Source organism: Holzapfeliella sp. JNUCC 72 (genome assembly GCF_053668685.1).
Window position 1 is genome coordinate 57,672 of sequence record NZ_CM132220.1, and the last position, 115,343, is coordinate 173,014.

Sequence of the window (115,343 nt, forward strand, 5' to 3'; positions counted from 1 at the left end):
GCACCATTGAGTGTTTACTCAGATAAAATCAAAAGCTTAAATGATTTACCAAATGGTGCACAAATTGCACTTCCAAATGATGTTACAAACCAAGCACGTGCACTTCAACTACTAGAATCAGCAGGTGTGTTGAAACTAAAAAGCGATGTTAAATTACCATCACCAAATGATGTTGTAGATAATCCAAAAAATATCAAATTATTACCTTTAGATGCTTCACAAACAGCACGCTCATTGTCTGAAGTGAGCGCATCTGTTGTGAATAACACAGTTGCCTTAGATGCAAAATTAGATTTAAACTCAGCAATTTATAGAGAACCAATTACAGAAAAATCAAAACCTTGGATTAATGTGATTGCAACAAAACCAGAAAACAAAGATAACGAAACTTACAAGAAAATCGTCGCAGCTTACCAAACACAAGAAGTTGCTGATAAGATTAAAGAAGTATACCAAGGTTCAACAATTCCAGCATGGGATTACAAATTTTAGATTAGACGAGGTGTAAAGGATGGCACAGCCCTTAATTCAACTAAAGAATATTAGTGTTAATTTTAAGAATAAAGAACGCGATGTATTAGCAGTTGATAACGTTAATTTAGACATTCAACGTGGTGATATATTTGGTATTGTGGGTTATTCTGGAGCAGGTAAAAGTACACTTGTTCGTGTGATTAACTTGCTTCAACGACCAACAGGTGGTGAAGTGCTGATTAATGGTGAAGATATTTGCCAATATGATGCGCCAAAGCTACGTCAAACACGTAAGAAAATCGGGATGATTTTTCAACACTTCAACTTAATGATGTCACGTACAATTGCGCAAAACGTCGCTTATGCTTTAAAAGGGAGCCCCCTTTCTAAGCAAGAAAAAACTGATAAAGTTAATGAACTTTTAGAATTAGTTGGATTGTCAGATAAAAAAGATACTTATCCTAGACAACTTTCTGGCGGTCAAAAACAACGTGTGGCAATTGCCCGTTCACTAGCTAATGACCCAGATATCTTAATTTCTGATGAAGCAACAAGTGCGTTAGATCCTAAAACAACCGAATCAATTTTGAATTTATTACAAGAGCTAAATAAAAAGTTGAACTTAACTGTCGTTTTAATCACTCACCAAATGGAAGCGGTTAAACAAATCAGTAATAAAGTAGCTGTGATGGAACAAGGAAAAGTAATTGAACGCGGCTCAGTGCTTGATATTTTTGCTAATCCAAAAACTAGTTTGACCCAGTCATTTATTGATACCACAACAAGACTAGATGCAACATTAAAAGGTCTAGCACAACAAGATAACTTAAAACACCTTAAGCCGGGTGAACAATTAGTTCAGCTTTCTTACTCAGGGGATACAACCGATGAACCCATTATTGTTAGCCTTTACCAAAAATTTGGCGTAAGTGCCAATATCTTATATGGTAATGTTGAAATCTTACAAGGAACACCAATAGGAAGCTTAATCGTGATTTTAAGTGGCGAAGCGTCAAAAGTAGCAGAATCATTAGAATTTTTAACTAAATCTGGTGTTCGCATTAAGAAACTCAATTTAGCTGATTTTGGAGGTGACGATTAATGGATTTTCTAAAACAATATATTCCTAACGTTTTTGATAACTGGCATGGTGATTATGGCTTTGAAGGTGCAATTTCTCAAACTCTTTATATGACAATCATTAGTGCGATTATCGCAGGTGTTATCGGTCTAGTTGTAGGGCTGATTTTAGTTATTACTGAAGACGGTGCAATTGCCGAAAATAAAACGATTTACAACATTACTGATAAGATTGTCAATGTGTTAAGATCTATTCCGTTTATTATTTTGCTAGCTTTAATTGGTCCCTTGACTAAAATAATCGTTGGCACTACAATAGGCCCACAAGGAGCACTTGTTCCGCTTGTAATTGGAACATTTCCTTTTTATGCTAGACAGGTTCAAAATGCTTTAGTGCAAGTTGATAAAGGTGTTATTGAGGCGGCTCAATCAATGGGAGAATCAAACTTTGGGATTGTTTGGAGCGTATACCTAAAAGAAGGATTACCTGATTTGATTAGAGCAAGTACTTTAACAATTATTAGTCTAGTTAACCTAACTGCAATGGCTGGAGCTGTTGGAGCAGGTGGACTAGGAAGTCTTGCATTGGATATTGGATATAAACGTTTCCAAAATGATGTGACTATCGTTGCAACACTGATGGTTTTATTATTTGTTTTCGTTATCCAATTCATTGGAGACTACATTACAAAAAAAGTAAGTCATTAAAAAGAACACTGTCTTAATTAAGGCAGTGTTCTTTTTGTTGTTATAGCATTTTAAGTAAATTTTTATTATATTTATGATATAATTAATATTTGATAATTATAATGAATATAAAATAAAAGTTATAGTGAGGAGGACATTAGTTTGGTTCAAATTAATCGCGATCATATTGCTTGGCAGGTAATCGAAAAATTACAAAAAAGTTCTTTAACTGAAAAGTTGAGCTTTTTCGAAGAAAAATATGGTTCTCTTTATGCTGAAGAGGTTAGAGCACAGCTAACACATCATGATTTAGAAATTTTAACTTTGATATTGGGGAAAGAAGTTATGATTTCAGATATTGTTAATCAGATGTCAATTACACAAGGCGGTGTTTCTAGACGAATCAAGAAATTAAATGAGTTGGGGTATCTTGAAAGATTTAGAGGGCTAGAAAATTATCGTAATGTTTATGTTAAATTAACCTCTAAAGGGGAGCATTTAGCTAATGCTAATTTAGCTTTTCATGAATTAGCTTATGAAAAGGTTAAACAAGATTTTAGTTCATTTACACAAGATGAATTAGATACAATTGAAAAATTCTTAGGTATTGTTCAAAAATACGGTGAATTTGGTGAATAAAAAAAAGGAAACTCAAACTTTGAGTTTCCTTTTTTATTTGTAGTTAATTTTGAAATCATTTTGTGACATATAGCCTAGTTTTTGAATAAACAAGTAGTAGCTGATTAGGGCTAACAAAATCGGAATTACAATAAAAGTTAAGCCAACCACTGACCAGCTAGCAGAATATTCTAGTGCTGTGATAGGGCCAACTGCACCAATAAAACCAAATCCGCCACTAACAGGAGTTCCTTGAATATTAAATAAGGGTCCTAAAGCTCCCATGATTGCGGCGTTAACCACGATTGGGAAAATAACTTTGGGTTTTTTTAAAATATTAGCGAGCTGAATTTTCGGTGATCCTAATATCAATGCAATCGCAGTTCCAAAAGAGTTGACTTTAAATCCGTATACGGATAAGGAAAAGGCTGTCGCGACAACGCCCAGTCCTGCTGATCCAGAAGCAATTCCCGAAACGCCAACAGCTGTCGCAATCCCAACAGCTGATATGGGTGAAATCATAATCAAAGCAAATGAAGCACCAAGTAATCCCCCCATTAAGAATGGTTGAAGATGCATAAATTGCGTGACCAAACTATTAATGAGGAGTGTGATTTGACCAACAGGTTTTAGTGTTAAGCTTCCTAATCCACTCCCAATTAGAAGGGCCAATGATGGCATCAATAAAATCGTATAAGATTTTAAACGATTACCCAGAATCAAGATGATTAGATAGGCAATTAAAATAGTAACGCCGACATTGATTACATCTCCAGTTCCAGCAATAGATAAGCCATTAGATGAAACTTTGATGTTACCAGCTCCCACAACGGTTGCTAAGGCTAACGAGGCTGTTTGGATCGGTGTAAACTGGCTAATCATCCCAACACATAATGCACTAACTGCTGGAAGTAGAGTCGTTGCAATAGCAGTGAATAATAGAACAGATTGTGACCAAGAGTATTGGGTGAACAGCTTCATTAAATTGTTCAAAATGGCACCAGGTACTAGCGTAGTAATCACACCAATCGAAATACCATTTAAAATGTTCACTAAAACTTCTTTAAACTGGGCAAAAGTTAAGGGCTTCACATTTTTCTCCTTTAATCGTAATTAAGTGTAAAGTCTTTAATGTCCATAAAGCGCCATCTTAGAATAAATAAATAATGGCTAATTAAAGCTAAAGCAAACGGTACAATAATGAAAATAATAATTAATGTCAAAATGTTTGAACCTTGTTCAAGTGCGGCAATAGGCCCGATTAAACCTGAAAAGCCAAATCCAGCACTCATAGCGGTTCCGTTGATGTTTAGCAGTGCACCTAATCCACCTAAGATACCAGAGTTAATCGCAATCGGCAGCATGACCTTTGGCTTTTTAACGATGTTGGCCATTTGAATCTTAGGAGAACCGATGATGTGAGCAAGGGATGCACCGAGTGAATTAACTTTGAAACCATAAACAGCTAAAGCAAAAGCAGCTGCCACAATCCCAAGGTTAGCAGAACCGGAAGCAACGCCTTGTAAGCCAACTGCAGAAGCAATTCCTACCGAAGAAACGGGCGAAATAATGATTAAAGCAAATGAAATACCAAGTAAAATTCCCATCAGAATAGGTTGAAGATGCGTCACCTGTGCGATGAAATCGCCAATAAATTGGGTAATTTTACCAACGGGATGCAGTGTTAATTGACCAATCCCACCACCAATAATCAAAACAATCGATGGTAATAGCAAAATCGTATAAGATTTTAGACGATTGCCTAAGAGTAGTATCAACATATAACTAATTAAAATTGTGACACCAACGTTAATAACATCACCTGATCCAGCGATTGTCAGTCCGTTGGGTGTTGTTTTAATATTGCCAGCACCAATTGCTGTGGCTAAAACAAGCGAAGCGCTCTGGATTGGCGTTAGTTTTCCCATTAAGCCAACACAAAGTGCACTAATTACAGGAAGTAGGACTGCTGAAATTGCCGTAAAGTTTAAGACGGTTTGTGCAAGTCCAAAATGGGGTAACAAGGCTTTCATAATGTTATTAAGTAAAGCACCTGGAACCAAGGCAACGATAACACCAATGGAAACACCATTAAGCGTTGTCATCGTAATTTTTTTGAGTGTTTCAAGCCAGTTTTTGTTCAAAATAAAGCTCCTTTTCTGGGGTGAAATGATTGACTGAGTCAGTCGTCGCTTTTATTTTACCTGGTTTAAAAATGTTTTGATACGATCTAGTGCCGTTTTTATATTTTTTTCACTAGCAGCAAAGCTAATACGAACATAGCCTTCACCACCAGGACCAAAACAAGAACCTGGAATGACGGCAACTTTTGCTTCGTGAGCGAGTTGACGGCTAAATTCAAAACTGTCTTGTGTAAATTGTTCAGGAATTTTGGCAAATAAGTAAAAGGCACCGTTTGGTTTGACGTAATCAAATCCAAGTTGACTAAGCCCTTCTTCTAAAATGGCAACACGTTTAGCATAGGCTTCTCGCATCTGAGGACCATCTTCAAGCCCATTCTTGAACGCTTCAGTTGCAGCTGCTTGAGCATTGGTTGTAGCTGATGTGATTAAGAATTGATGCACCTTATTAACTTCATTAATAATAGGAGCGGGTCCACCAATCACACCAATACGCCATCCAGTCATAGCGTGTGACTTTGAAACACCGTTAAAGACAACTGTTTGCTCAGGTAAAATTGTTCCCATTGAAACGTGGTCATGTTGATAAGAAAGTTCGCTATAAATTTCATCACTGATACAAAAAATATCGTAGTTGGCAATAACAGATGCTAAATCTTCTAATTCAGCTTGATCATAAGTTACACCAGTTGGATTGTTTGGAAAGTTTAAGACAACTGCTTTTACTGATTCGCCATTTTCATCAAGTGCTTTTTTCAGTTGTTCTTTTGATAATTTGAAATCTGTTTTTGAAGTATCAATATAAATTGGTGAAGCACCTAAGAATTCCATAATCGGGATGTATAGAGGGAAAATAGGTGTAGGTAAGATGACTTTATCACCTGGATTCAAAATTGTAGACAATGTAGCATAAATTGCTTCAGTTACACCGGCTGTAATAATTAATTGATCTTCTGGATTGTAGTTTAACCCATACTTAGATTTTAAAAATTGGCTTGCGGCTGTTCGAAGTTCGATTGTACCACGGGGATTTGTGTAGTGACTTTCATTGTTTTCAATACTTTTGATAGCGGCTTGTTTGACGTGATCAGGTGTATTGAAATCAGGCTCACCAATTGTAAGGTGAACAATATCTTCAATCTGTGAAATTTCAGCGTTGAATTCTAGAATTGAATTGGGTTTCAAAATAGATAAATTTTTGTTTAAGCGATTAATCAGTGATGACATAGCGAATCTCCTTTTAATATGTTTTTATTATTTTTATCATATCATTTTAATATAAACAGTCAATTATTTTCAAAATTTTAGTATAAATTAGTTAACAAATTTATATTCTAGCGCTATAATAGAATTAAATTAATGAGGAGGAATACATTATGGCATTTAATTTTGACGAAATGAAAGACAAAGTATCAAAGGGCATTGATTCAGTTAAAAACAGTGACGCTGTTGATAAAGCTAAAAAAGCAACTGATGATGTTCACAAAAAAGTGAGCGACGGTTTAAACGAAGCTGGCAAAAAAGTGGATGAATTCCGCGGTAAAAAAGATTAACAAAAAAACTCTGAGCGAAAACGCTCAGAGTTTTTTTATTTTAATTGTGATAATGAGTTAATAATCGAGAAAATAACTAGCAAGACAATGACAATGGTATGGAAATTTCGGTGCGCAAGTAAGACAGCGATATACTCTCTAATAATTGCATTTGGTACAAAGAAAAATCTTGTTTTCGCACCCAAACCATTAATTGGCATACCGGCATCTCTAGCGTATTGAGCACCACGATAAAGGTGGTAGTAGCTTGTAACAAAGATACCATTATGAACATCTAGTCCAAGTTGATCGATAATTTGTCTTGAAAATGTCATGTTTTCAATTGTATTTTTTGCTTTGGTTTCCGCAATCACACGTTTAGAATCAACACCATGGTCAATGGCATACTGACGCATAGCTTCACCTTCTGAAGTGCTTTCATCAGCTCCTTGACCTCCTGTACAAATAATGTAAGGTGCGGGTTTTCCTTTTTCAATTTGTTTTTGATAAAACCAAATGGCACGGTCAATCCTAGCTGCTAATAAAGGTGGCACTTGATTGCCGTTGATTAATCCTGAACCTAAAACAATAATGAAGTCTTTATCCTTTTTAGGTCTATAAAAGTAAAAGAGTAATAGTGAGCTTAAAAAGCTAAACAAACAAAGGATAATGTAACCTAAAATAATACTTAGTATATTGTCAAAAAAGATGAATATTTTTTCAGGTAATAACCAATGTATCAATCCAAAAACAAATGGATAAAGGATACTCATTATTCCTAAAATAAGTGTCAATGTGTTAGCTAGTGAATGAGATTCTTTTTGCCAAACGATAATACCGTTCCAGATTAAGAAGACACCATAAAATATTGAAAAGAAAATAACAACAACCATTAATAATCCAGCTATTATGAAGCTTGTTATAGTCAAAGGCTGATAGTTGATTGTTAAAACAATGGAACCAAATAGTATTCCCGTTGTTAAAATAGCTAAGTTAAGTAGCAAACCATTTCGTAGTCGACTTTTATTTTGTTTGTAGCTGTATAAAAATGATGTCATAATGATTAAATCGATTAAAAATATGCAAAAAATAAACAAGTTTAAACCTCTTTTCTTATCTAAATAAATAGACTAGGGCAATTCCAATTAGGGATATGATGGCTCCCCAAAAAAGTTGGAAGAAGACACTTTTATCGCCTAACAACAAGCGTAAAATAGGCACTTTTTTACCAAATCCAAATAAAATAATACCGAAGATAAAAACCACAAATGCAAAAAAGCCTTTTGGATTTTGGTTAAAAAAGTCACCGATTTCTTTCAATAGTTGATCCATAAAAAACCTCTTTTCTATATCATAATCTAATATTATCACTGTTTATAGGATTGAAACAAAAAAGCAAAGCATTAAGCTTTGCTTTTTTTTGTTGGGTTTAATTTAAGTAAACTCATCCCAATAATGTAACCAACAACAGCAGGCATTACCCACCCCAGTCCAATTGAACTAAAAGGAATGAGTGCATGATAGGATTCAATGATTCTTGTTATTGTCTCATTTGCCAAAAACTGTGGTAGGTTGTTGAGTCCATCCATAATTGCGGGAATCAAAACAAATAAAGTTGTTGTTTGGTATAAGATATTATGATCACCAACTAACGGCGTTAATAAAGCAACAATGATTAAGACAAGAGCCAATGGAAACATAAACATTAAAACAGGAACAGAATAAGAAATAATATTTGTTAATCCAATATTTGCAAATAGTGCTGGAGCAATGCAGGCGATGATGACAAATGTACGATAAGAAACTTTAGGAAATAAGTTGTTCATTGTTTCTCCAAAAGCAGTAATTAATCCAATCGCTGTTTTTAAACAAGCAACGATAATAATAGCAGCTAGTAAGACATTCCCAAGCTTACCGAAATAGTGAGTGGCAATTTGTGCTAAGGCAATGCCACCGTTTGAAGCTGGTGCTAGTTGGCCCAAACTTAAACCGCCCATTAAAGTCAGCAGGATATAGATAACACTCATCAAAACAATAAAAATCACACTGGATTTCGTCAGCTCTTTGGCGATTTGTTTTGAATCAGTTATACCTAATTCTTTGATAGCATCGATCACAATGAAAGCCATCAACTGAGCACCTAAAGCATCCATAGTATTATAACCTTGCAAGAAACCAGTGAAGAAAGTATGGCTTTGATAAGCAGGCTGTGCTGTATGATTGAGGTCTCCCATTGGATTCATAAAAGCAAATAAAATTAAAATTCCCATTAGAATTAAGAACAAGGGTGTTAGGTATTTACCAACATAAGTCATTAATTTTGCAGGTTTTAAAGTTAACACAAAAGTTAATGTGAAAAATAGAATAGAAAAAATAGCCAAAACCCATTTTTCGGAACCAGCACTAATTAAAGGTTGAATCCCAACATCAAATGAAGTAGTGGCTAGTCTAGGCGTAATAAACAGTGGGCCTAAAATCAAGAAAATAAGAATTGTAAAAACATAAGCATACGGTTTACTAACTTTATTTGCAATTTCAAAAACACTGTTTTCCTTAATAAAATTAACACTTAAAACACCCAGTAAAGAAAATCCAACTGAAGTAACTAAAAAACCAGCAGTAGATAAGGGAAGTAGATTCCCAGATTGTTGACCAAGTGAGATAGGAAAAATAACATTTCCCGCACCAAAGAAAACACCAAAGAGTAATAGTCCAATATATATTGTATTTTTCAAAGATAAATGATTCGTCTTCATTAATAATTCCTTTCCTGTTTTGAATTTGTAAAAGGTCAGTATCATTGTTTATTTTACAGGTAATTAAAAGAAAGAGGAAGTCATAAATCTGCCTTTTACAGGTTAAAAGTGATTTTTGAAGATAAATTGCGTAGTGTGTGATTTCAAGGGTAAATAGTTTACTTATTAAATGAGCGGGAATATAATCGCCTCAATAATTATATTTTTAGTAGGTAACAAATCACAAGGAGACGTTTTCATGTATAACAAAAAACAATATCAAAAGACAAACGAAAAGAAAGTGATGAGAAAACACAAGAAACAATGGGTGGTTGTATCCTTAACTACTTTGGCGTTGCTAGGTGGTTCAGCCAATTTAGGAGGTGTCGGGATGCACACTGTTTTTGCAGATACTCAAAACACCAGTACTGCAGTCACTTTGCCTCAGACAAAAGTGTCGGGAACTGGCACCACGAATACACAACCAGTTTCACAAAACACTAACACGACAAGTCCCCAAGTTGACTCTTCAAGAGATAACGTTAATAAAGCAAGTGCAGTTGAGCAAACTAATGACAGCAATGCTTCTCAAAAACAAACATCTGATGAAGGGACTGCGGATGCTTTATCAGATATTAATTCAGGTGCAACTACAAGTAAGTTAGCTAGTCGACAACCTGATAGCACCTATGCTGCAGATTATATTAATAGCTATAATCAAGCGTTTAATGGGTATCAAGATGGTATGACTGCAACTATAACCACAAAAAATAGTACAGATTCCTCTTATCTAAAAGGATATGATGTTGGTTATCAAGCTAATCCAAGAGTTAAGGGATACAATGATGGTCTTGCGGATATCCAAGCATTAAAAGAAAATCAGATGATAAAAAGTAGTCAAGGTAAAAGTGCTGACTATATTGCTGGTTACAAGTCAGCCTATCAAGGATATAGTGATGGAACTAACTATACTTCTCCTAATCCAAGCATAAATGTAAAAGGTTGGAATAGCTTAAACCCTAATTCTAATACGCTAACAGATGTTTTATATAGTAATGCATATAGTCAAGGTAAATCTTACTATGACACTAACAAAACAAAGCTAGTATCAACATCTTTTCAACTATATCAAAGTTACCTTGATAATAATTCAGGACTAACAGGAGTTAAAATACTAAACAATATTAGTATGTGGGATACTCAAGGAGTTAATGGAGCCACAGGTTATGATGGTAATGGTGTTGCCACTTCAGTATATGGAAACGCAACTAATGCACAGTCCAAGCTTTATTCAAATGCAGCTGAAAGAATTGTTTACTATACCACAGACACACCTGTTACTTATGATGGATTGGATCATACAGTAGACTATGCTTCTTACGTTTTCTCTAATCGTTCTATTCCAGGCGACATTAACATTAAAAATATTACGATGTATGGTGGAGATTATTATGGACCTATGAAAAAAGAGTCTGGTGGTAATATATCCTACGATAATATTACATACACTGGTCCACAGTTAGTGAATGCGACAGGGGCCAATGTTACAATAAAAAACAATGTTACGGTAAATGGTGGACAGAATTATAATCCTACCCAAATAGGGATTGATTTACCCCCAGAAGCCACAACTGGTGCTACCAGATATGTGCCGGACTTTGTCGCATCAGAAGGTGGCCCTATATTAGGTGGAGATATAAATGGTGGTAGTGAAGAACAAAACATGGAAGTTTCTTCAGTTTTGTTCACTAAAGGAAGTCATTATACCGGTAGCTCTTACAATGGTACAGTGATTGAAGCCTCTGGATCAGGGGATATTATCGTTGATGAAGGTGCTATAGTTGATTTAAAGCCGAAGGGTGACGGATCTTATGGGGCTGGGAATGCTCCATCTGGCGGAGTTGCTCAAGGTATGTACTTACATGGTACAAATAATGTTTATGTTAGAAAAAACGCTAGTGTGAATATTACACTTCAAAAAAATGATTATATGGCTCAACATGGATATACGGATAGGACTGCCAATGCCATTTATATGACTGGTGGGACTTTGAATATTGATCAAGGAGGTACAATCTCTGTAGATTACGATGGGAAAATGCCAACTAATATGACATCCGGTGGTGTTTATCTTAATGGTGGTACTGTGAATGTTAATGGTACCTTTGATATTACGGGTAAGAACTTAGGAGACAGCAGTAATTTGTTACTTTATGCTGGTTCTGCTGTAAATATCACAAATGGGAATATGAATATTTCTATTGCTGATGGTAGCGGTAATATGCACTTGGTTAACGGTAATGCATTTAATGTTTCAAATCCTGGTACTTCAGGTATTAATTTTGATTTAGGACAAAATACAGGATTGGGTAGTGCGTTGTTCGGATCTGGTACCATGATTGCTAAAAATGTTAGTGTCAACCATAGTGATAAATATTTACCTTACTATGATTTAAACATCCCTATGGGAGGTGGTACTGTCACAGGTAATGGTATGAATGGATATGATTCAAACGTATTTAACTATTCCTTAGCTGCAGACGACTCTAAAACTAAACGTTTAGAGTTGAGAGCTATACCAGATTTTGGTTTTGTACCTAATAGTAATGATGTTAAATTGGATAGTAATGGAAATTATGTTCTAACAGGTAACTTACAGACTATTAATTCATCACCCAACTTTAACAATTCTCAAAATTCTATTTACCTTCGAATGTTAGATAAAAATGGGAATCCATTACCTGGCAATACATATTCTAATACTGAAGACAGTAAGGATGTCGATTCTGCCAATAAACGAAATGTATATACAGTAGCTCTTAAGAATAAGAGTCAAACGGATGGTACTATTCAATATCAAATTAGTTTGCCTAAAGAATTTGATCTTACCCAAATTAATAATTATCAAGTTCAGGGACACTATGTTATAAGTAACCATTTAAATCAGATTGATTTGAGTCAGGATAAAATCAATGATGTAATTGCTAAAAGAGCTACAAGTTCTTATGATGATGGAGTCGCTGCTTTTTTAAATCATAAAGATGATAAGCCAGCATATGATCCAAGTACTGATTCTAGGTATAACACCTCTAATAGTGATTACAAAACTGGATATGATGGCGCGAAAGATGGTTATGATAGCAAAGGAGACTCTACGAAATCCTTAGTTTATGGCTATGGTAGTGATAGTTATAAAAAAGCATTTGACATAGGTGGTAGTGCTTACTTTGAGGAACAATCATCAGGTTATGAAAACGCTAATGATAATAATACAAAAGCACAAAGTTATGCAGGAGACGCTAAAACAAGTGCTAGCCAAGCACAAGATAGCAATCAAACTGCAACAAATGCAGCAACAAGTGCAGGCCAAGCAGCAACAACCGCTAATAGTGCGCAAAGTACAGCAAGTAGCTTGAGTACTAAGTATCCAAATGATCAAGTAATCGCAAGTGCCGCAAGTGCCGCATCGAGTGCAGCAGCAGATGCAAATCAAGCTTCAAGTACAGCCACACAAGATGTACAAAAAGCATCAAGCGCTAATTCAACAGCAGCATCAGCAACAAATGATGCGAGTGTAGCAGCAAGTATAGCCGCAAGTGAAGCATCATTAGCAAGTACAGCAAACGAAAATGCAGTATCGGCAGCTAAGGCAGGTAATGAAACACAAGCTACAGAGTATGTGCAAGAGGCTAAAAGCGCTGCCCAAAGTGTAGCAGATCAAACAGCAGCAGCCAGTGCCGCAGCAAGTACAGCAGCCAGTGCCGCAGCAGTCGCTTCACAAGCCGCAAGCGATGCTACAAAAGCAAACCAAGCCGCTCAAAGTGATCAACAAACTGCAACATCACAAGCAGCAATTGCAAACCAAGCATCAAGTACAGAAGATCAAGGAAATACGGCGGTAAGTCAAGCCAATGCCGATAATACAAAAGCACAAAGTTATGCAGGAGACGCTAAAAGTAGTGCTAGCCAAGCAAAAGATAGCAATCAAACAGCAACAAATGCAGCAACAAGTGCAGGCCAAGCAGCAACAACCGCTAATAATGCACAAAGCACAGCAAGTAGCTTGAGTACTAAATATCCAAATGATCAAGTAATCGCAAGTGCCGCAAGTGCCGCATCGAGTGCAGCAGCAGATGCAAATCAAGCTTCAAGTACAGCCGCACAAGATGTACAGAAAGCATCAAGCGCTAATTCAACAGCAGCATCAGCAACAAATGATGCGAGTGTAGCAGCAAGTATAGCAGCAAGTGCACAAGCTGCAACAAGTGTTGCAAATTCAAGTGCTGCAAGTGCTGCAAAAGCTAATAATGAGTCTTTAGCTAATAGCTATGCAAAAGATGCCCAAAGTGACGCTGCAACGGTAAGTACGCAAACAGCAGCAGCCAGTGCCGCAGCAAGTACAGCAGCCAGTGCCGCAGCAGTCGCTTCACAAGCCGCAAGCGATGCTACAAAAGCAAACCAAGCCGCTCAAAGTGATCAACAAACTGCAACATCACAAGCAGCAATTGCAAACCAAGCATCAAGTACAGAAGATCAAGGAAATACGGCGGTAAGTCAAGCCAATGCCGATAATACAAAAGCACAAAGTTATGCAGGAGACGCTAAAAGTAGTGCTAGCCAAGCAAAAGATAGCAATCAAACAGCAACAAATGCAGCAACAAGTGCAGGCCAAGCAGCAACAACCGCTAATAGTGCGCAAAGTACAGCAAGTAGCTTGAGTACTAAGTATCCAAATGATCAAGTAATCGCAAGTGCCGCAAGTGCCGCATCGAGTGCAGCAGCAGATGCAAATCAAGCTTCAAGTACAGCCGCACAAGATGTACAGAAAGCATCAAGCGCTAATTCAACAGCAGCATCAGCAACAAATGATGCGAGTGTAGCAGCAAGTATAGCAGCAAGTGCACAAGCTGCAACAAGTGTTGCAAATTCAAGTGCTGCAAGTGCTGCAAAAGCTAATAATGAGTCTTTAGCTAATAGCTATGCAAAAGATGCCCAAAGTGACGCTGCAACGGTAAGTACGCAAACAGCAGCAGCCAGTGCCGCAGCAAGTACAGCAGCCAGTGCCGCAGCAGTCGCTTCACAAGCCGCAAGCGATGCTACAAAAGCAAACCAAGCCGCTCAAAGTGATCAACAAACTGCAACATCACAAGCAGCAATTGCAAACCAAGCATCAAGTACAGAAGATCAAGGAAATACGGCGGTAAGTCAAGCCAATGCCGATAATACAAAAGCACAAAGTTATGCAGGAGACGCTAAAAGTAGTGCTAGCCAAGCACAAGATAGCAATCAAACTGCAACAAATGCGGCAACAAGTGCAGGCCAAGCCGCAACAACCGCTAATAATGCACAAAGCACAGCAAGTAGCTTGAGTACTAAATATCCAAATGATCAAGTAATCGCAAGTGCCGCAAGTGCCGCATCGAGTGCAGCAGCAGATGCAAATCAAGCTTCAAGTACAGCCGCACAAGATGTACAAAAAGCATCAAGCGCTAATTCAACAGCAGCATCAGCAACAAATGATGCGAGTGTAGCAGCAAGTATAGCCGCAAGTGCACAAGCTGCAACAAGTGTTGCAAATTCAAGTGCTGCAAGTGCTGCAAAAGCTAATAATGAGTCTTTAGCTAATAGCTATGCAAAAGATGCCCAAAGTGACGCTGCAACGGTAAGTACGCAAACAGCAGCAGCCAGTGCCGCAGCAAGTACAGCAGCCAGTGCTGCAGCAGTCTCTTCACAAGCCGCAAGCGATGCTACAAAAGCAAACCAAGCCGCTCAAAGTGATCAACAAAAAGCAACATCACAAGCAGCAATTGCAAATCAAGCATCAAGTACAGAAGATCAAGGAAATACGGCGGTAAGTCAAGCCAATGCCGATAATACAAAAGCTCAAAGTTATGCAGGAGACGCTAAAAGTAGTGCTAGCCAAGCACAAGATAGCAATCAAACTGCAACAAATGCGGCAACAAGTGCAGGCCAAGCCGCAACAACCGCTAATAATGCACAAAGCACAGCAAGTAGCTTGAGTACTAAATATCCAAATGATCAAGTAATCGCAAGTGCCGCAAGTGCCGCATCGAGTGCAGCAGCAGATGCAAATCAAGCTTCAAGTACAGCCGCACAAGATGTACAAAAAGCATCAAGCGCTAATTCAACAGCAGCATCAGCAACAAATGATGCGAGTGTAGCAGCAAGTATAGCAGCAAGTGCACAAGCTGCAACAAGTGTTGCAAATTCAAGTGCTGCAAGTGCTGCAAAAGCTAATAATGAGTCTTTAGCTAATAGCTATGCAAAAGATGCCCAAAGTGACGCTGCAACGGTAAGTACGCAAACAGCAGCAGCCAGTGCCGCAGCAAGTACAGCAGCCAGTGCCGCAGCAGTCGCTTCACAAGCCGCAAGCGATGCTACAAAAGCAAACCAAGCCGCTCAAAGTGATCAACAAACAGCAACATCACAAGCTGCAATTGCAAACCAAGCATCAAGTACAGAAGATCAAGGAAATACGGCGGTAAGTCAAGCCAATGCCGATAATACAAAAGCACAAAGTTATGCAGGAGACGCTAAAAGTAGTGCTAGCCAAGCACAAGATAGCAATCAAACTGCAACAAATGCAGCAACAAGTGCAGGCCAAGCAGCAACAACCGCTAATAGTGCGCAAAGTACAGCAAGTAGCTTGAGTGCTAAATATCCAAATGATCAAGTAATCGCAAGTGCCGCAAGTGCAGCATCGAGTGCAGCAGCAGATGCAAATCAAGCTTCAAGTACAGCCGCACAAGATGTACAAAAAGCATCAAGCGCTAATTCAACAGCAGCATCAGCAACAAATGATGCGAGTGTAGCAGCAAGTATAGCAGCAAGTGCACAAGCTGCAACAAGTGTTGCAAATTCAAGTGCTGCAAGTGCTGCAAAAGCTAATAATGAGTCTTTAGCTAATAGCTATGCAAAAGATGCCCAAAGTGACGCTGCAACGGTAAGTACGCAAACAGCAGCAGCCAGTGCCGCAGCAAGTACAGCAGCCAGTGCCGCAGCAGTCGCTTCACAAGCCGCAAGCGATGCTACAAAAGCAAACCAAGCCGCTCAAAGTGATCAACAAACTGCAACATCACAAGCAGCAATTGCAAACCAAGCATCAAGTACAGAAGATCAAGGAAATACGGCGGTAAGTCAAGCCAATGCCGATAATACAAAAGCTCAAAGTTATGCAGGAGACGCTAAAAGTAGTGCTAGCCAAGCACAAGATAGCAATCAAACTGCAACAAATGCAGCAACAAGTGCAGGCCAAGCCGCAACAACCGCTAATAATGCGCAAAGTACAGCAAGTAGCTTGAGTGCTAAGTATCCAAATGATCAAGTAATCGCAAGTGCCGCAAGTGCCGCGTCAAGTGCAGCAGCAGATGCAAATCAAGCTTCAAGTACAGCCGCACAAGATGTACAAAAAGCATCAAGCGCTAATTCAACAGCAGCATCAGCAACAAATGATGCGAGTGTAGCAGCAAGTATAGCAGCAAGTGCACAAGCTGCAACAAGTGTTGCAAATTCAAGTGCTGCAAGTGCTGCAAAAGCTAATAATGAGTCTTTAGCTAATAGCTATGCAAAAGATGCCCAAAGTGACGCTGCAACGGTAAGTACGCAAACAGCAGCAGCCAGTGCCGCAGCAAGTACAGCAGCCAGTGCCGCAGCAGTCGCTTCACAAGCCGCAAGCGATGCTACAAAAGCAAACCAAGCCGCTCAAAGTGATCAACAAACTGCAACATCACAAGCAGCAATTGCAAACCAAGCATCAAGTACAGAAGATCAAGGAAATACGGCGGTAAGTCAAGCCAATGCCGATAATACAAAAGCACAAAGTTATGCAGGAGACGCTAAAACAAGTGCTAGCCAAGCACAAGATAGCAATCAAACAGCAACAAATGCAGCAACAAGTGCAGGCCAAGCAGCAACAACCGCTAATAGTGCGCAAAGTACAGCAAGTAGCTTGAGTACTAAGTATCCAAATGATCAAGTAATCGCAAGTGCCGCAAGTGCCGCATCGAGTGCAGCAGCAGATGCAAATCAAGCTTCAAGTACAGCCGCACAAGATGTACAAAAAGCATCAAGCGCTAATTCAACAGCAGCATCAGCAACAAATGATGCGAGTGTAGCAGCAAGTATAGCCGCAAGTGCACAAGCTGCAACAAGTGTTGCAAATTCAAGTGCTGCAAGTGCTGCAAAAGCTAATAATGAGTCTTTAGCTAATAGCTATGCAAAAGATGCCCAAAGTGACGCTGCAACGGTAAGTACGCAAACAGCAGCAGCCAGTGCCGCAGCAAGTACAGCAGCCAGTGCCGCAGCAGTCGCTTCACAAGCCGCAAGCGATGCTACAAAAGCAAACCAAGCCGCTCAAAGCGATCAACAAACTGCAACATCACAAGCTGCAATTGCAAACCAAGCATCAAGTACAGAAGATCAAGGAAATACGGCGGTAAGTCAAGCCAATGCCGATAATACAAAAGCTCAAAGTTATGCAGGAGACGCTAAAAGTAGTGCTAGCCAAGCACAAGATAGCAATCAAACAGCAACAAATGCAGCAACAAGTGCAGGCCAAGCCGCAACAACCGCTAATAATGCGCAAAGTACAGCAAGTAGCTTGAGTGCTAAATATCCAAATGATCAAGTAATCGCAAGTGCAGCAAGTGCTGCATCGAGTGCAGCAGCAGATGCAAATCAAGCTTCAAGTACAGCCGCACAAGATGTACAAAAAGCATCAAGCGCTAATTCAACAGCAGCATCAGCAACAAATGATGCGAGTGTAGCAGCAAGTATAGCAGCAAGTGCACAAGCTGCAACAAGTGTTGCAAATTCAAGTGCTGCAAGTGCTGCAAAAGCTAATAATGAGTCTTTAGCTAATAGCTATGCAAAAGATGCCCAAAGTGACGCTGCAACTGTAAGTACGCAAACAGCAGCAGCCAGTGCCGCAGCAAGTACAGCAGCCAGTGCTGCAGCAGTCTCTTCACAAGCCGCAAGCGATGCTACAAAAGCAAACCAAGCCGCTCAAAGTGATCAACAAAAAGCAACATCACAAGCAGCAATTGCAAATCAAGCATCAAGTACAGAAGATCAAGGAAATACGGCGGTAAGTCAAGCCAATGCCGATAATACAAAAGCACAAAGTTATGCAGGAGACGCTAAAAGTAGTGCTAGCCAAGCACAAGATAGCAATCAAACAGCAACAAATGCAGCAACAAGTGCAGGCCAAGCAGCAACAACCGCTAATAGTGCGCAAAGTACAGCAAGTAGCTTGAGTACTAAGTATCCAAATGATCAAGTAATCGCAAGTGCCGCAAGTGCCGCATCGAGTGCAGCAGCAGATGCAAATCAAGCTTCAAGTACAGCCGCACAAGATGTACAAAAAGCATCAAGCGCTAATTCAACAGCAGCATCAGCAACAAATGATGCGAGTGTAGCAGCAAGTATAGCCGCAAGTGCACAAGCTGCAACAAGTGTTGCAAATTCAAGTGCTGCAAGTGCTGCAAAAGCTAATAATGAGTCTTTAGCTAATAGCTATGCAAAAGATGCCCAAAGTGACGCTGCAACGGTAAGTACGCAAACAGCAGCAGCCAGTGCCGCAGCAAGTACAGCAGCCAGTGCCGCAGCAGTCGCTTCACAAGCCGCAAGCGATGCTACAAAAGCAAACCAAGCCGCTCAAAGTGATCAACAAACTGCAACATCACAAGCAGCAATTGCAAACCAAGCATCAAGTACAGAAGATCAAGGAAATACGGCGGTAAGTCAAGCCAATGCCGATAATACAAAAGCACAAAGTTATGCAGGAGACGCTAAAACAAGTGCTAGCCAAGCACAAGATAGCAATCAAACTGCAACAAATGCGGCAACAAGTGCAGGCCAAGCCGCAACAACCGCTAATAATGCACAAAGCACAGCAAGTAGCTTGAGTAATCGATATCCAAATGATTTTATTATTAAAAGTGCAGCCACCGCCGCAAGTCAAGCCGCAAGTCAAGGTGTGATTGCATCAAATACAGCCACAAGTGCATCAAACACAGCCGATAAAGCGACAACTATTGCCAGTCAGGCAAAAGTGGTTGCCAGTCAAGCCGCAAGTCAAGCTGATATAGATGCAAAAGTCGCTAGTCAAGCTAATGCCAATGCTGCCTCAGCAGCTCGATTAGGTGACAAAACAAAAGCAGAACAATTTGTTAACCAAGCAAAAGCTGCAAGTCAAAAAGTGGCAGACGAAACAATAAAAGCATCAAGTGCTGCAAGTCAGGCCTCAAATGCTGCATTAGTAGCATCTGAAGCTGCGAAAATTGCAAAACAAGCAAATCAAGCGGCTCAAGTCGCAATGTCAAACGCTAAGAAAGCCGCTTCCGAAGCACAATCACGTGCTAATGAAAACTGGCAGAATGAAAATTCCAATTCAGAAATTGCAAATATTCATAATGAGGCGATAAATGATGCTGAAAAAGGAACGGAACGTGACATTAGTGACATGCCAGTAGGCTATCAACAGATGTATCAGCAAGCTTATAATCAATATATTCAATCTCACCTAAGAACAGTGCCAGTTAACTATATTCAAAATTATGACGTTCGTCTTTGGGACATAGATAATCAAGGTAATATGGAACCGGCAGAATTGGTTAAATCAGGTCGTAATATTAAAATTTCAAACGAAGTTAAATCGGTAAATGGTATTGAATACGTTAAAGTTTATGGAGATTTTGATGGCCAATGGGTCCAAAAACAATATATAGAGCCAGGAAGTTATCAAAAAGTAAATTACGTACCAGGATATGGAATCAAGACGTGGCATTTTGATAACGGGCAAGCAACGATTGATGATGATTATATTGAAGATGGTGATTATATTAAAGTTGTTGGCGATAAGAAAGTGGTGAATGGAGTAGAATATACTCAAATAATAAATCAGGACGAAAATGTATGGGTTGAAAGTAAGTATTTAACTCAACCAAAAGAAAATATAATTAATTACGTTCCAGGTTATGGTGTTCAAAATTGGAAAATCAATGCTGATGGTAAAATGAATGCTATTGGTGATAGTTATACTGAATCAGGAACCTCAATTTCAGTTTTTGATTCTAAAGAAGATGACGGTATTAGTTACAGTCGTATAGGGTCACCAGATAATAATATTTGGGTTCAGACACAATATTTAAAATAGCGATATAATAAGAAAAGCATAACTCAAAAGAGTTATGCTTTTTTATTGATTAATTATTTAAAGTTTAGTATTGTAATGAATAAGAGTTTATTTTAATTTTTTTTTAATAAATAAGAGTAAGGGAGATGATGTAAATGAATTCTAAGTTATCATTTAAGGATACGATGTATATTGGGATGATGCTTTTTGGATTATTTTTTGGTGCTGGAAATATTATTTTTCCAATAGCAATGGGTCAACAAGCAGGGGGTAATGTATGGTTAGCTGTCGTTGGCTTTTTAATCACGTCAGTTGGGTTACCATTACTTGGAATTATTGGTTTGGGTTTATCACAATCGAGCGGTGTTTTCTTTTTAGCAAAAAAAGTGAATAAAACGTATGGCTATATTTTTACAGTGTTGCTGTATTTAGTTATTGGCCCCTTTTTTGCGATTCCAAGACTTGCGACAACATCATTTCAAATTGGGTTTGCTCCTTTTATCAGCGAAGGTCAAATACCACTGTTTTTAGGTATTTTTTCTGTTGTCTTTTTTGGTGCAACGTATTTCTTTGCTACAAGACCAGGAAAAATCATGACTTACGTTGGTAAGTATTTAACGCCTATTTTCTTAATTTTATTAGGAATTATTTTATTGTTTGTATTTTTAAAACCAATGGGGAGTTTAGGGTTCGAAGCTCAAGGTGCATATCAAACCAATGCCGTATTAAAAGGGTTTACTGAAGGATATAACACTATGGATGCTTTAGCATCACTTGCTTTTGGTGTTATTGTTGTTGATTCAATCCGTCGACTAGGTATTAATAAACCTAAAGATTTAGTTCGCGAGATGTCAAAGTCTGGGATTGTGGCATTAATTCTAATGGGTGTAATTTACTTATTATTAGCATTGATGGGAACGTTAAGTTTAAATAAATTTGGTATTGCACCAGATGGTGGTACGGCATTAGCCGAAGTTGCACGTTTTTATATGGGAGATTTTGGTAACATTTTATTAGCTGTTTTGATTTTGATCGCTTGTTTAAAAACAGCAATAGGATTGGTTACTTCGTTTGGAGAAGCAATGAATAAAATGTTCCCAAATATTCCTTATAAAGTTTTTATGACAGTAGCAGCTGTATTACCAGCAATATTTGCAAATGTGGGATTATCAAAAATTGTTGAATATTCTACACCAGTTTTAATGTTCATTTATCCATTAGCAGTAGCTTTGATTTTTATTTCACTGCTTACACCAATTCTAAAACCGACTAAATGGGTTTATGGGATGACAACATTGTTTACGTTGATTCCGGCGATTTTTGATCTTTTGAGTAATGCACCGAAATTTATTAGTGGGACATCATTTGTAAAGGCAATTGTTGATTTTGCTACGAAGTACTTACCTTTATATAACTTAGGATTAGGCTGGGTTGTTCCAGCTCTTATAGGGTTAATTATAGGAATTGTTTTACAAAAACTGAGTGTTTTAGGTTTAAATAAAGAAGAAAAGACTAGCTAAAAGCTAGTCTTTTTTGATGGTTAATATTTTAGTAATTGAAGGATCACGAGTACAATAAAAGTAATAATTGATACACTACAGAGGAGTGATTATTTGTATTATTTTCTAAATACTAAAATAGCCATTAATAAGTCTGGAATTGAACATGCACAGATAAAGCGTATGAACTTGTTCAATGAGCACGGAGTAGCTAATAAAATCGTGACCAGATCTTTAGTTCTTAATGCTACTGATATTTTAAAGGCTAGCCGTATACCAGTCTCAAATTATCTAAACATGTATGATTTTTTTAGGGGTGAAACTATTGCTGACAAAACTTATAACATAGATGACTTTGAAATTCCAACAAGCATGGTGATGCACAAAAAAAACAATGAATATTTGCTTGATTATCAGGGGAAAACTATTCAGATTTTGATGACTAAATCTGATGATGATCGACGTGTTGATAATATTAGGCTACTTTCAAAAGACGGTAAATTGGTAAAAACAAGTTGGTATGACACCAGAGGGTTTATTGGAGTAGAAGAATACTTTGATAAAAACAATGAATTGTCTGTCAAGGAGGTATTAGCACCCTCTGGAAAAGTTACTTGTCAAATCTTTTATATGTCAGATAAGCAAGGGAAAGTAAAGCCTAGTTTTTATCAATTACCTAATTATCAAGGCCATGATTTACAATTTAACTCAGAAGAAGATTTAATGACATTCTTTTTAGATGAATTAGCTAAGAAGGATAAAAATGTAGTGTACATTGGCGATCGTGCTACAGAGTATGCCTATAGTTTATTTAGTATGCACGAACGTGCTTTTAAAATCTTAGTTTTACATAGTTCACATGTTGCAGATAATGACAATCCGTTAAAATCTGAACTGAATAATAACTTTTATTATTCATTAAATCATTTAAATTGTTGGCAAACTATTTTGACTTCAACCAAACAACAATTAATAGACTTCAATAATAGATATCACTTAGAATCTAAAACACATACAATTCCAGTAGGAAATATTGAACAAACTGAAAAAGTGCTTTTTGAAAATCGTAGACCATATAGCATTGGATTAATAGCAAGGCTTGCGCCTGAAAAGCAACAATTACAAGCAGTTAAAGCAATTGAAAAAGTTAAAAGTGTGATTCCCCAAGTAAAATTACATTTTTATGGTTATTCAAACGGAGATTATGGGCAAAAAGTAAAAAAAGTGGTTAATGAAAAACATTTAGACAAGACTATTATTTTTGAAAATTACACTGATAGCATTAATGATGTTTATAAGACCATACAGTTGCAACTGCTGACTTCATCTGTTGAAGGATTTGCAATGTCAGTATTGGAGGGATTGTCAAACGGTGTACCTCAAATTTCATACGATATTAAATATGGACCCAAAGACATTATTACAGATGGAGAAGATGGCTACTTAGTTAAGCCTGATGATATAGATGAATTAGCTGAAAAAATCATCAATTATTTCAATGATCTTAATCAAGCAAAAAAGATGAGTGAAAATGCTTATCAAAATAGTCGTCGATATTCAAAAAATTCTGTTTATAATGATTGGAAACCTTTATTTAATCAGGTTGAAAAATTTTACAAAAAATCCAGCCAGGAGGTATTACAATGATTTATTTTGTTAACCAGTATTTGTTGGAATTAAATACAAGCATCGAACATACTGAAGTTAAACGCATTAATTTATTTAAACAAATGAAAATCCCAGCTAAAATTGTGACACGAGACTTTAATACGATGATGGCTGAAAATATAAAATCATTGGGATTAGATAATGATCAAGTGCTAAATATGTACGACTATTTTAGAGACACAATCAATATACCCGTTAAGGTAACAAAAAATTGTGATCTTGATATTTCAAAAGAGTATGACATTAATCCAGGAGCCAATATTAGTCGTGTTGTTAAAGGAGCACAGCTCATAATGAATATTCATCATGTTCCAGGTACTTTTGGGCATACTTATTTTATAGAATATTTTGATTACTTAGGTAATTTAGTTAAAAAACGCGATTACGATAGTCGCGGATTTATGGCTCGTGACCAGTTCTTTGCAGCAGATGGGTTATTGATTTATGAACGCCACTACGATAAAAATGGTGATATTAAAATAGAAAACTATTTTGATGACCAAGCAATTGTGATTAGAACTATTCTATATGATTATAAAGATGAAACATATTACTTTGAAAATGAAATGGAATTAGCCTCATTCTTTTTAGATGAATTGAACCGTCAAAATGACTTAAAAGCCACTTTTATTGGTGATCGTCCTACTATTTCATACGATATGATTATGGGGATGCAAACACGAGGGAAAAACATTCTATATATGCCTAATCCGCATACGATTGATGATAATGATGGTGTCTATGCAGATATGAGTGGATTATATGCCAATGCTATTTATCAACACCCAAATCAATGGAATAGTATTATTGTTGCTACAGCTAAGCAGAAAAATGATTTAACAAAATGGTATGGTGGCAAATCACCTATCCCTATTGAAGTTATTTCGCCATCTGTTCAAGTTGAAAGTGAGCAAGATACAATTTTGGATAAAAATACGGCTCATCAAGAAAATAAAGTCATTTATACAGGTAAATTGGATGCCAAAAATAATGTAGTTGAGTTGGTAGAAGCTTTCGATAAAGTCGTCACGATTTTACCCAATGCCACGCTAGATATTTATGGGTATGGAACAGAATATGATGCTATCAAAACTAAAATTGACGAACTTAAGCTCTCAAATTCGATTAAACTATCAGGATACCAAGCAGATTTAACATCAGCTTATCAATCAGCAGAATTGCTCGTCTATACGGGTAATGTTGATGTTGAACCATTATGTTTAATTGAAGCAATGTCTTACAGTGTACCGTGCGTTGCTTATAATAGTTTATATGGTATTCAAGATATCATTAAAGATGGTGAAAATGGTTTTGTTGTCGATAAACATCGTATTGATGAATTAGCTTCAACTATCATCAAAACATTAGAAAATAAGAAACGATTACATAAGATGAGTCAAAATGCTTATCATACAGCCAAAACTTATGCTCCTGAAAATATGATTCAAAAATGGCAACAAGTACTTAACTAAAAGTATAAAAAAAGAACTTACTAATTTTAGTAAGTTCTTTTTTTGTGTTTAGCTTATTTAATTTCATCAACTGATAAACCAAGGGCTTTGGCAACACGTTCACCATAGTCTGGATCAGCTTGATAGAATTGTTTGGCTTCTAAAACTTTAATGTCGCGTGATTTTACTTGACCAAGATTGCTTTTAATATTTTCAACTAAGCGTTCTTTTTCGCCTTCATCAAATAGACGATATAATTCACCAGCAGCAGAAAAGTTGTCCGTGTCATAAGGTTTGAAATGACCGGTTTCACCAGCTAATTGATCAGGTGCAATTTTTGCAGAAGGCACTTCTGTTGGGCCATCAACACTATTAGGTTCATAGTTTGCAGAACCATCATGACCTTGTGACATAAAGCCATCACGGTGGTAGTTATTAACTTCATTAATTGGACGGTTAACTTTTAATTGCTCGTAGTTAGCACCTAAACGGTAACGAGCGGCATCTTTATAACCGAATAAACGTCCTTGTAAGACTTTATCAGCTGAAGGTTCGATACCGGGAACCAAGTTAGCAGGTGAAAATGCTAATTCTTCCATTTCTTCAAAGTAATTTTCTGGGTTCTCATTTAAAACCATTTGACCGACTTCCATTAATGGATAGTCTTTTTGAGAAACAACTTTTGTGACATCAAAAATATCATGTTTATAGTTAAGTCCTTCTTCATAAGGAATAACTTGAACGTAAAGTGTCCATGAAGGAAAGTCTTTTTCTTCAATAGAATTAAAAAGTTCATTTTGAAGATAGTCAGGGTCGTCACCACAAAGTTTGGCAGCTAATTCATTAGACATATTATGAACACCTTGGTTAGTTCTAAAGTGATATTTCACAAAGAATTGTTCACCTTTATCATTAACCCATTTGAAAGTATGGCTACCATAACCATGCATTGTACGGTAACTTGCAGGAATACCACGGTCACTCATTAAGATAGTGACTTGGTGAAGTGTTTCTGGTGAATGTGACCAGAAGTCCCATTGCATATCTTGGCTTCTAGTATGTGTTTTTGGATTACGTTTTTGTGAGTGAATAAAGTCAGGAAACTTCAATGGATCATTGATAAAGAAGACGGGTGTATTGTTACCCACAATATCGTAGTTTCCTTCTTGTGTATAGAATTTGACCGCAAAGCCACGAACATCACGATAAGTATCAGGATAACCGCTTTCACCAGCTACTTGAGAAAAACGTGTGATTAAAGGTGTTTTTTTACCTTTGCCATTGAAAACATCGGCTTTAGTATAAGCACTCATATCATGTGTCAATTCAAAGTAACCTTTAGCCCCTGAACCTTTAGCATGAACGACACGTTCGGGGATGCGTTCACGGTTAAAGTGAGCTAATTTTTCAAGTAATTGATAATCTTGAATAAGAACTGGGCCACGCTTGCCAGCAGTTTGTGAATGTTGATTATCTGACCAAGGTTGGCCTTCACTAGTTGTTAAATTTTTTGACATAATATTACCCTCTTTCGCGATTATTGTAGAACTAAACTTAAAAATATTCAATTATTTACTCTAGCTCGTTATAATTGTAGAAAGTAATTTAAAAGGAGTCGTTTAATTTGGAAAATTGGCAAAAAGAGTGGGCTCAAAATAAATATTGGCTGATGTCACGCTCTCAAAAGTTTTATAACGAAGTCAGACAATTGGCTAAAGGTAATAATTGGACTGACGATAAAAAGAAACGCTATGAAGAGATTATTGAAGAAGCAAAAGTCGCGCCATTAGATCGTGGCAATATGATGAATGCTTATCAACATGTATGGGGATACTTTAAAAAAATTGCCACGGAAGCTGAAAAGGAACAGTTTAGACAACTACAAGCTGACTTTACGCTTGACCATGATGAATTAGGCCCTTTTTTAGCAGAAATGACAAAAAAATACAACGTTAACTACTTATTGGCGTCAACGTTGTTACAGTCGTATTTTAAATAAATTGTTGGAGTAAGCGATATACACTTGGCTGGTAGATAGATCCAAACTCACTTAAATGAAACATCATATAGTAGAGTTTGTAATAAACTAGTCTATCTTGATAACCGTCATCAAGCGGGTAAGTGTCTTGATAACCTTGAATAAAATTCTGGTCAAAACCACCAAAGACTTGTGTAATGGCGATATCAAATTCACGGTCACCGTAATAAACGGCAGGGTCGATGAAAACAGGGTGCTGGTCTAGGTCAAACATAATGTTGCCTCCCCAAAGGTCGCCATGCAATAAGCTGGGGATGCTTTGATGATTGGTTAGGTCATGTTGAAATTGTTGTAGCATGTTTTGATAGAGATGTTCGAGTTCAACGGACCAATTATGATTGTGAATAATGAGTTTTCGTAGCGGTTCAAATCGTTGATTAACGAAAAAATCATACCAATTATCTTGCCACTGGTTATCACCAGTAAAATTGCCTAATTCAAAATTACTGTCGAATCCAAACTGTTGATTAGGACTAGTTGATTGATGAACTTTGGCTAGAGCTTGCCCTAACTCATATTGATTACCATGTGGTAAGTGATCAATATATTCAAGTAGTAAATAAGCATCTTGTCCATTATCACCGAAATCTAGCACTTGAGGGGTTTTAGCAAATTTACCTAAAGCCTTTAATCCAGCGACTTCATGACTAAAAAACTGACGTGTAGCATTTTGCTGAACAAGTAAGAAGAAGGAATAGCTGTGTGTATAAACGTGAAAAGCTTGGTTGATATCGCCACCTGTCACAGCTGAGTACTTTTCAACTGGCTCAGGCAAGTTTAAATTTTTAACGATATTATGGATAGATTGTGACATTATTTCACCTCAAAATTAAGTAGTAACCCCATCTTAATACAGTTAAGATGGGGTTTCCAATAGCTAAATAAAAAAGTTTCGAATTTTGAGTTTTTCTAGTTGTATCTTTTACATAACCGTTGTATTATAAAGTCGAACAAAAGATTAGCACTCGAAGTAATCAAGTGCTAAAAAATTGTTACATAGATTATAAGGAGTGTTAGATATGGCTAACTATAGTAATGGTTTTAGTGATTTTGATGCGTTATTTGATTCTTTGAATAGAGATTTCTTCTCAAACTCAGGCACTTTCTCTACCCGTCGAGATATCCCCATCCACTCCAATCAAGATGGTTTGAAACAACAAACACAAGTTCAAAACCCTCAACAACAAGAACAATCAATTGGAATTGATTTAGTTAAACAAGCAAAAGAAAATAAATATGATCCAGTTATTGGACGTGACTCAGAAGTTGAAAATGTGATTGAAATTTTGAGTCGTCGTAATAAGAATAATCCTGTTTTAGTTGGACCTGCAGGTGTTGGTAAAACAGCGATTGTTGAAGGATTAGCTCAACGTATTGCAGAAGGTAATGTGCCAGAACGTCTAAAAGATGCCCACATTATTGAATTAAACATCAATGAATTGGTTGCAGGCTCTTCTCTACGTGGTGCCTTTGAAGAAAAATTACAAAAAATTATTGATGAAGCTTCAAAAAATCCAAATATTATCTTATTCATCGATGAAATTCATAATATTGTTGGTGCTGGTAGTGTTGATAGTGAAAATAATAATGGCGATGCAGCTAATATTTTGAAACCTGCACTTGCTCGTGGCGATTTGAGTTTAATCGGTGCTACAACAACGAGTGAATTCCAACGTATTGAAAAAGACCCCGCATTAGCTCGTCGTTTGCAAGAAGTTAAAGTTGGTGAACCTTCAGTTGAAGAAGCTATCCAAATTCTTGAAGGCTTAGCTCCTAAGTATGAAAGTTATCACCATGTTAAATATGATGAAGAAGCAATCAAATTAGCAGTTACATTATCAAAACGTTACATTCAAGGACGTTACTTACCAGATAAAGCAATTGACTTACTTGATGAAGCAGGTGCTAAAAAGGGCTTATACCAAGCACCAAAAGATGAAACACAATTACGTGAACATATCGCAAAACTAGAGCGTGAAAAAGATGCGGCTGTTCAAGCAGAAGACTTTAAGAAAGCACAAGAAATAAAAGGCGAAGTCGAAAAAGCTCACAAACAATTGCAAAATGTTGATGATACCGAATTGCCAAGTGTTACCGCAAAAGATATGTATCAACTAATTGAACAAAAGACGAAAATTTCAATGAGTGAAATTCACGCAGATGAAAGTCAAAAATCTGAAGATTTGGTTAAACACTTAAAAGATGTTGTGATTGACCAAGATGAAGCTATCGATACGATTACCGATGCGATTGCTCGTAAGAAAGTCTTTAAAGATGAAAACCGTCCTACTGGTTCATTCTTATTCGCTGGTCCTACCGGTGTTGGTAAAACTGAATTAGCTAAACAATTAGCTAAAAGCATGTTTGGTTCAGATGACCACTTTATTCGTTTAGATATGAGTGAATACCAAGATAAAACATCTGTTAACAAATTAATCGGGTCTGCTCCTGGTTACATCGGTTACCAAGAAGGCGGTCAATTGACTGAACAAGTTCGTCACCAACCTTATAGCTTGATTTTGATGGATGAAATTGAAAAAGCAAATCCAGATATCTTCAACGCTTTGTTACAAATTATGGATGACGGTCGCCTAACAGATGCTCAAGGACGTACCGTATCCTTCAAAGATACCATCTTGATTATGACTTCTAATGCAGGTTACTCAGATAACTTGATTAAAGATAAAGGTGACTTGATGAAGGCTCTAGAAGTTTACTTCCGTCCTGAATTCTTGAACCGTTTGGATGCCATTGTGCCATTTAACTCATTGAAACAAAAAGACTTAATTAAAATTGTGGATCTTTACTTAGACCACATGGCTAATAGTCTTGAAAAACGCCACGTTAAAATGACGGTTTCAGATGAAGCTAAACACTATTTGGTTGAAAAAGGTTATGATGAAAAATTCGGTGCTCGTCCATTGCGTCGTGTCGTTGAACAAGATTTACAAACACCCGCTGCCAAAGCTATTTTAGCTGACTCTAAGTTGAAAGAAATTAACTTTACAGTTAAGGATAACTTCTTGATGATGAACAATGAAAAAATTGCGGAATTACCAAAGCAAGAAAAAGAAGAAGCTAAAGTCGAAGAATCAAAACTTGAAACAAAAGAAGAATCAAACGAAAATTATGAATAGAATATATGAAAAAGCACATCTCGTTCGAGGTGTGCTTTTTTAGTAGCTGATAATTGACTTCTAGTAAAAAGAATTTGATAATGGGACTAAAATAACTATTGTACGGGAGTGTAGCAAATGGGTAAACAAACAAAAAATAAAAATTATAAAAAACTAGCGGGGGCTGTTTCAGTAGCACTTTGTAGTGTAGCTTTAACAACTGGTTTTTTAGCGCATACAGGGGTTAATACAGGACAAACTGTTTTGGCTGATGATCAATCAACAGACAACAGTGTGAAAAATGTAAGTACTGCACAACAATTGTACGAGGCATTAAGTAATCAAGACGTCAAAACTATTAATATTCAAAACGACATTGATATGTCATCCTACGGATCAAGCTCTTCTACAGAGCATAGGCAAAGTGGTGCAGTCGAAAATAAAAATCTAACAATTAATGGAAAAAAATCTGATGGAGGAAAATTCAGTGTTAATTTTGGAAATTGGAATTTTGACTATAAGGGAAATAGTAATATCACTTTGAACGATATTAGTTTGCGGGGGGATAACTATTTTGGTCCAGTCAGTTTAAGTGATTATAGTGTAGGCAATATCACTTATAACAATGTTGATTATACTGGATCGCAGTTAACATATGCTAATAGTGGGACTGTTAAATTTGCTGGTACAGTAAAGGTGAATTCAAACTCTAGTGTGAATTCAGGACAAGAAAACTTAGAAGCCAAAAACATTGAATTTCTTGATGGAAGTATGTATGTAGGACAAGGTAGTTCATCGTTATTTAATATCCATAACAGTGGTAAAATAACGTTAGATGGAGCTATTGTTAATTTATCTCCTAATCCAGGTAATGCAGTTGCTCCAATTATAGGAGCTGATAGTAATGGAATTGATATTAAAAATAACTCTAATCTAAATATTACAGCACAATGGACATTAAATCTTAGTTATCCAATTGTAATGGATAATTCTAATTTAAATATTACAGCGCCTGATAATACTACTTTTTTGCCATTATTAAAGGTATCTAAACCAATTAAGGTTAATAATGGAAGTAAATTGAATGTTACTGGACAACCATTTCAAAATAGTCAATTAGTAGCAAATGGTGATAATATTTCTTTATCAGGAAATGATTCTAAGATTAGTGTTAAAACTCAAAGCCAAAACTTTTCAGGTAAGCTTATGGGAGATTTGAATAGTTTTCCAGATGCTAATTATACTTGGAGTATGTTAGATAAATCGGGTACTCAACTTTCAGGATCTTCAAATTATAATAGTTCTATTACAGATTTGACTATCACACCCAAACAAAAGAGTGTAACTGTTTCTTCTGATAATTTATCTTTGAGCAAAGAGGGCAATAGTTTTAATATTAATTTCGATCTTGATGCTCAAAATGTTTCCCCAGAAGATACTACATCCGTTAGTGTAATGATTAATGGAAATGCTCATTCTAGTCAAACTGTACCAGCAAATCAAGGTAACAATCGTTTAAGTTTAGGAGACGGATATACTCCAAAAGTTAATGATCAAATCACAGTTGTTTCTGATTTCGGATTAGAAAAATCATCACAAACTTACACAGTAAAGAGAGATGATGTTAGAAGTTTTTACAAACCAACATTATCCATAAACAATGATTTAACGTTATCTCGTTCAGGAGATACGATTTCAACTGGATTTGTTTTAAATACGGAAAATACTGATGACCAAGACAAAGCGGACAATGTAACGGTTAGTGTACAAAAACATAATCAAAATACACCTAATCAACAACAAGATAAATTAGAGCAAACCTCAAAATTAAATCAAGATTTATCATTAAAATTAGATGCTAACTACACACCTGAAGTTGGTGATGTTATTACTGTTAGTGCTGCTTTAGATGGTGTTAATGGTTCTACTTTCACAAAGGCTAAAAAACTAACCCAAGCAGATGTTGATGCGTTGAAAAAACTAGAAGGGTCAACTCCTAGTTTTCAATCAGGATTAGTTAATTACGTTAAAGGATACGGTGTGCTTGTATGGCAATTAACAGCTAATGGACTAGAACCAACGACACAATATCAAGCTGCCAATAGCTATGTACCTTATTACGGTGACTACCAAATTGTTGACGGAATTAAGTATTTGCATATTGCTAACCAAAATACTTGGATTCAAGCTCAATACTTACAAGATCCAACACAATTACCAGAAATTCCAATGAATAATACGGCTGTAGCTGGCAATGTTCCTTATGGTATTTACTTACGTGATGGCTCAGGCAATATGACAGAACAAATTATTGAACCAGGTACTTCATGGCAAGTATTTGCTAAAAAAACATTCCATGGTCACACTTACTACCGTTTAGGTAATGACCAACAATGGTTAGAAGATACTTATATTCAATCAATGAACTAATTAAAAAACGATAGCCTTGATAGGTTATCGTTTTTTATTTGTCTTATTGACAGGTACTCAAAAGGCTAGGATAATTGTTGGGTAATAATTGATTAAGGAGATTAAATTATGCATCACAATTATCGAAAACTTTTAGGATTAATTGCATCTGCTTTACTAGCGGTAAGTGCTGCTGGTTTGTTTACATCAGCAGTAGAAGCAAATGATAATCAGCAATCAACGACATCTATTGAACCGCAGCTACAATCATCAACTATTCATTATTTTAACGGTTACGGGGCTCGTATCTGGGAATTAACCGCAGCAGGTATGGTACCCTCTGATAAGGTACAGTTAAATAATTACTATATCCCTTATTATGGTGATTACCAAATGATTGACGGGATTAAGTACTTACATTTAGCCAACCCTTATCAAAACTACTGGGTTCAAGCACAGTATTTGCAAAATCCAGCTGATATTGCAGAAACACCTGCACATGGTAAAGTGTTAGCTGGAAATGTTCCTTATGGAATCTTTTTGCGAGATAGCCTTGGTAATATGACTGAGCAGATTATTGATCCAGGGACTACTTGGCGAGTATTTGCGACTAAAACTTTCTTTGGTCATACCTACTATAAACTAGGTACAAATCAACAATGGTTAGAAGATACTTATGTTAAATTATATAACTAAAAAGCTTATGGCAATTTGTCATAAGCTTTTTATAATTGATTAGTTATATTATCATCATTTGTCCTTTGCCTCTTGATTTTTTAAAAATATTATGGAATGCTTAAGAAGTATATTATTGTTTTCTAATAAACTATATGGGGGAGATATAGCGAAACAAAAGTGGGTAGATTATAAGTAATTATATTGAGTCGTATTTGTAAATTGTAGTAAAAATAAAAAGGGGATATTTTAAATGAAAAAAGATCAATCAAAATCAACAAAACTTGTAGCCGTATTGGCATGTTCAGTAGCATTGGGGATGGCTGGAATAACAACGAATCCAGATACTGTGCATAAAACTAATACTGTGTTGGCAGATCAAGTAACAAATTTGGATAGTGCTCAAAGTTCATATAACGAGGCAAAAGCAAATAATGATACAGTTCAAGCAAATGAAACTGCGACAGAATTGGAAAAAGAACTAGCTCAAAAGAAATTGAAAGTGGCAGAAACAAAACTGAATTTAGAAAAAGCAAAACAAAAAAATGAAGATGAAAAATCAGAATTAGCTCGATTAGAAGAAGATGCTGAAAGAACTAGAGCAGAAAAGCAACGTTTGGGTGAAGGAAAGTCAAACGAAGACAGAAAAAGATCTCCAGAGTTCCAAGAAGCCAAAAAAGCCCATAACCAAAACATGTCAAATATTAGTAAATATCGTCATAGTATTCCAGAAAGAGAATCTCAAATTAGAAATCTAGAAGGAAATTTAACAGTTCAAGAAGAAGAACAAAACCAAGCTGAACAAAAAGTTGATCAAGAAAAGAAACAAAAAGAAGAACAACAAATTTTTAATTTGCAAAGTTCATATAACGAGGCAAAAGCAAATAATGATACAGTTCAAGCAAATGAAACTGCGACAGAATTGGAAAAAGAACTAGCTCAAAAGAAATTGAAAGTGGCAGAAACAAAACTGAATTTAGAAAAAGCAAAACAAAAAAATGAAGATGAAAAATCAGAATTAGCTCGATTAGAAGAAGATGCTGAAAGAACTAGAGCAGAAAAGCAACGTTTGGGTGAAGGAAAGTCAAACGAAGACAGAAAAAGATCTCCAGAGTTCCAAGAAGCCAAAAAAGCCCATAACCAAAACATGTCAAATATTAGTAAATATCGTCATAGTATTCCAGAAAGAGAATCTCAAATTAGAAATCTAGAAGGAAATTTAACAGTTCAAGAAGAAGAACAAAACCAAGCTGAACAAAAAGTTGATCAAGAAAAGAAACAGTCAAAAAATATACCAGCAACCAATAGCACTTACTACCCAACACCTACTCCAACAAAGCCAACTATTGCAGCAACAAAAGCGATTAAAGTTTTTGAAGGTGTTGGCGTATTAGAATGGAAATTTGAAGATGGTAAAATGAAACCATCTACAGAATATTTACACAACAATGATAAAACTGATTTGACAGATGATATTAAAGTTGTTGATGGTGTTAAATATGTTCGACTAGCAAATGATAAGAACCAATGGATTCAAGAACAATACTTACACGAAGCCTCAGAAGCTCATGAAGAATCAGTTTCAGGTACCTTAACAGCTGGGAATGTTCCTTACGGAATCTTCTTACGTGATTCAGAAGGTAAAATGACGGAACAATTAATTCAACCAGATACTTCATGGCGAGTATTTGGTAAGAAGACATTCTTTGGTCACACTTACTACCGTTTAGGTACAGATCAACAATGGATTGAAGATACTTATGTAAATTCAATCGAAAAATAATAAATTTAAGCAAAATAAAAACGTCTAACAATTTGTTAGACGTTTTTTTGTGTGCGTTGATTAAATCGATCAATAATTTTTTCAACAAAGAATTCTGTAATATTTAAGTTTTTCAGGATAGGACCATGGGCATAAGTCCCCATCGTATTCTTATATAAAAGACCTTCATTACTATCTTCGGGATTATTACCGTAACCTTCAATCATTTTACCGAGTGGATTGAGTGAGTCATCATCAAAATAAGTACATCCAGAGTGATTCTCAAAAGCGATAGCTTCGCCAAATGGTGTCTCAAACTTTGTATCCCCAATCATGCGGGCTTCAGGACGAAAGACCGTGTGAAAAGGCAAAATACCTAAACAGGTGATGGTTTCGTTACTAGCCATTTGATAGTGTGTACCTAAAAATTGATAACCACCGCAAACGCCAAGCATCGGGTTAGCTTGTTCAACCCACTCTTTGATGGGCTCATAGAAACGGTGGATATCTTTAGCCACAACGGTTTGTTCAAAGTCTTGGCCACCACCAAAGAACAAGAAGTCATATTGAGTGGTATCAAGTTCTGGAGTATCCAGTGAAATGTTATCAACAACAACGTCATAGCCTTTTTGGTTTAAGTAATAACGTAAGATTTTGACATCACCGCTGTCACCGTAAGTATTCATCAAGTCTTCATACAAGTAAGCAATTTTGATAGTTGGGGTCAAGTTAATCCTCTCCTAATGGGTATTAATTTAAACGATCCATTGCAGCCCAATGATTAATTGGACCGTATTGATGACCAACCTGAATTTCATGAGCAATCGCATCATGGGTGAAGTTAACAGATTTAGTAATGGCTTCTTTGACACTGTCACCTAATGCCAAGTGACTAGTGATTGCTGCAGCAAGTGTATCACCTGTTCCGTTAATACGGTTAGTATCTAAGTAGTCATGTTCTAGCCAGAAAATATCACCATTTTCAAGTGAAACTAAATCTCTAACTTGTTCAGGGCCATCTTCTTTATGATGTTTACCCTTAATAATAACATTTTTAGCCCCTAACTCGTGTAAGTATTTGGCAGCTTGATGGATTTCTTTATCATTTTTTAATTCTAGGTTAGTTAAAGTACGAGCTTCAAAATAATTAGGTGTAATCACTTTAGCTAGTGGGATTAAGTTTTCTTTGAAGAAATCAATCGCACCATCATCAATTAATTTGTTACCGTGTTTTGTCACAATAACAGGATCAACAACTAATGGGCCAAAGTTAACTTCTTGATATTTTTCAACGACCACTTTAATCATTTCTTTGCTTGAAAGCATACCCGTCTTACTTGCACGGATATCAAAATCTTTAGCTAGTGTGTCGAATTGCTGTGAAATGAAAGACAGTGGCATCATTGTAGCATCTTCGATTTGGTAAGAGTTACCTGCAACGGCTGCAGTCAAAATCCCCATTCCATAAACCTGATGTGCAAAAAATGTGTGGAGGTCAGCAGGCATACCGGCACTACCATCACTATCAAACCCTGCAATACTTAAAACCTGTGGATAGTTGTTAATCATGTTAAAAAGCTCCTTAAATTTCATTATAATTCTATTTTAATATTTTTTTAACAAAAAATCGACATAAAGTAATAAATTTATTAATAGTTAATAATCTTAAAAATAAAAATATCTAAGAATAGTTTATTTTATTTTTAAGATTATCTAAAATGAATATTCATAACGTGTTATTTTTAAAATTTCATTATATAATTCTATAGCCTATAGCAGCCCTATTATTTGTTTATAGAATGTGAAAATAGTATTTTATACATGTAGAGTAAATTAAAATACTATATTTTTATTTAATAATTTTAATAATTTTAATGCAGTTGATATCAAAAATTGGAGGGATCAATATGTATAACAAAAAAGAGTTAGAAAAGACACAAGAGAAAAAGATTTTACGAAAGAAGAAAAAACAGTGGATAGTTGTTTCTTTTTCTAGTTTCTTTTTATTAGGATCACTATCAGGAGTAATTGTACCTGGAATTACTGTACGTGCAGAAGATCAGCACTTAGAGACATCAGCACAACAAGATAATTCTAGTAGCAATAGCGAAAGTGATTCTACAAAATTAACGGAAAGCAAGCAAGATAAGCAGAGTACTGATGAAAAACCTGTAGAAAATTCATCAGAGACATTAGAAATTCAACCTCGATCCGAATCAGTATCTATGGCACAGAAAGGTATTCAAGATGCTTTGTCAGATGTTAAGTCATTAAAAGATAATCAAGTTACAGGAAAAAGTATCAATGAGTCAATGACACAGGAATATATGGATGCTTACAATTTGACTTATCAAGGATTTATTGATGGGACGAATGATGGTACAGGGACAGACAACAACATTAATGATGCAGTACCAAGTGATTCTGCAATTTACAAAGATGCTTATTCGCAAGGGAAACAATATTTTTCAGATACACAAAGCAGACTAATTAGAACGGCGACTCAATTAAGAAATGCCTATAAATCTAGTAAAACTAGATTTATAAAAATAATGAATAATATTAGTTTATGGCAATTGCCAGAAACTTCTGGATTTTCAGAGACAACTTATCAAGGGAAAAAGTTAAAATATTCTCCTCAGTCTGAGCAAGAAGTAACGTTTACTAATACAAATTTAACTATTGATGGTCGAAACAAAGTTATAGATTATTCAAATTACTGCTTTTTGAACACGATAACTGGTGATATCACAATGAAAGATATTACAATGTTTGGTGGTAATTACTTTGGTCCTACTAGAAATAGTGGTAGTGGTAGTTTGACATACGATAATATTACCTATACTGGTCCACAATTAATCAGTGCTACAGGAACTAAAGTTTATGTAAAAAATAATGTTACTGTAAATGGTGGTCAAAATTATTGGCCTAAGAAAGATACAGGAATAAACGATTCCAAATCTCCAGATTATGTAGCTGCTAAGGTTAATTATAATCAAACATTGCCTTATGCAGGAGGAAATCAAGAAAATATGGAAGTTTCTTCACTAACATTTGCACCGGGCAGTCATTATATTGGCTCAACATTTAATAGCACTGCATTATATGTAAATGGTGGTGGTAATGTTGAAATTGGTGAAGGAGCTATTGTGGAGTTAAAACCTATGGGTGATGGAACATGGGGCTCTTCTAGCTCGCCAACTGCAGGAATGGGATACGGTATGTTTATTCCCAATGGTAATGTTAATATTAGAAAAAATGCAACTTTAAAAATTATGCCTCAAGTCAATACTGTGATGAGAGACAATAAAGGAGGATTTTCTAATTTAGCTGGTGCGTTTTATTTATCTAGTGGTAATGTGAATATTGAACAAAACGCTACTTTAGATGTCATTCTAGATGGTCCGATGTCACAATCAAATACATCATCAGCAGGAGTTTACATTGGTGGAACAGTTGATGTTTCTGGTGGGTCATTTAATGTGACAGGTAAAAATTTAGGAAATAGCAATAATACGCTAGTTAACTTGACAGGTAGACTTAATGTTAAACAATTATCAAGTATGGCTATATCTGCAGCTGATGGAACAGGCAGTATAACTTTGTTAAATGGTAACGGCTTGAATATCGACTCTCCAAGTAATAAGGGAATAAGTTTTGATATTACAAAGATGAATTCTCAAACAGCTAAACTGTTTTCTGGAGGAAGCAATTTAACTTCAACGAATATTAATGTAAATGTTGATGGTGTATACAAACCTTTCTCATCTATTACATTTGCTATGAATGGTGGAAATGCAACAGGTAATAACATGGAAGGACAGAATCAACAGGCTTTCTATTACTCTACGACAAATGGTTCTCAAACTAAGTATGTTGAATTTGTCGCTGTTCCTACATTTGAATTTAATAAAGATTTTAATGTTACTTTGGATAAAGATGAAAATTATGTGTTGAATGGAGCAGTTAAAACTGCTTCATCGAATGCAAATTATAACAACGCTAATAATAATATTTATATCAAAGTTTTAGATAAGAATAATAATGCTGTATTTAGCCCTCAATACTCAAATGATGAAAATAAGACAGACAAATCTATTTATAATTTAAAATTAAAAAATAACCCCGCATATAGTGATGGAGCATTAATTCCATTCACTATTACATTGCCTAGTGGTTTTGATTTGAATAAGTTGAATGATTACAAATTACAAGGTAAATATATTCTTAGTGATGCAAGTGCCAATATTTCATTAACTCAAAGTCAAATTAATACTGTTATTTCTCAAAAAAATAGATTAGAAATAGACAGAGGAATACAATTATTTTTTAGTAATAAAGATAATTTTGATTATGATCCTAAAAAAGATTCTAGATATGTAAGTGGGTCTAACTTTAAATTAGGGTATGATGCTGCCAAAGTAGGTTATGCTAATCCTAATTCAAAAACATCAGATTATACTAATGGGACTGCTGATTATCAATATGCATACAACAAGGGACAAGAGTCACGACTTGAATTAGAAAGTCAAAGAAGTGCGGCAATTGATGCAATTAATGCTGAGGCAACAAAAGTCAATAGCGCAATTGATAGTGATGATACTTTAAATAATGAACAAAAAGCAGCGCAAAAGGCAGAAGTAGCAAAACAAGTTGAAACAAGTAAGCAAGCGATAAAAGATGCTCAAAAAGCGCAAGGTATAAAAGATGCTCAAAATACAGGAATCACAGCAATTCAAAGTAAACATCAACCACAAAAGAGTGTTTCTGAACAACAAACAGATGCATTAGCACAGATTGAAGCTCAAAAAGCGCAAACATTAAAAGATATTGCAGATGATAAGACATTAGATGACGCAATAAAAGCTAACCAAGTCGCAGCAGTAAATACAGAAGCTCAAAAAGCAGAAGATGCGATAAAAGCAGCTAAAAATGCGCAAGGAATTATTGCAGCAACAATGCAAGGAAAAGCACAAATTGATAGTCAACATGTACAAGGAAGTACATTAGAAAGTCAAAGAAGTGCGGCAATTGATGCAATTAATGCTGAGGCAACAAAAGTCAATAGCGCAATTGATAGTGATGATACTTTAAATAATGAACAAAAAGCAGCGCAAAAGGCAGAAGTAGCAAAACAAGTTGAAACAAGTAAGCAAGCGATAAAAGATGCTCAAAATGCGCAAGGTATAAAAGATGCTCAAAATACAGGAAGCACAGCAATTCAAAGTAAACATCAACCACAAAAGAGTGTTTCTGAACAACAAACAGATGCATTAGCACAGATTGAAGCTCAAAAAGCGCAAACATTAAAAGATATTGCAGATGATAAGACATTAGATGACGCAATAAAAGCTAACCAAGTCGCAGCAGTAAATACAGAAGCTCAAAAAGCAGAAGATGCGATAAAAGCAGCTAAAAATGCGCAAGGAATTATTGCAGCAACAATGCAAGGAAAAGCACAAATTGATAGTCAACATGTACAAGGAAGTACATTAGAAAGTCAAAGAAGTGCGGCAATTGATGCAATTAATGCTGAGGCAACAAAAGTCAATAGCGCAATTGATAGTGATGATACTTTAAATAATGAACAAAAAGCAGCGCAAAAGGCAGAAGTAGCAAAACAAGTTGAAACAAGTAAGCAAGCGATAAAAGATGCTCAAAATGCGCAAGGTATAAAAGATGCTCAAAATACAGGAATCACAGCAATTCAAAGTAAACATCAACCACAAAAGAGTGTTTCTGAACAACAAACAGATGCATTAGCACAGATTGAAGCTCAAAAAGCGCAAACATTAAAAGATATTGCAGATGATAAGACATTAGATGACGCAATAAAAGCTAACCAAGTCGCAGCAGTAAATACAGAAGCTCAAAAAGCAGAAGATGCGATAAAAGCAGCTAAAAATGCGCAAGGAATTATTGCAGCAACAATGCAAGGAAAAGCACAAATTGATAGTCAACATGTACAAGGAAGTACATTAGAAAGTCAAAGAAGTGCGGCAATTGATGCAATTAATGCTGAGGCAACAAAAGTCAATAGCGCAATTGATAGTGATGATACTTTAAATAATGAACAAAAAGCAGCGCAAAAGGCAGAAGTAGCAAAACAAGTTGAAACAAGTAAGCAAGCAATAAAAGCAGCTAAAAATGCGCAAGGCATAAAGGATGCTCAAAACACAGGAATCACAGCAATTCAAAGTAAACATCAACCACAAAAAAGTGTTTCTGAACAACAAACGGATGCATTAGCACAGATTGAAGCTCAAAAAGCGCAAACATTAAAAGATATTGCAGATGATAAGACATTAGATGACGCAACAAAAGCTAACCAAGTCGCAGCAGTAAATACAGAAGCTCAAAAAGCAGAAGATGCGATAAAGGCAGCCAAAAATGCGCAAGGAATTATTGCAGCGACGATGCAAGGAAAAACACAGATTGATAGTCAACATGTACAAGGTAATACATTAGAAAGTCAAAGAAGTGCTGCAATTGATGCAATTAATGCCGAAGCAACAAAAGTCAATAGTGCAATTGATAGTGATGATACATTAAATAATGAACAAAAAGCAGCGCAAAAAGCAGAAGTAACTAAACAAGTTGAAGCAAGTCAACAAGCGATAAAAGATGCTCAAAATGCACAAAGCATAAAAGATGCTCAAAATACAGGAATCACAGCAATTCAAAGCAAACATCAATCTCAAAAGAGCGTCTCTGAACAACAAACAGATGCTTTGGCACAAATTGACGCTCAAAAAGCGCAAACATTAAAAGATATTGCAGATGATAAGACATTAGATGACGCAACAAAGGCTAACCAAGTCGCAGCAGTAAATACAGAAGCTAAAAAAGCAGAAGATGCGATAAAGGCAGCACAAAATGCGCAAGGAATTATTGCAGCAACGATGCAAGGAAAAACACAGATTGATAGTCAACATGTACAAGGTAATACATTAGAAAGTCAAAGAAGTGCTGCAATTGCTGCAATTAATGCCGAAGCAACAAAAGTCAATAGTGCAATTGATACTGACGATACTTTAAATAATGAACAAAAAGCAGCGCAAAAAGCAGAAGTAACTAAACAAGTTGAAGCAAGTCAACAAGCGATAAAAGATGCTCAAAATGCACAAAGTGTAAAAGATGCTCAAAATACAGGAATCACAGCAATTCAAAGCAAACATCAATCTAAAAAGAGCGTCTCTGAACAACAAACAGATGCTTTGGCACAAATTGACGCTCAAAAAGCGCAAACATTAAAAGATATTGCAGATGATAAGACATTAGATGACGCAACAAAGGCTAACCAAGTCGCAGCAGTAAATACAGAAGTCAAAAAAGCAGAAGATGCGATAAAGGCAGCACAAAATGCGCAAGGAATTATTGCAGCAACGATGCAAGGGAAAGCACAAATTGCTAGTCAACATCAAACTAATAGTGAATCGCTATTGGATCAACAAGCGAAAGCAGTAAAAGCAATAAATGATCAAGAAGCAAAAGTATTAGCTGACATTGAAAAAGATGGTACTTTGGATAATGCTGAAAAAGCAAGACAAAGTAAGGATGCAAGTGACCGAGCACAAGAAGCAAGGACAGCAATCAATACCGCAACTAAAGCTCAAGAAATAGCAGATGCACAAACTCAAGGTGTAACAGTCATCAAAGCAGCTCATCAATCTGGTAAAGCAGTTTCAGAACAGCAAACAAACGCTACAGCTGATATTGATCAACAAGTAAACACTACTGTAACAGCAATTCGTGGTGACAATAGCTTAACTGATGCAGAAAAAACAACGCAGATTAATGCCGCTCAAAAAGCTGGAGAAGATGCAAAAACAGCTATTGAAAAAGCAACTGATGCACAGACAATATCAAATGCAACTAATGATGGAAAAGCTAATATTATCAAACAATATCAGCCAGGAAGTTTAGATGGCAAAAAAGCATTGGCATTGGATAGTATCGATGCAGCCGAAACTCAAACACTAGCTGACATTGAAAAAGATGGTACTTTGGATAACGCTGAAAAAGCAAAACAAAGTAAGGATGCAAGTGATAGAGCACAAGCAGCAAGGACAGCAATCAATACCGCAACTAAAGCTCAAGAAATAGCAGATGCACAAACTCAAGGTGTAACAGTTATCAAAGCAGCTCATCAATCTGGCAAAGCAGTTTCAGACCGGAAGACAAAAGCAACTGGAGATATTGATCAACAAGTAAACACTACTGTAACAGCAATTCGTGGTGACAATAGCTTAACTGATGCAGAAAAAACAACGCAGATTAATGCCGCTCAAAAAGCTGGAGAAGATGCAAAAACAGCTATTGAAAAAGCAACTGATGCACAGACAATATCAAATGCAACTAATGATGGAAAAGCTAATATTATCAAACAATATCAGCCAGGAAGTTTAGATGGCAAAAAAGCATTGGCATTGGATAGTATCGATGCAGCCGAAACTCAAACACTAGCTGACATTGAAAAAGATGGTACTTTGGATAACGCTGAAAAAGCAAAACAAAGTAAGGATGCAAGTGATAGAGCACAAGCAGCAAGGACAGCAATCAATACCGCAACTAAAGCTCAAGAAATAGCAGATGCACAAACTCAAGGTGTAACAGTTATCAAAGCAGCTCATCAATCTGGCAAAGCAGTTTCAGACCGGAAGACAAAAGCAACTGGAGATATTGATCAACAAGTAAACACTACTGTAACAGCAATTCGTGGTGACAATAGCTTAACTGATGCAGAAAAAACAACGCAGATTAATGCCGCTCAAAAAGCTGGAGAAGATGCAAAAACAGCTATTGAAAAAGCAACTGATGCACAGACAATATCAAATGCAACTAATGATGGAAAAGCTAATATTATCAAACAATATCAGCCAGGAAGTTTAGATGGCAAAAAAGCATTGGCATTGGATAGTATCGATGCAGCCGAAACTCAAACACTAGCTGACATTGAAAAAGATGGTACTTTGGATAACGCTGAAAAAGCAAAACAAAGTAAGGATGCAAGTGATAGAGCACAAGCAGCAAGGACAGCAATCAATACCGCAACTAAAGCTCAAGAAATAGCAGATGCACAAACTCAAGGTGTAACAGTTATCAAAGCAGCTCATCAATCTGGTAAAGCAGTTTCAGAACAGCAAACAAACGCTACAGCTGATATTGATCAACAAGTAAACACTACTGTAACAGCAATTCGTGGTGACAATAGCTTAACTGATGCAGAAAAAACAACGCAGATTAATGCCGCTCAAAAAGCTGGAGAAGATGCAAAAACAGCTATTGAAAAAGCAACTGATGCACAGACAATATCAAATGCAACTAATGATGGAAAAGCTAATATTATCAAACAATATCAGCCAGGAAGTTTAGATGGCAAAAAAGCATTGGCATTGGATAGTATCGATGCAGCCGAAACTCAAACACTAGCTGACATTGAAAAAGATGGTACTTTGGATAACGCTGAAAAAGCAAAACAAAGTAAGGATGCAAGTGATAGAGCACAAGCAGCAAGGACAGCAATCAATACCGCAACTAAAGCTCAAGAAATAGCAGATGCACAAACTCAAGGTGTAACAGTTATCAAAGCAGCTCATCAATCTGGCAAAGCAGTTTCAGACCGGAAGACAAAAGCAACTGGAGATATTGATCAACAAGTGAATACTACTGTAACAGCAATTCTTGGTGACAATAGCTTAACTGATGCAGAAAAAGCAACCCAAATTGAGGCAGCTAAAAAAGCGGGAGAAGATGCAAAAACAGCTATTGAAAAAGCAACTGATGCACAGACAATATCAAATGCAACTAATGATGGAAAAGCTAATATTATCAAACAACATCAGCCAGGAAGTTTAGATGGCAAAAAAGCATTGGCATTGGATAGTATCGATGCAGCCGAAACTCAAACACTAGCTGACATTGAAAAAGATGGTACTTTGGATAACGCTGAAAAAGCAAAACAAAGTAAGGCAGCAAGTGATAGAGCAAAAGAAGCAAGGACAGCAATTAATACCGCAACTAAAGCTCAAGAAATAGCAGATGCACAAACTCAAGGTGTAACAGTTATCAAAGCAGCTCATCAATCTGGTAAAGCAGTTTCAGAACAGCAGACAAAAGCAGCTGAAGATATTGATCAACAAGTGAATGCAACTGTAACAGCAATTCGTGGTGATAATAGCTTAACTGATGCAGAAAAAACAACGCAGATTAATGCCGCTCAAAAAGCTGGAGAAGATGCAAAAACAGCTATTGAAAAAGCAACTGATGCACAGACAATATCAAATGCAGTTAATGATGGAAAAGCTAATATCATTAAACAATATCAGACAGCTAATTTGGAACTACAAAGAACGTCTGCCATTAAGGCAATTGAGAATCAAGCAATTGAAACATTGAAAGCAATTGATGCAGATCAGACATTAAGTCCTATTGAAAAAAGTGATCAAAGTAAGAATGTAAATACTGTGGCAGAAAAGGTTAAGAATGATATCAAGAATGCCCTAACATCGCAAAATATCCTTGATTTAAAAAATCTAGGTGTAGAGGACATTGTGGCACAACATAAATCCAATAGTACGATATATGATCCTAACCCAGCTGAAAATCAATTGTTAAATGAAAAATCAAAAGCTATTCATGAAGTAAAAGACTATCCAAACAGTGACTTTTATATCAATAAAATTAAACAAGCAACAACATTTAATGATATAAGAAGTATCTTAGAGGAGAGTAGAAATCAATCTAAGACAAAAGAAGTACATTATGTTCCAGGTTATGGCGTTCAGCAATGGATTTTGACTGAAAAAGGAACATTTACTCAAGATAATGGTGTCTATATTCCAACGGGTACTACTGTTAAGATATTTAATGAAAAAATTGTTGCTGGTATAAAATATGTGCAAATTAATTCAAAAGATAGTAATCAATGGATTCAAGCACAATACATTGAATCAGGTAGTTATCAAGCTGTACATTATGTACCTGGATATGGTGTACGTATTTGGACTATTATGGATAACCAAGCAACACCTTTGACAGGTTCAGATTCTTTAATTCCAACAGGTGAAACGATTAAAGTTTTAGATGAAGAACGTGTAATTAATGGCGATACCTATGTTCGAATTGGTAGTGCTAGTGAAAATAGATGGATTCAAAAGAAATATTTACAAGCTCCTGTATTAAAAGAAGTTAACTATGTCAAAGGATATGGTGTTCAAAATTGGATGATTGACAACCAAGGTCAAGCTCGTGCAATTTTTGGTAGTTACACACCAAGTCAATCTTTTATTACAACTTTTGATACAATAGTTTCAGATGGTATCTCATATACTCGAATTGGTTCTGCAGATAAAAATATTTGGGTTCAAACTCAGTATTTAAATTAATTGGAACAAAAGAAAAACTCTTAAGGAAAACCTTAAGAGTTTTTTAGTGTGTTTATTTAAAATTAAAATGTGCAAATATTTCATTGAATACTTGCTGTGTAAAAATTGGTGTTTGATGCAAGATGAAATCAATTAGGGGTGTTTGACTTGCTTGGCTCATAAACCAATCGACTTTTAAAATGTTAAGCATTGAAACAATTACAAATACTAAAACATAGCCAATAATAAAGTTGAAAGCCATTCCAATTAGGCTATCTACAAGTTTAATTGGGGCAAAGTTAGTAATAGGTGATGTGATTGCCTTGAGAGAAATAATAATTAAGTAACCAATAATTAAAATAGCAAAGAAAGCAATGAAACGTGCAATTAATATTTTTGAAATATCACTGCTTGTTTGAATGTCTTGGTGATAGATTAGTTGAAAGACAATTTGTCCAATTGGGGCTTGTAGAAAAAGTGCTAAGACAAACGTTACAATCTTACCAACATAAGAAAGCAAGCGGTTAGTAAATCCTTTTTTATACCCACTGTAAATTTTAGAAATCAAATAGATTAGAATAATGATACTTAAAATCATTGATAAAACTCCTTAATTTTGTTGCCTAAATTGGTAACAAACTCTAATTTTTGAGCGAAAAACGACGGCATTAATGTTATGATTAATGGTATAGCTTTAATCAATTTTAACACAAAATACAAATTAAATAATTTATGGAGGAACTATGAATCCAGAACAATTTGTTAACGAACTACAAAAAAATGGATTCGATTTGACACCAACACAAATCGAACAATTTCATCATTATTTCAAAAAATTAGTCGAAGTTAATGAATCTGTTAACTTAACAGCAATAACTGATGAAGAAGGGGTTTATTTGAAACATTTTTTTGATTCAATTACACCACTTATTCATTTTAAAGATTATTTTCAAGGGTCTAAAAAGCTAGCCGATATTGGTGCAGGCGCAGGTTTTCCTTCTATTCCAATGAAAATTCTGCAACCAGAACTAGAAGTGACAATTGTCGATTCTTTAAATAAGCGATTGAAGTTTTTAAGCGAATTAGTTGATGAATTAGGCCTAGATAATGTTTCATTAGTTCATGGTCGTGCAGAAGATATTGGTCGTGATCAAAATCATCGTGAACAATATGATTTGGCTACGGCTCGTGCAGTGGCAAGACTGAACGTCTTGAGTGAGTACTGTTTACCATTTGTGAAACCAAATGGTTACATGGTAGCATTAAAAGGCTCAAGCAGCTTAGAAGAAATTGCAGATTCAAAAAGAGCTTTAGATTTGTTGAACGGCAAGCTAGTTGATAATTTAGAAATTAGTCTACCGTTAAGTGACGAACCAAGAGCGCTTACTTTAATTCAAAAAGTTGGCCAAATACCTAAAGCTTACCCAAGAAAAGCAGGGACACCAACTAGAAAACCTTTATAGGAGCATGATCATGGGTATTTCTTTTTTTAGGAGAAAAAAACAGCAGCAAAAAGAACCAGAAAATAAAATCGAAAACAGAAAATATATTGACCATTTGCCAGTCAGTCAGATTAAATCAAATCCTTTTCAACCTCATGAAGAGTTTGATCAAGTGATGCTTGAAGAACTAGCAAATACAATGCAAAGTTATGGTTTGCTTCAACCTATTGTCGTGAGAACTTTAGCAGAAAATAGTTACGAAGTTATTTCAGGAGAGCATCGAATTCGGGCAGCAAAGCTACTTGATTGGGATAAAATTCCAGCTATTATCGATGAGTTTGATGATTTTCAAGCCGCAACATTGTCAATTATTGGGAACTTTCAAACAGAACCACTCAATCCAATAGAAGAAGCTAAATCGTATCAACGGTTACTAGATAAGTATGATTTAACCCAAATTAAGTTGGCAAACTATTTGGGTAAAACACAATCTTACATTTCAGCAAAATTATCGTTATTACGCGTTTCACCTGAAATTCAAAATTATGTGGTTACTCAAAAACTCACACAAAATCATGCGAGAACTTTAATAAGTTTAAATGCAGACCAACAAAATCAGCTAGCTCAAACTATTATAGAGGATAATTTAACAGTTGAGCAGTCTAGACAATTAGTTAAAGACTTTTTAGATCATCCACAACAAGCTACTAATTTGTATAGTAAGGCTAAGAAAAATGTGCAACTTAAAACCGCACGTAATCTAAAAGTACCAATTAATACAATTAAGAAAACGATTAATTTAGTTGAACAAACCGGGACAAAAGTTCGCTATGAAGAATCTGAAGATTCAGGTAATTACAAAATTGTCATTGAATTAGATAAGGGGTAAGGTGATTATTTTTTATGGCACATATTATATCAGTTGCTAATCAAAAAGGTGGTGTTGGCAAGACAACGACGACCATTAACTTGGGAGCCAGTTTGGCAGATGAAAACCAACGCGTGTTGATTGTCGATACTGATCCACAAGGTAATGCGACCAGTGGCTTAGGCGTTTCACCGGCAGATGTTGAACAAGATGTTTATGACGTGTTGATTAATGAAGTCCCACTTGTGGATACGATTCATCAAACTTCTCATAAAAACTTAGATTTGGTACCCGCAACGATTCAACTAGCAGGGGCTGAAACTGAACTGATTTCATTAATGGCAAGAGAAACACGATTGAAAAATGGAATTGATGAAGTTATCGACAAGTATGATTATATTTTAATCGATTGTCCGCCTTCTTTAGGTCAATTGTCGATTAATGCATTTACAGCTAGTCATACTATTTTAATTCCTGTTCAAAGCGAGTACTATGCTTTAGAAGGATTGAGTCAATTACTTAATACTATTCGCTTAGTTCAAAAACACTTCAACAAAGCACTCGGTGTTGAAGGGGTTTTAATGACAATGTATGATGCTAGAACCAATTTAGGGGCGGAAGTGATTCAAGAAGTGAAAACTTACTTTGGGGATAAAGTTTACAAAACAATTATCCCACGAATCGCACGCCTTGCTGAGGCACCAAGTTATGGACAGGCGATTATTGATTACGATAAACGATCACGTGGTACACTGGTATATCAAGAACTAGCAAAGGAAGTGCTTTCGGCCAATGAAGGATAAAAGACAATCTGGATTAGGACGCGGAATCGATGCTATTTTTTCTGATTTCGATAATGCGGATTCAAACGAAAACGTAGAAGAAATCAAAGTCGATAATATTCGACCTAATCCTTATCAACCCAGAAAAACTTTTGATCAAGTTGCTTTAAAAGAATTAGCAGAGTCAATTGCCTTAAATGGTGTTTTTCAACCCGTTATCGTTAGAAAAAGCGTTAGTGGTTATGATCTAGTTGCAGGTGAAAGACGTTTACGTGCTAGTAAATTAGCCAAAAAAGAAACAATACCAGCTATCGTTCGTCAACTTGACGAAAGTCAAATGATGGAAATTGCGGTACTTGAAAACTTACAACGTGAAAACTTGACGCCACTTGAAGAGGCGCAAGCTTACCAAACTCTGCAAAATGATTTGAACTTAACACAAGGTGAAATGTCCAAACGATTAGGTAAAAGTCGTCCATACATCGCAAACTATTTGAGATTGCTAGCCTTACCTGTTGCAACTAAACAGCTATTACAATCTGAAAAGATTTCAATGGGGCAAGCTAGAACCTTACTTGGTTTAAAAGACAAAAAGAAAATTGATTTACTGGCTAAAAAAGCAGCGTCTGAAGGCATGACCGTTCGTCGTTTAGAGGCATTAGTTCAACAACTTAATGAACAAAGTCAAAAAACAAAAAAAGCAGCAATTGCCAAAAAATCACCATTTGTGATTTCAAGCGAAAAGAAACTTGAAGACAAATTTGGGTCACAAGTTGTGATTAAATCAGATAAAAGTGGTCGAGGTAAAATCCAAATCGACTACTTATCAACAGAAGATTTAAATCGAATTTTAGACATTTTAGATATTTCAATTGATTAAATATAGGTGGTATATATGTTTGAATTAGGCGATTTAGTGACAATGAAAAAGTCACATGCATGTGGTCAAAATCGATTTGAAGTGATTCGACTAGGTGCAGATATCAAAATTTGTTGTATGGGGTGTGGGCATATTATTATGATGCCTCGCCGAGATTTTTCGAAACGCTTGAAAAAAATCGCAACCAAACAACCCGATGTTAAAATTGAACAGGAATCACATTACGTGACACTTGACCAATTACAACAACCAAAAATATAGAAGGAGAATTTTTATTCATGGCATTAACAGCAGGAATCGTAGGTTTACCTAACGTTGGTAAATCAACACTTTTTAACGCAATTACAAAAGCAGGAGCGGAAATGGCAAACTACCCATTTGCGACAATTGATCCAAACGTTGGGATGGTTGAAGTTCCCGATGATCGTTTAAACCGTATTACTGATTTAATCCCCGCTAAAAAAATTATCAAGACAACTTTTGAATTTACAGATATTGCAGGTCTTGTAAAGGGTGCAAGTAAGGGTGAAGGACTAGGAAACAAATTCTTAGAAAACATTCGCCAAGTGGATGCGATTGTGCACGTTGTCCGTGCATTTGATGATGACAATATTACAAGTGTTACTGGTAAAGTTGACCCAATTGAAGACATCGAAACAATCAACTTAGAGTTAAGCTTGTCTGATTTAGATAGCGTTACAAAACGTTTAGGTAAAGTTGAAAAAGTTGCTCGTACAAAAGATAAAGATGCTTTAGCTGAACTTGAAGTTCTAAACAAAATCAAACCAGTTCTTGAAGAAGGTGGATCTGTTCGTTCAATCGAATTCACTGAAGAAGAGCAAAAAATTGTTAAAGGTCTTTTCCTATTAACTTCAAAACCAATTATTTATGTAGGTAATATTGCTGAAGAAAACATGGCTAATCCTGAAGATGTTGAATACTTCAAGTTAATTAAAGAATATGCAAACAATGAAGGTGCCGATGCTTTAGCAATTTCTGCTAAAACTGAAGAAGAAATTGCAACGCTAGATGAAGATGAACGTCAAGAATTCTTAGAAGCTGAAGGTGTGACTGAATCAGGTCTAGATCGCTTAATTAAAGCTGCTTACTACTTGCTAGGACTACAAACATTCTTTACAGCTGGTGAAAAAGAAACACGTGCTTGGACATTCAAGAAAGGTATGAAAGCCCCACAAGTTGCTGGAGTTATTCACTCAGACTTTGAACGTGGATTCATTCGTGCTGAAGTTGTCGCTTTTGATGACTTAGACAAATACGAATCCATGCAAAAAGTTAAAGAAGCTGGACGTATGCGTCTAGAAGGTAAAGAATATGTTGTTGAAGATGGCGATATTATCGAATTTAGATTTAACGTCTAATCAAATATAAGGAGCGATTTCTGTTGGCACAATCTCAAAAAGAAGAACCCAAAACAGTTGATTTTAAAGCGCTAAGAGCTGAACTAACAAAACGTAATGAAGAATATATCTATCGCGTAGAAAAGTTTTTGCAAGCGCAAAAATTAACTGCTGATCAAGCACAAGAAAAAGTGAACGAACATTTAGAAGAAATTGTTCAAGAACAACGAAAAGGTAGACCGGCTAATAAATTATACGGTCCAGCTAGTCAATTTGCTAATCAATTGCTCAACAAAAAAGCAAGACCAGAAGGGGCAAGTTATGCAGATTATCCTTACTGGCAACTAGCAGTTGATTCAGGATTATTCTATGGTGTGATGTTTGCGGCATTGCTTGGAATTATGTCGTTATTTACGTCAAGTCGCCCAGAATCCAATCAGTTTGGCGTTTTGAGTATTTTGATGATTGCAATCTTGTTTGGGGTTATGATGCCTTACTACAATATTGTGATGCAAAAGCCAAAATCAGAACGACCTAAATTATGGAAATTATTATTGTATTTCCTACTTTGCATTTTGATTTATATGGGACTAACAACGTTAACCGTTTACTTGCCAGCTGTTATTAATCCAAGACCATCTGCGGTCGGATTTATTATCTTAGCTGTTATCTTGTTTGCAGTACGTTACGGGTTCAGAAAATACTACGATATTAAATATAGTCCGCTTAATCCAACTAATGCGGGTAGAAGATAACATGCCGTGTGCATGTTATTTTTTTGTCTATTAAATAAAAAAATTAAGTAAGCCTAATTTTTTATGTACAAACACCTAACAAAAGAGTATTATGAATCACAGATGAGATTTAACTTTTTAAGGAGGAGCTTCAATGAGTAAAGAAGAAAGTGAACGGGATAAGATGACTAATGAAGAGACCAAAATGTTTCATTACGCAGATGGTCCTTCGCTTGAAGAAATTAATGGAACAGTAGCAGTTCCTAAAAAAGGTGGATTTTGGAGAACACTATTTGCTTTTAGTGGACCAGGAGCCTTAGTTGCTGTTGGCTATATGGATCCAGGTAACTGGGTAACATCTATTGCTGGGGGAGCTCAATATCAATACACACTATTAAGTGTTATTTTGATTTCGAGCTTAATTGCGATGTTATTACAAGCTATGTCTGCAAGACTTGGAATTGCGAGTGGTCTTGATTTGGCGCAAGCAACCGCTAAACACTCACCAACATGGCTACGTTATACACTTTGGATTATTACAGAACTTGCAATTATGGCGACTGATATTGCCGAAATTGTGGGTGCTGCGATTGCGCTGAAATTGTTATTCAATTTACCTTTAATTGTTGGTATATTTTTAACGACACTAGATGTCATGTTGCTATTGCTATTAATGAAACTTGGTTTTCGAAAAATCGAAGCAATTGTTGGCGCTTTGATTGTGTCTATTTTGGTTATTTTCCTTTATGAAGTTATTTTAGCTAGACCTGATGTTGGTGCAATGTTTGCAGGATACATTCCTCAACCAGAAGTTGTGACAAACAAAGGTGCTTTCTATATCGCTTTAGGTATTGTTGGGGCAACAGTTATGCCACATAACTTATACTTACACTCTTCCATTGCACAAGCTAGACAATATGATCGTAATAATATTGAAGAAAAAAGACGTGCAATTAAATTTACAGTACTAGATTCAAATATTCAACTATCAGTAGCTTTTGTAGTTAACACATTACTATTGCTACTAGGTGCAGCTCTTTTCTATGGTGCGCAAACTGATTTAGGGACATTCTCTGAACTATACAATGCACTTCAAAATCCTCAAGTTGCAGGTGTTATTGCCAGCCCTATCTTGAGTGTGTTGTTTGCGGTAGCCTTATTAGCCTCAGGACAAAACTCAACGATTACCGGAACATTATCTGGTCAAATCGTAATGGAAGGTTTCATTCACTTAAAAATGCCAATGTGGGCTAGACGTGTGATCACACGATTAATTTCAGTTATTCCTGTTTTGATTTTTGCCATTATTTATCACAGTAACGAAGCAAAAATCGAGGACTTATTGGTCTTTTCACAAGTATTTTTAAGTATTGCATTACCTGTTTCAATTATTCCATTAGTGATGTTTACAGCTAATAAGAAAATTATGGGACCTTTTGTGAATAAAAAATGGGTTACTATTACTTCTAGTCTAGTTGCAATTATTCTAACTGGATTAAACATATTCTTGATTTTACAAACATTAGGTTGGGTACAATAATACCAACAAAAAGCGGACAACATAGGCTGTTGTCCGCTTTTTTATTTTAGTTTTTCTTTTGTTTTAGGGCGATTGATTGATAGGTCAAACCAAACTAGTATATAATGAACTAATAATGAGTGATTAAGTAATAATAGTGAGGTATACATATGAAGAAAGCAAATAAGTTAAAAATAGGGGTTTTTGTTTTTTTATTTAGTCTATTAGTTGTTTATATAGGATTCGGTTCATATTATAGTAGTCGATTCTTACCAGGAACAACAGTTTATGGCCAATCAATTGGTCAATTAACAAAAGATCAAGCTGAGGCTAAGTTGACAAACAAACTAAATGAAACCACTTACACATTACGTGATGGGGATAAAGTGGTTGGCCAGTTTACTGGAAAAGACATTGGATTGAAAGTTGATTACAATAGTGATTTAACAGCACGCATGACGCAGCAAAATCCGTGGTTATTTAAAACTAGCCAGACAGTAAATGCAACACAAAATCAAGGATTCGATGAAGCGTCAGCTAAAAGCTACTTATCAAATCTTTTGAACAAAGAAAATCAAATCCGTACTGAATCCAAAAATGCAAGCATCCAAAGAACTGGTAACCAAGGTTTTCAGCTTGTATCTGAAACACAAGGGAATCAATTCAACGTTGATAATGTTATGACTTATATTTTTGAAAATATCCAATCTGGTAATCAAAATATCCAGCTGAATGATCAATACATTAAGCCTACTGTAACTTCTGATAATACAGATTTACAAAATAATCTAAAAACATTAAACAATGTTGCTAATGTTTCAGGTGCTTACACAATTAGTAATAACACAGAAGTTGTGTCAAATAGTCTTGTGCTATCATGGGTTAATTTCAAAGATAACAAAATCAATTTTGATGAAACAGCGATGAGAACCTACTTGAGAAGTTTAAATCAAAAATATAGCACAGTGAACAAATCAAGAATCTTTAAGACAACATCAGGTGCAGTCGTAACTGTTCCTGCAGGAACATACGGGTGGAGTATTAACGTTGAATCAGAGTTGAGCCAACTAAAACAAGATATTTTGAATGGTAATAAATTCTCAAGACAGCCTAAGATTTCGGGTTCTGGGTACAACACTAGTGGAACTGACATTGGTGACACATATGTTGAAGTAAATATTGCGTCACAAAAACTTTGGATTTATAAACAAGGTCAACTTGTTTTAACAACAGATGTTGTGACAGGACTTCCAGGTCAAGACACACCAAAAGGTGTTTGGGCTGTTTGGTCAAAACAACAAAACGCAGTACTTAGAGGTCTTAACAATGACGGTAGTCCATATGCTTCACCAGTTAACTACTGGATGCCTATTGATAACACCGGTGTTGGTTTGCATGATGCTAATTGGCAGCCTAAATTTGGTGGCACTTGGTATCAAACTCATGGCTCCCACGGCTGTATCAATATTTCACCAAGTGTGATGCCCAAAGTTTATGCAGATGTAGCTATGGGAACACCTGTTGTAATTTACTAAAAATGAAAAGAGGTCTAAAAATTGAAAATTTTAGTCGTTGATGATGATAAAGAAATTGTAGAACTACTTAGTATCTACTTAAAGAACGAAGGTTATGAGCCTGTTGCAGCACATAATGGCCAAGAGGCGGTATCAAAATTAAGCACCTTATCGTCTGAAATCGGATTAATGATTTTAGATATTATGATGCCTAACATGAGCGGGATTGACGTGATTAAACAAGTTAGACGTGATTCAGATATTCCAATTATTGTCGTTTCAGCTAAAACGGCGGATATGGATAAAATCAAAGGTTTGATTACTGGTGCAGATGACTATGTCTCAAAACCTTTCAATCCACTTGAAGTTATGGCACGTGTAAGATCATTACTACGCCGTAGTGAAAAGAAAGTGACCGCATCAGAACCTGCTATCTTAAAAGTAGGACCACTTGAAATTAATAAAGATTCACACGAAGTTAAAACACAAGCTGGCAAAAAAATTCAATTAACAGCTCTAGAATTTGGTATTTTACATTTATTAGCTACTCATCCAAATCGTGTTTTTTCAGCTAATGAAATTTTTGAAAAAGTATGGCGTCAAGAAAGTGTCGTTTCAGCCAAAACAGTAATGGTTCATGTGAGTCACTTGCGAGACAAGATCGAAGAAGCAACAGATGGTGAAAAGGTAATTGAAACCGTTTGGGGAGTCGGTTACAAAGTGGAGGTCTAATATGACTAAGCCAAAAGTTCAGTTAACGCCAAAAGAAAAGAGTGAACTTTTCATTGAAGGTGTTATCACAGTTATTTTACTGTTGTTACTGAATTTATCGATTACAATTTTAATTAATTCAGCAATTATTAATCACACTAATTTGGGTGAGCTTTTAAAAAACGCTATTTTGTTTCGTTATAATTTTGACAGTTGGCCAGTTCAAATCTTTTTGATTAGCTTTATGGTTATCTTAGACATCATCGTACTTTATTGGCGATTATTAAGACGTTATCGTCAAATGCAAATGCGCCATGTGATTTCAGAATTACATTATATTGCACAAGGTCATTTCGATCATCGAATTAATTTTGTGGTTGAAAATGATCTTCAGAGAATGGTTGATAGTATTAATTCGTTGGTCGACAGCACAGTAACTGCGATGAATGAGGAACGAGCTATCAAGAAAAGAAACGAAGAGCTAATTACAAACGTTAGTCATGATATCAGAACACCGCTAACGTCAATCATTGGTTACCTTGGCTTGTTGCAAACGATGGATTTTGGAGACGACAACATTAAGCATTATGTTGATATTGCGTACATCAAATCACAGCAAATGAAAGTACTAGCTGATGATCTATTTGACTATACAACAGTTCATGAGCGTCAAGTTAATATCACGCCTAATAACTTCATTGTAGATGATATGTTGAATCAATTAGCAGCAAGTTTTGAACTTGAAGCAAAGGAAAAAGGTATCAAAATTGAAGTTTCGGTTTCACCTAGTCACCTTGAGATGAATGCCGATAATGAAAAATTAGGTCGTGTATTTAATAACTTAATTAGTAACGCATTGAAGTATGGGAAAAAAGCGACATTCATTAAGCTAACTGCTAAAGAACAAAATGGGCAGGTAGAATTAACTGTTCAAAATGATGGTCAAAAAATCCCTAAAGCTTCTTTAAACCGCTTGTTTGAGCGATTTTATCGTGTTGAAAGTTCACGTTCGACGCAAACAGGGGGAACAGGACTGGGACTTGCTATTTCACAAGAAATTATTACATTGCATCATGGTCAAATATTTGCTAAATCGAGCTCTAAGCTCACAGAATTTATAATTGAAATGCCCCAGTATTTTATGGAAAAAAATTGAAGGTAGGAAAGAGTTTATGAAAACAAAAACTCAAAAAATGACATTAATGACAATAATAACACTATTATTGTCGTTTTTTACTGCACCAATCTTAGGCGCACAATCTCAGACAGTAAGTGCGGCTGAATCAACTAATAGTCAAACTAATGTTAGTGCCAAATCAGCACTAGCAATTGATTCTGAAACAGGAAAAATCTTGTTTAATCAAGATTCAACACAAGTATTGCCGATTGCATCAATGACAAAAATGTTAACGCTTTATATTGTTCGTGATCAAATTAAGAACAACAAGTTGTCATTTGACGATCAAATCACAGTTCCACAAGATATTGCCGAATGGACAAAAGATACGCGTCTATCTAATATTCCACTAACTGCAGGCGAAAAATATAGTGTAAAGGAACTTTATGAATCAGGTTGGATTTATTCGTCTAATGCTGCAGCAATGTTGTTAGCTAATAAGGTAGCAGGTTCGCAAAAAGACTTCGTTGAAATGATGAATAAACAATTAGCACAATGGAATATTCGTGATGCAAAAATTGTAAACGTGAGCGGTTTATCAAATTCTGACATTCCTGAAAAGTACCGTGTACCTGGTATTAGCGAAAATGTTGAAAATGAAATGTCTGCACAAAGCTTAGCTAAAATCGCACAGCATGTGATTAATGATTACCCAGACACACTAAGTATTACAAAACAATCGTCACAAATTTTTGCTTCAGGTCGCACTGATTCATATAAAATGACCAGTTTTAACCGCATGTTACCTGGAATGCCTGATAACTATTCAGACTTACCAGTTGATGGGTTGAAAACGGGGACAACTGATGCTGCAGGGGAATGTTTTGTAGGAACTGCAGAAAAGAACGGCTATCGTGTCATTACAATTGTCATGCATGCTAATGGAGACGATAATGATAAAGGTAAGCGATTCAAAGTTACAGCAGACATTATGCGTGACGTATTCAAAAACTACACTAAGGTAAAAGTTTATGATGCCAATCAAGAAATTACCACACCATTGAAATTGAACTATGCTAAATCATCAGAAGTTAAGTTAGAAACTTCAGCACCTGTAGTCGTATTCAAAAAAGCGAGTGATGAAACACCTCAAACAACGATTGAAATGACAGTAAAAGATAACGAGCTTAATAGTGTGACCAAAGGTCAACAAGTTGGACATGTCAAAATTAATGACGATGGTCTAGGATACTTGGATACTAAAAGCGATGAAGTTTCGATCGTCACAAAAGATTCTGTTGATGAAATGAACTTCTTTGAAAAGATTTGGCACGCTATTTCATCATTTTTCAGTAGTTTATTTGGAAAATAATTTCAAACATTCTCAGTATTAGTTATAATTGAGTAAAATTAACAAGTTAAGGGGTCAAACGTATGACACTATCATTACAAACCAGTATTTTAATATTAAAAGAACATCACCTACTAAAAAGTAGTGCAGTTCAGGACCTAGTCCCAATGGAATTTCAAAATGTAAGCTACGACTCACGTAATGTAGATGTTGATTCCTTATTTTTCATTAAGGGTGAAAAGTTTAGACCAACCTATTTACTAAACGCACGTGAAAATGGTGCAATTGCTTATGTAGCAGAGCAACCTCATATTGAAGGTAACGGTATGCACGCTTTAATCGTTCGTGATGTTCAAAAAGCAATGGCACTACTTTCAGCAGCCTTTTTCAACTATCCACAAGACGATTTGTTCGTTGTAGGGATTACAGGAACCAAAGGAAAAACAACGTCTTCTTATTTCTTAAAGGGAATTTTAGATCGCCAAAACGACAACAAGACAGCGTTGTTTTCAACAGTAGATCGTATTGTTGGGCCAAAACCTGAAGACACATTTAAGTCAGATTTAACAACACCAGAATCACTAGATTTATTCCGTGATATGAGAAGATCTGTTGATAATGGTATGACACATTTAGTAATGGAAGTCTCTTCTCAAGCTTATAAGAAGAGCCGTGTATTTGGCTTAACCTATGATTTAGGTATCTTTTTAAACATTACACCAGATCATATTGGTGCTAATGAACATCCTAACTTCGATGACTACTTGCACTGTAAATTACAATTGTTGGTCAACTCTCGTAAAGTAATCATTAATGCAGAAACTGATCATTTTGACGAAATTTACCTAGCTGCAAAAACAACAACTAATCCTGATAGTATCTTTACTTATGGTCGCAAAGGTTATGACTTGAACAGCCATTTTTATCAAAAATCTATTAATGTTAACTTTGAAAACATTGAATTTGATATGGCAAAATCACAATTTAAAATTGATGCTGATCAATCTGAATTGGCGATTTCTGGTGATTACCAATTAAGTTTGATTGGTGATTTTAATGAAAGTAATGCTACTGCAGCAATTATTGCGGGGAGTTTGGTTGGCGTTGCTCAAAAAGAAATCGCTAAAGGAATTGCTAAAGTACAAATACCTGGAAGAATGCAAGTATTGAAATTGCAAAATGGCGCAAATGTAATTATTGATTATGCGCATAATCTAGCAAGTATGCGTGCCTTACTATCATTCTTAAAAACTGAATTCAATGACCCTAAAATGACGGTTGTTGTGGGTAGTCCAGGGGACAAAGGTATTTCTCGTCGAAAAGACTTTGCGACAGCGTTGAACGAATTTGCTAGTCAAGTTTACTTAACGACAGATGATCCAGGATTTGAAAATCCAGAAGATATCGCAAATGAGATTGATGAACAATTAAATCATGATAAGTTAAATGTTGAAATCGAATTAGATCGTAAAACAGCAATCAAAAAAGCAATGAATGCTAGTCAAAAAGATGAAGTGATTATTTTGGCCGGCAAAGGAAACGATGCTTACCAAAAGGTGAGAGGTATTGATACACCTTATGAAACTGATCAAGTGATTGCTAAATCTATCATTGAATCGCAGGAACTAAAATAATGAGAGAGTTTTTTAGTATATTAGGTGGTATGGGAACAATTGCGACGGAAAGTTATGTTCGTTTAATTAACCATCGTGTCAAAATCAGACGCGACCAAGATTATTTAAATTATATTTTGGTTAACCATGCGACTGTACCAGATCGTACTTCTTATATTTTGAATCCCAGCGAACATGAAAGCTTTTTACCTTATTTGATTGATGATATTGAACAACAGAACAAACTATCCCCTGATTTCATTGTGATGGTTTGTAACACGGCGCACTATTTCTATGAGGAATTACAACAGCATAGTCAATCACCTATCTTGCATATGCCACGTATTGCGATTAAACAAATGGTTGCACAATATCCCAGTGAAAATAAAATTGGGTTGATTGCAACACGCGGAACGATTGCCGATGGTATTTACAAAAACGAAATCGAAAAAGTAGGCAAAGAAGTTGTCTTAGGTGGTTCTGAAATTCAAGAATTAGTCGATGAATTAATTTATAAAAACATCAAAGAAAAAGGGATTGTCGACATTGCTTTGTATCATCGAATTTTGCAAAAAATGCATGATGATTATGGAGTTAATGTCATTGTTCTTGGATGTACAGAATTGTCCTTAGCACAAGAAAAAGGTGCTAATCATGATTATCAAGTAATTGATGCACAAAGCATCATAGCCGATGTCACGATTGATTTAGCAACTCAAATCCGCCAAGGAAAAGACAAAAATCAACTTATCAAACGTTATCAAGAAGCTTAGACTAATTGTCTAAGCTTTTTTAAAACTAATTTTTTGCATTATCGGTTGAAACTTTTTATGCTAGTATTACAGTATTATACGGTTTAGGAGCGTGAGATTTTGAAAGTTTATACAATTACAGTTAACCCATCATTGGATTATGTGATGGCCCTTGATTCACTTGATTTAGGTGAGGTCAATCGAACAACAGCGGCTACTTTATTTGCCGGAGGAAAAGGGATTAATGTATCGCAGGTGTTAACACAGCTGGATGTGGATAATTGTGCACTTGGATTTATTGGTGGCTCAACTGGACAAGAATTATTACAGCAGTTGAATCAAAAGAAAATTAAGAGTGATTTTACAACTATTCTTGAAAAAACGCGGATTAATGTCAAAGTCAAAGCCGATCAAGAGACAGAAATTAATGCGGGTGGTCCTAAAATTAGTATGCAAGAGCAACATACATTTAAGACAAAGCTAACGCAACTTACTGAAGATGATATTGTTGTCATGTCTGGAAGTTTAGCCAGAGGGTTACCAGATGATTTCTATTTCCAACTGATTGACTTGATTAAAGAGCAAGGAAGTCAATTTGTTCTAGATACAAGTGGCCAGAGTTTACTCGATTGTCTGGATAAAAAGCCGCTAATGGTTAAACCTAATCATCATGAATTAGCAGATATTTTTGAGACAACGTTTTCAACCCAAGAAGAGATTATTGAACATGGTCGAAAATTGCAAAAAATGGGTGCACAAAATGTTATTGTGTCCATGGCAGGAGACGGTGCTTATCTTGTGACAGAAGATACCGTGTACTATGCTAAGCCTTTAACGGGTAAAGTGGTTAATTCCGTAGGTGCTGGTGACTCAATGGTTGCAGGGTTTGTTGGAACTTATAGTCAAACACAAGATGCCGTTGCTGCTTTCAAAATGGGTGTGGCCTGTGGAAGTGCAACAGCTTTCACCGAAGACATTGCAACAGAACCCCAAATCAATCAACAATTGAAGCACGTTGACATAATCGAGATTTAATTCTCGATTTTTTTGTTTTAATATAGGCATTTTGTTAATATTGTGATAAAGTGTTATATCGTAATAGTTACTATTTAAATCAACCGAGGTGTCAGAATAAATGAATATTATAACTGTCAAAGACCTGTCTGTTTCATTTGAAGGACAAGCTGTCTTTGAAGATTTATCTTTTAGTTTAAAGGAAGGATCCACAACCAGTTTAATTGGACAAAACGGTGTTGGAAAAACCACTTTAATAAGAGTACTAATGAAGATGTTACAGCCGACAACAGGTGAAGTTACCTATTCAAAAAAAGCAGATGGACAACCTATCAAAGTGGGCTATGTTCCTCAGTTTCGCAATATTGATAAAGACTATCCATTGTCCGTTAAGAATTTTATTCAGTTAAACGCCGGGTTATTTAAAAGCAAAGCTTATAAAAAAAGCGTACATAATATTATTCAAGAAACAAATTTAACTGCTATTCAAAATTCATCTATGGGTGAATTATCTGGAGGGGAAAAGCAACGCGCATACTTAGCTCAAGCCTTAATTGATAATCCAGATTTTATTATTTTAGATGAATCAACAGCGAGCCTAGATCCAACAGCTAAATTAAGTTTGATGAGTTTAGTTAAACAACTCAACAAGACTCGAAAAATTACGGTTCTATTTGCGACACATGATATCGAATTAGCCAAAGAATTTACGGAGGACTATATTTTTATGCAACCAGGTAGTTATGAAACTGGTAAAATTAAAAACTTTGATGAAAGTCGGGTGGGACGTTAATGTTTGCTTATGAGTTTATGCGAAACGCATTTTTTGCCAGTACCTTTATTGCCATTGTGAGTGGGATTATCGGTGTTTTTGTAATTGCACGTCAATTGAGTTTCTTAGCACACACTTTATCTGAAATTGGGTTTGCTGGGGCATCATTTGCTGTCTTTATGGGAATTTCACCGTTACTTGGGATGTTATTATTCACCTTGCTAAGTTCAGTTAGTGTAGGGACATTGAGCCTTAAATCTTCAAAACGTGAAACGGCAATTAGTGTTGTATCTGCATTCTTTACTGGTTTAGGTATTTTGTTCTTATCACTATCAAATGCGAGTTCAAGATATGCTACGAATATTTTATTCGGAAGTATCATCAGTATTGATCAACAAGGTGTCTTTCAGTTGATTGGATTATCTGTTGTCGTCTTGATTTCAGTTTTCGTTTTATATCGCTGGTTAGCATTTGATTCATTTGATACAGTAGGAGCCGCTGCCCAAAGACTACCGACATTCTTAATTTCGATTTTATTCTTAGTATTACTTGCTATGAGTGTTAGTGTCGGCGCACAAGTTGTCGGTTCTTTACTGGTATTTATCTTAATTACATTACCAGCATCAATTGCAAAATATTTAGGTAAATCAATTCTATCAATGATTGCTTGGTCTGTTGGGCTAGCTTTAGTTGGTGTCTGGGGTGGTTTGTATTTAAGCTATATTACGAACTGGCCAGTAACTTTCTTTATTTCATCAATCGAAGTGGTCATTTATATTATTGTTTATCTAATCAAAAGAAAAGCATAAAAAAATAAGCGTGTGTGAACACGCTTATTTTTTTAGTTTAAATTAGTTTTTGATTGTCGATTAAAAATATATAAAATAATTGGTAGAATGACATAACCAATAACCATAGCTGAAATAGCATAGATATTAAGATGTGAACCTGTTGCATCGACAATCGAGAATTGACCAACCCAGTCAAACTTGATTAGTAAGAATGCCGTTAGCACTAATGAAATAATGGGTACGAAAACATCGGTTGCGATATTTCTTTTAGCTGTGGAAATTGTTTCTTCAGAGTTTTTACCGTAGAAAAACATGATAACAGATAAAGGAACCACGATGAATTGTACGAAACGAGACATGGTACTGATGATAATAATGTTGGTCATGTTGTATTGGAAAGCCATTGGAATGACAATGGCAATCACAATTGTGACTAAAAATGAAACTAACGGAATATCTTGTTTGTTACGTTTAGCAAAGATTGCTGGAATTTGTTTTTCTTTTGCAATTGCTTCAAGAACACGAGGTGTGTGGAAAGATGAAGCAACGTTAATCCCAAACATTGAAATTAAGGCACCATAAAGGACAATATTCTTCACAATACCGTTGTCAAAAATATCAACTAAAGCGACAACTTGATTACTAAAAACTAAAGCATGTGGATTAATCATCATTGAAATTGAAACAATTCCAATATAGATTAAAGCAATAATTAGCATACCAAGAGGTAAAGCTTTAGGTAAGTTCTTTTCAGGTTTTTGCATGTCACTTGAACCACTGGCGATACTTTCAAACCCATTCAGTGCATAAAAAGCAGTGATTGTCGCCATAACAAAGGCTGAAGTATTAAGTGATGAAATTAAAGGCTGGCCGTTTGCATTTTGGAAGTTGTTAACATCCAAGAAATGATTAGCACCAGTACTAATTAGCATGTAAATCCCAAAGATAATAATTGTTAATAAAGCTAATAATTTACCGATGGTTGAAAGGTTGTTAATAATTGCAAAGACTTTAGGTCCAAGTAAATTAATAACAAGAAGTAATGCCATTAAGACAATAAAGCCAAGTGTTAATAAGCCAAAATTGCTGCTATCTAGCTTCATAATAGCTAGTACGGTTTTAACCACACTTGTTGCCATAACTCCCCAGGCAATACTTGCGGCAATGAAACGTGTAATACCGACATAAAACCCAACATTACGACCAAAAGCTGTACGCGCATAAGCGTAAGCTGCTCCACCTTTTGAAACATATTTTGCAGCAGAGGCAAATGATAAAGCCAGTAGTGAAGCAAAAATTGCTGCTGCAAAATAAACAATAGGGGTGTAAGTTCCGGCCATCTTGACGACAGAACCTGGGGAAATAAAAATTCCTGATCCAATAATTGAGTTGATTGTTAATAAGACAATCGACCAAAAACCTAACTTCTTATTCATGATAAACTCCTCTTATTTTGTGTGATTAATTAGTGATTTGAACAAGTTGTTCATTAATTGAGATTTGCGATGTAGCATTTCAGGATGCCATTGGACTGCTAGTAAGAAAGGATGAGTTGGACTTTCAAATGCTTCAATAACACCATCGGGTGCTTTAGCAGATTCAACAAATGAATCTGCTAGTTGATTGATTACTTGATGATGGAATGAGTTAACAAGTGTTTCGTTTGTTTTCAAAATATCAAAAAGTTTTGAATCCTGTGCGATTTCAACAGTATGTGTTTCCATATCAGGATGCTTTTGTTGGTTGTGTTTAAGACTTTCGCCTGAACGATAAGACAGGTCTTGATGTAAAGAACCGCCGTGAAAAACGTTCATGATTTGAGCACCACGACAGATGCCGAGTACTGGAATTTGTTTTTCTTCAGCATATTTAAGTAGTGCAAAATCAAATTCATCACGTTCCGGACTGATTTCTCCTAATTTAGATTGGGGTTCTTCATTATAGAAGCGTGGTGAAACATCATGTCCACCAGACAAAATCAAAGCATCAACAGCTTCAATTTGTTTTTTAATCACGGACATGTCGCTAGTCAAAGGTATGATAAAAGGAATTCCGCCATTATCACTAACTGAAGTGACGTAATCTTCATTAACGTAACTGCGTCTATAACCTGGAAAAGGTGCCCCTTCATCAGTAATAAAACTTCCCGAAATACCAATAATTGGTTGTGTCATAAAAATCCTCCTAATAGTAAAAGTATAACAATTACCTCAATAATAAGTGTTATACTTACTTTTTGCTAGCCAAATTAACAAAAGAATCAAATTTATGTATAATAAAATTGCGTTAACGCTAATTATTAGATAAAGTAGTATAGTAAAATATTAAGTTAAGACTTAGTGTTGGCTTTTTTGGGGGAGATATGGATGAATAAAAAAAGGGGAATCGCACTGATTATTTTTAGTGTGCTATTATTAATTGGTGTGTATTTTGTGATGCCGGGGACATTTTCGTCCAGCGAAAATAGCCAAAACAAATCTAGTGATATTATTCAAGGTAGTTATGCTGCAAGCAAAACACAAATGTCTTGGATGGTCTCTTACTATTACTATCCTAAAAATTTCCAAGAGCTTATTCAAAGTGGTCACTTAGTTTATAGTGGTAAAGTAGTGGGCGTTCAGCCAGCACCATATGATAACTATCCAATGACTCTTGCAAAAGTTAAAGTCGATAAGGTTATTCGTGGAGACAGTGACTTACGAGGCCAAACGATTAATGTTTTATTTGCGGGTGGCGATATTAAAGAAACGGATTTCAAGAGCATTATGAATGACTCTCCTATAGCACCTTCAAATAAAACGATTACAGTCGAATATAGTGGGACAAAATTACCAGAAGTTGGCGATCAAATTGCCGGTATTATGAATAAGGCAACGGCCGGGACTAACGGTATTAAGGACGAATTCTGGATGTTTGTAGCCCCCGGGAGTGTTTTCTTTAAAGAAGATGACAACATATATAAACGTCCTAAAGGATTCAAGAGCCCTGATAACAATGACCAAAATATTAATGAATCTCTAACCAAATTAATTGAAGAAACAAAAGACTAGCGGTTATACAAGTTAGTCTTTTTTTAGTATATAAACGCCGTAATACGTTAAAAAGTATGTTACGATAAGAAAAATAAGGAGGATTTTAAGTATGAAAACATATCGTTCAACAGCTTGGGTGCTGTTATTTAATGCTATTGTTAATATTTTGCTAGTGACACCACTAGTTTCAAATACGGTTTCATTAAAGGGGGTTACAGACGTCATTTTAGTTGTTGCTGCAGCCTTTGTTTTGTATCAGAGTTACAAACATTACAAATTACGTACAATTAACGTGAGTTCAGTATTGTTAATAATTAGTGCTGTGATTAGTTGGGGTAACATCTACATTGTGACGCCTAGATTACCAACTGAAAATAATGCGTTAAGCTTATTGCAATCACAAGATGCTAGTTTAGTACTTATTTTAGGAACTATTGTAGGCGTTTTGAGAATTGTTGCAATAGTTTTTGCGTTCATTGAGTATCATAAAGTAATGAAAATTGAAGAAGAGGAATAGTAATTTTGACTAAACAAAACAGCAATTTATCTAACTTTGTGTTAATTAATGCTATTTTAGGATTAGTTTTTTTACTATTGCCAGGGTGGTTAATGGTTTTTGCAGCAGTTATCATCATTCTTATGAGCTTGGTATTGCTTGATTCTGAATCAAGTAATCCAAAAGTCAAGAACTGGATTTCTATCTTGATGGTAATAGGTGTAGTAATTGTTGCTGGTGCAACACTATATGCCATGATGAATGCTGACAAAACATTACCGTCATCATTTACGATTTATGGGTCACAGAATCCATTTGATTCTAATCCATTTATGCAACAAGCAACGACAATCAAAAATATTCAAGCAGCAAATTCAATTGCGCTAATTGGAAGAATTGTAACGCTGACTGCATCAATTCTTTACTTTATTAATTATTATTCACTAAAAATAGCTAAATAATAGGAGATAGCCATGTTACCCAATGATAGTGTGTTTGCGTTTTTGCATAAACATAAAGTCGATTATCAACTTATTAATCATCCAGCAATCGAAAAAGTTAAAGAAGCGGATTTTGCTATTCCAGGATTAACTGTTAAAAACTTACTACTAAAAACGCAAAATAATCATTATTATTTGCTGGTTATTGCCGGTGATAAAAGAGCTGACTTGAAGTCAATTGCGACTCAACTTAGCGAAAAAAGATTGTCATTTGCTAGTCCGGAATTGATGAAATCATTGATGAAATTAACACAAGGAACTGTTAGTCCATTTGGGTTGTTGAATGATGAAAATCATCAAGTTCAAGTCGTTGTTGATGAAAGCCTTAATCAAAATCAATTACTGGGGTTTCATCCTAATGTTAATCATCAGACCATAATGGTGAGCTTCTCTGACTTTATTAATTTAATTGAAGCAATGGGTAATCAATATCGATTAATCAAATAAAAAAGAAGATGACAGGTTTGTCATCTTCTTTTTTATTCTAAAGCTTTTAAAATTTCATCTTCCATTTTTTTAGGAGAAGTCATTGGAGCATAGCGATGAATTAATTCGCCATCTTTGCCGATTAAAAACTTAGTAAAATTCCATTTAATAGCACCCTTACCAGACTTATCTTTTAAAAATTTAATTAAAGGATGTGCATCATCGCCATTTAATTTGACTTTTTTAGTCATCGGGAAGGTAACCCCATAATGACGTTGGCAATAGTCCGATGTTTCTTGATCATCTTTGAGTTCTTGATGAAATTGATTAGAAGGTAAGCCAATAACAGCAAACCCTTTGTCTTTATAGTCTTGATAAAATTGTTCAATGGTTTCAAGTTGTGGTGCTAGCCCACATTTACTAGCAGTATTAACAATTAAAAGAACTTTGTCTTTATAATCTGATAAATTAATTGTTTCGCCACTCATTTCAGTTAAAGAAAAATCATAAATTGTTGTCATATTTGAAACATCCTTTCTGATTCATAGGTGGCTCTTATTGTAATCCTGGCAGTCTTTTTTGTATAGTCAAAAATTTCAAAAAAAAACTTACGAGCAAAATTTTATTATGCTATTGTAATCTCTAGTGAGTTTAAAACAGAGGAGAGAGTTTAATGCCAAGAAATCACAAAGAAGAATTAATTTTTGGAACAATCATGTGCGGTTTGATGGTTTTAGGAATGAGTGCCTATAATTTAACCATCCATAATGCATTTGCAATTGACAGAGTGTTGATCGGATTTATTCCAGGATTCATTGTCGCTTTTATATTAGACAATTTTATAGTTGGAATTTTAGCTAAAAAAATCACATTTAAACTACCAATAAACTTAGGTAAAAAATGGCAAGTGATTATCACTTTATCATTTTTCATGGTTTTTGGAATGGTGACCTTGATGTCTATTTATGGATTAGTTGCCCAAGGACAATTACATGGTGACATCTTACCTAAATACTTTAGAGCATGGGGCTTTAATTTTATTATGGCATTGCCATTACAATTAATTATTGTTGGCCCAATTTCACGTTACTTTTTACAAAAAATTCAGAACAACGCAGACGCAAAAAAAGCTTAGATAAGATTATCTAAGCTTTTTTGCTACAAATGAAATCAAGTAAAACGATACGACAATAAATAATGTTAACAAAATTGTTTTTAGGGTTAAATTTTGTGGAATCATAATCAAACGATAGCAAACAACGGCGATGAATCCAATTGGAATAATGTGTTGTAGTAATCGATGATCAATTCTGCCAGTTATAAATTGTAGAATCACAAGCAATGCAAAAATGAAAAACATTTTTAGAAGCCTTCCTCAATTAATTGTTCAAGTTCGGTTAAACGTTCTTCAAAAATAGCAAATGCTTTCTTCAAGTAGTCTGGTTTGGTCATATCCACACCCGCTTTTTTCATAGTTTCAATTGGGTAATCTGAACTACCAGATTTTAAGTAATTTAAGTAGTTTTCAATCGCTTTTGGCTCTTGCTTCATGATGCCTTCTGAAAGTGTTGAAGCTGCTGCAAATCCAGTTGCATATTGATAAACATAGTAGTTCATATAGAAGTGCGGAATACGAGACCATTCTAGTGCGATTTCTGGATCACGAGCAACATCTGGTCCGTAGTAGTGAGCGTTTAATTCACCATAGTAATCACTTAATAAATCAGATGTTAGAGCTTGACCTGCTTGGTCTTGTTGGTGAATAAAGTGTTCGAATTCTGCAAACTGTGTTTGGCGGAAGACGGTACCTTTGAAGCCATCAAGATAATGATTCAATAGGAATGCACGTGCCTTTTTATCCGTAACTTGTTGTAGTAAGTATTCTGTTAATAAGTTTTCATTAGTTGTTGAGGCAATTTCAGCAATAAAAATTGGGTAATCGCCGTAAACGTAAGGTTGATTGTGACGAGTGTACCAACTATGCATGGAGTGTCCGGTTTCGTGAACCAAAGTATACAAGTTATCTAAGTTATCTTGCCAGTTTAGCAATTGGTAAGGAGGTGTATCATAAGCCCCACCTGAATAAGCTCCTGAACGTTTGCCTTTGTTTTCAACAACATCGATATAGCGATTGTTGAAGATTTCATCAACGTGTTCAAGATAATCATCACCTAGAACGCTAAGCGCTTTTTTAGCTTCTGCTTTGGCACTTTCATAGTCGTATGATAGTTGAGGTTCACCAATTAGTGAAACATACATATCGTACATGTGAAGTTCATCTACATCGAGTAAATCCTTACGAAGTTTAACATAGCGATGTAATAGTGGTAGGTGATTATTAACCTCTTCAACTAATGTTTCATAAACTTGTGTTGGGATATGGGTGTGTGATAAAGCTGCTTCACGTGCATCTTTATAGTGGTGTGTTTGTGCTAAGTAGTTATGACGTTTGACTTCACCTGATAGCGTTTGAGCTAGTGTGTTTTGGAATTGACCATAGGCTTGGTAAAGTCCTTCAAATGCACCTTGACGAATATCTTGGTGAACAGATTCAAGTAGACGGCTGTAAAGGCCATTTGATAGTTGAACCATATAACCATCTTCGTCTTCGACAAATGGATATTCCATATCAGAGTTTGTTAAAACGTTGAATGTGCTAGCTGAAGCACCAAAAGCATCACCTGCAGCCGCAATAAGTTGTTCTTGTTTAGCATCTAGTGTATGTTCTTTTTCATTACGGGCTTCTTCTAAGAAGTGATCATAATGTTTAAGTTCTGCATTGTCTTCGTAAAATTGTGCTAATTCTTCATCAGATAATTGAATTAAAGTTGGCACTAAAAAGGCAGTTGCTGCACTAACTTTAGCAGCTAATGAGCCAGCTTTAGCATCAAAAGCTAAGTATTTCGCATTATTAGTATCTACGTCGCTGTTCATGCTAGCGTAAACATAAATTTTTTCAAGTTTACGCCAGGTTGATAAAATTTCTGTAATGCCATGTAATAAGTTATCAGCTGAACTGATTAAAGTGTCTTGTAAAGCTTCGATTTTTGGAATTTCAGCCTCAACTTCTGCAAATGCTTTTTCAAAATCATCATCTGTTTTGAAAACAAGTGATAAATCCCAAGTGAGTTCTTTAGGGACATCTTGTCGTTTTGGTAAATGTGATGCGTCGCTCATAGTAAATCCTCCTATTGTATTAGTAAGAATAGGGTACCACATATTCATTTAAATTTAATCTAAAAACTAAAAGATTGATAAATATCAGTAAAATCAATGCATTTAGCGTTAATTTTAGATAGAATAAATAGGGAAAATAGGGAGGTTTATCTAATGAGAGATGATTATCAACGTAACGAGAGTTTAAAACGTACAAAGAAAACTAGAAAAAAGACAAAAATCACTCACATTCTAGCTTTAGTGCTAGTTTTAGTGATTGTACTTTCAGGTGCTAGTTTTGCTAAAGTTTATTTGCATGCAAAAAGCGCAATTAACCAAACCTACCATCCTGTTGATAATAAACAAACAACAGCTATTGAAGAACAAAAACCAATTTCAATTTTACTTTTAGGAACGGATACAGGTGCATTTGATCGTGGGGACGACCGCGGAAATTCAGATACTTTGATTTTAGCGACCTTAAATCCTAAGACAAATAAGACAACATTAACGTCGGTACCACGAGATATGTTGACGGAAATACAAGATGATAGTACAGGGATGCAAAAAGTGAACTCTGCTTACAATATTGGTGGCTCAAGCCTATCAATGAAAACCATTTCTTCATTAGTTAATGTTCCTATTGATTACTATGTCACGGTTAATATGGGGGCACTCGAAAATATTGTCGATGCTATTGGCGGTGTTGAAGTTGACGTCCCATTTGCTTTTTATTATGGTTGGACACAGTTTGAAAAAGGTCCTCGAACACTGACTGGGCACGGGGCGTTAGACTATACTAGAATGCGTTATGATGATCCTGAAGGGGATTATGGTAGACAAAAACGTCAAAGACAAGTGATTGAAGCGATTGCTAAAAAAGCGCTATCACTAGAATCAGTTAGCAATTTTGAATCCATCTTCAACGTTATCAAGTCCAATATGCAAACCAATTTAAGTTTTGATAACATGGTGGGATTATTCAATAATTATCGTCATGCAGCACAATCTATCAGCTCTGACTATATCCACGGAAAAGATGCTTGGCTTGCTGGCGGTTCCTATCAATTGGCTTCAACTGACGAGTTACAACGAATTTCAAATGCACTTCGTCAAAATCTGGAATTACCACAAGAAACAGTAGATAATACTGAAACAAAGCAAAATCAATTGAACAAGCAAGTTGATTGGAAAGATTTAGATGCTGAATATAATTACACCATTTATTCTGATGAAAAGTTGAAGAGTTTACCTAAAGCCACTCAACAACAATCTTCTTCTCAATCAAGTAGCAATTAATTTTTGAGACAAAATAAAAAAAGACTGGAATTTATCCAGTCTTTTTTAAATTAAGAAACAACTTCTACTGTCGCGTATAAAATACCGGCAGAAGGAATTTGACTATTTGGCATTGCAACATCAAGTTGACGTGGGTTTGAATAAGCAAATGTACCTGTATCATTCACTGTTCGATACCAAACTGTTCCATCAGATAATGTGATTTTCAGTTTAGTTCCCTTAGGAAAAACAGATAGGTTAGCAGCAACACCGCTGTACCCCATGTTTGAACCTAAAACAGCAGGATCATAAAAACTCAATTTAAATGTACCTTGATTTGAGGTTTGTTCGGCAGCTTGGGAAACAGCCGCTTGAGCCTGAGCTTGTGCAGCAGCTTCTTGCTGACGTTGTTGTTCTTGTAATTGAGCTTGTTTTTCAGCTTCCAAACGTTCTTGCTCTTTAATCTGAGCTTGGCGTTGTTGTTCAGCTAATACATTAGCTTTAAAGGTTTCTTTTTGTTGTTCAACTTGCTGATTATCATAATCAATGATAATTTGTTTAGCGTGAGTCAATTCGCTCACAACTTTTTGGTCAACGACATAAGTTTGTGGTTGGCTCGTTGCAAATACAGTTGTTAGACGGCTGCCTAATCCAATAATTAATAATGTTGTTAGTGTTGTTAATGTCATAATGATTGATTTTTTATTGTTAAAAATAATAATCTCTCCTTTATTTAGCAATCGGATATTTAATAATGATTATTATACGTTATCATTATTGCGTACAAATGATGATAACGTTACAAAATGCGTTATAATTGTTACATCGAAACAATTCTGTAACATAACGACGCTATCAATTAGAAAAGAGGAATAAAAATGAAAACAAAAACTTATTTTCCTATTATAATGGGTGGTATTGCTGCCGTTATAACGTTTATAATGGGGTTATATCTTGCTTACAAAAACTTCAACTTATCTGCAGAGATTTCATTAGTCATTGCAGTTGTGTTGGCAATTTTGATGTTTAGTTTAACTTATATGAGAGCTCAGGCCTCTTTGAAAATTAAACAAATTGTCTTAAAATATGGGCTAACGGCTGAAGAATTAGCCCAAATTACTGGCAGACGTGAACGTGATTTTCCAATCACAAATGGTAAACTACAATTGATTGTGCCTTATCGTTACTGGGCACAAATTTTGACAAAATTAAAAGAATACGAAAGAGAGCATCCAACTAATTAATGGCAGTTTTAACAATAAACAACTTATCACACACTTTTATCGATAAAGAGATTTATCGTGACACGAATTTACAATTAAATAAAGAAGACCATTTAGGTATTACAGGTCAAAATGGTGTCGGAAAAAGTACACTAATCAAAATTTTGACAGGTGAAATGACACCAGACGAAGGTGCTATTACATGGCAAAAGAACTTGCATATCGGTTATTTAGACCAATACGCTAACTTGAAACCTGGGCAAAGTGTCCGTCAATTCTTGCGTACAGCTTTTGATTGGCTTTATGAACAAGAAGAAAAGATGCAAGGGTTATATGAAAAATATGCAACAGAAATGGATGATGACTACCTAGAAAAAGCAGGTAAAATCCAGACTTTACTAGAAGAACGCGGTTTTTATGACATTGATACAAAAATCGAAGTGGTAGCTAGTGGTCTTGGAATTGATGCGATTGGGTACGAGCATGATGTTAGCCAACTATCAGGTGGACAACGTTCTAAACTGATTTTAGCTAAGCTATTGCTTGAACATCCTGATGTTTTATTACTTGATGAGCCAACTAACTATTTGGATACCAACCATATTGATTGGTTATCTGACTTCTTGAACAACTTTGCTGGCGCATTTATTGTGGTTAGTCACGATCAAGAATTTTTAGATAAAATTACTAATGTGATTGCTGATATCGAATTTGGTAAAATCACAAAATATACAGGTAGCTTAGAACAAGCAATGAAACAAAAAGAAGCTAACCAAATTACGTATATGAAAGCTTACGAAAACCAACAAAAACATATCGAAAAAACTGAAGCCTACATTCGTAAATTTAAAGCAGGTTCTCGTTCTAAAAGTGCACAAAGTCGTCAAAAACAATTGAATCGCTTAGATCGAATGACACCGCCTAAATTTAACAAGCAAGCTAATTTAGAGTTCGATTACCAACCAATTGCAGCTCGTATTTTAGTTAACGCTAATAACCTAAAAATCGGTTACGATGGCAAGGCTTTAGTAGAACATCCTTTCAACTTTTCAGTTGCAAACGGTGAAATCGTCGCAATTAAAGGGTTCAATGGGATTGGTAAATCGACATTACTAAAAACATTGCTTAATATCATTCCAAAAGTTGAAGGTGATATCGAATTAGCTCATAATGTCAAAATCAACTATTTTGAACAAACACTAAAATGGGCTAATAAAAAAGATACACCACTTCAAATTTTACAAGCGCAATATCCAGATCAAGAATCCAAACACTTGCGTCAAATTTTAGCCCGTACAGGACTAACTGCACAACAAGTGATGTCTGAAGTTGGGACGCTTTCTGGTGGGGAACAAATGAAAGTTAAATTAGCTAGTTTGATGAATCAAACCAGTAACTTAATGTTCCTTGATGAGCCGACAAACCACTTGGATACAGCTACAAAAGGCGCACTAAGACGTGCAATTCAAGATTATGAGGGTGGCGTTATTATCGTGAGTCACGAGGCTGATTTCTTTGAAGGGGATTGGGTCGACAAGATTATCGATATTGAAGCAATGAACAAATAAAAGGAGTCTCATAAGATGAACAAACGCTATGTTGATATTGTTCTAAATACCTGTTTAATGGCGGGGAAAATTATGATTCAAAGTGGGTCAGAGATGTATCGTGTTGAAGACACGATTAACCATATTGCTAAAAATGCAGGTCTAAAAGATCCTGTTGTTTTCTCAACGCCAACTGGATTATTTGTTGGGGTTAATCATCATCCAATTGTTCAGTTAACGCAAGTTTATGTTCGAACAATCAATTTAGAAAAAGTTCATCGTGTGAATCGACTCTCTCGTGAGTTTGGTGCTAGAAAAATTACACTTAACGAGTTACACAAAGGCTTACATGATATTCATGAAAACACACCGTCGTTTTCACACTATTTAAAAGTCTTGTCAACGGCTTTACTAAGTGCAACGTTGATGGTACTTGCAGTTGGCCAATTTAATTTGGCAGAATTTTGCTTGGTCCCCGTTGCGGGAATGTTGGCATATTCGACTAATAATTTAGTTAATCGCTACACCAATATTAAGTTTCTATCACAGGTTATTGCCTCGATGGTTGTCGCGGTGTTTGCGATTTTAATGGTCCGGCTATCTTTGGCACAAAACATGGACGCATTAATCGTGGGAGGCGTTTTACCGCTAGTTCCAGGACTTGCTATTATGAACTCTCTACGTGACTTGTTCGCTGGACACTTGCTGACTGGGGTCGCTCGTGGAATGGAAGCTTTAATTACCGCTGGTGCAATTGGCGGTGGAGTTGCGACTGTTTTACGGTTTGCAGGTAACAATATGGGCACTTTATCCACAGCAGTTTACCTGTCTTTTGAACAACAAGTTTTTATCAACATTTTGTTTAGTTTCTTAGGAACTGTTGGGTTTGCGGTTGTGGTTGATGTTCCAGCCAAAGCACTACCTTATTGTGGCTTTTCTGGGATGTTAGGCTGGATGGTGTACTGGATTGGCACTAATTCAGGATCAGGGCATATGATGGCTTATCTGTTAGGGGCTTTTGCTGTAGGTATTTTAAGTATTGTTTTTGCAAGAACTAAAAAAATGCCAGTTATCATTTTTAATATTCCAGCTATTGTGCCACTAGTTCCAGGAGTGACGGCTTATCAAGCGATTAGGCAAGTAGCTATCGGCGGAATTGATGAGGCAATTCGTTTGAGTTTTACAGTGATGATTATTACAGCTGCAATTGCGGTTGGCTTTATGCTATCGCAAGTTTGTGGGCAGTTAACCTCACATATTCAACACAACTATTACGAGAAAAAATATCGACTATAATAAAAAAGCTGACGAAATATCGTCAGCTTTTTTTGTTTGCGATTTATTCAAAAACCATTTGGTTGTGATAAAGTTCAGCATAGAAACCATTTTCTTTAAGTAGTTCTTCGTGAGAACCTAACTCGATAATGTTACCGTTTCTAAGAACAGAAATTTTATGTGCGTTAAGAATTGTTTTCAAACGGTGAGCGATAACAAAACTTGTACGACCTTCAATTACGTTGTCCATAGCTGCTTGAATTTTAGCTTCAGTAACTGTATCAACGTTTGAGGTTGCTTCATCAAGAATCAAAATCTTAGGATTTGTGATGATTGTTCTGGCAATTGAAATCAATTGTTTTTGACCAGCAGAAAAGACGGAATTGTCATCACTAATCTTAGTTTCATAACCATTTTCAAGACTTTCGATAAAGTCATGGATATTGGCTTGTTTTGCCGCATCAACTACTTCTTCATGAGTAGCATTAGGTTTACCGAATTTGATATTGTCAGCGATAGTGCCTGAGAATAATTGTGGATCTTGAAGCACAATCCCAACGTTTTTACGAAGATTTTCAAGGTCCATCTCACGAATATCAACACCGTCAATCGTAATAGCACCTGAGTCAACATCATAAAAGCGGTTCATCAAGTTCATAACCGTTGTCTTACCAGAACCAGTTGGTCCAACTAAAGCGACCATTTCGCCACGTTTAGCTTCGATTGTGATACCGTGTAGCACTTCTTTACCTTCAACATAACTAAAGTGAACATCATCGATTTTAACGTTGTCTTTAACACCATCAAAAGTCTTACCGTTTTGTGGACGGACTTCATCAGGCTGTTCAAGCACTTCATTAATACGGCGTGCACCTGTAATAGCAAGTTGAATCATGTTGTAAAGGGAAGTCATGGTAATGATAGGTTGGTAGTATTGTGAAGCATATTGGGAGAAAGTCACAACTAGTCCAAGTGCAACAGCAACATCCATACCTTGGTTCAATACAAGCCAAGAACCTACGAAAATAACTAAAGCCGTGTTTAGAAGTGCAAAACCATTCATTAAAGGTTGTAAAACACTAGACCAGAATTGACCTTTGAATGATTTTGGACGAACTTCGTTATCATTGTAGTTTGTGAATTTAGCAATTGAATCTTTTTGAAGACCGTTTGTGATAATAACTTTTTGACCAGCAATTTGTTCATTAATATAACCATTCAAATCACCAATCGCATCTTGTTGTTGGTTAACGTATTTTTGAGCTTTCAAAATAACAACTGCAGCTAAAATAATAGCAACAGGTGTTGAAGCAACAGTTACCCAAGCAAGTGTTGTGTTTTTGGTGAACATAATCCAAATCATTCCGATATATAAAGCAACAGAAGAAAAGATTTCGAATAATGCTTGGTTCATCGCATTAAAAATATTATCCAAATCAGAGGTGTAAAGTGACAACATGTCACCATCAGAATGAGAATCAAAATAATTGATTTTCATTTTTTGCATTTTGCCAAACAATCCTGTTCTCATATTTCCGGCACCTCGACCAGAAACTTGAGAAATTAATAATGTACTTGCAAACATGGACACAGCATAACCAATGTAGAACAAAGTCATCATTAGTAATGCAGAATGAAAATCATTTAAACTGGCACTTGCACGAGTTTGCGGATTCATCCAGTGTTGTAAGTAATTGGTTAGGTTTGAAATGGCTTCTCCCATATAAAGTGGTGCATTAACTTGTAAATAAGTTGCCACAATAGTCAAAATTAAGACAAGTAACATAATCCACTTAAAAGATTTGAGATAATGCGTATAAAATTTTGCAGCACCTTTTATATCTTTCATAAAAGTTTGTCCTCCTCACTATTCGTCTTTTGCAATTTGTGTGTTGTAAATTTCTTGATAGTATTCGTTATTTTTAACTAGTTCTTCGTGAGTTCCGACACCTACGATTTTACCGTGGTCAAGAACTAGAATCTTGTTAGCGTTAATAATTGAAGAAATTTTTTCTGAGATAATAAAAGTTGTTGTACCTTTAAGATCCTTATCAAGTGCTTCTTGAACTTTCTTTTCAGATTGAGCATCCAAAGCACTGGTTGAATCATCTAGAATTAAAATTTCAGGATGTGAAATAACACCACGTGTAATAGATAGACGTTGTTTTTGTCCACCTGAGAAGTTAGCACTACGTTCTTCAACTTTAGCGTCATATTTGCCATCAAGTTTTTCGATAAATTCGGATGCTTGGGCAATATTTGCAGCCCATTTCATATCTTCTAAAGTGGCATTTTCGTTACCTTGACGTAAGTTTTCTGCAATTGTTCCAGAGAACAATGTTGAACGTTGTAGAACAAACGAAATTGCTTCTTGCAGTGATTTTTGGTTAACATCTTTGATGTTTTTACCACCAACTTTAACTACACCTTCTTGTGGATCATAAAGACGCGGAATCAATTGTGCAAGTGTTGATTTACCTGAACCAGTAGCCCCAACAATCCCAATTTGTTCACCGGGTTTAGCAGAGAAGCTAACATCTTTAATTGTAGGTTCATCATCACCAGGATAAGTGAATGACACGTGGTCAAACTCAACTGAACCATCTAATTTTTCAGGTGCAACATCTGGGAATTGCAAACCAGGTTTGGTTTCAAAAATTTCTTGAAGACGTTTTAATGAAACAAACGCACGTGAAGAAGTGGTTAGCATAAGTCCAGCAGTAATAATTGCAAATAAAATTTGCATTAAGTATTGTGTGAAAGCTGTAATAGAGGCTAATAAATCTGGGTTAGTGTTAACCATATCACCAATCAAGAAAATAGATGCCGCAACTGCTAAGTTACCAATTAAGAAAAATGAAGGCACGATAATTGAGAACAAGTTACCGATAACAATAGTTAAACCAGTCATTTCATCAGAAGATTTTTCAAAGTTTTTGTATTGACTATCTTCTTGAACAAAAGATTTAACCACACGCATACCCATTAAGTTTTCACGTGCTAAACGGTTATTATTTTCGATGTAAGTTTGAATCTTACCAAAGTATTTACCCATTTTAGTAAATGAAAAAGCACAGACCAAGACGATGGCAATCATCATCACGATAATCATCCACCATAATTGTGGCAGTGTGATAACTGACAAAACAAATGCCCCAATAAATAAGATGGGAACACGCATAATCTGTTGTAAGAAGTTCATGATAATCAGTTGCACTTGGTTAATATCGTTAGTCATACGAACAACCAAGTTAGCTGATGAAAGCTCTTCGATATTTGATAATGAAAAGCTTTGAATCTTACGGTAAGTTGCTTCACGCATATCCGCTGCGACGCCTTGAGCGACTTTAGCAGCAAAGTATGTATTGAAAACACCCGCAATGATTCCAACTAGTGCAAGTGCAACTAGCTGAGTCCCAAGGTTAACGATGTTAGAATTATCGTTAGCCATGATGGCACTAATCATATTTTGAAGTAAGTGGGGTTGCCAAAGTGTTGCAAAAGCAACTATGATGACACCGATACTTGAAAATAAGATATCTTTGTTATACCGTTTTAAAAAAGGTATTAAAGTCTTCATAAAAAGTTTCCTCCTAAATATTATTAATTTATGGGTTAATAAGTATATATAGAAGACTTTACCACTTATTTAAAATTATAAGCAAGTAATTTGTTGTAAGAAATACAGGGGGATTTTCAGTGGTGGATGTAAACTTTAGATTAGCAGAAAAAAGCGATTTACCTGAGGTTGTTAGAATTTATAATCAGGGTGTTTTAACATTAAAAGCAGCACCTGATGTTAACGTTGTGACAGTTGAAGAAAAAGTTGATTGGTTCAATCAGCATTTAGGAACGAACCATCCCTTATGGTTGATGGTGAATTCGTATGGCAATGTGATGGGATGGGTCAGTTTATCCAAAATGTATGATCGCATGGTTTATGACATTAGTGTCGAAATCAGTATTTATATAGATGAAGCTTTTCAAGGTAAAGGGTTAGCGACTCAAGCGATTGCCTTCAGCGAACAGCAAGCACGAAAATTAGGTTACCAAAATATTGTAGCGTTAATTTTTTCGCATAACGAAGCTAGCAAGCACTTATTTGAAAAAAACAAGTATGCTCACTATGGTCAATATCCAGATATTGCCACAATTAAAGATAAGATTGTAAGTGTAGATATTTATGGTAAGAAAATTTGAAAAGTTGTTTGAAATAGCATATAATGAATTTATGCGATGAGTCGAAAAAGTACAGCGATGTACAATTTCAAGCAACGAAGACACCTAGTGTTCAATCACAGCACAGGAAGTGCGGAGTTGAAAAGTAGATGTGAACTGCTTTTCACATCTTATCTTGATAAGATGCTTCATTTTAATCACCTAACGTTTTTAACGTTAGGTGATTTTTTTATTTAACTACAAAGGAGGCGTAATCATGACTAATTCTCAAAAAAATAGCATGATGGGGTTATTTTTAACCAGTTTATTGATAGCTTTGATAACAGAAACATTTTTAAATAATGCGTTATTTGCTGTAATGCAAACATTTGACGTATCATCTTCAGTCGTTCATTGGCTGAGTTCACTTTATATTTTGGTGTTGGGGTTGATGATCCCAACTTCAGCATTTATCTTTTATAATTTCTCGACGCGACTAATTTACGTTACAATGATGGGATTATTTGCTATAGGTTCTTTAATTTGTTTAGTATCACCTAATTTTTATATTCTGCTTTTAGGGAGAGTTTTACAAGCAATTGTTGCGGGGACTTTAATGCCACTCGTTCAAAATGTTGTGCTAGTAATCTATGAAAAAAGCCGTAGGCCTTTTATTTTTGGATTAGTCGGGATGATTATTGCAATTGGTCCAGCTATCGGACCAGTTTTATCAGGATTTGTTTTACACTATACTTCTTTTAGAAGTTTATTTTTAATTGTCTTTATTTTGAGTTTGGTTTTATTTATTTTAGGGTTTAAATTAATTTTTGATATCAGTCCACATGAAGAAAGAAAACTGGATTTTAAATCTTTAGCCTATTCAACGCTTGGATTTGGGCTATTACTATCCTCATTATCATTGATGGGCGAACATCATCAAGTGGACTTGATGACAGTAGCTATGCTAGTGCTTGGAATTGTAATTTTAACTTTGTTCTGTCGCAGACAACTAACAATCAAAAACTATTTGATGAACTTGCGTGTCCTTAAAAATAAGACGTTTACACTGCCAATGCTGTTAGCATCTATCTGTAACTTCTCACTACTTGGTGTTGAACTAGTTATTCCATTATATCTACAACAGGCAAATAATTTAGATGCTTTGACAACTGGACTAATTTTACTACCAGGATCACTACTACTGGGTGTTATCAGTCCATTCTCAGGTCGTTTATATCAAAAATTTGGGTATAAAAAGTTAGCAATCGTTGGATTTTCAATTCTAATTTTAGGAACATTACCTTATTTAATGATTGAATCATTATCATTAGTCGCGATTACAATCTTTTATATGATTAGAATAGGTGGGCTTGGATTAGTCTTAATTCCATCACTACCTCACGCTATGGAACACTTGAACAAGGACTATACAGTCGATGGTAATGCAGTCTTTTCTACGATAAGAGAAATTGCCGCAGCACTTGGAATGACAGTTTTGATGACGTTACTGGCTTTGAGCCATTTCTTATCATTCATAGTAGCTGTTGCAATTGCAGCAATTGGCCTAGTGATCGCCTTGTTTTTTGTTAAATAATTCGGGTATTTATGTAAAAAACGCGCAAAAAACCAACTTTTTTGTTAAAATAAAGGTATATTCAAAAATGTTTCAGATAAAATCCGAACATTTTATGAAATGAGTTTAAAAATTTTTGGAGGCCAATACATGACTCAGTTTAGACGTGTTTTTGTTATTGTGCTTGATTCCGTTGGAATTGGACAAGCGCTCGATGCACAAAAATATGACGATGAAGGTGCCGATACTTTAGGTCATATTGGAAGTGGCTATCAAGGTCACTTTGAACTAAAAAATTTACAAAAATTAGGATTATCAAACATTAGACCAGACAATCCAATTGCTAATGTTCCAATTGCCGCAAGCCCCTTAGCAAGTTTTGGTAAGATGCAAGAAGTTTCGGTTGGAAAAGACAGTATGGATGGACACTTTGAAATGATGGGTCTACCTGTGACTGAATCACTTGGCTTTTTCCCTGATGGATTTGATGATGCATTAATCAAAAAAATTGAAGATTACAGCGGACGCAAAGTGATTGTAAACAAACCTTACTCAGGAACAGAAGTTATTGAAGAGTACGGTGAACATCAACTCAAGACAGGTGATTTGATTGTTTATACTTCAGGTGATTCTGTTTTACAGATTGCAGCTAATACGGCTATCATGCCGCTTGAAGAATTGCATGATCTTTGTCGTTACGTGCGTTCAATCACGATTGATGCACCTTACCGTATTGGTCGCGTAATTGCACGTCCTTATGTCGGAACAAACAAGGATAACTTCGAACGTACGAGTGATCGTCATGACTATGCGTTACTACCTGAAAAACCAACTGATTTAGACCGTTTAAAAGAAGCAGGGTATGAAGTGATTGCTGTTGGAAAAACAGAAGACATCTTTAGTGGTCAAGGAATTACTGAAGGCTTCCATACAACAAGTAATATGGATGGTATGGACAAAGTGATTGAGTTAAGCGACCGAGAGTTCAGAGGATTCTTATTTGCGAACCTTGTTGATTTTGACGCGATGTATGGTCACCGCCGTAACATTCAAGGTTATGGGGATGCTTTAATGGACTTTGATCGCCGACTAGGTGAATTACTACCTTTACTTAAAGAAGATGATTTGCTAATGATTACAGCGGACCATGGTAATGATCCAGGATTTAAGGGAACTGATCATACACGTGAATTTGTACCATTACTTGCTTACAGTCCATCATTGATGGGTGGTCAAGATTTGGGTACACGTCAAACATTTTCTGACTTAGGTCAAACAATTTTAGACAACTTTGACGTTAAAGGAACAGAACACGGGACAAGCTTTTTAAACCAATTAAAATAATACGGGGGATTAATACTATGGCAACACCACATATTCAAGCTGAAAAAGGCGAAATCGCATCAATTGTACTTCTACCAGGAGATCCATTGCGTGCTAAATTTATCGCAGAAAACTTTTTAGAAGATGCAAAACTATATAACAGTGTGCGTAACACATTTGGTTACACAGGAACTTACAAAGGTGTTGAAATTTCTGTTCAAGCAACAGGAATGGGAATGCCTTCAATGAGTATCTATGCTAATGAATTAATGCGCGATTACGGTGTTAAAACTTTAATTCGTGTCGGAACAACAGGTTCTATTCGTGAAGAAGTTAAAGTTCGTGACATTGTTATTTCACAAGCTGCAAGTACAGATTCAAACATTATCCGTACAACTTTTGGTGATGGTATTTTCTATGCACCTATTTCAGATTTTGGTTTATTACGTAAATCTGTTGAGTTAGCTGAAGAAGAAGGCTTAACTTATCATGTTGGGAATACATTTGGTGAAGATCGTTTCTACAATGACGAAATGAACAAAGACAAATTACGTGAATACAACCTATTATGTCTTGAAATGGAAATTCCAGCATTATACATGCTAGCCGCAAAATACAACTGCCGTGCGTTAGGTATCTTGACTGTAAGTGATCACTTAATCACAGGTGAACAAACTAGTTCAGATGAACGCCAAGAAGGTTTTGGTAAAATGGTAGAACTAGCACTTGAAACTGCTATCCAAGCTCAATAATATAAAACAAAAAAGTCCTATATTTGTTATAGGGCTTTTTTTATTGGCTAAATTTAAAAGTGTTATCTTGAGTAATTATTTTTTGCCTTTCAAATAAAATTTCACAAACAAAATTTGCATATCTGATAGTCGTAGGGTATTGTGAATATTGCGATAAGTTGTTTTGGTGACAGGGATGCCAACTTATTAATAATACAAATAAAGTAGGGTTGTTCAATTGGAAATGAACGTATTAAATTTTGTCGAATTGATAAAAGAAGATAAATATCAAAAACAATTAACTACAATGAAACGTAGTGAATTAAACAAAACAAAACTTAAAAAATTTGTTCACGAAACTCTGATGGATGTTGCAGAAAATCTTAATTCTGGCTATATGTCACAACATCAACTTCACCTAGAAGGTCGTAGACCTCTAACTGTGGGAGTTGAGACAGGAATTGTTAATTTACCATATGAGAATGTCGATAAGGTCACTAAAATTATGACGGAAGAAGATAACCGTGAAGTTGCTGTTTATATGACAGCTAGTTCAGATTTTTTAAACAAGTCAGGATTTAGAATTGATCAATTGGCAACAGCTGATGATTTTATTGCTAATGAAGAAAGTTTTGAAGAGCCAATGATTGCTTGGATCGAGACACAAATTCAATTAGTTAAAGATTATCAAGTTGAAGAACCAAAAAAAGCAGAACCTAAAAAAGAAACAAAGAAAACGGCGAAAAAGTCGACTAAAAAAACAACAAAGAAGGCTAAAAAATGATTACACAAGTTTTGCTGATGATGCTGGTTGGAATTGTTGCCGGAACTTTAGGATCAATTCTTGGAATTGGTGGGGGAATGATTATCACCCCATTTTTAACCATTGCTTTAGGATTAGATATTAAGTACGCGATTGGTGCGAGTGTTATTGCTGTTATTGCAACAAGTTCTGGAGCTAGCGTTGCTTATTTGAAAGATGAGCTATTAAATCTTCGTGTTGCCATGTTTTTAGAGTTGGCTACTACAACAGGGGCAATTATTGGAGCAGTCTTAACGGGACTGGTACCTTCTAGCTTCTTGTCAGTTCTATTTGGGCTACTACTTGTTTATTCAGCTTACAATATGTATCGCAAATTACGTAACAAACAAAAAAATGTTGTTCAAAATGAAGATGATAAGTGGTCTAAGAAGCTAAAATTGAATGGCCAGTACTATGACCATCAAGCTCAAAAAGAAGTCTCATATGCAGTTAAAAATGTTCCTGGTGGATTTGCTATGATGACGGGTGCAGGATTTGCAAGTGGACTGCTTGGAATCGGTAGTGGTGCTTTTAAAGTGATTGCAATGGATACAATTATGAAAATGCCACTTAAACCTTCAACAGCTACCAGTAATTTGATGATGGGAGTTACAGCTGCAGCTAGCGCGACTGTTTATTTCTTTAATGGGTCAATGCGATTTGATATTGCAGCACCACTGGCATTAGGTATTTTATTGGGTGCTATGATTGGATCTCGTATTATGGTTCACTTAAAACCAAAAGTAATCAGAATGATTTTTATTCCTATTATTTTATATATGGGAATTCAGATGGCACTTAAAGGATTCGGGGTGATGTAAGATGAACGACAAACAAAAAGAAATGCAAGATGTTGAACTTTTAATAGGTAAGATTTTAAGAGTGGGTGTCATTATTGCAGCGATTGTGATGGCGCTAGGTGTTTTATTGCTGTTAATTCAAGGTAACAGTGGTTACGCAGACAATAACATGCCAGCTAGTTTGTCTGAGGTCTTCATGGGATCAGTTGCATTAAAACCCTATGCAGTGATGGCCTTAGGAATCTTATTGTTGATCTTAACACCTGTCTTAAGAGTTGTTATTTCAATATATGCCTTTTTTAAAGAATCAGATTATTTATATATGTGGATAACTTCGATCGTATTGGTTATTTTAATTATTTCAATGATTGTTGGTTATCTAGGCAAATAAACCCGTGACAAATCGCCCTAAGAGGTCTTTAATAAAATTATGGAGGGGGACTTCATAATTATTATTAGGGGGGATTAATCTTGCCACGAGTATATCGTAGTGTTAGATTTTTTATTTTATTAATTATACTTATTTATATTGCTAACTTTTTACCAAAAATAATGGCACAATTTCAGAGTTTACCTTATCCGGGAAAACTGACGATGATAGTGTCTTTGTTTTTGGTAATTTTATTAGCTGGGATAGTTTTACTTGCCATCAAATTCAGGCAAACGCGTTTAACTACTAAAGCTTATTGGTATATTGTTTTTGGAATAACTGGTATTGCTTTTGTATGGCAATTATTTTTGATTCACGAAGTAGCGTTGGATATAGAAGGATGGGATCCTTGGACAATTTTTCAATGGATAACCGGAAATGGAGACGTTTATCCTAACTATTTTTCTTATAATCCTAATAACATGATGACGATGTATATGTACCAGTTCACAAACATTGTAACTAATTTGTTTGGTAGACAATTAAGCTGGCTGGCACTCGATAGAATGAATATGATTGTTATTCTGATAGCTAGTTTGTTATTTGCCTACATTGCTAAAAAGCTACTCTCATCAATAGCCGCACTGTTTTCGGTGGGATTATTTTCAATCTATTTCACCTTTTCACCATTGTCAGTGGTTCCGTATTCAGACACATTATCACTACTGCCTGCACTATTAACCATTGTGCTACTTTTATTAGCGAAGCATTACCAAAGTCAAAAAGTTTTTTGTGCATTGCTAGTAGTTGTAGCAGGTCTTATGGCATCAGTTAGTTACTATACTAAAGCCTCTTCAGTCATTTTCTTTATTGCATTCTTGCTAGCTAGTGCGATTAATTTGCTTAAAACACGCCATTTTAGCTTGTTTAAAATCGAATTGCTAGGATGTTTACTAGTGGGATTTTTGGCTGGATTTTACGGCATTAAAAAAATCAATCAGGTTCAAACCATCGTGGCATATAATAGTACGCTGGCGACACCTATGACTCATTATCTAGCTATAGGAGCCTCTGAAAAAGGATGGTGGAATCAACCCGATCAAGATTTTACACGTTCTTTTGAAAGTTATAGCGAGCGTTCACAAAAGAATATGGATAAATTTGTTCAAAGAGTTACTGACAGAGGATGGGATGGTTACATTGACTTCTTAAAATATAAAAATGCGATTACTTTTAATGATGGCACACTGGGGTGGTATGAAGAAGGTGGCGGAAAAGTCGTCAATGATACCCCTTCAAAAGCTAACAGTGAAAAAAATAATTTACGAAAGTTTTTGTATGGTCAAGGGTCAAAAACAGCTGTTACTAAGTGGTTTGCACAAGTCATATGGTTAGTTCTGTGGATTATCGTAACCTGTTCGATTGCTAGCTTGTTTAGGAAGCAAACCTCATCGCTGTCGACAGATTGGCTTACACTGACTGTGCTAGGCGGTTTTATCTTTTTATCATTATTTGAATCAGGAAGAGGACGATATGTGATCCAATTTTTACCTTATTATTTCCTTCTAGCTGGATATTTGGTTAATAATTTTAAAAGCAAAATAAAAAAACATACTCAAAAATAATTGAGTATGTTTTTTGTTTGGTAATTATTTGTCGTTATCTAAACCGATGTTGTAATCGTCATCTCTCATAGCGGAAACGTGACCTAATAGGTAACCGTTACCAACTTGTGAGAAGAAGTCGTGGTTTGATGTTCCGGTTGATAAGCCGTTCATCACGATTGGATTAACATCTTCATCAGTATCAGGGAAGAGTGGGTTTTGACCTAAGTTCATCAAAGCTTTGTTAGCATTGTAACGAAGGAAAGTCATAACGTCTTCTGTCCAGCCGATTTCATCGTAAAGATCTTGTGTGTAAAGTGTTTCGTTTTCGTAAAGTTTGTACAATAAGTCATACATCCAGTCTTGCATTTCTTCTTGTTCTTTTTCACTTAGTTCATTAAATCCAAGTTGGAACTTGTAACCGATGTAAGTTCCGTGAACAGATTCATCACGGATAATCAATTTAATGATTTCAGCCACATTAGCTAACTTGTTGTTACCCAAGTAGTAAAGTGGTGTGTAGAATCCAGAGTAGAATAAGAAAGTTTCAAGGAAAACACTAGCAACTTTCTTTTGAAGAGGGGAGCCATCTTGATAGATATCATTAATGTATTTTGCTTTTTTCTGCAAGTATTCGTTGTGGTCTGTCCAATCAAAAATCTCTTTAATTTCTTCGTTAGTATTCAAAGTACTAAAGATTGAAGAGTAACTTTTAGCATGAACAGATTCCATAAATTGAATGTTGTTTAAAACAGCTTCTTCTTTTTGAGTACGAACATTTTCTTTTAATTTAGCCATACCATCTTGAGATTGAAGTGTATCAAGTAAAGTTAGTCCACCAAAAACATGACCAACTACTGTCTTTTCTTCAGGTTTTAGTGTACGCCAGTCGTCTAAGTCATTAGATAATGGGATACGTGTATCTAACCAAAATTGTTCAGTTAGTTTTTCCCATGTAGCTTTATCAATAGTATCTTCAATTTCATTCCAGTTTATCGCTTTATAATAATTATCTACTTGTTCCAAAATATCATCTCCATAGGGGGTTTTAGACTTTAATTATAAATAAAACAGCTAAAGGCTGTCTAGCTGTTTTATCGGTTAAATACTACAACTTTCACATTCATTAGAGCCAACTTCTTGTGAGTCGTCTGTAAAAGTACGTACGTAATAAATTGATTTAATACCTTTGTAGTAAGCATAGTTACGTAGGATGCTCAAATCACGTGTGGTTTGTTCTTCTTCTTCTTTCCATTCGTACAATCCTTCAGGAATTGTTGAACGTAAGAAGAGTGTTAAACTCATCCCTTGATCAATATGTTGTTGAGCCACAGCATAAGTGTCAATAACTTTACGCATATCTGTATCATAAGCTGAAGTGTAGTATTTAATTGTTTCGTTATCCAAGTGAGGTGCAGGGAAGTATAATTTACCATTTTTCTTCTCTGTACGTTCTTCAATTAGACGAGTAATTGGGTGAAGGCTAGCACTAGTATCGTTAATGTAAGAAATTGAACCTGTTGGGGCAATCGCTAAACGATAAGCATTGTAAAGGCCATCTTGTTGGATAGCTTCTTTTAAATCTTGCCAGTCTTGTTGAGATGGAATCATAATCCCATCAAATAATTGTTTTACACGATCTGATTTTGGTGCAAAACTTTGAGTTAGGTATTTATCAAAGTATTCACCTGTTGCATAAGTTGATTTTTCAAAATCGTGGAAAGTTTGTTTTCTTTCGCGAGCAATTTGGTTACTTTCAGCTAAAGTCCAGTAATTTAGTAGCATGAAGTAAGTATCCACAAACTCTAAAGCCTCTTTTGAGCCATAGTGAATATGTTCTTTAGCTAAGAATGAGTGAAGTCCCATAGCACCAAGACCAATTGAATGACTTAATTGGTTTCCTTTAGCAACAGTAGGAACAGCTTCAATATTTGAAGTATCTGAAATGAAAGTCAAAGCACGAGTCATCGTTTTAACTGATTTTCCAAAGTCAGGACTTGTCATTAAGTTACCAATGTTTGTTGAACCAAGGTTACAGCTAATATCAGTTCCCATTTGTTCAAACTCTTGCTTATCGTTTAAGATGGCAGGTGTTTGAACTTGTTGGATTTCAGAACATAAGTTACTCATGATAATTTTACCGTCAACAGGGTTTTCACGGTTAGCAGTGTCCACATTTAAAATATAGGGATAACCCGATTCTTGTTGAAGTTTTGAAATCTCATTTTCAAGTTCACGAGCTTTAATCTTATATTTGCGAATTTCATCATTTTGAACCATATTGTCATACTCTTTTGTAATATCAACATATGAGAAAGGTTCGCCGTAGATGCGTTCAACATCGTAAGGGCTGAATAGGTACATATCTTGGTTAGTACGTACAAGTTCATAATATTTGTCGGGAACCACAACACCTAAAGAGAGTGTTTTAACACGGATTTTTTCATCAGCATTTTCTTTTTTAGCTGACAAGAATTGGATGATGTCTGGATGGAAAACGTTTAGGTAAACAGCACCAGCACCTTGGCGTTGGCCCAATTGGTTTGAGTATGAAAATGAATCTTCAAGTAACTTCATAACGGGAATAACACCACTAGAAGCACCTTCGATTCCTTTGATTGGGGCACCAGATTCACGTAAGTTTGACAGTGCAATCCCAACCCCACCACCAATTCGTGATAGTTGAAGTGCTGAGTTAATTCCACGCCCAATACTGTTCATATCATCAGTCATTTGGATTAGGAAACAAGAAACAAATTCTCCACGACGTTTTTTACCAGCATTTAAAAAACTAGGTGTTGCAGGTTGGTAGCGTTGACTAACCATTTCATCAGCTAAAGCTTCTGCAAGTTTTTCATCGCCGTTTGCGTAATAAAGGGCATTAAAAAAGACCCTATCGATGAAGGTCTCAAGATAATAAGCACCATCGTTAGTTTTTAAAGCATATTGATTATAAAACTTGTAAGCTGCCATAAATGATTTGAAACGGAAGTTTGCATCTTCCATTCTCTTATGCAAGTTTTCTAGAAAATCTTGAGAGTATTGTTCTAGAAATTCAGCCTCAATGTAGTCATGTTCAATTAAAAAGTCTAATTTTTCTTTTAAGTTATTAAATTGTTTAACATTAGGAATTACATTTTCGTGGAAGAAAGCCTTCAAGGCTTCTTTATCTTTATTAAGTGGGATTTGATTATCAACAGGACGGTTTACCTCGTTGTTTAAAACAAAGTAAGAAATGTCACTGATATTTAAATCTTTAAGACTCATATTCTTTCACAACTTTCTTGAATTCTTCGACATCTTTGTTGGTGCCATTAAATTCAAAATCAAAAATAATAGGAACGTCATAGTGTTCTGAAATTTTCTTAGCAGTGTGAAGGTAAAGATGGTTAAAGTTCTTGTTACCACCACCAGCAACACCTACTAAGTTTTCAGCATTGGAGCCATAATCCAAGAACTCAAGAATACTTTCAACAAGTTCTAGTTCATATGACGGCACAATTAAGATAAAAGGTTCATTCATCTCATGAAATGGATCTTCATCACTAATTTCATAAGAAGGTAAATCTAACTTCTTCATAAATCTTCTGGTTTGACCAGTTAATGTGTAAAAAGCTAATTTCATGATAAAACCAAGTCTTTCACTTTGTTAGGTGCAAAACCAACAATAGGATCTTGATCAGGTGAGAAGAAAACAGGTACGCTACGGTAACCTTGGGCTTTTAGTTCTTCTAAAGCCTTTGCATCTTCATCAACATTAACTTCTTTAAATTCGATACCTTTTTGAGCAAGCAAACGTTTCATCATTTTGCACTGCATGCAGTTGTTTTTAGTGTACATGATTGATTCTGTCATGATAAAAATCCCCCTAGAAATTATTAAATGCCCATTAAATGCGACGATAATGGCCATTTGAAAGTGTATTTTGAAAATTAAATACCCCACAATATCTTGTGGGGATCAAGGTAACTCAATACCTCATGATGTAGATTGTGCGATGATTACCGTCTAAAGTCAAGCAATAATTTGAATAAAAAAAGGTTGACAGACATCAAAAGGTAATCCCAATATCTTTACAGAGTTTAGATAAAAATTTTAATTAATTGCATCTGTAAAATAATGACTTTTGTGCTGAGCCACAATAGTAAATTTAAGTAAAATTTTTGGTAAATGTCAACCTGTTTATACGGATATCAAAAGATACCATAAATAAATGAGACAAAAGTAGATAATAGCTAGACTTTAGTTTGTTATCTATTTTATAATTTTATGTGAGTGCTAAATTGAGGGAGTTTATAATATATGAAAAAGTTTTTAGTATCAGTTTTAAAGGCGACATCTTTACTAGTGATTGTATTAGTTGTGATGTTTGGTGCCTACAAAGGTTCTCGATTTGTGGCTGCTCATCAAAAGAAAAGTGTCGTTAGTGATATGTACACAAAAGCTAGAACTAATGACAGTTTGAAATCAGGAGAGAACTTAACTTATCATCTAACTAAATTAGGGCAAGAGTCATTGCAACCTGATTTATATTTTGATAAGACTAAAAATCACACAGATCAAATGGCCTATACCTCGCAAGAAGGTGGTATGCTATATCAACATAGTGCTGGACAGATACAAATCCCATCAGACATTTCTGCAGGACATATTTTAGAAATCAAAACACCATTTTATATTGATTCTTTTTCAGATGATGCAACATTAATATTTGAAGATTCGGAAGGACAAACGTTAACCTATAACGGGACAAATTTTAACAGCGATTGGAATTATCGTAATCAAGGGTTAGTACGCGTGCTAACAGGGACTAACTTTGACAAGGATCGTTTGATTAATGATTCTGAGTTCATGAAGAAAAATGCAGGAAAAACGATTAGTTACCGTTTTGATAACCCTCAATATATGATGGCTTCAAAAAAAGCGCTACAAGATAGTCAATTAACTAAACATAAAAATGTTGAATTAAATCGTTCTGAAATTTCAAAAGAAAAACCGTTTACTTATCACTTTAATACATCTAGTGAAAATATCGAAGCTTTAGATTTTAAAGTTTACAATCAAGATGATGATGACATTACAAATAAATTTAAAGTTGCGATTGACTCTAAAAAGATAGAAAATCATACAGATTATAGTCAAACGCTAACTATCACACAAGTTGGCGATTTAGCAGAAAAAGACCAAAAAATTAAAATTGTGATGCCCTTATACGGTCATTTCATTACGTCAGTCTTTTATGCAGGAGACAAGTTACCAATCATTCAATAAAATTCTTAGAGGTAAAAAAATGAATACAAAAAAAGTAACAATTCAGCAAACTTTGCTGATTGGTTTAATGACTTTTGGTCTTTTTTTTGGAGCAGGGAATTTAATATTCCCTGTTTTTTTAGGTCAACAAGCACAGTCTAATTATCTGCCAGCCTTTTTAGGCTTTATTTTATCTGATTGTGGTTTTATTTTAATCGGAATTGCAAGCTTATGTTTAAGTCAAACATACCATTTCAAAAAATTAATGACCAAATTAGCGCCCATTCCTGGAAAATTATTTGGGACGCTACTTTATTTGGTGATTGGACCGCTGATTTTATTACCTAGGTTAGCTAGCGTATCGTTTGAAATGGGATTAGGTAGCTTTATACCTGAACAATATTATTTGCTCGTAATGGCAATATACACAGCAGGGTATTTTGTGATTGTGTATCGATTAAGTCAACAATCACGTAATATTGTCAACATTGTTGGAAAGGTTTTTACACCATTATTATTGATAACATTAGCTATTGTTTTTGGATTAGTATTTATTTTTAAAATGGGTGATTCGATCCAGCCGCTTAACGTAACTTATCAGACTAACCCGATGCTTCAAGGATTTTTAGATGGATACAACACGATGGACGCATTGGTTTCGGTCATTTTTGGATTTATTATTGTTAAAGCTTATCAAAATCTTGGAATAAGTGATGCTAAACAGTTGGCCATAGAAAGTCTAAAAAGTAGTCTAGTAGCAGTAGTTTTGATTACATTTGTTTATTTTGGATTAGTTTATTTGGGTGCAACTAGCTTGGCTATTATGGATCCGATGACAAACGGTAGTCAAATTTTAGTTAAAGTTGTTCATCACTACTTAGGGGATGCAGGTGGACTGTTGTTGATGGTTATTGTAATTTCTGCAACTTTAAAGACCGCGATTGGCTTGATGTCTTCCTTTGAACAGGGATTGAGCGAGATTTACCCTAGAATAAATTCGGGTTACTTCAATAAAGCGAGTGCAATCTCATCATTTGTGATTGCCATGTTTGGCTTGAATTTCATCTTGATGTATTCTAACTATTTATTGAACTTTGTTTATCCCATCGTTTTTATTTTGATTCTCATTATGTTTATTTCACCAAAATTTGGAAATCAAGCAGCCTATTATCGATTTTCTGTTGCGTTTGCGATATTGCCAATTATTTGCAATGTGTTGGCATTAGCAAATCCTGGTGGTCAATTTGATTTTATTAATCAATATATTCCGCTTGGGTCAATGGGTTTTGGATGGTTATTGCCAGCAATTTTAGGTTACGTTATAGCCTTAATTAGGCTACAAAAATCGAAAAGTTAGCGATTGTTACATAATTGTAATTGTTTAAAGGGGGTTTTGTAACCTGTTTGTTACATTCGTTCGTTACAATGGTTTCTGTTATTTAAAATAAAAAAACAAAAACATTATTTCGGAGGAATTTCCTTGAAAAATTTAAACAATAAGACAATTAAAACGATTTTTGCGAGTTTGATTGCGGTTTTAATGGTTATTATTGCAAAACCAACACAATCAAACAACGTACAAGCTGCCTCAAAAGGCGAAAATGTAGCAGTTAATTATGTACCTGGATATGGTATTGCCGTTTGGAACGGATACATTGAAGGGTCACTAACTGGACAATATTTAAGTCATGGAACAACATGGAGAGTGACGAATACAGCAACAGATACAAGTGGTAACTTGTGGTACGACTTAGGTGTTAATCAATGGATTGACAGTCGTTATACTCAAAATGCAGTGGCTGTTTCTCAAGCTGCTGAACAAACTTCAAATCAAGGAACATTTAAACTAAGTTTTTATGATCCAAAAGTTTTAGGCTCAAACATGGGTTACAGCGGTGTTGCTGCTAACTTGTCAGTATTTCCAAAAGGAACTAAATTAAAGATTACATTATCTGATGGTACTGTATGGTACCGTACGGTAAATGATACTGGTGGTTTTGCTTACAGTAATCCTCGTCAATTAGATGTTGCGATGCCAAACTATGCTATTCCATCAGCAGGAATCTTGTACGCTAATGTTCAAGTTATCTATTAAAAAAAAGACTAGCCACTGGCTAGTCTTTTTTTTATTTTAACTTGATGTTTTTAAGGTTTACGATAATTTTCTTGTTTAGTTCCATAACATTGTTATCGTCTTCTTTATCGTTATCAGTAATTGTTAACATAACTGAATTTTCATAAATCTTTTCAATTGTGCCTGAAAATGGCTTTTTCATATCTTCTTCAACTTTTGCTTTAACATTTTGGCCAACGGCTAGTTTTTCTTTATCCATATTCATCCATCCTTTTTATGAATTTTAACACATACTATATAAGATAATAAACTTGAGTTGTAATTTCAATGATAATAATTGTAATACTATCGGATTATCTCTGTAACATAATTGAAACATTCTTTAGATATAATGAATTCATCGATTAAGAAATCAAACATTAAATTTAAAAACAATTATCGGAGGATTCACTTTTGAAGAACTTTACTAAACGACTATCAACAATTACATCAGCAGCATTTCTTGGAATTGCCGGAGTAGCAGCTGTAAATAGTATGGACAATGACGCTAACCAACAGGTACAAGCTGCTGAAGTTAACCAAACTGTTCAAATCAACTATGTTTCAGGTTACTCTGTAGCCGTTTGGAATGGTTACCAAGGTGGAAGCGTAACAGGCCAAACATTACCACATGGTTCACAATGGAAAGTAACAAACAAAACTTACGACTACCAAGGCAACTTATGGTACGATTTAGGAAACAACCAATGGGTTAAAGGTCAATACGTTGCGGATGCAGGTGCTGTTTCTCAAGCTTCATCAAGTCAAGTACAATCAGTTATTAACATGGCTCAAGCACAAGGTGGAATTCCTTATGTATGGGGGGGAAAAACTCCTGCTGGATTTGACTGTTCAGGTTTAATGCAATATGTATTTGCTCAAGCAACTGGTCGTCAAATTGGTGGTTACACAGTAGCTCAAGAATCAGCTGGACGTAAAGTATCAGTATCACAATTACAAGCTGGAGATTTAGTATTCTGGGGTAGCCAAGGAAACTCATACCACGTTGGTTTATACATTGGAAATGGTCAATACATCCATGCACCTCAACCAGGTGAAGGCGTTAAAACTTCAAGTATTTCATCATACTTCATGCCTTCATTCGGTGTACGTGTACTTTAATATCGCTAATAAATATATATAATTTAAATTTAATGTTGAAAAGTTTTAAAAAGACCGCTGTTGCGGTCTTTTTTTTTATAGTCAATTCGAATAATTATGTAAAATTATGTAAACATTAGTATTTTATAGTATAATGATGTGAGTAACATGATAATTTAAGCCAATGTTAATTTGAACTTTGGTAAGAGATAGAAAGGGATGTAACAAAATGTCATTGATTAGCTTCAAGAACGTTGGGAAATCATATGGAGAGTTTAAAGCATTGAAAAATATCAATTTAGATATTGATCAAGGACAAATTGTTTCTATTATAGGACCTTCTGGATCAGGGAAGAGTACACTACTTAGAACGATGAATGGACTCGAAGAAATTAACGAAGGTCAATTAATTGTTGATTGCCATGATTTATCCAACCCTAAAGTCGATATCAACAAATTAAGAAAAGATGTTGGGATGGTTTTCCAACACTTTAACTTATACGCTAATAAAACAATTTTAGAAAATATTACATTAGCCCCTCGAATCGTACTAAAAGAAGATGCAAAAAAAGCAGAACAAACAGCATTAAAACTACTAGAAATGGTTGGTTTAAAAGACCAAGCAAATAAATATCCTTCACAATTATCTGGTGGACAACAGCAAAGAATTGCTATTGCGCGTTCACTTGCAATGAAACCAAAGGCTATTTTGTTTGATGAACCGACAAGTGCACTTGATCCTGAAATGATTGGTGATGTTTTGAATGTTATGAAAGAAGTAGCAGGTCAAGATATGACAATGATTGTGGTTACGCATGAAATGGGATTCGCAAGAGAAGTTGGCGATCGAATCATTTTTATGGATAGTGGTCAGATTCTTGAAGATTCAAATGATCCAAAAGCCTTTTTCAAAAAACCAAAAGAACCGCGTGCACAGCAATTTTTAAGTAAAGTTATTGGTCATTAGGAGTGTGAAAAGTATGCCAAAAGTACTCAAAAAATTAGGCGCTTTAGGTGTTATTTTAGTCCTAGGATTATTAACGACCGCTTGTGGACAAAGTTTAGCACAGCAAAGCGTTGTTGAAAGAGTTGAAAAAACTAAAACGATAACTTGGGGTGTCAAGGGTGACCAAAAGTTATTTAGTTTAATTAATGTTGAAAATGGTCAATATGAAGGATTTGAAGATGACTTAGCACAGCTATTATCTAAAAAGGCATTTGGTGATGATGTAAAAGTTGAGTTTGCAACTGTAACTAGTTCAAGCCGAGTTCCAATGCTGAAAAATGGAAACGTGGATGCTTTGATTTCAACCATGACAATTACACCTGCTCGACAAAAACAACTCGATTTTACACAGTCTTATTTTAACGCCGGACAATCTCTGTTAGTGAAAAAGGGAAGCCCAGTAAAAAGTGTGAAAGATTTAGACAGTTCTAAGACAGTTTTAGGAATGCAAGGGTCGAACTCTGTTGTGAATGTTAAAAAAGCAGCTCCAGAGGCTAATATCTTAGAGTTAAGTGATTTAGCCCAAGCCTTTACAGCACTTAAATCAGGTCAAGGTGATGCGTTGACTTCAGATAACGGTATTTTATATGGATTAGTTGCTAATAACCCTGATTACGAAGTAGTGGGCGGAGCCTTTACAACAGAACCATATGGAATTGCAGCTAACAAAGGCCAAGAAGCCTTTGTAGATCGATTGAATAAAGCACTGACACAGGCCAAATCAGACGGTAGTTATGACCAATTGGTCAACAAATGGTTTGGATCAATTCCAGGATTTGAGGTGAGCCAAGTTAAATGATTACGATTATACAAGAACATTTACCACAGTTAATGACAGGACTATTAAATACGATTCTTTCTAGTTTAATTGCTTTAGTTGGTAGTTTGATTTTAGGAACGATATTTGCCCTTTTTGAAATCAGTCCTAATCGACTATTACGTTTTATTGGAAAAGCCTATGTTGAAATTTTCCGTAACATTCCATTATTAGTAATTGTTTTGATTTTTTATATTGTGATTCCAATGTATGTTATCAAAATTGATGGATTCATGGCTGGAAGTATCGGGTTAACGATTTATACTTCAGCCTTCATCGCTGAAGTTGTTAAAGCTGGTATTTTGAGTATTGGCAAGGGACAGATGGAAGCCGCTCGTTCTAACGGTATGAGTTATTTGCAAGCGATGTGGTACATTGTATTACCTCAAGCGTTTAAAGTGGTGATTCCGCCTTTAGGTAACCAGTTTATTAACTTAGTTAAAAACTCTAGTATTTTAGCGTTTGTGGCAGGGGCAGACTTGATGTACCAAGCTAACAGTATTGCTTCTACAACATTCCAAACCAACCAAACCTATTTAATTATTGGTGTACTATATCTTATTTTGACGATGCCATTGAGTTACTACATGCGTCATTTAGAAAAGAAAATAACTAACTAAGTGGAAGGAGTGAGTCAATGAACTGGTCAGGAGCTTATACTTGGATTAATTTAAATTACTTGTTACAAGGATTGTGGATTACAATTCAAGTTTCTGTAATTTCAATTATTTTAAGTTTTATATTTGGTGCAATACTTGGCATTATTCGTTATAGTCGAGTCCCTAAATTATCCGCATTTGTCGGATTCTTAGTTGATATCGTGCGTAATCTGCCATTACTATTAATTATATTTTTCAGTTACTTTGGATTACCACAAATCGGTATTCGATTTAGTACATTTTCAGCAGCAATTTTTGCATTTACAATTTTTGAGTCTGCTATGTTAGCTGAAATTTTTAGATCTGGACTGGAAGCTGTGGATAAAGGGCAGACTGAAGCCGCTCGTTCTAATGGGATGTCTTACTTACAAACGTTGAGATATATCGTTTTTCCACAAGGATTGAAGAAAATGATCTCACCGATTGTGAGTCAGTTTATCTCATTAGTTAAAGATACGTCACTTGCAACGATTATCTTGTTGCCAGACTTGATGCAAAGAGCACAGGTGATTTATGGACAAGATACAAATTACATGATTCCAATTTTCATTTTAGTGGCGGTAACTTACTTCGTTGTGAACTATGTATTGTCACTATTTGCAGGATTCATTGATCGTCGGTTAAAAAATTAAAGATTTTTAAATATATTATTAATGTTTCAATCAAAAAACACGTTCTATGGTAAGATGAACGTGTTTTTAATATATCTATAGGAAAGAGAGTTACACAATTATGTTGGAGTTTGAAAATGTAACCAAAGCATTTGGTGACATTACAGCTGTCCAAGACCTATCTTTCAAAATTGAAGAGGGTCAAATTATGGGGTTAATTGGACAAAATGGGGCTGGAAAAACCACGACTTTCCGTTTGCTATTAAAGTTTTTAAAAGCAAATGAAGGTCAAATTTTTTGGAACGGTCAAGAAATTAGTGCTAATGATTATAATATTATCGGATATTTACCTGAAGAAAGAGGATTATATCCCAAACTATCAATTCGTGATCAATTAATCTTTTTTGCCGAATTAAAAGGAAAAAAACGTAAAGAAATCGAACCTAAAATTGATTACTGGATGGAGAAATTTCAAGTCAAAGGAAATAAAAAAGACAAACTGAAAAAGTTATCTAAAGGAAATCAACAGAAGGTTCAATTGATTGCAACATTATTGCATGATCCAAAACTTGTTATCTTAGATGAACCTTTCAGTGGACTTGATCCTGTCAATTCAGGAATCTTGCAAGATGGTATTTTAGAACTGAAAAAACAAGGGGCATGCGTTATTTTCTCAAGTCATAATATGAATAACGTTGAACAGATTTGTGATCATTTAATTATGCTAAAGAGTGGTCAAACAGTTCTAAAAGGTAAGGTATCTGAAATCCGTCGTTCATTTGGACGTACGAGAATCTTTTTAGAATCTGATTTAACACCGCAGGATGTTTTAGACGTCGAAGGTGTAAAAAATGCATTCGTTCATGAAGATGGTGTGTTAGAAGTTGTTTTAACAGATGAAAAAGCAGGAAAAGCTATTTTTGATTTAGCAACAAAAAATGGTTATATTCCAATGTTTAATCAACAACCACCAACACTTGAAGAAATCTTTAGAATGAAAGCAGGTGCACCAAATGAATAAAACATGGATTATTGCACGTAATGTGTTTATGAAAAATGCCAAAACTATTTCGTTTTGGATTATGATTATTTTACCGATATTAGTATTTGTACTTTCAGCAAGTGTCGGATTTTTTACAGCGGGTTCGATGTCCCAATCAGATTCAAAACCTAATGAATCAACAAAAATTGCCGTTGTCACAACAAATGAACAAACAAAAGAAACATTAAAATCCTTTAATCAAGATTTTCAACCAGTTGGTTCGATTGATGAAGCTAAAACAGAATTAAAAGATAAAAAAATACAGGCTTATGTGGATTTTGACCAAGTCAATAATTTAACAATTATGACTGACAATGCTAATAATGAGATTATACAAAAACTATCGGGAATTGTGACACAAGCTCAAAGTTATTTAACTGCTAAGCAAGCTGGCATTTCAGATCAACAATTAGCGACTTTGAGCCAGCCCGCAACGGTTCAGTTTAAGGATATCAATGATGCTGAAACGCTGGCACAAGCACTATCTAATCCTGAGATTAAGAAATCAGTTTATAATTTTGTTGCTATGGGCTCTGTAATTATCTTGTTTTTTATTGTGATAGCTTTTGCTAATATTGTTGTACAAGAAATTGCTTCGGAAAAAGGCACTCGAATCATGGAAGTACTTGTTTCAAGTGCACCTGCTAAGCAACACTTCTACGGCAAAATCATCGGAGTGATAATGATGGTTGCCGTTTATGTTGGTTTTTATGGCATTCTTGCAGCGATTGGCTTAACCTATTTTAAAGATAATGAAATTGGAAGTTTTATTATTAATGAAGTCATTGCAACACCTTTCTTTATGTCTGTTATCATATTTATGTTAGTGGCTATCATTTATACTATTGTTATCGCAGCTATTTTAGGATCTTTATCATCTAAAGCAGAAGATGGGCCTAAAATGGTAGCACCTCTAAGTTATATTATTTTAATATGTTATTTAGCAGCGATATACTCGATGAGTGGCAATAATATTATTACTCAGTTTTTATCCTATATACCACTAGTTTCATCATTTTTAGCTCCTGCTAAAATCGGAATGGGATTCATGAGTATGGGGCTGGGAATAGCGTCTCTTCTGATTTCAGTCGTATTTTTGATATTAATCACTTACTTCGGTGGAAAATTATATGCGTCAAATGTTCTGATGTATAGTGACCAATCAGTTTGGAAACGCTTAGCGAACTCAATTAAATTTATCAAACGTGAAAATCAAGTCAAATAAAAAAACTCACCTTTTAAGGTGAGTTTTTTATTTGAGATAATCTTTCAACCAAATTTTATCGTTTGGATTAATAACAGCTTTAATATAGAAATCAGCTTCTTTAATTTCTTGAGAAATAATTTCTGTTTTTCCTTGTAAGTAGGATAAAGTTTTACCATCTGTAGCAGGAATAATTAAATCAACAGTTTCGTAATCTTTGAAAATTTGTTTTTGGATAAATTCTGAAAATTGCAAAATTGATGGTTTTTCGATTGCTGAGTAGATAATTTCATCGCTGTTAATTTGAGGATAAGGGGTATCTGTTTTATCAGCTTTATTGAAGGCTAAAATCATTGGGATTTTATCAGCGCCAATTTCTTTTAGCACTTCTGCGGTAGTAGCCATCATTTCTCGGTAGTTAGGATCTGAGTAATCGACAACTTGTACGATTAAATCAGCTTCTTTAGCTTCAAGTAGCGTTGCTTTGAACGCTTCAACCAGGTTGTGAGGTAAGCGGCTAACGAATCCAACAGTATCACTCAAAATAAATTCTCGATGATGTGGCAAACGAATATGACGAACACTCGTATCAAGTGTGGCAAACAACATGTCTTTTTCAAAAACAGCCTTATCCTCCTGATTCTTAGTGAATGCTTTAATCAAAGCGTTCATTGTTGAAGATTTGCCTGCGTTAGTATACCCAACTAAAGCAACTTTAGGTAAATCACTTTTTTGACGTTCCTTGCGTTGAGTAAGTGTTGTTTGTTCAATTTCTTCAAGTTGGCGCTTAATTCTGGTGATTTCTTTTTGGATTGTTCGGCGGTTAATTTCAAGTTTAGTTTCACCAGCACCACGGTTAGCAAACCCTGAACCACCGCGTTGTTGATCAAGCGTGTTTTCTGAAGGGTGCAAGCGAGGTAAAGCGTACTGTAAGCGAGCTAAGTTAACTTGCAAGGTTGCTTGTTTTGTTTTGGCGCGTTGAGCAAAAATTTCTAGAATTAACTCAGTTCGGTCAATCACATTCAATCCAGTTATCTTTTCGATATTTCGAATTTGAGTGGGCGTTAATTCATCATTTAAAACGACAGTTTGGACATCTTTGTGTTCACATAATTGTTTTAATTCTTCTAGTTTACCTTTACCAAAGTAAGTCCCTGCAACAGGATTATCTAGTTTTTGTGTGATAGTTGAAACTACTGTCATGTTGTTGGCAAAAACCAGTTCTTTCAGTTCTGAAATTGCGTAATCAAAATTGAATTTTTGTGCATCAACACCAGCAACGACAACTTTAGTTTTTTCAATATTATTTGTGAGCATTAAGTCACCTCATCTATTAATTTTAGTATTCTCATCATAACTAATCTAACGAAAAAAAGCGAATAAAACGCTAAAAAGTCACTATCTTACAATTTTGTAAGTTTTTTTGATTAATTTGTAAGGTGAATAAATGTATTCAAAGTAATGTGAATGGTATGATTATCATGTAAAAAAATTAGGAGGCTAATAAAATGTCAAACGACCAAATTGTAAAAGTACAAAATATAAATAAAATTTACGGCAAACGTAACGAAAAAAAATACCAAGCACTAAAAGATATTAACTTCTCAGTAGATAAAGGTGAATTCATCGGAATTATGGGGGCATCAGGTTCGGGTAAAACAACCTTACTAAACTTATTGTCAACATTAGATAAACCAACAAGTGGTCATATCTACATCAACAATCAAGATATTACGCAACTTCAAAAAAATGGGATGGCAGATTTTCGTGGACGTGAAATTGGATTTATCTTCCAAGACTTCAACTTACTTGAAAACTTATCTTGCCGCGAAAATATTGCACTACCATTATCACTACAAAATGTTTCATCAAGAAAGATTAAACCAAAAGTCGAAAAAATTGCTAAAAAATTAGGTATTTTCCAAATTTTAGATAAATATCCATCAGAAATTTCAGGTGGGCAAAAACAACGTGTGGCAGCTAGCCGTGCGTTAGTTCATGAACCTTCAATCCTATTTGGAGACGAACCAACAGGTGCGCTTGATTCAAAAAGTGCAAAAGAACTATTGAATACAATGCAACAACTGAATGAACAAGATGCTGTATCAATTTTGATGGTGACTCACGATGCAGCAGCAGCTAGTTATGCACAGCGCATTTTATTTATTAAAGATGGTGAAATTCACCGTGAATTAAGACGTGGTCAAAACTCACGTTCTGATTTCTATCAAGAAATTATTCAAACACTAGGAACCTACGAACAGTAAGAAGGAGAGTTAAAATGTTATTCAAATTAGCATTATCAGGATTACGAAGTCGATTCAAAGACTATCTCGTCTTATTCTCTGGTCTAATTGTGACAAGTGCTATCTTCTACATGTTCTTGTCACTTTCGACAAATCCAGAGTTCTTGAATCAAAATCCAACAGTTAAAACAATCGGAAGCTTATTTATTATTGGTGATGTGTTACTTGCCATTATTACCTTAGTCTATGTGATTTATGCCAATGGTTTCTTACTTAGCATGCGGCAACGAGATTATGGCTTATTCATGATGCTAGGGGCTAACAGTTCAAAAATCGGAAACTTGATTTTTGTTGAAACTTTATTTTTGGGTGTTTTAGCAACAGTTGTTGGCTCAATAATCGGTGTTTTTGCGACTCAAACAGTGGCTGGAATATTAGTTAGCAACTTAGGACTATCAATTAACGGCTTTATAGGGCTACACATTCCAGCCGTATTATGGACAATTTTATTCTTCTTTGTGCTCTTCTTCCTAGCAGCCTTATTCAATAGAATTAAATTATCAACTATTCCTATTTTGTCACTATTAAAAGGTGATCAAAAACCTGTCAGCTACCGTCGTAACAAAGCATTGCTATTGCTACAAGCAATTATCGGGATTGGCGCATTAGCTGTTGCTTACTATATGATGTTCAATATTACTAAATATTCAACATTTGGTTTTTGGATTGCACTAATTGGCGTTGTACTGGGGACATTCTTAGTATTCAAATCATTCTTTACTGTCTTAATCGATGTATTGAGACGATGGAAAAGTTTGAATCATCGTGGACTTAACAACTTTACAATTAATCAATTGAAATTTAGAATTACTGATTATACCCGAATTTTATCAGTTGTTTCCATTCTATTTGCGATGGCAGTTGGTGCAATTACAGTGTCATTATCAATGCGTAATATGGCGTTTGATAATACAGAAAACGCCGCCTTTTATGACACAGCAATCTATAGTGACGAAGCCAGCGTAAAAGAAGCAGTGTCAAAATTACCCATTCAAGAACAAAGTACTTTCCACTACAAAGTTGATGGTAAAAATGTTTATGCTTTAGCTAGCGAGTCAAGTAGCCAATCTGTTAAGATGAAAACTTTTGATAATGAAAAATCTATCAATAGTGGACGAGCTGCTTATCGATTAGTTACTCACCAAGGTGAAGAAGCTAAAAACGATATTAATAATTTTATTTCATCAGCTTACAATGTTATTCATCCAGATAATCAGATTTGGGCTGGTGGGTTTGAGATTCCAAGTGATGTTCAATACAATTATGTTGATCAAGCTACCTTTAACAGCATTCCAGCTGAGGAACATGCCGTACAGTTAATTAAAACAACAGGTGGTATGCGTCAAAACTGGCGGACACTAACTGATATTGATAATTTACAATCAAGTCATTTAACAGATGTTGAGTCACGCAGTGGTATGGCCAATAATCAAGTTGGTGGTCAAGGAATTAGTTATTACAAAAATGTGAATTCATTCTTATCAAGTTTCCAATTTATAGGTATTTTCTTGGGTGTTGCGTTCTTGACTATGCTTGCTTCAATTTTGATTTTCAAAATTTTAAGTGGTGCACATCAAGATAAACAACGTTACCAAATGCTTGATAAAATTGGTGCTCGTCGTTCAGTGATGACCAAATCAATTGCTAAGGAATTAGCAGTCTTGTTCACACTTCCAGGCTTACTAGGATTAATCCATATGTTATTTGGACTTAAATTATTTGAAACATTAGTTCCTGGAATCTATGGTATGGCTTGGATGCCAATTATTATCTTCCTTGGATTATATTTCTTATACTACTTACTAACATTATCAATTTATCGCTCAATCGTCTTACGAAAAAGACAATAATAAAAAGCCAACGAAGAACGTTGGCTTTTTTATTTTGTGGACATCTTACAGTTTTGTAAGATTAGACCTCAAATTGTAAGGTAAATCGATGTGGCAACTTGTGCATAATTGTTAGCATGAACCTTGTAAAACAATTCAGGGGGGAACTAATATGGCAGAGCAAGTTGTAACTGTACATAACATCAACAAAATCTATGGAAAGCGTAATGAGAAAAAATATCAAGCACTTCAAAATATTGATTTCTCAGTCGAAGCAGGTGAATTTATCGGGATTATGGGGGCATCAGGATCAGGTAAAACAACTTTACTAAATCTGTTGTCTACATTAGATAAACCGACAAGTGGTCATATTGAAATTAATCATCAAGATATTACAAAGTTGAAGAAAAACCAGATGGCAGATTTTCGCGGACGAGAAATTGGTTTTATTTTTCAAGATTTTAATTTACTTGAAAACTTATCTTGTCGTGAAAATATTGCATTACCCTTATCACTACAAAATGTATCGTCAAAAGAAATTCGACCAAAAGTTGAAAAGATAGCGGTTAAGTTGGGCATATCAGAAATTTTAGATAAATATCCATCAGAAATTTCAGGTGGGCAAAAGCAACGTGTGGCAGCTAGTCGAGCGTTAGTTCATGAACCTTCAATCCTATTTGGAGATGAACCAACAGGTGCGCTAGATTCAAAAAGTGCAAAAGAATTACTGAATACAATGCAACAACTGAATGAACAAGATGCGGTATCAATTTTGATGGTGACTCATGATGCAGCAGCAGCTAGCTATGCACAGCGTATTTTATTTATTAAAGATGGTGAAATTCACCGTGAATTGAAGCGGGGACAACAATCACGTTCTGATTTTTATCAACAAATTATTCAAACACTTGGGACATATGAACAGTAGGAATGGGGGATGACAATGTTGTTTAAGCTTTCACTATCAGGGATGCGAAATCGATTCAAAGATTATCTAGTCTTGTTTTCAGGGTTAATTGTCACGAGTGCCATCTTCTATATGTTCTTGTCATTATCGACTAACCCAGGATTTTTGGATGATAATCCAACTGTAAAAATCGTTAAGCAATTGTTTTTAGTTGGGAATGTTTTGCTTGGAATCATAACATTGGTTTATGTTGTTTATGCTAATAGTTTCTTACTTAGCATGCGACAACGGGACTATGGATTATTCATGATGCTAGGTGCTAAAAGTTCAAAAATCGGAAACTTGATTTTTGTGGAAACTTTATTTTTTGGAACATTAGCTGCTTTAGTCGGATCATTTTTAGGGATTTTTGCGACACAGGGTGTCGGTAGTTTGCTGGTTTCCAATTTAGGATTATCAATAAAAGGATTTATTGGGTTTCATTTGCCAGCAGTATTATGGACAATCCTATTTTTCTTCATCCTATTTCTACTAGCTGCTTTATTTAATCGCATTAAAATTTCAGCAACTTCAGTTTTAAGTTTGCTAAAGGGAAATGAAAAACCAGTTAAGTACCGTCGTAATGGCTGGTTAACAGCACTTCAAGCCGTTATTGGTGTTGCTGGATTAGCAATTGCATATTATAGAATGGTTGATATAAAAAATTCAGGATCAAATGTGGTTAGCTATTTTTGGGTTATTTTAGTGGGTGTTGTACTAGGAACTTACTTTATTTTTAAATCTTTTTTTCCAACAGTAATTAAATTGTTACAAAAATGTTCATGGTTTAACAATCGCAAACTGAATAACTTCACGTTAAATCAATTGAAATTTAGAATCACAAGTTATACCCGAATTTTGTCGGTTGTTTCCATTCTATTTGCAATGGCGGTTGGTGCAATCACAATTGCTTTAATGATGAGAGATACCGCATTTGAACAATCAGATTCGGTCTACTATGATGTTCAAATTTATAATAACGATTCAGAAGTCCAAAAAGAAGTTGAAAAATTACAAACAAAAGAAAAGTTAACATTTAATTATAAAGTGTTAGATGGCAAACTTTACGGGTTAGATTCTGACCTACAACAACCTATTACGTTCAAAAAATTTGATATGGAGTCGACTCGAAAGAATCAAAAGGAAACCTTTAAAACATTTTCAGTTAAAGGAGATGAGAGTAAGGCTTATTTAGCTGACATGTTAACAGGTAGTTACAATGCCAATACAAAGAGTGAAAGTGAGCTGTTAAATTTAGGGGCTGATGAAAATGGACAGCTCCCACCAGTCTCATTTTTATCACAATCAGATTTTGATAATATTAAAGCGAATAAAAAGACAAGTTTATTAATTAAGACAACTGATTTTAGGGATCAATTAAGAACACTTCAAAGAATTCAAATCTTACAAAATCAGAAAACAACAAACCCAGGATGGTCATTAATTGAGCGGATTGATCTTTATCAAAGTCAAAATAGCGTCTTATCTATTTTTCAATTTATCGGTCTATTTTTAGGGATTTCATTCTTAACGATGTTAGCTTCAATTTTAATTTTTAAAATTTTAAGTGGTGCCCATCGAGATAAAAAGCGCTATGAAATGCTTGATAAAATTGGTGCAAGATCAAGTACTATGACGAAATCAATTGCACGAGAATTAGCAGTACTATTCATTTTGCCAGGCGCAATTGGCATTATGCATATGCTATTTGGGCTTAAATTATTTGAGAATATGGTCTCAAATATTTATAGTCGAGTACCATTCCCATTAGCTATTTTCTTAGTTCTATACTTCCTATATTATTTACTAACACTATTTATTTATCGCTCAATTGTGTTACGAAAAAGAAAATAACAAAAAGCCAACAGTTGTTGGCTTTTTGTTTTAGATTAATAAAAATTTTAGTTTCTTAACCAAATCTTACAAAATTGTAAGATTGAGGGCTAAATTGTAAGTTAAATCGATGTAACAGGCTGTTGGTGATTGTTAGCATAGGGATTGTAAATAAATCAGGGGGGTATCATTTATGACACAAGAACATATTAAATTTGGCACAATTATGAAACTGGCGTTTGAAAATTTACGTCAATGCTACAAAAAATACAGTATCTTATTTTTAGGACTGTTAGTTTTAAGTACATTAATTTATACTTTTTCAACATTAACTAAAACATTAAGCGCTAACCAGACACTTATTATGACTCAAGATGCGCCCGTTTTTATCGCGGGGGAAGTGGTATTAATTATTATTACCATGATATATATGGGTTATCTTAATCGATTTTTATTAAAGCAGGTACAAAAAAATAAACAACTAACTGATCAACTAGGTGACAAACAATCTAAAGTAACTGCGGTAACTTTAGTTCAACTATTAACAATCAGTATTTCAATGTCATGTTTAAGTATCATTGTGGGTATGGCTGTTTCACAATTAGTTGCATTTTTGATAGCAAGTACACAAGGCGTGGCAGTTAAAGGATTCGTTGGATTCCATATACTTAGTTTAATTGACATTACGCTGGTTTTTGTGGGATTACCTATTATAGGGATGGTCATCAATAAAATTCACATTAGTGGCATTATGCCAAAGATTTATAAGGAAGAAAGTAGAAAATATCGCAATCCTTGGCTAGTAGTTATTCAATTAGGACTAGGTATTATTGGGTTGTTGGCAGCCTATTATGCAAGCCACGATATTTTAGATTATGGAAAGCAACTTTTAGCATTGACTGTAACCACAATGGGGATTATCTTAGGCGTTTATTTCTTCTTTAATGCGTTGTATCCAGTTGTTATTCAATTATTGTTGAAATGGTCTTGGTTCAAAAATCGAAAACTTCATGACATGAGTTTGAACCAACTTAACCAAAAGCTTATTCATCATGTTAAAGGATTTAGTTTAGTAACCTTATTGTTTGCTGTTGCAATAGGTGCTACAGCAGTAGCTAGTTCTGTTACAAATGTAAGTGCTGAAAGAGCTAACGATAATACTTTTTATGATACGGTCATTTATAATCATCAGCCCGAAGTTACTGAAGCAGTTAAGCAATTACCTATTGAAGAAAAAACCACCTATCATTATAAAGTTGATGGTAAGAATGTATACATGTTAAAAAACGAATTAGACACACAACAGCTAAAATTGAAAGTTGTTGATTTTGGTCAACCGCTGATTAATGGCAATCGTTTAAGATACAAGACTACAAGTTATCAAGGTGAAAATGCAAAAGCGGAATTGAAGCACACCATTTCTTCATCTTATGAACTTATTCAACCCGATAATGACATCTGGATTAACACATTTGAATTACCAACAGACGTGACTTATCAAGATATGAGTCAATCCGAATTTGATCAAGTCCAAGCAACTTCAAATGAAATTCAACTTATTAAAACCAGAGGTGGTATTGCACAAAACTGGCCAGCACTAATGGCTATTGAAAAGTTACAGCTTGGCGACAAGATGGGTGACGATAGAGTTGGCGGTATGAGAAATAGCCAAGTTGGTGGTCAAGGAATTACTTACTTTAGAAATTTAAGTACTGAATTTGCTATTTTGAAAACTTTTGCAATTGGAATTAGTTTGGCACTACTGATAACAATCATTTCAATCTTAATTTTCAAACAGTGGCAATCTTTCAAACAAGATAAAGCAATCTACCAAACTATGCAAACTCAAGGCTTTCAACCATCAGTTATCAAAAAGGCATTGTTCAAAGAAGTTCTAGCACTCTTTATCTTGCCAATGATTCCAGGAGTAATAACTACACTAATTGGGCTTGAAATATTCAATTATCTAACCATCGATATTTATCGATTAAGTATTTTGCCAATCACGGTTTGTGTTATTTTATATCTGGTTATTGCGATTCTAGTTGCTTTTATTTACCAAAAGGAAGCGTTGAAAACAGCTGATTAAAGTAGTTATGGGGAAATCAGTTTTGTTTTAAAGTTAATAAAAATTTAAGTTTTAATCAATTTGCTGTATTATTACAAGTGGAGGAGTTCAATGAGAGGATTAATCATGCAAAGTAAAAAATTAAAACAACGATTGAAAGATAGATTTGATAATAGTTCATTTGCTACACCGTACTTTTCTATTAGGAAACTGATTTCAGTGACTGTTGGTCTAATGCTTCTTATAGGACTTGCTACCAGTTTGTTGATTGCGGGAAAACAAATGGCACGGACAACAGAGTCTAACTTAGCAAATATCTATTATGATGGTGTGGTTTATAGCACAAGCCCACAAGTTGATCAACAAGTTAAGCAGCTCAACTTAAAAGATCCATCATTTTACGCTTATAAAGTTCATAATGAGACTTTGTTTGTTTCGATTGACGAATTGAATAATTTTCCACTTAAATTATCAAATGGTCAAAAGATGTCACCTTTGACTTTAAATCATCTACCTAATTCTGTAACAACGTATCTTGAACAATTATTTCAAGGTATCGTGCCCTTTAATCAAGTACAAGCAGTTACTGAGTTACAATTTCAACAAGTGCCAAGTGATGCAGAGCAGTTAAGGTTGCTGAAGTCAGAAGACTTCACTAAAGACTTTGAAACCTATCAAACTATCGATAATTTACAAAAGAAACAGCTGAACTTGCCCCAAAACAAAATCATTTCGTTTGTTAAAAGTCAAAAATATAACCAAATTATGACGCAACACCGTCAATTAAAATGGTTAAGCTATAGCTTGAGCTTTATTTTCACGATTGTATTATCGTTAGTGGTACTCTATCAAATTTTAAGTTATCTTTATCAGAGAGTTTATTTAGCTAGAAAAAATCATGTCAAAACACCTTCTATTCGCCTTGAAATGTTTACAGGATTTTTACTACCTGTTGCTTTAGGTGCAGGGTTTGCCTTCTTGAACTTTATCGTACTCGGTGGATCATCGGTTGATATACAATTGTTCTTCACCTCAGTCATAACGATATCGGCTTGTTATTTTGCACTACTTGGATTCAGCACTTTTGTTGCTAAAAAATGGGCTTGGATTTAAGTGAAAATACGTTATAATGTTAGGGAGAAAACGTTTTCATAAAGACAGATTAACGTGAATGATGTTGACGTGATAGCGTTTTCACGATAATCTAGTCGTTGTGATTATTTGAAATACCAGTTCTAATGACTAGAACAACATAATGTCGTAATTAAGTGTAAAAGTTTGACGGAGGGAAAGAGCATGACAGAATTATATGGCGCAATCGAAGCCGGAGGCACTAAATTTGCCGTGGCAGTCGGTCACAAAAATGGTGAAGTCCTAAAACGTGGCACAATCAAGACTACAACACCAGAAGAAACAATGGCACAGGTTTTTGATTTCTTTGATCAATATCAAGATGACATCATTTCTTTCGGTATTGGTTCATTTGGTCCAATTGGTGTAAATGAAAAGCTAGACAACTACGGTTATATTACAGATACACCGAAAGTTGCTTGGCAAAACTATAACTTTATTGGCGATATGAAAGCACACTATGATGTGCCAATGCTTTGGACAACTGATGTGAACGTGGCTGCTTATGGTGAACATATTTTAGGTGCTGGCCAAAACTTTGATAATGTATTCTACACAACTATCGGAACAGGTGTTGGTAGTGGTGTGATTACACGCGGTGAAGTTTATAATGGTCGTGCTCACCCTGAAACAGGTCACTTAATGATGAGAAGACATCCAGAAGATAATTTTGAAGGTATTTGTCCATTCCATAGTGACTGTTTAGAAGGGCTAGCTTGTGGACCTGCTATTGAAGCACGTTGGGGCGAAAAAGCTTACAACTTAGATGAAAACCATAAAGCTTGGGAATTTGAAGCTTACTACTTAGCACAAGCTGCTTTAGACTTCACATTGACATTCTCACCAGATATTATGATTTTTGGTGGTGGTGTTTCTAAACAAGAACACTTAATGGATATGATTCGTGATGAGTTCGCTAAAATGATGAACGGTTACATCACATTACCAGACTTAAAAGATTACATTGTTCCTGTTTCACTAGGTGATGATGCTGGTATTATCGGCTCATTACTATTAGCTGAAAAAGTTGCAAGATAAAGCTAAAAGCACATTGACTAGTTGTCAGTGTGCTTTTTTATTATGCCTAATTATAGTAGTATAGTAGGTAAAAGACGTGGAGGATAAGGAGGCGACTTTTGATGGGTCAATACGAATCAGAAGCTCAACTTGAGAATCGATTCATTAAACAACTGGAAAATTTAGGTTACCAATATGTCACCATTAAAGATAATGATGATTTGTTGGCACATTTTCGAGCGCTGTTGAATCAACGAAATGAAACAAATTTGAAAGGTGAACCCTTAACGGATTCAGAATTTCAACGAGCTTATACAGCGATTATAGGGGCGAAGTCACATTATAAAATCAGCTATGACTTACGTGGATCAATTAATTCGCCAATTGGCAAAATTAGTATCAATCGAGATAATGGTGACCCGCTATTCTTGAATATTTTTGATGTCAAAAATGCGACAGCTAATACATATGAAGTGACCAATCAAATTACGATGATGGGCCGTTATGAAAACCGTTATGATGTGACGGTTTTGGTTAATGGAATGCCATTGGTACAGATTGAGTTGAAGCGCCGTGGGGTTGAGTTCAGCCAAGCTTTCAACCAAATTATTCGTTATCGTAATGAAACCTTTAAAGATAGTTTGTTTAGAATGGTACAACTCTTTGTGGTGTCAAATGGTGAAGATACTCGTTACTTTGCTAATGGTGACGGTAATCTTAATTCTAAATTTATGTTCCGCTGGACGGACAAACATAATAACTGGCTGAATGAAATCACTGACTTTACGAAGTCGTTCTTCCCGCCAGAACGTTTGCATTCTATTTTAGCCAAGTACGTGATTTTTGATGAGAGTCATAATCGCATGATGGTGATGAGACCTTACCAAATTTATGCGGTTGAAGGAATCATCAATCAAGTTGAAAATCATCCTGACAAAAACGGTTATATCTGGCATACAACAGGCTCAGGGAAAACAATTACGTCATTCAAAGCAAGTCAATTACTGAAGCAACGTGAAGATGTGGACAAAGTGATTTTCTTGATTGACCGTAATGACTTGGATGTCCAAACATCTAAGAACTTTAACTCTTATTTGGGTGCCAAGAATGGTGATTTAGCCATTGATCGTACGGATGATACGAAAACTTTGGTTAAGCAGTTACAACAAACGGATGAAAAACTGGTTATTACCACGATTCAAAAGATGAATAATGCCGTTTCAAAAGACTACTATAAAAATCTACTGGCACCTTACCGTGACAAAAAAGTGATTTTTATTGAAGATGAGGCCCATCGTAGTCAATTCGGTGATATGCGTAAAAACGTGAATAACTGGTTCAAGAATGCGCAACATATTGGGTTTACAGGGACACCAATTTTTAAAGAAAATATCGGAGCAGATGGTCGTACAACACAAGACTTGTATGATCAAGAACTTCACCATTATTTGATTAAAGACGCAATTCGTGACCAAAATGTTCTGGGATTCAATGTGCAATACTTGCAAACTTTCGATGCAAAAGACGTTGAAGATAATAGTCAAGCAGATGCCAATTCTGTGGATAAACAAGAAGTAATGGAACATCCGGACCGTTTAGAGCAAATTGCTAAACATATCATCTTGAATCACCGCCAATACACCAAAAATGGTGAATTCAATGCGATTTTGACTGTGCCGAACACGCGTGTGGCACTCGCTTATTATGATATTTTCAAAAAGTTACAAGCGCAAAATTCAGAAGGCGAAAAACTCAATATTACCAGCGTGTTCACTTGGGCGGCCAATGAACAAGATAATGAAAAGTACCAAGATCAAGATGACGTGACGTCACGTCATGGGCTTGAACATATTGTGGATGATTACAATAAACTTTATGGTGAGAATTTCTCAGTTGATGACTTCAAAGATTACTTCAACGATATCTCGATGAGAATGAAGCAACATCATGTGAAGACACCTGAACAAAATATTGATGTCTTAATTGTTGTTAATATGTTCTTAACAGGGTTTGATTCACCTAAACTATCAACGTTATATGTGGATAAAAAACTAAAATATCATGGGTTAATTCAAGCCTATTCAAGAACGAACAGAATTGACAACTTGAACAAGCCATTTGGTAATATTATTAGCTATCGCAATCTTAAATCCGAAACGGATGACGCTATTCGCTTGTTCTCAGATGGTTCAAGAGAAGCTTTCCTTGCACCAAGTTATGAAGAAATGGCTGAAAACTTCAGAAAATCCATTGAAAAGTTACATGATATTATTAAACAGCCAAAAGATGTGGATAATCTATATAATATGGGTGAAGACCATATTAGTGAATTCATCAAAGCCTTCCGTGATGTGTTGCGTATCTACAATAAGATACGTGTTTATGATGAGTTTGCATGGGATGAATTTGCTTTAGAACTTACACCACAGCAATATGAATCTTTCCAAAGTAAATATCGTGAAGCAGTTGAATATTTAGAACGTGAAGCCAAA

At 35.4% G+C, this 115,343-nt stretch carries 92 protein-coding genes (2 of these 92 cut by a window edge); 67 read left to right on the forward strand and 25 right to left on the reverse strand.

Going from position 1 to position 115,343, the window contains the following annotated elements:
• The 4 genes from JNUCC72_RS00340 to JNUCC72_RS00355 form a co-directional block, all read left to right on the forward strand.
• Positions 1 to 492, forward strand: the 3' portion of a protein-coding gene (locus JNUCC72_RS00340; RefSeq protein ID WP_454143805.1) for a MetQ/NlpA family ABC transporter substrate-binding protein. Its footprint begins 327 nt before the window's first position; 492 of the gene's 819 nt are visible here — the last part of the coding sequence; its start codon lies beyond the left edge, outside the window; it ends in the stop codon at positions 490 to 492.
• Between the two features lie 19 nt (positions 493 to 511).
• Positions 512 to 1,576 (forward strand): methionine ABC transporter ATP-binding protein, encoded by a 1,065-nt coding sequence (locus JNUCC72_RS00345; RefSeq protein WP_454143807.1) that lies wholly within the window; start codon positions 512 to 514, stop codon positions 1,574 to 1,576.
• Positions 1,576 to 2,262 (forward strand): methionine ABC transporter permease, encoded by a 687-nt coding sequence (locus JNUCC72_RS00350; RefSeq protein WP_454143809.1) that lies wholly within the window; start codon positions 1,576 to 1,578, stop codon positions 2,260 to 2,262. Before JNUCC72_RS00345 ends, JNUCC72_RS00350 begins: the two co-directional genes overlap by 1 nt.
• A 141-nt stretch (positions 2,263 to 2,403) precedes the next feature.
• Positions 2,404 to 2,880: a MarR family winged helix-turn-helix transcriptional regulator gene (locus JNUCC72_RS00355; RefSeq protein WP_454143811.1), complete on the forward strand. Its 477-nt coding sequence runs from the start codon at positions 2,404 to 2,406 to the stop codon at positions 2,878 to 2,880.
• A gap of 33 nt (positions 2,881 to 2,913) precedes the next feature.
• Here the strand turns inward: JNUCC72_RS00355 and JNUCC72_RS00360 are convergent, their stop codons facing one another.
• The 3 genes from JNUCC72_RS00360 to JNUCC72_RS00370 form a co-directional block, all read right to left on the reverse strand.
• Positions 2,914 to 3,951, reverse strand: a complete 1,038-nt coding sequence (locus JNUCC72_RS00360) for a PTS sugar transporter subunit IIC (protein ID WP_454143813.1) — start codon at positions 3,949 to 3,951, stop codon at positions 2,914 to 2,916.
• 11 nt (positions 3,952 to 3,962) lie between these two features.
• Positions 3,963 to 4,964: a PTS sugar transporter subunit IIC gene (locus JNUCC72_RS00365; RefSeq protein ID WP_454144668.1), complete on the reverse strand. Its 1,002-nt coding sequence runs from the start codon at positions 4,962 to 4,964 to the stop codon at positions 3,963 to 3,965.
• Positions 4,965 to 5,054: 90 nt separating this feature from the next.
• Positions 5,055 to 6,227 carry an aminotransferase class I/II-fold pyridoxal phosphate-dependent enzyme gene (locus JNUCC72_RS00370; RefSeq protein ID WP_454143815.1) on the reverse strand — a complete coding sequence of 391 codons (1,173 nt, stop codon included), beginning with the start codon at positions 6,225 to 6,227 and terminating at the stop codon, positions 5,055 to 5,057.
• Between the two features lie 149 nt (positions 6,228 to 6,376).
• On the opposite strand from JNUCC72_RS00370, the gene JNUCC72_RS00375 reads away from it, so the two are divergent.
• Complete coding sequence (locus JNUCC72_RS00375) at positions 6,377 to 6,553, forward strand: hypothetical protein (RefSeq protein ID WP_156403337.1); 177 nt, start codon at positions 6,377 to 6,379, stop codon at positions 6,551 to 6,553.
• Positions 6,554 to 6,588: 35 nt separating this feature from the next.
• On the opposite strand, the gene JNUCC72_RS00380 is transcribed toward JNUCC72_RS00375, so the two are convergent.
• From JNUCC72_RS00380 to brnQ (JNUCC72_RS00390), 3 genes are all read right to left on the reverse strand, one after another.
• A complete protein-coding gene (locus tag JNUCC72_RS00380) occupies positions 6,589 to 7,629 on the reverse strand; it encodes a YdcF family protein (RefSeq protein WP_454143817.1) in 1,041 nt (346 codons plus the stop codon).
• A gap of 16 nt (positions 7,630 to 7,645) precedes the next feature.
• Positions 7,646 to 7,864, reverse strand: a complete 219-nt coding sequence (locus tag JNUCC72_RS00385; RefSeq protein ID WP_454143819.1) for a hypothetical protein — start codon at positions 7,862 to 7,864, stop codon at positions 7,646 to 7,648.
• A 71-nt stretch (positions 7,865 to 7,935) separates the two neighbouring features.
• A complete protein-coding gene (brnQ, locus tag JNUCC72_RS00390) occupies positions 7,936 to 9,288 on the reverse strand; it encodes a branched-chain amino acid transport system II carrier protein (RefSeq protein ID WP_454143821.1) in 1,353 nt (450 codons plus the stop codon).
• A 238-nt stretch (positions 9,289 to 9,526) separates the two neighbouring features.
• Here brnQ (JNUCC72_RS00390) and JNUCC72_RS00395 point away from each other — a divergent pair, with 238 nt between their 5' ends.
• From JNUCC72_RS00395 to JNUCC72_RS00410, 4 genes are all read left to right on the forward strand, one after another.
• Positions 9,527 to 20,443 carry a hypothetical protein gene (locus JNUCC72_RS00395; RefSeq protein WP_454143823.1) on the forward strand — a complete coding sequence of 3,639 codons (10,917 nt, stop codon included), beginning with the start codon at positions 9,527 to 9,529 and terminating at the stop codon, positions 20,441 to 20,443.
• 134 nt (positions 20,444 to 20,577) lie between these two features.
• A complete protein-coding gene (brnQ, locus tag JNUCC72_RS00400; RefSeq protein ID WP_056973996.1) occupies positions 20,578 to 21,942 on the forward strand; it encodes a branched-chain amino acid transport system II carrier protein in 1,365 nt (454 codons plus the stop codon).
• Positions 21,943 to 22,035: 93 nt separating this feature from the next.
• Positions 22,036 to 23,568, forward strand: coding sequence for a glycosyltransferase (locus JNUCC72_RS00405; protein ID WP_454143825.1), 1,533 nt, complete (start codon positions 22,036 to 22,038; stop codon positions 23,566 to 23,568).
• A complete protein-coding gene (locus JNUCC72_RS00410; protein WP_454143827.1) occupies positions 23,565 to 25,061 on the forward strand; it encodes a glycosyltransferase in 1,497 nt (498 codons plus the stop codon). Before JNUCC72_RS00405 ends, JNUCC72_RS00410 begins: the two co-directional genes overlap by 4 nt.
• Positions 25,062 to 25,114: 53 nt before the next feature.
• Here the strand turns inward: JNUCC72_RS00410 and JNUCC72_RS00415 are convergent, their stop codons facing one another.
• Positions 25,115 to 26,557 (reverse strand): catalase, encoded by a 1,443-nt coding sequence (locus JNUCC72_RS00415; RefSeq protein WP_454143829.1) that lies wholly within the window; start codon positions 26,555 to 26,557, stop codon positions 25,115 to 25,117.
• A gap of 107 nt (positions 26,558 to 26,664) precedes the next feature.
• Between JNUCC72_RS00415 and JNUCC72_RS00420 the strand changes: the two genes are divergently transcribed.
• On the forward strand, positions 26,665 to 27,039 hold the full coding sequence (locus JNUCC72_RS00420) for a YbgA family protein (RefSeq protein ID WP_454143831.1): 375 nt from the start codon (positions 26,665 to 26,667) through the stop codon (positions 27,037 to 27,039).
• Here the strand turns inward: JNUCC72_RS00420 and JNUCC72_RS00425 are convergent.
• A complete protein-coding gene (locus JNUCC72_RS00425) occupies positions 27,032 to 27,892 on the reverse strand; it encodes a fructosamine kinase family protein (RefSeq protein ID WP_454143833.1) in 861 nt (286 codons plus the stop codon). The two genes, JNUCC72_RS00420 and JNUCC72_RS00425, sit on opposite strands and share 8 nt — an antisense overlap.
• A gap of 205 nt (positions 27,893 to 28,097) precedes the next feature.
• Here JNUCC72_RS00425 and JNUCC72_RS00430 point away from each other — a divergent pair, with 205 nt between their 5' ends.
• The 4 genes from JNUCC72_RS00430 (at position 28,098) to JNUCC72_RS00445 (ending at position 35,061) form a co-directional block, all read left to right on the forward strand.
• The gene (locus JNUCC72_RS00430) at positions 28,098 to 30,215 is read left to right on the forward strand and encodes an ATP-dependent Clp protease ATP-binding subunit (RefSeq protein WP_454143835.1); all 2,118 of its coding nucleotides are present in this window, start codon (positions 28,098 to 28,100) and stop codon (positions 30,213 to 30,215) included.
• Between the two features lie 117 nt (positions 30,216 to 30,332).
• Complete coding sequence (locus JNUCC72_RS00435) at positions 30,333 to 32,624, forward strand: pectate lyase-like adhesive domain-containing protein (RefSeq protein WP_454143837.1); 2,292 nt, start codon at positions 30,333 to 30,335, stop codon at positions 32,622 to 32,624.
• Between the two features lie 108 nt (positions 32,625 to 32,732).
• Complete coding sequence (locus tag JNUCC72_RS00440; protein ID WP_454143839.1) at positions 32,733 to 33,299, forward strand: hypothetical protein; 567 nt, start codon at positions 32,733 to 32,735, stop codon at positions 33,297 to 33,299.
• A gap of 232 nt (positions 33,300 to 33,531) precedes the next feature.
• Positions 33,532 to 35,061, forward strand: a complete 1,530-nt coding sequence (locus tag JNUCC72_RS00445) for a coiled-coil domain-containing protein (protein ID WP_454143841.1) — start codon at positions 33,532 to 33,534, stop codon at positions 35,059 to 35,061.
• Between the two features lie 35 nt (positions 35,062 to 35,096).
• Here the strand turns inward: JNUCC72_RS00445 and JNUCC72_RS00450 are convergent, their stop codons facing one another.
• Positions 35,097 to 35,726 carry a type 1 glutamine amidotransferase gene (locus tag JNUCC72_RS00450; RefSeq protein WP_454144670.1) on the reverse strand — a complete coding sequence of 210 codons (630 nt, stop codon included), beginning with the start codon at positions 35,724 to 35,726 and terminating at the stop codon, positions 35,097 to 35,099.
• A 64-nt stretch (positions 35,727 to 35,790) separates the two neighbouring features.
• A complete protein-coding gene (gene thiD / locus JNUCC72_RS00455; RefSeq protein WP_454143843.1) occupies positions 35,791 to 36,609 on the reverse strand; it encodes a bifunctional hydroxymethylpyrimidine kinase/phosphomethylpyrimidine kinase in 819 nt (272 codons plus the stop codon).
• Positions 36,610 to 36,947: 338 nt separating this feature from the next.
• Here thiD and JNUCC72_RS00460 point away from each other — a divergent pair, with 338 nt between their 5' ends.
• Complete coding sequence (locus tag JNUCC72_RS00460) at positions 36,948 to 46,427, forward strand: DUF1542 domain-containing protein (protein ID WP_454143845.1); 9,480 nt, start codon at positions 36,948 to 36,950, stop codon at positions 46,425 to 46,427.
• 52 nt (positions 46,428 to 46,479) lie between these two features.
• Here JNUCC72_RS00460 and JNUCC72_RS00465 read toward each other — a convergent pair whose 3' ends face one another.
• A complete protein-coding gene (locus JNUCC72_RS00465; RefSeq protein WP_454143847.1) occupies positions 46,480 to 47,004 on the reverse strand; it encodes a CvpA family protein in 525 nt (174 codons plus the stop codon).
• A gap of 145 nt (positions 47,005 to 47,149) precedes the next feature.
• Here JNUCC72_RS00465 and rsmG point away from each other — a divergent pair, with 145 nt between their 5' ends.
• The 17 genes from rsmG to JNUCC72_RS00550 all read left to right on the forward strand — a co-directional run bounded on the left by rsmG (position 47,150) and on the right by JNUCC72_RS00550 (position 63,642).
• Complete coding sequence (gene rsmG / locus JNUCC72_RS00470; RefSeq protein WP_454143849.1) at positions 47,150 to 47,869, forward strand: 16S rRNA (guanine(527)-N(7))-methyltransferase RsmG; 720 nt, start codon at positions 47,150 to 47,152, stop codon at positions 47,867 to 47,869.
• 10 nt (positions 47,870 to 47,879) lie between these two features.
• Positions 47,880 to 48,737, forward strand: coding sequence for a ParB/RepB/Spo0J family partition protein (locus tag JNUCC72_RS00475; RefSeq protein ID WP_454143851.1), 858 nt, complete (start codon positions 47,880 to 47,882; stop codon positions 48,735 to 48,737).
• Between the two features lie 14 nt (positions 48,738 to 48,751).
• A complete protein-coding gene (locus JNUCC72_RS00480; protein WP_339968259.1) occupies positions 48,752 to 49,519 on the forward strand; it encodes a ParA family protein in 768 nt (255 codons plus the stop codon).
• The gene (locus JNUCC72_RS00485; protein ID WP_454143854.1) at positions 49,509 to 50,378 is read left to right on the forward strand and encodes a ParB/RepB/Spo0J family partition protein; all 870 of its coding nucleotides are present in this window, start codon (positions 49,509 to 49,511) and stop codon (positions 50,376 to 50,378) included. Before JNUCC72_RS00480 ends, JNUCC72_RS00485 begins: the two co-directional genes overlap by 11 nt.
• A 15-nt stretch (positions 50,379 to 50,393) precedes the next feature.
• The gene (locus JNUCC72_RS00490) at positions 50,394 to 50,639 is read left to right on the forward strand and encodes a DUF951 domain-containing protein (protein ID WP_454143856.1); all 246 of its coding nucleotides are present in this window, start codon (positions 50,394 to 50,396) and stop codon (positions 50,637 to 50,639) included.
• A 17-nt stretch (positions 50,640 to 50,656) separates the two neighbouring features.
• Positions 50,657 to 51,757, forward strand: a complete 1,101-nt coding sequence (gene ychF, locus JNUCC72_RS00495) for a redox-regulated ATPase YchF (RefSeq protein ID WP_454143858.1) — start codon at positions 50,657 to 50,659, stop codon at positions 51,755 to 51,757.
• 23 nt (positions 51,758 to 51,780) lie between these two features.
• Positions 51,781 to 52,491 (forward strand): DUF1129 family protein, encoded by a 711-nt coding sequence (locus tag JNUCC72_RS00500; protein ID WP_454143860.1) that lies wholly within the window; start codon positions 51,781 to 51,783, stop codon positions 52,489 to 52,491.
• 133 nt (positions 52,492 to 52,624) lie between these two features.
• Positions 52,625 to 54,010 carry an Nramp family divalent metal transporter gene (locus JNUCC72_RS00505; RefSeq protein WP_454143862.1) on the forward strand — a complete coding sequence of 462 codons (1,386 nt, stop codon included), beginning with the start codon at positions 52,625 to 52,627 and terminating at the stop codon, positions 54,008 to 54,010.
• 149 nt (positions 54,011 to 54,159) lie between these two features.
• Complete coding sequence (locus tag JNUCC72_RS00510) at positions 54,160 to 55,524, forward strand: L,D-transpeptidase family protein (RefSeq protein ID WP_454143864.1); 1,365 nt, start codon at positions 54,160 to 54,162, stop codon at positions 55,522 to 55,524.
• Between the two features lie 21 nt (positions 55,525 to 55,545).
• Positions 55,546 to 56,235 (forward strand): response regulator, encoded by a 690-nt coding sequence (locus JNUCC72_RS00515; protein ID WP_454143866.1) that lies wholly within the window; start codon positions 55,546 to 55,548, stop codon positions 56,233 to 56,235.
• A 1-nt stretch (position 56,236) separates the two neighbouring features.
• On the forward strand, positions 56,237 to 57,370 hold the full coding sequence (locus JNUCC72_RS00520; protein ID WP_454143868.1) for a sensor histidine kinase: 1,134 nt from the start codon (positions 56,237 to 56,239) through the stop codon (positions 57,368 to 57,370).
• Positions 57,371 to 57,386: 16 nt separating this feature from the next.
• Positions 57,387 to 58,703 carry a D-alanyl-D-alanine carboxypeptidase family protein gene (locus tag JNUCC72_RS00525; RefSeq protein ID WP_454143870.1) on the forward strand — a complete coding sequence of 439 codons (1,317 nt, stop codon included), beginning with the start codon at positions 57,387 to 57,389 and terminating at the stop codon, positions 58,701 to 58,703.
• A 62-nt stretch (positions 58,704 to 58,765) separates the two neighbouring features.
• Positions 58,766 to 60,316 (forward strand): UDP-N-acetylmuramoyl-L-alanyl-D-glutamate--2,6-diaminopimelate ligase, encoded by a 1,551-nt coding sequence (locus JNUCC72_RS00530; protein WP_454143872.1) that lies wholly within the window; start codon positions 58,766 to 58,768, stop codon positions 60,314 to 60,316.
• Positions 60,316 to 61,068 (forward strand): aspartate/glutamate racemase family protein, encoded by a 753-nt coding sequence (locus JNUCC72_RS00535; RefSeq protein ID WP_454143874.1) that lies wholly within the window; start codon positions 60,316 to 60,318, stop codon positions 61,066 to 61,068. The genes JNUCC72_RS00530 and JNUCC72_RS00535 overlap by 1 nt, the downstream gene beginning before the upstream one ends.
• 144 nt (positions 61,069 to 61,212) lie before the next feature.
• Complete coding sequence (gene pfkB, locus JNUCC72_RS00540) at positions 61,213 to 62,082, forward strand: 1-phosphofructokinase (RefSeq protein WP_454144672.1); 870 nt, start codon at positions 61,213 to 61,215, stop codon at positions 62,080 to 62,082.
• 100 nt (positions 62,083 to 62,182) lie between these two features.
• Positions 62,183 to 62,854, forward strand: a complete 672-nt coding sequence (locus tag JNUCC72_RS00545) for a metal ABC transporter ATP-binding protein (RefSeq protein WP_454143876.1) — start codon at positions 62,183 to 62,185, stop codon at positions 62,852 to 62,854.
• The gene (locus tag JNUCC72_RS00550) at positions 62,854 to 63,642 is read left to right on the forward strand and encodes a metal ABC transporter permease (RefSeq protein WP_454143878.1); all 789 of its coding nucleotides are present in this window, start codon (positions 62,854 to 62,856) and stop codon (positions 63,640 to 63,642) included. The genes JNUCC72_RS00545 and JNUCC72_RS00550 overlap by 1 nt, the downstream gene beginning before the upstream one ends.
• A 32-nt stretch (positions 63,643 to 63,674) precedes the next feature.
• Here the strand turns inward: JNUCC72_RS00550 and JNUCC72_RS00555 are convergent, their stop codons facing one another.
• Together JNUCC72_RS00555 and JNUCC72_RS00560 are read right to left on the reverse strand one after the other, a co-directional pair.
• Positions 63,675 to 65,060 carry an APC family permease gene (locus JNUCC72_RS00555; protein WP_454143880.1) on the reverse strand — a complete coding sequence of 462 codons (1,386 nt, stop codon included), beginning with the start codon at positions 65,058 to 65,060 and terminating at the stop codon, positions 63,675 to 63,677.
• Positions 65,061 to 65,072: 12 nt separating this feature from the next.
• Positions 65,073 to 65,798, reverse strand: coding sequence for a gamma-glutamyl-gamma-aminobutyrate hydrolase family protein (locus tag JNUCC72_RS00560; RefSeq protein WP_454143882.1), 726 nt, complete (start codon positions 65,796 to 65,798; stop codon positions 65,073 to 65,075).
• A gap of 192 nt (positions 65,799 to 65,990) precedes the next feature.
• Here JNUCC72_RS00560 and JNUCC72_RS00565 point away from each other — a divergent pair, with 192 nt between their 5' ends.
• The 4 genes from JNUCC72_RS00565 to JNUCC72_RS00580 all read left to right on the forward strand — a co-directional run bounded on the left by JNUCC72_RS00565 (position 65,991) and on the right by JNUCC72_RS00580 (position 68,099).
• On the forward strand, positions 65,991 to 66,674 hold the full coding sequence (locus JNUCC72_RS00565) for a hypothetical protein (RefSeq protein ID WP_454143884.1): 684 nt from the start codon (positions 65,991 to 65,993) through the stop codon (positions 66,672 to 66,674).
• 91 nt (positions 66,675 to 66,765) lie between these two features.
• The gene (locus tag JNUCC72_RS00570) at positions 66,766 to 67,173 is read left to right on the forward strand and encodes a hypothetical protein (RefSeq protein ID WP_454143886.1); all 408 of its coding nucleotides are present in this window, start codon (positions 66,766 to 66,768) and stop codon (positions 67,171 to 67,173) included.
• A 5-nt stretch (positions 67,174 to 67,178) separates the two neighbouring features.
• Positions 67,179 to 67,613 carry a hypothetical protein gene (locus tag JNUCC72_RS00575; RefSeq protein ID WP_454143888.1) on the forward strand — a complete coding sequence of 145 codons (435 nt, stop codon included), beginning with the start codon at positions 67,179 to 67,181 and terminating at the stop codon, positions 67,611 to 67,613.
• Between the two features lie 12 nt (positions 67,614 to 67,625).
• On the forward strand, positions 67,626 to 68,099 hold the full coding sequence (locus JNUCC72_RS00580) for a YbaK/EbsC family protein (RefSeq protein WP_454143890.1): 474 nt from the start codon (positions 67,626 to 67,628) through the stop codon (positions 68,097 to 68,099).
• A gap of 32 nt (positions 68,100 to 68,131) precedes the next feature.
• Here the strand turns inward: JNUCC72_RS00580 and JNUCC72_RS00585 are convergent, their stop codons facing one another.
• Entirely contained in the window at positions 68,132 to 68,599 is a 468-nt protein-coding gene (locus JNUCC72_RS00585) for a glutathione peroxidase (protein WP_454143892.1), read from the reverse strand.
• Positions 68,600 to 68,751: 152 nt separating this feature from the next.
• On the opposite strand from JNUCC72_RS00585, the gene JNUCC72_RS00590 reads away from it, so the two are divergent.
• The gene (locus JNUCC72_RS00590) at positions 68,752 to 69,213 is read left to right on the forward strand and encodes a DUF2798 domain-containing protein (protein ID WP_454143894.1); all 462 of its coding nucleotides are present in this window, start codon (positions 68,752 to 68,754) and stop codon (positions 69,211 to 69,213) included.
• 6 nt (positions 69,214 to 69,219) lie between these two features.
• Here JNUCC72_RS00590 and JNUCC72_RS00595 read toward each other — a convergent pair whose 3' ends face one another.
• A complete protein-coding gene (locus JNUCC72_RS00595; protein WP_454143896.1) occupies positions 69,220 to 69,438 on the reverse strand; it encodes a hypothetical protein in 219 nt (72 codons plus the stop codon).
• A gap of 2 nt (positions 69,439 to 69,440) precedes the next feature.
• Complete coding sequence (gene pepF / locus JNUCC72_RS00600; RefSeq protein WP_454143898.1) at positions 69,441 to 71,255, reverse strand: oligoendopeptidase F; 1,815 nt, start codon at positions 71,253 to 71,255, stop codon at positions 69,441 to 69,443.
• 153 nt (positions 71,256 to 71,408) lie between these two features.
• Between pepF and JNUCC72_RS00605 the strand changes: the two genes are divergently transcribed.
• Positions 71,409 to 72,533 carry an LCP family glycopolymer transferase gene (locus JNUCC72_RS00605; RefSeq protein WP_454143900.1) on the forward strand — a complete coding sequence of 375 codons (1,125 nt, stop codon included), beginning with the start codon at positions 71,409 to 71,411 and terminating at the stop codon, positions 72,531 to 72,533.
• Positions 72,534 to 72,583: 50 nt separating this feature from the next.
• Here the strand turns inward: JNUCC72_RS00605 and JNUCC72_RS00610 are convergent, their stop codons facing one another.
• Positions 72,584 to 73,201, reverse strand: a complete 618-nt coding sequence (locus JNUCC72_RS00610) for a hydrolase (protein WP_454143902.1) — start codon at positions 73,199 to 73,201, stop codon at positions 72,584 to 72,586.
• Positions 73,202 to 73,390: 189 nt separating this feature from the next.
• Here JNUCC72_RS00610 and JNUCC72_RS00615 point away from each other — a divergent pair, with 189 nt between their 5' ends.
• The 3 genes from JNUCC72_RS00615 to JNUCC72_RS00625 are packed head-to-tail and all read left to right on the forward strand — an operon-like array spanning position 73,391 to position 76,578.
• Positions 73,391 to 73,756 carry a hypothetical protein gene (locus tag JNUCC72_RS00615; protein ID WP_454143904.1) on the forward strand — a complete coding sequence of 122 codons (366 nt, stop codon included), beginning with the start codon at positions 73,391 to 73,393 and terminating at the stop codon, positions 73,754 to 73,756.
• Positions 73,756 to 75,303, forward strand: a complete 1,548-nt coding sequence (locus tag JNUCC72_RS00620; protein WP_454143906.1) for an ABC-F family ATP-binding cassette domain-containing protein — start codon at positions 73,756 to 73,758, stop codon at positions 75,301 to 75,303. The genes JNUCC72_RS00615 and JNUCC72_RS00620 overlap by 1 nt, the downstream gene beginning before the upstream one ends.
• A gap of 15 nt (positions 75,304 to 75,318) precedes the next feature.
• Positions 75,319 to 76,578, forward strand: coding sequence for a threonine/serine exporter family protein (locus JNUCC72_RS00625; RefSeq protein WP_454143908.1), 1,260 nt, complete (start codon positions 75,319 to 75,321; stop codon positions 76,576 to 76,578).
• Positions 76,579 to 76,621: 43 nt separating this feature from the next.
• Here the strand turns inward: JNUCC72_RS00625 and JNUCC72_RS00630 are convergent, their stop codons facing one another.
• Together JNUCC72_RS00630 and JNUCC72_RS00635 are read right to left on the reverse strand one after the other, a co-directional pair.
• Positions 76,622 to 78,406 (reverse strand): ABC transporter ATP-binding protein, encoded by a 1,785-nt coding sequence (locus JNUCC72_RS00630; protein WP_454143910.1) that lies wholly within the window; start codon positions 78,404 to 78,406, stop codon positions 76,622 to 76,624.
• Between the two features lie 18 nt (positions 78,407 to 78,424).
• Positions 78,425 to 80,137 carry an ABC transporter ATP-binding protein gene (locus JNUCC72_RS00635; RefSeq protein WP_454143912.1) on the reverse strand — a complete coding sequence of 571 codons (1,713 nt, stop codon included), beginning with the start codon at positions 80,135 to 80,137 and terminating at the stop codon, positions 78,425 to 78,427.
• 119 nt (positions 80,138 to 80,256) lie between these two features.
• Here JNUCC72_RS00635 and JNUCC72_RS00640 point away from each other — a divergent pair, with 119 nt between their 5' ends.
• The 8 genes from JNUCC72_RS00640 (at position 80,257) to JNUCC72_RS00675 (ending at position 87,939) form a co-directional block, all read left to right on the forward strand.
• Positions 80,257 to 80,757, forward strand: coding sequence for a GNAT family N-acetyltransferase (locus JNUCC72_RS00640; protein ID WP_454143914.1), 501 nt, complete (start codon positions 80,257 to 80,259; stop codon positions 80,755 to 80,757).
• Positions 80,758 to 80,992: 235 nt separating this feature from the next.
• Positions 80,993 to 82,309: an MFS transporter gene (locus JNUCC72_RS00645; protein ID WP_454143916.1), complete on the forward strand. Its 1,317-nt coding sequence runs from the start codon at positions 80,993 to 80,995 to the stop codon at positions 82,307 to 82,309.
• A 129-nt stretch (positions 82,310 to 82,438) separates the two neighbouring features.
• A complete protein-coding gene (locus JNUCC72_RS00650; RefSeq protein WP_454143918.1) occupies positions 82,439 to 83,632 on the forward strand; it encodes a phosphopentomutase in 1,194 nt (397 codons plus the stop codon).
• Positions 83,633 to 83,649: 17 nt separating this feature from the next.
• Positions 83,650 to 84,363: a purine-nucleoside phosphorylase gene (gene deoD, locus JNUCC72_RS00655; protein WP_454143920.1), complete on the forward strand. Its 714-nt coding sequence runs from the start codon at positions 83,650 to 83,652 to the stop codon at positions 84,361 to 84,363.
• 217 nt (positions 84,364 to 84,580) lie between these two features.
• Complete coding sequence (locus JNUCC72_RS00660) at positions 84,581 to 85,126, forward strand: hypothetical protein (protein WP_454143922.1); 546 nt, start codon at positions 84,581 to 84,583, stop codon at positions 85,124 to 85,126.
• Positions 85,123 to 85,965, forward strand: a complete 843-nt coding sequence (locus tag JNUCC72_RS00665) for a sulfite exporter TauE/SafE family protein (RefSeq protein WP_454143924.1) — start codon at positions 85,123 to 85,125, stop codon at positions 85,963 to 85,965. The genes JNUCC72_RS00660 and JNUCC72_RS00665 overlap by 4 nt, the downstream gene beginning before the upstream one ends.
• Before the next feature lies 1 nt (position 85,966).
• Entirely contained in the window at positions 85,967 to 86,335 is a 369-nt protein-coding gene (locus JNUCC72_RS00670; RefSeq protein ID WP_454143926.1) for a DUF1634 domain-containing protein, read from the forward strand.
• An 80-nt stretch (positions 86,336 to 86,415) separates the two neighbouring features.
• Positions 86,416 to 87,939 carry a glycosyltransferase-like membrane protein gene (locus JNUCC72_RS00675; RefSeq protein WP_454143928.1) on the forward strand — a complete coding sequence of 508 codons (1,524 nt, stop codon included), beginning with the start codon at positions 86,416 to 86,418 and terminating at the stop codon, positions 87,937 to 87,939.
• 24 nt (positions 87,940 to 87,963) lie between these two features.
• Here the strand turns inward: JNUCC72_RS00675 and nrdF are convergent, their stop codons facing one another.
• From nrdF to nrdH, 4 genes are all read right to left on the reverse strand, one after another.
• On the reverse strand, positions 87,964 to 88,944 hold the full coding sequence (nrdF, locus tag JNUCC72_RS00680; RefSeq protein ID WP_454143930.1) for a class 1b ribonucleoside-diphosphate reductase subunit beta: 981 nt from the start codon (positions 88,942 to 88,944) through the stop codon (positions 87,964 to 87,966).
• 75 nt (positions 88,945 to 89,019) lie between these two features.
• Positions 89,020 to 91,185, reverse strand: coding sequence for a class 1b ribonucleoside-diphosphate reductase subunit alpha (nrdE, locus tag JNUCC72_RS00685; RefSeq protein ID WP_454143932.1), 2,166 nt, complete (start codon positions 91,183 to 91,185; stop codon positions 89,020 to 89,022).
• The gene (gene nrdI / locus JNUCC72_RS00690; RefSeq protein WP_339968173.1) at positions 91,175 to 91,543 is read right to left on the reverse strand and encodes a class Ib ribonucleoside-diphosphate reductase assembly flavoprotein NrdI; all 369 of its coding nucleotides are present in this window, start codon (positions 91,541 to 91,543) and stop codon (positions 91,175 to 91,177) included. The genes nrdE and nrdI overlap by 11 nt, the downstream gene beginning before the upstream one ends.
• Positions 91,540 to 91,773, reverse strand: a complete 234-nt coding sequence (gene nrdH, locus JNUCC72_RS00695) for a glutaredoxin-like protein NrdH (protein WP_454143934.1) — start codon at positions 91,771 to 91,773, stop codon at positions 91,540 to 91,542. Before nrdH ends, nrdI begins: the two co-directional genes overlap by 4 nt.
• A gap of 447 nt (positions 91,774 to 92,220) precedes the next feature.
• Between nrdH and JNUCC72_RS00700 the strand changes: the two genes are divergently transcribed.
• From JNUCC72_RS00700 to JNUCC72_RS00710, 3 genes are all read left to right on the forward strand, one after another.
• Positions 92,221 to 93,189, forward strand: a complete 969-nt coding sequence (locus JNUCC72_RS00700; RefSeq protein WP_454143936.1) for a hypothetical protein — start codon at positions 92,221 to 92,223, stop codon at positions 93,187 to 93,189.
• A gap of 19 nt (positions 93,190 to 93,208) precedes the next feature.
• Positions 93,209 to 94,525 (forward strand): branched-chain amino acid transport system II carrier protein, encoded by a 1,317-nt coding sequence (brnQ, locus tag JNUCC72_RS00705; protein WP_454143938.1) that lies wholly within the window; start codon positions 93,209 to 93,211, stop codon positions 94,523 to 94,525.
• A 123-nt stretch (positions 94,526 to 94,648) separates the two neighbouring features.
• Entirely contained in the window at positions 94,649 to 95,263 is a 615-nt protein-coding gene (locus tag JNUCC72_RS00710; protein ID WP_454143940.1) for a hypothetical protein, read from the forward strand.
• Positions 95,264 to 95,294: 31 nt separating this feature from the next.
• Here the strand turns inward: JNUCC72_RS00710 and JNUCC72_RS00715 are convergent, their stop codons facing one another.
• Complete coding sequence (locus JNUCC72_RS00715) at positions 95,295 to 95,501, reverse strand: DUF2187 domain-containing protein (protein ID WP_454143942.1); 207 nt, start codon at positions 95,499 to 95,501, stop codon at positions 95,295 to 95,297.
• A 194-nt stretch (positions 95,502 to 95,695) separates the two neighbouring features.
• Between JNUCC72_RS00715 and JNUCC72_RS00720 the strand changes: the two genes are divergently transcribed.
• From JNUCC72_RS00720 to JNUCC72_RS00750, 7 genes are all read left to right on the forward strand, one after another.
• Positions 95,696 to 96,403 carry a C40 family peptidase gene (locus JNUCC72_RS00720; protein ID WP_454143944.1) on the forward strand — a complete coding sequence of 236 codons (708 nt, stop codon included), beginning with the start codon at positions 95,696 to 95,698 and terminating at the stop codon, positions 96,401 to 96,403.
• Positions 96,404 to 96,611: 208 nt separating this feature from the next.
• A complete protein-coding gene (locus JNUCC72_RS00725; RefSeq protein WP_454143946.1) occupies positions 96,612 to 97,349 on the forward strand; it encodes an amino acid ABC transporter ATP-binding protein in 738 nt (245 codons plus the stop codon).
• A gap of 13 nt (positions 97,350 to 97,362) precedes the next feature.
• The gene (locus JNUCC72_RS00730) at positions 97,363 to 98,187 is read left to right on the forward strand and encodes a transporter substrate-binding domain-containing protein (RefSeq protein ID WP_454143948.1); all 825 of its coding nucleotides are present in this window, start codon (positions 97,363 to 97,365) and stop codon (positions 98,185 to 98,187) included.
• Positions 98,184 to 98,825: an amino acid ABC transporter permease gene (locus JNUCC72_RS00735; RefSeq protein ID WP_454143950.1), complete on the forward strand. Its 642-nt coding sequence runs from the start codon at positions 98,184 to 98,186 to the stop codon at positions 98,823 to 98,825. Before JNUCC72_RS00730 ends, JNUCC72_RS00735 begins: the two co-directional genes overlap by 4 nt.
• Positions 98,826 to 98,842: 17 nt before the next feature.
• Complete coding sequence (locus tag JNUCC72_RS00740) at positions 98,843 to 99,496, forward strand: amino acid ABC transporter permease (protein ID WP_454143952.1); 654 nt, start codon at positions 98,843 to 98,845, stop codon at positions 99,494 to 99,496.
• Positions 99,497 to 99,596: 100 nt separating this feature from the next.
• Positions 99,597 to 100,496, forward strand: a complete 900-nt coding sequence (locus JNUCC72_RS00745; protein ID WP_454143954.1) for an ABC transporter ATP-binding protein — start codon at positions 99,597 to 99,599, stop codon at positions 100,494 to 100,496.
• Positions 100,489 to 101,742, forward strand: a complete 1,254-nt coding sequence (locus JNUCC72_RS00750) for an ABC transporter permease (protein WP_454143956.1) — start codon at positions 100,489 to 100,491, stop codon at positions 101,740 to 101,742. Before JNUCC72_RS00745 ends, JNUCC72_RS00750 begins: the two co-directional genes overlap by 8 nt.
• A 27-nt stretch (positions 101,743 to 101,769) precedes the next feature.
• Here the strand turns inward: JNUCC72_RS00750 and hflX are convergent, their stop codons facing one another.
• A complete protein-coding gene (gene hflX, locus JNUCC72_RS00755; RefSeq protein ID WP_454143958.1) occupies positions 101,770 to 103,038 on the reverse strand; it encodes a GTPase HflX in 1,269 nt (422 codons plus the stop codon).
• A 191-nt stretch (positions 103,039 to 103,229) separates the two neighbouring features.
• On the opposite strand from hflX, the gene JNUCC72_RS00760 reads away from it, so the two are divergent.
• The 8 genes from JNUCC72_RS00760 to JNUCC72_RS00795 all read left to right on the forward strand — a co-directional run.
• Complete coding sequence (locus tag JNUCC72_RS00760; protein WP_454143960.1) at positions 103,230 to 103,988, forward strand: ABC transporter ATP-binding protein; 759 nt, start codon at positions 103,230 to 103,232, stop codon at positions 103,986 to 103,988.
• Between the two features lie 14 nt (positions 103,989 to 104,002).
• Complete coding sequence (locus tag JNUCC72_RS00765) at positions 104,003 to 105,877, forward strand: FtsX-like permease family protein (protein ID WP_454143962.1); 1,875 nt, start codon at positions 104,003 to 104,005, stop codon at positions 105,875 to 105,877.
• A 151-nt stretch (positions 105,878 to 106,028) separates the two neighbouring features.
• The gene (locus JNUCC72_RS00770) at positions 106,029 to 106,784 is read left to right on the forward strand and encodes an ABC transporter ATP-binding protein (RefSeq protein WP_454143964.1); all 756 of its coding nucleotides are present in this window, start codon (positions 106,029 to 106,031) and stop codon (positions 106,782 to 106,784) included.
• A 9-nt stretch (positions 106,785 to 106,793) separates the two neighbouring features.
• Positions 106,794 to 108,656, forward strand: a complete 1,863-nt coding sequence (locus JNUCC72_RS00775) for an FtsX-like permease family protein (protein WP_454143966.1) — start codon at positions 106,794 to 106,796, stop codon at positions 108,654 to 108,656.
• A gap of 172 nt (positions 108,657 to 108,828) precedes the next feature.
• Positions 108,829 to 110,724 carry a hypothetical protein gene (locus JNUCC72_RS00780; protein WP_454143968.1) on the forward strand — a complete coding sequence of 632 codons (1,896 nt, stop codon included), beginning with the start codon at positions 108,829 to 108,831 and terminating at the stop codon, positions 110,722 to 110,724.
• Positions 110,725 to 110,814: 90 nt separating this feature from the next.
• Positions 110,815 to 111,816, forward strand: a complete 1,002-nt coding sequence (locus JNUCC72_RS00785) for a hypothetical protein (RefSeq protein WP_454143970.1) — start codon at positions 110,815 to 110,817, stop codon at positions 111,814 to 111,816.
• Between the two features lie 183 nt (positions 111,817 to 111,999).
• Complete coding sequence (locus JNUCC72_RS00790; protein ID WP_454143972.1) at positions 112,000 to 112,872, forward strand: ROK family protein; 873 nt, start codon at positions 112,000 to 112,002, stop codon at positions 112,870 to 112,872.
• A gap of 101 nt (positions 112,873 to 112,973) precedes the next feature.
• Positions 112,974 to 115,343, forward strand: the 5' portion of a protein-coding gene (locus JNUCC72_RS00795) for a type I restriction endonuclease subunit R (protein ID WP_454143975.1). It continues 516 nt past the right edge of the window; only the first 2,370 of its 2,886 coding nucleotides appear in the window; the start codon lies at positions 112,974 to 112,976; its stop codon lies off the right edge, out of view.

Bases quoted from the DNA above. Each gene is read 5' to 3' on its own strand.
- JNUCC72_RS00345 (WP_454143807.1), top strand. From the start codon at position 512: ATGGCACAGCCCTTAATTCAACTAAAGAATATTAGTGTTAATTTTAAG.
- JNUCC72_RS00350 (WP_454143809.1), top strand. From the start codon at position 1,576: ATGGATTTTCTAAAACAATATATTCCTAACGTTTTTGATAACTGGCAT.
- JNUCC72_RS00365 (WP_454144668.1), bottom strand. From the start codon at position 4,964: ATGACAACGCTTAATGGTGTTTCCATTGGTGTTATCGTTGCCTTGGTT.
- JNUCC72_RS00370 (WP_454143815.1), bottom strand. From the start codon at position 6,227: ATGTCATCACTGATTAATCGCTTAAACAAAAATTTATCTATTTTGAAA.
- JNUCC72_RS00375 (WP_156403337.1), top strand. From the start codon at position 6,377: ATGGCATTTAATTTTGACGAAATGAAAGACAAAGTATCAAAGGGCATT.
- JNUCC72_RS00385 (WP_454143819.1), bottom strand. From the start codon at position 7,864: ATGGATCAACTATTGAAAGAAATCGGTGACTTTTTTAACCAAAATCCA.
- brnQ (WP_454143821.1), bottom strand. From the start codon at position 9,288: ATGAAGACGAATCATTTATCTTTGAAAAATACAATATATATTGGACTA.
- JNUCC72_RS00395 (WP_454143823.1), top strand. From the start codon at position 9,527: ATGTATAACAAAAAACAATATCAAAAGACAAACGAAAAGAAAGTGATG.
- brnQ (WP_056973996.1), top strand. From the start codon at position 20,578: ATGAATTCTAAGTTATCATTTAAGGATACGATGTATATTGGGATGATG.
- JNUCC72_RS00410 (WP_454143827.1), top strand. From the start codon at position 23,565: ATGATTTATTTTGTTAACCAGTATTTGTTGGAATTAAATACAAGCATC.
- JNUCC72_RS00415 (WP_454143829.1), bottom strand. From the start codon at position 26,557: ATGTCAAAAAATTTAACAACTAGTGAAGGCCAACCTTGGTCAGATAAT.
- JNUCC72_RS00425 (WP_454143833.1), bottom strand. From the start codon at position 27,892: ATGTCACAATCTATCCATAATATCGTTAAAAATTTAAACTTGCCTGAG.
- JNUCC72_RS00430 (WP_454143835.1), top strand. From the start codon at position 28,098: ATGGCTAACTATAGTAATGGTTTTAGTGATTTTGATGCGTTATTTGAT.
- JNUCC72_RS00435 (WP_454143837.1), top strand. From the start codon at position 30,333: ATGGGTAAACAAACAAAAAATAAAAATTATAAAAAACTAGCGGGGGCT.
- JNUCC72_RS00440 (WP_454143839.1), top strand. From the start codon at position 32,733: ATGCATCACAATTATCGAAAACTTTTAGGATTAATTGCATCTGCTTTA.
- JNUCC72_RS00445 (WP_454143841.1), top strand. From the start codon at position 33,532: ATGAAAAAAGATCAATCAAAATCAACAAAACTTGTAGCCGTATTGGCA.
- JNUCC72_RS00450 (WP_454144670.1), bottom strand. From the start codon at position 35,726: ATGAATACTTACGGTGACAGCGGTGATGTCAAAATCTTACGTTATTAC.
- thiD (WP_454143843.1), bottom strand. From the start codon at position 36,609: ATGATTAACAACTATCCACAGGTTTTAAGTATTGCAGGGTTTGATAGT.
- JNUCC72_RS00460 (WP_454143845.1), top strand. From the start codon at position 36,948: ATGTATAACAAAAAAGAGTTAGAAAAGACACAAGAGAAAAAGATTTTA.
- JNUCC72_RS00465 (WP_454143847.1), bottom strand. From the start codon at position 47,004: ATGATTTTAAGTATCATTATTCTAATCTATTTGATTTCTAAAATTTAC.
- rsmG (WP_454143849.1), top strand. From the start codon at position 47,150: ATGAATCCAGAACAATTTGTTAACGAACTACAAAAAAATGGATTCGAT.
- JNUCC72_RS00475 (WP_454143851.1), top strand. From the start codon at position 47,880: ATGGGTATTTCTTTTTTTAGGAGAAAAAAACAGCAGCAAAAAGAACCA.
- JNUCC72_RS00480 (WP_339968259.1), top strand. From the start codon at position 48,752: ATGGCACATATTATATCAGTTGCTAATCAAAAAGGTGGTGTTGGCAAG.
- JNUCC72_RS00485 (WP_454143854.1), top strand. From the start codon at position 49,509: ATGAAGGATAAAAGACAATCTGGATTAGGACGCGGAATCGATGCTATT.
- JNUCC72_RS00490 (WP_454143856.1), top strand. From the start codon at position 50,394: ATGTTTGAATTAGGCGATTTAGTGACAATGAAAAAGTCACATGCATGT.
- ychF (WP_454143858.1), top strand. From the start codon at position 50,657: ATGGCATTAACAGCAGGAATCGTAGGTTTACCTAACGTTGGTAAATCA.
- JNUCC72_RS00505 (WP_454143862.1), top strand. From the start codon at position 52,625: ATGAGTAAAGAAGAAAGTGAACGGGATAAGATGACTAATGAAGAGACC.
- JNUCC72_RS00510 (WP_454143864.1), top strand. From the start codon at position 54,160: ATGAAGAAAGCAAATAAGTTAAAAATAGGGGTTTTTGTTTTTTTATTT.
- JNUCC72_RS00520 (WP_454143868.1), top strand. From the start codon at position 56,237: ATGACTAAGCCAAAAGTTCAGTTAACGCCAAAAGAAAAGAGTGAACTT.
- JNUCC72_RS00525 (WP_454143870.1), top strand. From the start codon at position 57,387: ATGAAAACAAAAACTCAAAAAATGACATTAATGACAATAATAACACTA.
- JNUCC72_RS00530 (WP_454143872.1), top strand. From the start codon at position 58,766: ATGACACTATCATTACAAACCAGTATTTTAATATTAAAAGAACATCAC.
- JNUCC72_RS00535 (WP_454143874.1), top strand. From the start codon at position 60,316: ATGAGAGAGTTTTTTAGTATATTAGGTGGTATGGGAACAATTGCGACG.
- pfkB (WP_454144672.1), top strand. From the start codon at position 61,213: ATGGCCCTTGATTCACTTGATTTAGGTGAGGTCAATCGAACAACAGCG.
- JNUCC72_RS00545 (WP_454143876.1), top strand. From the start codon at position 62,183: ATGAATATTATAACTGTCAAAGACCTGTCTGTTTCATTTGAAGGACAA.
- JNUCC72_RS00550 (WP_454143878.1), top strand. From the start codon at position 62,854: ATGTTTGCTTATGAGTTTATGCGAAACGCATTTTTTGCCAGTACCTTT.
- JNUCC72_RS00555 (WP_454143880.1), bottom strand. From the start codon at position 65,060: ATGAATAAGAAGTTAGGTTTTTGGTCGATTGTCTTATTAACAATCAAC.
- JNUCC72_RS00560 (WP_454143882.1), bottom strand. From the start codon at position 65,798: ATGACACAACCAATTATTGGTATTTCGGGAAGTTTTATTACTGATGAA.
- JNUCC72_RS00565 (WP_454143884.1), top strand. From the start codon at position 65,991: ATGAATAAAAAAAGGGGAATCGCACTGATTATTTTTAGTGTGCTATTA.
- JNUCC72_RS00570 (WP_454143886.1), top strand. From the start codon at position 66,766: ATGAAAACATATCGTTCAACAGCTTGGGTGCTGTTATTTAATGCTATT.
- JNUCC72_RS00580 (WP_454143890.1), top strand. From the start codon at position 67,626: ATGTTACCCAATGATAGTGTGTTTGCGTTTTTGCATAAACATAAAGTC.
- JNUCC72_RS00585 (WP_454143892.1), bottom strand. From the start codon at position 68,599: ATGACAACAATTTATGATTTTTCTTTAACTGAAATGAGTGGCGAAACA.
- JNUCC72_RS00590 (WP_454143894.1), top strand. From the start codon at position 68,752: ATGCCAAGAAATCACAAAGAAGAATTAATTTTTGGAACAATCATGTGC.
- JNUCC72_RS00595 (WP_454143896.1), bottom strand. From the start codon at position 69,438: ATGTTTTTCATTTTTGCATTGCTTGTGATTCTACAATTTATAACTGGC.
- pepF (WP_454143898.1), bottom strand. From the start codon at position 71,255: ATGAGCGACGCATCACATTTACCAAAACGACAAGATGTCCCTAAAGAA.
- JNUCC72_RS00605 (WP_454143900.1), top strand. From the start codon at position 71,409: ATGAGAGATGATTATCAACGTAACGAGAGTTTAAAACGTACAAAGAAA.
- JNUCC72_RS00610 (WP_454143902.1), bottom strand. From the start codon at position 73,201: ATGACATTAACAACACTAACAACATTATTAATTATTGGATTAGGCAGC.
- JNUCC72_RS00615 (WP_454143904.1), top strand. From the start codon at position 73,391: ATGAAAACAAAAACTTATTTTCCTATTATAATGGGTGGTATTGCTGCC.
- JNUCC72_RS00620 (WP_454143906.1), top strand. From the start codon at position 73,756: ATGGCAGTTTTAACAATAAACAACTTATCACACACTTTTATCGATAAA.
- JNUCC72_RS00625 (WP_454143908.1), top strand. From the start codon at position 75,319: ATGAACAAACGCTATGTTGATATTGTTCTAAATACCTGTTTAATGGCG.
- JNUCC72_RS00630 (WP_454143910.1), bottom strand. From the start codon at position 78,406: ATGAAAGATATAAAAGGTGCTGCAAAATTTTATACGCATTATCTCAAA.
- JNUCC72_RS00635 (WP_454143912.1), bottom strand. From the start codon at position 80,137: ATGAAGACTTTAATACCTTTTTTAAAACGGTATAACAAAGATATCTTA.
- JNUCC72_RS00645 (WP_454143916.1), top strand. From the start codon at position 80,993: ATGACTAATTCTCAAAAAAATAGCATGATGGGGTTATTTTTAACCAGT.
- JNUCC72_RS00650 (WP_454143918.1), top strand. From the start codon at position 82,439: ATGACTCAGTTTAGACGTGTTTTTGTTATTGTGCTTGATTCCGTTGGA.
- deoD (WP_454143920.1), top strand. From the start codon at position 83,650: ATGGCAACACCACATATTCAAGCTGAAAAAGGCGAAATCGCATCAATT.
- JNUCC72_RS00665 (WP_454143924.1), top strand. From the start codon at position 85,123: ATGATTACACAAGTTTTGCTGATGATGCTGGTTGGAATTGTTGCCGGA.
- JNUCC72_RS00670 (WP_454143926.1), top strand. From the start codon at position 85,967: ATGAACGACAAACAAAAAGAAATGCAAGATGTTGAACTTTTAATAGGT.
- nrdE (WP_454143932.1), bottom strand. From the start codon at position 91,185: ATGAGTCTTAAAGATTTAAATATCAGTGACATTTCTTACTTTGTTTTA.
- nrdI (WP_339968173.1), bottom strand. From the start codon at position 91,543: ATGAAATTAGCTTTTTACACATTAACTGGTCAAACCAGAAGATTTATG.
- nrdH (WP_454143934.1), bottom strand. From the start codon at position 91,773: ATGACAGAATCAATCATGTACACTAAAAACAACTGCATGCAGTGCAAA.
- JNUCC72_RS00700 (WP_454143936.1), top strand. From the start codon at position 92,221: ATGAAAAAGTTTTTAGTATCAGTTTTAAAGGCGACATCTTTACTAGTG.
- brnQ (WP_454143938.1), top strand. From the start codon at position 93,209: ATGAATACAAAAAAAGTAACAATTCAGCAAACTTTGCTGATTGGTTTA.
- JNUCC72_RS00715 (WP_454143942.1), bottom strand. From the start codon at position 95,501: ATGGATAAAGAAAAACTAGCCGTTGGCCAAAATGTTAAAGCAAAAGTT.
- JNUCC72_RS00725 (WP_454143946.1), top strand. From the start codon at position 96,612: ATGTCATTGATTAGCTTCAAGAACGTTGGGAAATCATATGGAGAGTTT.
- JNUCC72_RS00730 (WP_454143948.1), top strand. From the start codon at position 97,363: ATGCCAAAAGTACTCAAAAAATTAGGCGCTTTAGGTGTTATTTTAGTC.
- JNUCC72_RS00735 (WP_454143950.1), top strand. From the start codon at position 98,184: ATGATTACGATTATACAAGAACATTTACCACAGTTAATGACAGGACTA.
- JNUCC72_RS00740 (WP_454143952.1), top strand. From the start codon at position 98,843: ATGAACTGGTCAGGAGCTTATACTTGGATTAATTTAAATTACTTGTTA.
- JNUCC72_RS00745 (WP_454143954.1), top strand. From the start codon at position 99,597: ATGTTGGAGTTTGAAAATGTAACCAAAGCATTTGGTGACATTACAGCT.
- JNUCC72_RS00750 (WP_454143956.1), top strand. From the start codon at position 100,489: ATGAATAAAACATGGATTATTGCACGTAATGTGTTTATGAAAAATGCC.
- hflX (WP_454143958.1), bottom strand. From the start codon at position 103,038: ATGCTCACAAATAATATTGAAAAAACTAAAGTTGTCGTTGCTGGTGTT.
- JNUCC72_RS00760 (WP_454143960.1), top strand. From the start codon at position 103,230: ATGTCAAACGACCAAATTGTAAAAGTACAAAATATAAATAAAATTTAC.
- JNUCC72_RS00765 (WP_454143962.1), top strand. From the start codon at position 104,003: ATGTTATTCAAATTAGCATTATCAGGATTACGAAGTCGATTCAAAGAC.
- JNUCC72_RS00770 (WP_454143964.1), top strand. From the start codon at position 106,029: ATGGCAGAGCAAGTTGTAACTGTACATAACATCAACAAAATCTATGGA.
- JNUCC72_RS00775 (WP_454143966.1), top strand. From the start codon at position 106,794: ATGACAATGTTGTTTAAGCTTTCACTATCAGGGATGCGAAATCGATTC.
- JNUCC72_RS00780 (WP_454143968.1), top strand. From the start codon at position 108,829: ATGACACAAGAACATATTAAATTTGGCACAATTATGAAACTGGCGTTT.
- JNUCC72_RS00785 (WP_454143970.1), top strand. From the start codon at position 110,815: ATGAGAGGATTAATCATGCAAAGTAAAAAATTAAAACAACGATTGAAA.
- JNUCC72_RS00790 (WP_454143972.1), top strand. From the start codon at position 112,000: ATGACAGAATTATATGGCGCAATCGAAGCCGGAGGCACTAAATTTGCC.